Annotated in this window: 108 protein-coding genes, 9 tRNA genes, 1 other RNA gene and 1 pseudogene (2 of these 119 cut by a window edge); 58 read left to right on the top strand and 61 right to left on the bottom strand. The window is 45.8% G+C overall.

Annotated elements, in window-relative coordinates; all coding sequences use genetic code 11:
- Nucleotides 1-598, bottom strand: the 5' portion of a protein-coding gene (locus ST37_RS03260; protein WP_084883779.1) for a calcium/sodium antiporter. Its footprint begins 371 nt before the window's first position; 598 of the gene's 969 nt are visible here — the first part of the coding sequence; it begins with the start codon at nt 596-598; the stop codon falls past the left edge of the window.
- Between the two features lie 215 nt (nt 599-813).
- On the opposite strand from ST37_RS03260, the gene ST37_RS03265 reads away from it, so the two are divergent.
- The 7 genes from ST37_RS03265 to ST37_RS03295 all read left to right on the top strand — a co-directional run bounded on the left by ST37_RS03265 (nt 814) and on the right by ST37_RS03295 (nt 6,131).
- Nucleotides 814-1,578, top strand: coding sequence for an ATP-binding cassette domain-containing protein (locus ST37_RS03265; protein WP_084883781.1), 765 nt, complete (start codon nt 814-816; stop codon nt 1,576-1,578).
- Nucleotides 1,578-2,366 (top strand): lipid asymmetry maintenance ABC transporter permease subunit MlaE, encoded by a 789-nt coding sequence (gene mlaE / locus ST37_RS03270; protein WP_084883782.1) that lies wholly within the window; start codon nt 1,578-1,580, stop codon nt 2,364-2,366. Before ST37_RS03265 ends, mlaE begins: the two co-directional genes overlap by 1 nt.
- A gap of 42 nt (nt 2,367-2,408) precedes the next feature.
- Entirely contained in the window at nt 2,409-2,879 is a 471-nt protein-coding gene (gene mlaD / locus ST37_RS03275; protein ID WP_084883784.1) for an outer membrane lipid asymmetry maintenance protein MlaD, read from the top strand.
- Nucleotide 2,880: 1 nt separating this feature from the next.
- Nucleotides 2,881-3,528, top strand: a complete 648-nt coding sequence (locus ST37_RS03280; protein ID WP_143698114.1) for an ABC transporter substrate-binding protein — start codon at nt 2,881-2,883, stop codon at nt 3,526-3,528.
- A gap of 182 nt (nt 3,529-3,710) precedes the next feature.
- Nucleotides 3,711-3,965: a BolA family iron metabolism protein IbaG gene (ibaG, locus tag ST37_RS03285; RefSeq protein WP_084883785.1), complete on the top strand. Its 255-nt coding sequence runs from the start codon at nt 3,711-3,713 to the stop codon at nt 3,963-3,965.
- 15 nt (nt 3,966-3,980) lie between these two features.
- Nucleotides 3,981-5,240 (top strand): UDP-N-acetylglucosamine 1-carboxyvinyltransferase, encoded by a 1,260-nt coding sequence (murA, locus tag ST37_RS03290; RefSeq protein WP_084883787.1) that lies wholly within the window; start codon nt 3,981-3,983, stop codon nt 5,238-5,240.
- Between the two features lie 147 nt (nt 5,241-5,387).
- Entirely contained in the window at nt 5,388-6,131 is a 744-nt protein-coding gene (locus tag ST37_RS03295; RefSeq protein ID WP_084883789.1) for a 1-acylglycerol-3-phosphate O-acyltransferase, read from the top strand.
- A gap of 122 nt (nt 6,132-6,253) precedes the next feature.
- Here the strand turns inward: ST37_RS03295 and ST37_RS03300 are convergent, their stop codons facing one another.
- From ST37_RS03300 to ST37_RS03325, 6 genes are all read right to left on the bottom strand, one after another.
- Nucleotides 6,254-7,057 carry a hypothetical protein gene (locus ST37_RS03300; RefSeq protein ID WP_084883791.1) on the bottom strand — a complete coding sequence of 268 codons (804 nt, stop codon included), beginning with the start codon at nt 7,055-7,057 and terminating at the stop codon, nt 6,254-6,256.
- A 201-nt stretch (nt 7,058-7,258) separates the two neighbouring features.
- A complete protein-coding gene (locus ST37_RS03305; protein ID WP_084883793.1) occupies nt 7,259-7,648 on the bottom strand; it encodes a RidA family protein in 390 nt (129 codons plus the stop codon).
- 67 nt (nt 7,649-7,715) lie between these two features.
- Nucleotides 7,716-8,180: an aspartate carbamoyltransferase regulatory subunit gene (gene pyrI / locus ST37_RS03310; RefSeq protein WP_084883795.1), complete on the bottom strand. Its 465-nt coding sequence runs from the start codon at nt 8,178-8,180 to the stop codon at nt 7,716-7,718.
- Between the two features lie 13 nt (nt 8,181-8,193).
- Nucleotides 8,194-9,123: an aspartate carbamoyltransferase gene (gene pyrB, locus ST37_RS03315; RefSeq protein ID WP_084883797.1), complete on the bottom strand. Its 930-nt coding sequence runs from the start codon at nt 9,121-9,123 to the stop codon at nt 8,194-8,196.
- A gap of 272 nt (nt 9,124-9,395) precedes the next feature.
- On the bottom strand, nt 9,396-9,803 hold the full coding sequence (locus ST37_RS03320) for a heme-binding protein (RefSeq protein ID WP_084883799.1): 408 nt from the start codon (nt 9,801-9,803) through the stop codon (nt 9,396-9,398).
- 3 nt (nt 9,804-9,806) lie between these two features.
- A complete protein-coding gene (locus ST37_RS03325) occupies nt 9,807-10,736 on the bottom strand; it encodes an aldo/keto reductase (RefSeq protein WP_084883801.1) in 930 nt (309 codons plus the stop codon).
- A gap of 125 nt (nt 10,737-10,861) precedes the next feature.
- On the opposite strand from ST37_RS03325, the gene ST37_RS03330 reads away from it, so the two are divergent.
- Nucleotides 10,862-11,728: a LysR family transcriptional regulator gene (locus ST37_RS03330; protein ID WP_084883803.1), complete on the top strand. Its 867-nt coding sequence runs from the start codon at nt 10,862-10,864 to the stop codon at nt 11,726-11,728.
- Nucleotides 11,729-11,834: 106 nt separating this feature from the next.
- On the opposite strand, the gene argF is transcribed toward ST37_RS03330, so the two are convergent.
- Together argF and arcA are read right to left on the bottom strand one after the other, a co-directional pair.
- Entirely contained in the window at nt 11,835-12,836 is a 1,002-nt protein-coding gene (gene argF, locus ST37_RS03335) for an ornithine carbamoyltransferase (protein WP_084883805.1), read from the bottom strand.
- A 126-nt stretch (nt 12,837-12,962) separates the two neighbouring features.
- Nucleotides 12,963-14,183, bottom strand: coding sequence for an arginine deiminase (gene arcA, locus ST37_RS03340; protein WP_084883807.1), 1,221 nt, complete (start codon nt 14,181-14,183; stop codon nt 12,963-12,965).
- Nucleotides 14,184-14,840: 657 nt separating this feature from the next.
- Here arcA and ST37_RS03345 point away from each other — a divergent pair.
- The 3 genes from ST37_RS03345 to ST37_RS03355 all read left to right on the top strand — a co-directional run bounded on the left by ST37_RS03345 (nt 14,841) and on the right by ST37_RS03355 (nt 18,238).
- A complete protein-coding gene (locus ST37_RS03345; protein ID WP_172400924.1) occupies nt 14,841-16,817 on the top strand; it encodes a methyl-accepting chemotaxis protein in 1,977 nt (658 codons plus the stop codon).
- A gap of 163 nt (nt 16,818-16,980) precedes the next feature.
- Entirely contained in the window at nt 16,981-17,397 is a 417-nt protein-coding gene (gene rraB / locus ST37_RS03350) for a ribonuclease E inhibitor RraB (RefSeq protein ID WP_084883811.1), read from the top strand.
- Between the two features lie 64 nt (nt 17,398-17,461).
- Nucleotides 17,462-18,238, top strand: coding sequence for a beta-galactosidase (locus ST37_RS03355; RefSeq protein ID WP_084883812.1), 777 nt, complete (start codon nt 17,462-17,464; stop codon nt 18,236-18,238).
- A gap of 10 nt (nt 18,239-18,248) precedes the next feature.
- Here the strand turns inward: ST37_RS03355 and ST37_RS03360 are convergent, their stop codons facing one another.
- From ST37_RS03360 to pepA, 4 genes are all read right to left on the bottom strand, one after another.
- Complete coding sequence (locus ST37_RS03360; protein WP_084883814.1) at nt 18,249-18,632, bottom strand: DUF2061 domain-containing protein; 384 nt, start codon at nt 18,630-18,632, stop codon at nt 18,249-18,251.
- Between the two features lie 441 nt (nt 18,633-19,073).
- Nucleotides 19,074-21,932: a valine--tRNA ligase gene (locus ST37_RS03365; protein WP_084883816.1), complete on the bottom strand. Its 2,859-nt coding sequence runs from the start codon at nt 21,930-21,932 to the stop codon at nt 19,074-19,076.
- 121 nt (nt 21,933-22,053) lie between these two features.
- Nucleotides 22,054-22,512: a DNA polymerase III subunit chi gene (locus ST37_RS03370; protein ID WP_084883818.1), complete on the bottom strand. Its 459-nt coding sequence runs from the start codon at nt 22,510-22,512 to the stop codon at nt 22,054-22,056.
- A gap of 225 nt (nt 22,513-22,737) precedes the next feature.
- The gene (pepA, locus tag ST37_RS03375) at nt 22,738-24,246 is read right to left on the bottom strand and encodes a leucyl aminopeptidase (RefSeq protein ID WP_084883819.1); all 1,509 of its coding nucleotides are present in this window, start codon (nt 24,244-24,246) and stop codon (nt 22,738-22,740) included.
- 237 nt (nt 24,247-24,483) lie between these two features.
- Between pepA and lptF the strand changes: the two genes are divergently transcribed.
- Nucleotides 24,484-25,599, top strand: coding sequence for an LPS export ABC transporter permease LptF (gene lptF, locus ST37_RS03380; protein ID WP_084883821.1), 1,116 nt, complete (start codon nt 24,484-24,486; stop codon nt 25,597-25,599).
- 2 nt (nt 25,600-25,601) lie between these two features.
- Complete coding sequence (lptG, locus tag ST37_RS03385) at nt 25,602-26,672, top strand: LPS export ABC transporter permease LptG (RefSeq protein ID WP_084883823.1); 1,071 nt, start codon at nt 25,602-25,604, stop codon at nt 26,670-26,672.
- Nucleotides 26,673-26,761: 89 nt separating this feature from the next.
- Here lptG and ST37_RS03390 read toward each other — a convergent pair whose 3' ends face one another.
- On the bottom strand, nt 26,762-27,235 hold the full coding sequence (locus ST37_RS03390) for an RDD family protein (RefSeq protein ID WP_084883977.1): 474 nt from the start codon (nt 27,233-27,235) through the stop codon (nt 26,762-26,764).
- A 210-nt stretch (nt 27,236-27,445) separates the two neighbouring features.
- On the opposite strand from ST37_RS03390, the gene ST37_RS03395 reads away from it, so the two are divergent.
- A tRNA-Leu gene (locus tag ST37_RS03395) sits at nt 27,446-27,530 on the top strand.
- A gap of 67 nt (nt 27,531-27,597) precedes the next feature.
- Here the strand turns inward: ST37_RS03395 and ST37_RS03400 are convergent.
- Complete coding sequence (locus tag ST37_RS03400) at nt 27,598-28,146, bottom strand: prepilin-type N-terminal cleavage/methylation domain-containing protein (RefSeq protein WP_084883825.1); 549 nt, start codon at nt 28,144-28,146, stop codon at nt 27,598-27,600.
- Nucleotides 28,147-28,465: 319 nt separating this feature from the next.
- Between ST37_RS03400 and ST37_RS03405 the strand changes: the two genes are divergently transcribed.
- The gene (locus tag ST37_RS03405) at nt 28,466-29,023 is read left to right on the top strand and encodes a phaC PHA synthase (RefSeq protein WP_084883978.1); all 558 of its coding nucleotides are present in this window, start codon (nt 28,466-28,468) and stop codon (nt 29,021-29,023) included.
- A gap of 123 nt (nt 29,024-29,146) precedes the next feature.
- Here ST37_RS03405 and ST37_RS03410 read toward each other — a convergent pair whose 3' ends face one another.
- Both ST37_RS03410 and ST37_RS03415 read right to left on the bottom strand, forming a co-directional pair.
- A complete protein-coding gene (locus ST37_RS03410) occupies nt 29,147-29,905 on the bottom strand; it encodes a DeoR/GlpR family DNA-binding transcription regulator (RefSeq protein WP_084883826.1) in 759 nt (252 codons plus the stop codon).
- A 22-nt stretch (nt 29,906-29,927) separates the two neighbouring features.
- Entirely contained in the window at nt 29,928-30,815 is an 888-nt protein-coding gene (locus ST37_RS03415) for a sugar kinase (RefSeq protein ID WP_084883828.1), read from the bottom strand.
- A gap of 262 nt (nt 30,816-31,077) precedes the next feature.
- Here ST37_RS03415 and yihU point away from each other — a divergent pair, with 262 nt between their 5' ends.
- From yihU to ST37_RS03455, 8 genes are all read left to right on the top strand, one after another.
- Nucleotides 31,078-31,971: a sulfolactaldehyde 3-reductase gene (gene yihU, locus ST37_RS03420; protein ID WP_084883830.1), complete on the top strand. Its 894-nt coding sequence runs from the start codon at nt 31,078-31,080 to the stop codon at nt 31,969-31,971.
- 221 nt (nt 31,972-32,192) lie between these two features.
- Nucleotides 32,193-33,236: an aldose epimerase family protein gene (locus ST37_RS03425; protein ID WP_084883832.1), complete on the top strand. Its 1,044-nt coding sequence runs from the start codon at nt 32,193-32,195 to the stop codon at nt 33,234-33,236.
- Between the two features lie 194 nt (nt 33,237-33,430).
- Nucleotides 33,431-34,681, top strand: a complete 1,251-nt coding sequence (locus ST37_RS03430) for an AGE family epimerase/isomerase (RefSeq protein WP_084883833.1) — start codon at nt 33,431-33,433, stop codon at nt 34,679-34,681.
- Nucleotides 34,682-34,907: 226 nt separating this feature from the next.
- Nucleotides 34,908-35,768 carry a class II fructose-bisphosphate aldolase gene (locus ST37_RS03435; protein WP_084883835.1) on the top strand — a complete coding sequence of 287 codons (861 nt, stop codon included), beginning with the start codon at nt 34,908-34,910 and terminating at the stop codon, nt 35,766-35,768.
- Between the two features lie 452 nt (nt 35,769-36,220).
- Nucleotides 36,221-36,760: a TRAP transporter small permease gene (locus ST37_RS03440; protein ID WP_084883836.1), complete on the top strand. Its 540-nt coding sequence runs from the start codon at nt 36,221-36,223 to the stop codon at nt 36,758-36,760.
- A 10-nt stretch (nt 36,761-36,770) separates the two neighbouring features.
- The gene (locus ST37_RS03445; protein WP_084883838.1) at nt 36,771-38,060 is read left to right on the top strand and encodes a TRAP transporter large permease; all 1,290 of its coding nucleotides are present in this window, start codon (nt 36,771-36,773) and stop codon (nt 38,058-38,060) included.
- Nucleotides 38,061-38,113: 53 nt separating this feature from the next.
- Nucleotides 38,114-39,163 carry a TRAP transporter substrate-binding protein DctP gene (dctP, locus tag ST37_RS03450; RefSeq protein WP_084883840.1) on the top strand — a complete coding sequence of 350 codons (1,050 nt, stop codon included), beginning with the start codon at nt 38,114-38,116 and terminating at the stop codon, nt 39,161-39,163.
- Nucleotides 39,164-39,321: 158 nt separating this feature from the next.
- On the top strand, nt 39,322-41,343 hold the full coding sequence (locus ST37_RS03455; protein WP_084883841.1) for an alpha-glucosidase: 2,022 nt from the start codon (nt 39,322-39,324) through the stop codon (nt 41,341-41,343).
- Between the two features lie 273 nt (nt 41,344-41,616).
- Here ST37_RS03455 and dhaR read toward each other — a convergent pair whose 3' ends face one another.
- From dhaR to dhaK, 4 genes are all read right to left on the bottom strand, one after another.
- On the bottom strand, nt 41,617-43,533 hold the full coding sequence (gene dhaR, locus ST37_RS03460; RefSeq protein ID WP_084883843.1) for a dihydroxyacetone kinase operon transcriptional regulator DhaR: 1,917 nt from the start codon (nt 43,531-43,533) through the stop codon (nt 41,617-41,619).
- Between the two features lie 210 nt (nt 43,534-43,743).
- Nucleotides 43,744-46,146 carry a phosphoenolpyruvate--protein phosphotransferase gene (ptsP, locus tag ST37_RS03465; protein WP_084883844.1) on the bottom strand — a complete coding sequence of 801 codons (2,403 nt, stop codon included), beginning with the start codon at nt 46,144-46,146 and terminating at the stop codon, nt 43,744-43,746.
- A 3-nt stretch (nt 46,147-46,149) separates the two neighbouring features.
- A complete protein-coding gene (gene dhaL / locus ST37_RS03470; protein WP_084883846.1) occupies nt 46,150-46,785 on the bottom strand; it encodes a dihydroxyacetone kinase subunit DhaL in 636 nt (211 codons plus the stop codon).
- 12 nt (nt 46,786-46,797) lie between these two features.
- Nucleotides 46,798-47,853 carry a dihydroxyacetone kinase subunit DhaK gene (gene dhaK / locus ST37_RS03475; protein WP_084883847.1) on the bottom strand — a complete coding sequence of 352 codons (1,056 nt, stop codon included), beginning with the start codon at nt 47,851-47,853 and terminating at the stop codon, nt 46,798-46,800.
- Between the two features lie 333 nt (nt 47,854-48,186).
- Here dhaK and ST37_RS03480 point away from each other — a divergent pair, with 333 nt between their 5' ends.
- A complete protein-coding gene (locus ST37_RS03480; RefSeq protein ID WP_084883849.1) occupies nt 48,187-49,275 on the top strand; it encodes a glycerol dehydrogenase in 1,089 nt (362 codons plus the stop codon).
- A 105-nt stretch (nt 49,276-49,380) separates the two neighbouring features.
- On the opposite strand, the gene ST37_RS03485 is transcribed toward ST37_RS03480, so the two are convergent.
- Nucleotides 49,381-49,734, bottom strand: coding sequence for a hypothetical protein (locus ST37_RS03485; RefSeq protein WP_084883850.1), 354 nt, complete (start codon nt 49,732-49,734; stop codon nt 49,381-49,383).
- 98 nt (nt 49,735-49,832) lie between these two features.
- Between ST37_RS03485 and ST37_RS03490 the strand changes: the two genes are divergently transcribed.
- Nucleotides 49,833-50,231, top strand: coding sequence for a VOC family protein (locus tag ST37_RS03490; RefSeq protein ID WP_084883852.1), 399 nt, complete (start codon nt 49,833-49,835; stop codon nt 50,229-50,231).
- Between the two features lie 57 nt (nt 50,232-50,288).
- Here the strand turns inward: ST37_RS03490 and ST37_RS03495 are convergent.
- From ST37_RS03495 to mutY, 11 genes are all read right to left on the bottom strand, one after another.
- Nucleotides 50,289-50,364 (bottom strand) — tRNA-Asn (locus tag ST37_RS03495).
- A gap of 133 nt (nt 50,365-50,497) precedes the next feature.
- Nucleotides 50,498-50,573: transfer RNA gene (locus ST37_RS03500), tRNA-Asn, on the bottom strand.
- Nucleotides 50,574-50,724: 151 nt separating this feature from the next.
- Nucleotides 50,725-50,800: transfer RNA gene (locus tag ST37_RS03505), tRNA-Phe, on the bottom strand.
- A gap of 3 nt (nt 50,801-50,803) precedes the next feature.
- Nucleotides 50,804-50,879 (bottom strand) — tRNA-Thr (locus ST37_RS03510).
- A gap of 401 nt (nt 50,880-51,280) precedes the next feature.
- A tRNA-Asn gene (locus ST37_RS03515) sits at nt 51,281-51,356 on the bottom strand.
- Nucleotides 51,357-51,507: 151 nt separating this feature from the next.
- Nucleotides 51,508-51,583: transfer RNA gene (locus tag ST37_RS03520), tRNA-Phe, on the bottom strand.
- A 7-nt stretch (nt 51,584-51,590) separates the two neighbouring features.
- Nucleotides 51,591-51,666, bottom strand: a tRNA-Thr gene (locus tag ST37_RS03525).
- A 164-nt stretch (nt 51,667-51,830) separates the two neighbouring features.
- Nucleotides 51,831-51,906: transfer RNA gene (locus ST37_RS03530), tRNA-Phe, on the bottom strand.
- A 117-nt stretch (nt 51,907-52,023) separates the two neighbouring features.
- Nucleotides 52,024-53,160: a membrane-bound lytic murein transglycosylase MltC gene (gene mltC, locus ST37_RS03535; RefSeq protein WP_084883853.1), complete on the bottom strand. Its 1,137-nt coding sequence runs from the start codon at nt 53,158-53,160 to the stop codon at nt 52,024-52,026.
- A gap of 84 nt (nt 53,161-53,244) precedes the next feature.
- Nucleotides 53,245-53,517 carry an oxidative damage protection protein gene (locus ST37_RS03540; RefSeq protein ID WP_084883855.1) on the bottom strand — a complete coding sequence of 91 codons (273 nt, stop codon included), beginning with the start codon at nt 53,515-53,517 and terminating at the stop codon, nt 53,245-53,247.
- The gene (mutY, locus tag ST37_RS03545) at nt 53,514-54,581 is read right to left on the bottom strand and encodes an A/G-specific adenine glycosylase (protein ID WP_084883856.1); all 1,068 of its coding nucleotides are present in this window, start codon (nt 54,579-54,581) and stop codon (nt 53,514-53,516) included. Before mutY ends, ST37_RS03540 begins: the two co-directional genes overlap by 4 nt.
- Before the next feature lie 154 nt (nt 54,582-54,735).
- On the opposite strand from mutY, the gene trmB reads away from it, so the two are divergent.
- Both trmB and ST37_RS03555 read left to right on the top strand, forming a co-directional pair.
- Nucleotides 54,736-55,455: a tRNA (guanosine(46)-N7)-methyltransferase TrmB gene (trmB, locus tag ST37_RS03550; RefSeq protein WP_084883858.1), complete on the top strand. Its 720-nt coding sequence runs from the start codon at nt 54,736-54,738 to the stop codon at nt 55,453-55,455.
- A 77-nt stretch (nt 55,456-55,532) separates the two neighbouring features.
- Complete coding sequence (locus ST37_RS03555; RefSeq protein WP_084883980.1) at nt 55,533-56,561, top strand: DNA methylase; 1,029 nt, start codon at nt 55,533-55,535, stop codon at nt 56,559-56,561.
- 41 nt (nt 56,562-56,602) lie between these two features.
- Here ST37_RS03555 and hemW read toward each other — a convergent pair whose 3' ends face one another.
- Genes hemW through ST37_RS03590 form a run of 7 tightly spaced genes read right to left on the bottom strand, consistent with a single transcriptional unit; the run spans nt 56,603 to nt 61,245 of the window.
- The gene (hemW, locus tag ST37_RS03560; protein ID WP_084883860.1) at nt 56,603-57,757 is read right to left on the bottom strand and encodes a radical SAM family heme chaperone HemW; all 1,155 of its coding nucleotides are present in this window, start codon (nt 57,755-57,757) and stop codon (nt 56,603-56,605) included.
- Nucleotides 57,757-58,356: an XTP/dITP diphosphatase gene (locus ST37_RS03565; protein WP_084883861.1), complete on the bottom strand. Its 600-nt coding sequence runs from the start codon at nt 58,354-58,356 to the stop codon at nt 57,757-57,759. The genes hemW and ST37_RS03565 overlap by 1 nt, the downstream gene beginning before the upstream one ends.
- Nucleotides 58,357-58,360: 4 nt before the next feature.
- Nucleotides 58,361-58,792 carry a DUF4426 domain-containing protein gene (locus ST37_RS03570; protein WP_084883863.1) on the bottom strand — a complete coding sequence of 144 codons (432 nt, stop codon included), beginning with the start codon at nt 58,790-58,792 and terminating at the stop codon, nt 58,361-58,363.
- Entirely contained in the window at nt 58,789-59,079 is a 291-nt protein-coding gene (gene yggU / locus ST37_RS03575) for a DUF167 family protein YggU (RefSeq protein WP_084883864.1), read from the bottom strand. Before yggU ends, ST37_RS03570 begins: the two co-directional genes overlap by 4 nt.
- Nucleotides 59,080-59,094: 15 nt before the next feature.
- On the bottom strand, nt 59,095-59,652 hold the full coding sequence (locus ST37_RS03580) for a YggT family protein (RefSeq protein ID WP_084883866.1): 558 nt from the start codon (nt 59,650-59,652) through the stop codon (nt 59,095-59,097).
- Nucleotides 59,653-59,690: 38 nt separating this feature from the next.
- Nucleotides 59,691-60,509, bottom strand: coding sequence for a pyrroline-5-carboxylate reductase (gene proC, locus ST37_RS03585; RefSeq protein WP_084883867.1), 819 nt, complete (start codon nt 60,507-60,509; stop codon nt 59,691-59,693).
- A 25-nt stretch (nt 60,510-60,534) separates the two neighbouring features.
- Nucleotides 60,535-61,245 (bottom strand): YggS family pyridoxal phosphate-dependent enzyme, encoded by a 711-nt coding sequence (locus tag ST37_RS03590; protein WP_084883869.1) that lies wholly within the window; start codon nt 61,243-61,245, stop codon nt 60,535-60,537.
- A gap of 23 nt (nt 61,246-61,268) precedes the next feature.
- Here ST37_RS03590 and ST37_RS03595 point away from each other — a divergent pair, with 23 nt between their 5' ends.
- Nucleotides 61,269-62,306, top strand: coding sequence for a type IV pilus twitching motility protein PilT (locus ST37_RS03595; protein ID WP_084883870.1), 1,038 nt, complete (start codon nt 61,269-61,271; stop codon nt 62,304-62,306).
- A 15-nt stretch (nt 62,307-62,321) separates the two neighbouring features.
- On the top strand, nt 62,322-63,428 hold the full coding sequence (locus ST37_RS03600; RefSeq protein WP_084883871.1) for a PilT/PilU family type 4a pilus ATPase: 1,107 nt from the start codon (nt 62,322-62,324) through the stop codon (nt 63,426-63,428).
- Between the two features lie 194 nt (nt 63,429-63,622).
- On the opposite strand, the gene ST37_RS03605 is transcribed toward ST37_RS03600, so the two are convergent.
- From ST37_RS03605 to metK, 9 genes and pseudogenes are all read right to left on the bottom strand, one after another.
- On the bottom strand, nt 63,623-65,092 hold the full coding sequence (locus tag ST37_RS03605) for an HD domain-containing phosphohydrolase (protein WP_143698115.1): 1,470 nt from the start codon (nt 65,090-65,092) through the stop codon (nt 63,623-63,625).
- A 300-nt stretch (nt 65,093-65,392) separates the two neighbouring features.
- Nucleotides 65,393-65,821 (bottom strand): Holliday junction resolvase RuvX, encoded by a 429-nt coding sequence (gene ruvX / locus ST37_RS03610; protein ID WP_084883874.1) that lies wholly within the window; start codon nt 65,819-65,821, stop codon nt 65,393-65,395.
- Nucleotides 65,818-66,381 carry a YqgE/AlgH family protein gene (locus ST37_RS03615; protein WP_084883876.1) on the bottom strand — a complete coding sequence of 188 codons (564 nt, stop codon included), beginning with the start codon at nt 66,379-66,381 and terminating at the stop codon, nt 65,818-65,820. The genes ruvX and ST37_RS03615 overlap by 4 nt, the downstream gene beginning before the upstream one ends.
- A gap of 20 nt (nt 66,382-66,401) precedes the next feature.
- Nucleotides 66,402-67,355 carry a glutathione synthase gene (gene gshB / locus ST37_RS03620; protein ID WP_084883877.1) on the bottom strand — a complete coding sequence of 318 codons (954 nt, stop codon included), beginning with the start codon at nt 67,353-67,355 and terminating at the stop codon, nt 66,402-66,404.
- 43 nt (nt 67,356-67,398) lie between these two features.
- The gene (gene rsmE, locus ST37_RS03625; RefSeq protein ID WP_084883879.1) at nt 67,399-68,130 is read right to left on the bottom strand and encodes a 16S rRNA (uracil(1498)-N(3))-methyltransferase; all 732 of its coding nucleotides are present in this window, start codon (nt 68,128-68,130) and stop codon (nt 67,399-67,401) included.
- 427 nt (nt 68,131-68,557) lie between these two features.
- Nucleotides 68,558-69,229 (bottom strand): annotated as a pseudogene (locus ST37_RS03630) (endonuclease); the annotation flags it as partial.
- A gap of 73 nt (nt 69,230-69,302) precedes the next feature.
- Nucleotides 69,303-69,803, bottom strand: a complete 501-nt coding sequence (locus ST37_RS03635; protein ID WP_084883882.1) for a SprT family zinc-dependent metalloprotease — start codon at nt 69,801-69,803, stop codon at nt 69,303-69,305.
- 62 nt (nt 69,804-69,865) lie between these two features.
- Nucleotides 69,866-70,663, bottom strand: coding sequence for a DUF2189 domain-containing protein (locus tag ST37_RS03640; protein ID WP_084883883.1), 798 nt, complete (start codon nt 70,661-70,663; stop codon nt 69,866-69,868).
- Nucleotides 70,664-70,963: 300 nt separating this feature from the next.
- Entirely contained in the window at nt 70,964-72,115 is a 1,152-nt protein-coding gene (metK, locus tag ST37_RS03645) for a methionine adenosyltransferase (protein ID WP_084883885.1), read from the bottom strand.
- 359 nt (nt 72,116-72,474) lie between these two features.
- Between metK and tkt the strand changes: the two genes are divergently transcribed.
- Together tkt and ST37_RS03655 are read left to right on the top strand one after the other, a co-directional pair.
- Nucleotides 72,475-74,469 (top strand): transketolase, encoded by a 1,995-nt coding sequence (gene tkt, locus ST37_RS03650; protein WP_084883886.1) that lies wholly within the window; start codon nt 72,475-72,477, stop codon nt 74,467-74,469.
- 60 nt (nt 74,470-74,529) lie between these two features.
- On the top strand, nt 74,530-74,877 hold the full coding sequence (locus ST37_RS03655) for a RidA family protein (protein ID WP_084883888.1): 348 nt from the start codon (nt 74,530-74,532) through the stop codon (nt 74,875-74,877).
- An 86-nt stretch (nt 74,878-74,963) separates the two neighbouring features.
- Here ST37_RS03655 and ST37_RS03660 read toward each other — a convergent pair whose 3' ends face one another.
- Both ST37_RS03660 and hisC read right to left on the bottom strand, forming a co-directional pair.
- The gene (locus ST37_RS03660) at nt 74,964-75,731 is read right to left on the bottom strand and encodes a transporter substrate-binding domain-containing protein (protein WP_084883889.1); all 768 of its coding nucleotides are present in this window, start codon (nt 75,729-75,731) and stop codon (nt 74,964-74,966) included.
- Nucleotides 75,728-76,840 carry a histidinol-phosphate transaminase gene (gene hisC / locus ST37_RS03665; protein WP_084883891.1) on the bottom strand — a complete coding sequence of 371 codons (1,113 nt, stop codon included), beginning with the start codon at nt 76,838-76,840 and terminating at the stop codon, nt 75,728-75,730. Before hisC ends, ST37_RS03660 begins: the two co-directional genes overlap by 4 nt.
- 116 nt (nt 76,841-76,956) lie before the next feature.
- Here hisC and ST37_RS03670 point away from each other — a divergent pair, with 116 nt between their 5' ends.
- The 6 genes from ST37_RS03670 (at nt 76,957) to ST37_RS03695 (ending at nt 83,448) form a co-directional block, all read left to right on the top strand.
- A complete protein-coding gene (locus ST37_RS03670; protein ID WP_084883892.1) occupies nt 76,957-77,835 on the top strand; it encodes a LysR substrate-binding domain-containing protein in 879 nt (292 codons plus the stop codon).
- A gap of 91 nt (nt 77,836-77,926) precedes the next feature.
- Nucleotides 77,927-78,955, top strand: a complete 1,029-nt coding sequence (gene epd, locus ST37_RS03675; RefSeq protein ID WP_084883894.1) for an erythrose-4-phosphate dehydrogenase — start codon at nt 77,927-77,929, stop codon at nt 78,953-78,955.
- A 144-nt stretch (nt 78,956-79,099) separates the two neighbouring features.
- A complete protein-coding gene (locus ST37_RS03680) occupies nt 79,100-80,263 on the top strand; it encodes a phosphoglycerate kinase (protein ID WP_084883895.1) in 1,164 nt (387 codons plus the stop codon).
- A 149-nt stretch (nt 80,264-80,412) separates the two neighbouring features.
- Nucleotides 80,413-81,489, top strand: a complete 1,077-nt coding sequence (gene fbaA, locus ST37_RS03685; RefSeq protein ID WP_084883897.1) for a class II fructose-bisphosphate aldolase — start codon at nt 80,413-80,415, stop codon at nt 81,487-81,489.
- Between the two features lie 203 nt (nt 81,490-81,692).
- Nucleotides 81,693-82,577 carry a small-conductance mechanosensitive channel MscS gene (gene mscS, locus ST37_RS03690; protein WP_084883898.1) on the top strand — a complete coding sequence of 295 codons (885 nt, stop codon included), beginning with the start codon at nt 81,693-81,695 and terminating at the stop codon, nt 82,575-82,577.
- A gap of 184 nt (nt 82,578-82,761) precedes the next feature.
- On the top strand, nt 82,762-83,448 hold the full coding sequence (locus ST37_RS03695; RefSeq protein WP_084883900.1) for an SIMPL domain-containing protein: 687 nt from the start codon (nt 82,762-82,764) through the stop codon (nt 83,446-83,448).
- 81 nt (nt 83,449-83,529) lie between these two features.
- Here the strand turns inward: ST37_RS03695 and serA are convergent, their stop codons facing one another.
- From serA to zapA, 5 genes are all read right to left on the bottom strand, one after another.
- Nucleotides 83,530-84,759, bottom strand: coding sequence for a phosphoglycerate dehydrogenase (serA, locus tag ST37_RS03700; protein WP_084883902.1), 1,230 nt, complete (start codon nt 84,757-84,759; stop codon nt 83,530-83,532).
- A 225-nt stretch (nt 84,760-84,984) separates the two neighbouring features.
- Nucleotides 84,985-85,641 carry a ribose-5-phosphate isomerase RpiA gene (rpiA, locus tag ST37_RS03705; protein ID WP_084883903.1) on the bottom strand — a complete coding sequence of 219 codons (657 nt, stop codon included), beginning with the start codon at nt 85,639-85,641 and terminating at the stop codon, nt 84,985-84,987.
- Between the two features lie 69 nt (nt 85,642-85,710).
- Complete coding sequence (locus tag ST37_RS03710; protein WP_242426209.1) at nt 85,711-86,325, bottom strand: 5-formyltetrahydrofolate cyclo-ligase; 615 nt, start codon at nt 86,323-86,325, stop codon at nt 85,711-85,713.
- A gap of 4 nt (nt 86,326-86,329) precedes the next feature.
- Nucleotides 86,330-86,515, bottom strand: a non-coding RNA gene (gene ssrS, locus ST37_RS03715) — 6S RNA.
- On the bottom strand, nt 86,516-86,830 hold the full coding sequence (gene zapA / locus ST37_RS03720; RefSeq protein WP_084883904.1) for a cell division protein ZapA: 315 nt from the start codon (nt 86,828-86,830) through the stop codon (nt 86,516-86,518).
- Between the two features lie 283 nt (nt 86,831-87,113).
- On the opposite strand from zapA, the gene ST37_RS03725 reads away from it, so the two are divergent.
- From ST37_RS03725 to ST37_RS03735, 3 genes are read left to right on the top strand one after another with little or no spacing between them, the layout of a single operon-like run.
- Nucleotides 87,114-87,704: a YecA family protein gene (locus ST37_RS03725; RefSeq protein WP_084883906.1), complete on the top strand. Its 591-nt coding sequence runs from the start codon at nt 87,114-87,116 to the stop codon at nt 87,702-87,704.
- 13 nt (nt 87,705-87,717) lie between these two features.
- Entirely contained in the window at nt 87,718-88,953 is a 1,236-nt protein-coding gene (gene ubiH / locus ST37_RS03730; protein WP_084883908.1) for a 2-octaprenyl-6-methoxyphenyl hydroxylase, read from the top strand.
- Nucleotides 88,950-90,179 (top strand): FAD-dependent 2-octaprenylphenol hydroxylase, encoded by a 1,230-nt coding sequence (locus tag ST37_RS03735; RefSeq protein WP_084883909.1) that lies wholly within the window; start codon nt 88,950-88,952, stop codon nt 90,177-90,179. The genes ubiH and ST37_RS03735 overlap by 4 nt, the downstream gene beginning before the upstream one ends.
- A gap of 62 nt (nt 90,180-90,241) precedes the next feature.
- On the opposite strand, the gene ST37_RS03740 is transcribed toward ST37_RS03735, so the two are convergent.
- The 3 genes from ST37_RS03740 to ST37_RS03750 form a co-directional block, all read right to left on the bottom strand.
- Nucleotides 90,242-90,448: a DUF1107 domain-containing protein gene (locus tag ST37_RS03740; protein WP_084883911.1), complete on the bottom strand. Its 207-nt coding sequence runs from the start codon at nt 90,446-90,448 to the stop codon at nt 90,242-90,244.
- 585 nt (nt 90,449-91,033) lie between these two features.
- Nucleotides 91,034-91,513, bottom strand: coding sequence for a YbaK/EbsC family protein (locus tag ST37_RS03745; RefSeq protein WP_172400925.1), 480 nt, complete (start codon nt 91,511-91,513; stop codon nt 91,034-91,036).
- Complete coding sequence (locus ST37_RS03750; protein ID WP_084883914.1) at nt 91,500-92,417, bottom strand: hypothetical protein; 918 nt, start codon at nt 92,415-92,417, stop codon at nt 91,500-91,502. Before ST37_RS03750 ends, ST37_RS03745 begins: the two co-directional genes overlap by 14 nt.
- Before the next feature lie 212 nt (nt 92,418-92,629).
- Between ST37_RS03750 and ST37_RS03755 the strand changes: the two genes are divergently transcribed.
- Nucleotides 92,630-92,893, top strand: a complete 264-nt coding sequence (locus ST37_RS03755) for a succinate dehydrogenase assembly factor 2 (RefSeq protein ID WP_084883915.1) — start codon at nt 92,630-92,632, stop codon at nt 92,891-92,893.
- A gap of 111 nt (nt 92,894-93,004) precedes the next feature.
- On the opposite strand, the gene nadB is transcribed toward ST37_RS03755, so the two are convergent.
- Nucleotides 93,005-94,615, bottom strand: coding sequence for an L-aspartate oxidase (gene nadB / locus ST37_RS03760; protein ID WP_084883917.1), 1,611 nt, complete (start codon nt 94,613-94,615; stop codon nt 93,005-93,007).
- A 228-nt stretch (nt 94,616-94,843) separates the two neighbouring features.
- Here nadB and rpoE point away from each other — a divergent pair, with 228 nt between their 5' ends.
- The 11 genes from rpoE to acpS all read left to right on the top strand — a co-directional run bounded on the left by rpoE (nt 94,844) and on the right by acpS (nt 103,986).
- Nucleotides 94,844-95,425: an RNA polymerase sigma factor RpoE gene (rpoE, locus tag ST37_RS03765; RefSeq protein WP_084883918.1), complete on the top strand. Its 582-nt coding sequence runs from the start codon at nt 94,844-94,846 to the stop codon at nt 95,423-95,425.
- A 90-nt stretch (nt 95,426-95,515) separates the two neighbouring features.
- A complete protein-coding gene (locus ST37_RS03770; RefSeq protein WP_084883920.1) occupies nt 95,516-96,130 on the top strand; it encodes an RseA family anti-sigma factor in 615 nt (204 codons plus the stop codon).
- A 3-nt stretch (nt 96,131-96,133) separates the two neighbouring features.
- A complete protein-coding gene (rseB, locus tag ST37_RS03775) occupies nt 96,134-97,099 on the top strand; it encodes a sigma-E factor regulatory protein RseB (protein ID WP_084883921.1) in 966 nt (321 codons plus the stop codon).
- On the top strand, nt 97,096-97,578 hold the full coding sequence (locus ST37_RS03780) for a SoxR reducing system RseC family protein (protein WP_084883923.1): 483 nt from the start codon (nt 97,096-97,098) through the stop codon (nt 97,576-97,578). The genes rseB and ST37_RS03780 overlap by 4 nt, the downstream gene beginning before the upstream one ends.
- Nucleotides 97,579-97,716: 138 nt before the next feature.
- Nucleotides 97,717-99,510 carry a translation elongation factor 4 gene (gene lepA / locus ST37_RS03785; RefSeq protein ID WP_084883924.1) on the top strand — a complete coding sequence of 598 codons (1,794 nt, stop codon included), beginning with the start codon at nt 97,717-97,719 and terminating at the stop codon, nt 99,508-99,510.
- 90 nt (nt 99,511-99,600) lie between these two features.
- Nucleotides 99,601-100,497, top strand: a complete 897-nt coding sequence (gene lepB, locus ST37_RS03790) for a signal peptidase I (RefSeq protein WP_084883926.1) — start codon at nt 99,601-99,603, stop codon at nt 100,495-100,497.
- 9 nt (nt 100,498-100,506) lie between these two features.
- The gene (rnc, locus tag ST37_RS03795) at nt 100,507-101,184 is read left to right on the top strand and encodes a ribonuclease III (protein WP_084883928.1); all 678 of its coding nucleotides are present in this window, start codon (nt 100,507-100,509) and stop codon (nt 101,182-101,184) included.
- Entirely contained in the window at nt 101,177-102,160 is a 984-nt protein-coding gene (gene era, locus ST37_RS03800; RefSeq protein ID WP_084883929.1) for a GTPase Era, read from the top strand. The genes rnc and era overlap by 8 nt, the downstream gene beginning before the upstream one ends.
- Before the next feature lie 6 nt (nt 102,161-102,166).
- Nucleotides 102,167-102,880: a DNA repair protein RecO gene (gene recO, locus ST37_RS03805; protein ID WP_084883930.1), complete on the top strand. Its 714-nt coding sequence runs from the start codon at nt 102,167-102,169 to the stop codon at nt 102,878-102,880.
- The gene (gene pdxJ / locus ST37_RS03810) at nt 102,877-103,605 is read left to right on the top strand and encodes a pyridoxine 5'-phosphate synthase (RefSeq protein WP_084883931.1); all 729 of its coding nucleotides are present in this window, start codon (nt 102,877-102,879) and stop codon (nt 103,603-103,605) included. Before recO ends, pdxJ begins: the two co-directional genes overlap by 4 nt.
- Nucleotides 103,606-103,986, top strand: a complete 381-nt coding sequence (gene acpS / locus ST37_RS03815; RefSeq protein WP_084883933.1) for a holo-ACP synthase — start codon at nt 103,606-103,608, stop codon at nt 103,984-103,986. It begins immediately after the preceding gene.
- Nucleotides 103,987-104,005: 19 nt separating this feature from the next.
- On the opposite strand, the gene barA is transcribed toward acpS, so the two are convergent.
- Complete coding sequence (gene barA, locus ST37_RS03820; protein WP_084883934.1) at nt 104,006-106,792, bottom strand: two-component sensor histidine kinase BarA; 2,787 nt, start codon at nt 106,790-106,792, stop codon at nt 104,006-104,008.
- Nucleotides 106,793-107,016: 224 nt separating this feature from the next.
- Between barA and rlmD the strand changes: the two genes are divergently transcribed.
- The 6 genes from rlmD to ftsB all read left to right on the top strand — a co-directional run.
- Nucleotides 107,017-108,351: a 23S rRNA (uracil(1939)-C(5))-methyltransferase RlmD gene (gene rlmD, locus ST37_RS03825; protein WP_084883983.1), complete on the top strand. Its 1,335-nt coding sequence runs from the start codon at nt 107,017-107,019 to the stop codon at nt 108,349-108,351.
- An 82-nt stretch (nt 108,352-108,433) separates the two neighbouring features.
- The gene (gene relA, locus ST37_RS03830; protein WP_084883935.1) at nt 108,434-110,653 is read left to right on the top strand and encodes a GTP diphosphokinase; all 2,220 of its coding nucleotides are present in this window, start codon (nt 108,434-108,436) and stop codon (nt 110,651-110,653) included.
- A 209-nt stretch (nt 110,654-110,862) separates the two neighbouring features.
- Entirely contained in the window at nt 110,863-111,723 is an 861-nt protein-coding gene (gene mazG, locus ST37_RS03835; RefSeq protein WP_084883937.1) for a nucleoside triphosphate pyrophosphohydrolase, read from the top strand.
- 147 nt (nt 111,724-111,870) lie between these two features.
- A complete protein-coding gene (locus ST37_RS03840) occupies nt 111,871-113,508 on the top strand; it encodes a CTP synthase (protein WP_084883939.1) in 1,638 nt (545 codons plus the stop codon).
- Nucleotides 113,509-113,581: 73 nt separating this feature from the next.
- Entirely contained in the window at nt 113,582-114,880 is a 1,299-nt protein-coding gene (eno, locus tag ST37_RS03845; protein WP_084883940.1) for a phosphopyruvate hydratase, read from the top strand.
- Between the two features lie 201 nt (nt 114,881-115,081).
- A protein-coding gene (gene ftsB / locus ST37_RS03850; protein ID WP_084883942.1) for a cell division protein FtsB crosses the window boundary here: on the top strand, nt 115,082-115,343 show its 5' portion. 14 nt of this gene lie beyond the right edge of the window; 262 of the gene's 276 nt are visible here — the first part of the coding sequence; its start codon is at nt 115,082-115,084; its stop codon lies beyond the right edge, outside the window.

The following is a 115,343-nucleotide window of genomic DNA, read 5'->3' on the forward strand; positions in this document are numbered from 1 at the left end:
TGATGACAGCATTATTGACTAAAATATCGGCAGCCAAAGGTAGCAATATTAGTCCAACGATGACCCAGAATATCGCCTTACCATTTGGCACACCTTCAGGGATCTCTGACTCTTGCTCTTCAATTAAGGCATCGCCACTGTTTTGTTGACTACGCGATATTTTTAGCATAACCGCTAAGAAGGCCACAAACAGAATGATCAGCAAGATACCTTCGTTAAACCCTAAGAAGCTGTCCCACAACAACGCCCCTGCTAACAATGTGACTAACATCATTAAAGGAAGTTCGCGTCGCAATACCCCTGAACTAATAGAAAGAGGCTTTATTAGTGCGGTTATCCCTAAGATTAGCGCAATATTGGCGATATTGGAGCCTAGAACGTTACCGACAGCAGTGTCTGATTTACCGCTTAATGCTGCGGTCGCTGAGACCATCATTTCAGGTGCAGAAGAGCCCATTGCTAATATTGTCATACCAATAACCAATGGCGCGATACCAAAGTTTCGAGCCAGTGCCGCAGCACCAAAGACGAGCTTGTCAGCACTCCAAACTAGTAGGGTAAGACCTACAATTAAAAGTAGTACGGCTTCAATGGGCATGGGATGTTATCACCTGATTAGTCAAATTTAAGTTGGCTAATTTTGACGCTAAGTTATCGAAAAAGAAAGCGAAATTCTTAAATATTTAGAGCGCACAACCCTAGAAATACTCTATGGTTTGTATGAAAAGAAAATAAAGTTTGACCTATTTGTGGTAACTATAGGTAAATAGGATAACCAGTATTGGAAAGTAGACTCAATCAATTGGTCGTGCCATGGATGTAACAAAAAAATACGAAATCAAAGGGTTAAGCTTTTCTCGCGGGAGGAAACAGATTTTTGACAATGTCAGCTTTGACGTGAAATCGGCAAAAATCACCGCAATAATTGGCCCTTCAGGAATTGGCAAAACAACACTGCTTAAATTACTAAGTGGTCTCCTGGAGCCCGACGACGGACAAGTCCTCTTCAATGGTCAGGACTTGAATCAATTGTCTAGACGCGCGTTGTTCGACGCGAGAAAAAAAATGGGGATGTTATTTCAATCAGGGGCGTTATTTACCGACCTAACGGTGTTTGAAAACGTCGCGTTTCCTTTGCGTGAGCATACCGATCTCTCCGCAGCAGAGATCCGTACTAAGGTGATGGACAAGTTAGAGGCGGTCAACCTTGCCGACAGTTTTGACTTAATGCCATCAGAGCTTTCCGGTGGCATGACGCGGCGGGCTGCGCTTGCAAGAGCACTCTCATTAGAGCCGGATGTTTTGTTGTATGATGAGCCTTTCGTGGGGCAGGATCCGTTGACGAAAACCACTCTGGTTAAACTAATTGACTCGCTGAATAAGCGACTTAATGTGACCTCTATATTGGTGTCACACGATGTTCCTGAAGTCATGATGTTAGCCGATTATGTCTACTTGCTGGACAATAAAACCATTATTGCTCATGGGACACCTGGAGAACTCAGGGCCAGCCAAAATATTCAGGTTCAACAGTTTTTGAAGCCACTTGAATTTGAACAGCTAGAGAGGGTTAAATAATGTTGTTCCAGCACAAGATAGAGTCTCTAGGACGGTCATCGTTCGCGCTCGTTCGAAGTATTGGGGCGGCGAGTTGGATGTTAGCCGGGGCGCTGTTTAGTAAGCCTAATTTTAAAAAGTCGTGGCCACTGTTGCTAAAACAGATAGAGGTTCTAGGTTGGCAATCGCTAATGATTATCTGCGTATCAGGTCTATTTATAGGCATGGTGCTTAGTTTACAAGGCTTTGTTATCTTAGTCGATTTTGGCGCCGAAAGTGCTTTGGGTCAGTTGGTATCATTGTCATTATTAAGAGAGCTCGGCCCAGTGGTTACTGCGCTTTTGTTTGCGGGAAGAGCAGGGTCTGCATTGACTGCGGAAATTGGTTTAATGAAAGCCACCGAACAACTCTCTAGTATGGAAATGATGGCGGTAGATCCCCTACGTCAAGTTATCGCTCCTAGATTTTGGGGTGGGGTGATTGTTATGCCTTTGCTCAGTTTTTTGTTTATTGCGGTTGGCATTATTGGTGGGCAGTGGGTTGGCGTATCGTGGAAAGGTGTAGATTACGGCAGCTATTGGTCTCAAATTCAATCATCGGTTGTATTGTCAGAAGACATACTGAATAGTTTTATTAAAGCGGTTGTGTTTGCTGTGGCAGTACTTTGGGTTGCTCTGTTTCATGGATACCATTGTAAGCCAACATCTGAAGGGATCAGTTTAGCTACCACGCGTTCAGTGGTACATGCATCCTTATTAGTGCTTGGGCTAGATTTTATTTTGACAGCGCTCATGTTCGGTGGTTCTTAACCACAAATTACGCCAACTGTTTGGTAAGGATAGGAAGGATTAATGAAGCAAAATCGACACACCGAATTGCGGGTTGGGCTATTTGTGTTGCTTAGTATGGCGGCGCTGTTGTTTATGGTTCTTGAAGTGGCCAATGTAACGTCACTGACTGGCGATAAGCATTACACAATTAAGGCTCGGTTTGACAATATAGGCAGCCTAAAGGTGCGCTCACCGGTTAAAGTGGGTGGGGTGGTTATCGGTGAAGTGAAAGACATCACTTTGGATCCTAGCTTATTTATTCCGACCGTGACGTTTTCCATCGATTCTCAATTTAACCAATTTCCAGACACCAGCTCGGTTGAGATTCTCACCACCGGGCTAATTGGAGAGCAGTATGTCAGTTTTGTGCCGGGCTTTGATCTCGATGATGGCGACTATTTGTCTGACGGGGATTTCATCGAAGACACCAAGTCGGCCATTGTATTAGAAGATTTAATTGGGCAGTTTTTGTACAGTACGCAAGGAGAGTGAGATGAATGTTAGTCAATTGTGGATCAGCGCCATTTTTACCATTCTCATTACCTGTTTCAGCACCACTTCGATGGCTGAAGACACCAGTAACCCTTATCAGTTGATGGAGACGGTTTCTCAAAAAACCTTTAGTCGTATAACCCAAGAAAGTGCTCAAATCAACGCTAATCCTGATTACTTGAAAGAGATAGTGGAGCAAGAAGTGATGCCCTATATACACTATCAATATGCAGGTCTTAAGTTACTGGGCTCTCAATTAAAGCTGCAAGACAAAGCAGAGGTAGAAGTCTTTTTAGAGGCGTTTCGCGCCTACATGGTCACGGCGTACGCTCAAGTATTTGTACAATATGACGATCAGGAGTTGGTTTATGCACCGATTCAACCGGTTCCTGAAGGCAGCCGGATTGTGACCGTTCCTGTTGAGATCGTCGAGCCGAACAAACCAAATATAAAGTTGGCCTTTAAGTGGCGTAGCAACAAGCAAGGTACAGAGTGGCTGGCCTTCGATATCATTGCAGAAGGCATCAGTATGCTGTCGAGCAAACAATCCGAGTGGAGCGGGAAAATACGCACCCAAGGTTTAGCCAGTGTTACCGAAGAGCTGCTAGAACAATCTAAGATCCCAATTACTCAAAAAACCTCCGATTAACCAAATGGGTTGTATGAAAAATCGGCGTTGGTCTTTCCAAACCAAATCTTGACGCTTTTTTTTCATGCAAAATTGTAAATTCGGCTTATAATGTCGCGTTTTCGTGCCTGTCAGCTTTAACCTTTTGGGGTCTAGCTTTAAAGTGAAATCGAAAATCCTAAATTGAACAAGAAGGAATCGTTGTGGAAAGTTCAGACGTCAAGTCGCTGCTAGAGAGCGCTTTAGAAATTCAAGAGCTACATGTGAAAGGCGAAGGTAGCCACTTTGAAGTGATCGCCATTGATCCTTGCTTTGACGGCATGAGCCGCGTTAAGAAACAACAATTTATTTACGCTCCTTTAATGGATTACATTCAGCGCAACGATATTCATGCGCTTTCCATTAAAGCACTGACCCCTGAAGAGTGGGCGCGTGATAAAAAGCTAATGTCACTATAAGGTGCCGCTGTAACAATGGATAAATTTCGAGTAACTGGCTCATCCACCCCTTTGTCGGGTGAGGTCTCTATTTCTGGTGCAAAAAATGCTGCACTGCCTATTTTATTTGCCGCTATTTTGGCGGAAGAGCCAGTGGTCGTTCATAACGTCCCTAAGCTGCGCGATATCGATACAACCATGGAGCTGTTAAAGCGCCTTGGTGCTGATGTTTCTCGCAATGGATCGGTACATGTTGATGCGAGTGGCATTAACGAGTTTTGTGCTCCTTACGATCTGGTAAAAACCATGCGTGCCTCAATTTGGGCATTGGGGCCGTTGGTCGCTCGCTTTGGTCAGGGACAAGTGTCTCTTCCTGGAGGATGTGCCATTGGTGCTCGCCCTGTTGATTTGCATATTCATGGCCTTGAGCAACTTGGTGCTACCATCGTGCTTGAAGACGGCTATGTAAAAGCGTCTGTTGATGGTCGTTTGCAAGGTGCCCATATCGTCATGGATAAGGTCAGTGTTGGCGCGACTATCACGGTCATGTGCGCGGCAGCACTCGCTGAGGGTACAACCACTTTAGACAATGCAGCACGTGAGCCTGAAATTGAAGATACGGCTGACTTCCTAAATGCACTTGGCGCAAAAATCGCTGGTGCAGGTACCGATACCATTACTATTGAAGGCGTTGAACGCTTAGGCGGTGGTGAACACCGCGTCGTTGCTGACCGCATCGAAACCGGTACATTTTTGGTTGCGGCAGCGGTGTCTGGCGGTAAAGTTGTTTGTCATAATACCAATGCAAAACTATTAGAGTCGGCTCTGGCCAAGCTCGAAGAAGCTGGCGCACTCATTGAAGTCGGTGACGATTGGATTAGCTTGGATATGACGGGGCGTGAACTTAAAGCGGTATCAATCCGAACAGCGCCACACCCAGGCTTCCCTACCGATATGCAGGCGCAATTTACGTTGCTTAATATGATGGCTAAGGGCGGTGGCGTGATCACTGAAACGATTTTTGAAAATCGTTTTATGCACGTTCCCGAGCTACAACGTATGGGCGCTAAGGCTGAAATTGAGGGACATACCGTTATTTGCGGCGACTCCGAAGGGTTAAGTGGTGCTCAAGTTATGGCGACCGACTTACGAGCATCGGCAAGTTTGGTTATTGCTGGCTGTATTGCTTCCGGTGAAACCATTGTTGACCGTATTTATCACATCGATCGCGGCTATGAACGCATCGAAGATAAACTCGCTTTATTAGGTGCCAAGATAGAGCGATTTAAAGACTAAATCGCTCTCACCATCAGAAAGGCCGAAGCCGTAGGGTTTCGGCTTTTTATTTGATAAACTTTAGGCTTACACTTGTACTCTGTTTGACTTCACATTAGTCTTGTCGACAGATGGTTAGGCCTTGTCATTGTGACACTGAGGAACAAAATGATTGCACTACTTCGAGTCATTGCAGTGGCGATATTTGCTGTATTGATGTTTGTTTTTGGTTGCGGCTATTGTCTACTTAGCCCACGAGATTCAAAACACGTATTTAATTTTGGACGTATGTTTGGCGCTATGCATAGAGTCTTTGGTATTACCCTAGAACTTCGTTTACCAAAAGATGCGTATGAGCGTGGTCAACACGTGTATATTGCCAATCATCAGAACTCCTGGGATATGTTTACCATTTCTTCGGCGGTTACCCCTCACGTTGTAACCGTAGGCAAAAAGAGTTTGGTTTGGCTGCCTTTGTTTGGGCAACTTTACTGGTTGACCGGAAATATTTTGATTGACCGTGCAAACAGCTCACGCGCTAAGGGCACCATTGATCAGGTTGTGCAGAAAATCAAAGAGTCTGGTTTATCAGTGTGGATGTTTCCTGAAGGCACTCGCTCAAGAGGACGTGGCATGCTGCCCTTTAAAACGGGTGCTTTTCATGCTGCCATTGGCTCTGGTGTGAATATTGTTCCTATTGTATGCAGCACCACGCACCAAAAAATTAAAATGAATCGTTGGAATAACGGACATGTCATCGTAGAAATGCTCGATCCCGTCAACGTAGCCGAGTACGACAAATCTGATGTGCGCAGTTTAGCGAATGTTTGCCGCGAGAAAATGGAACAAAAACTGGCTGAGTTAGATAAAGAAGTGGAGCAACGCAATCAAGCGGACGGCGTTATCAACTAATAGTCAATAGGTTTAATTTAATGAAGGCAGAGCAGTGATTCTGCCTTTTTTGTCTCTCGGTTAAGACTGTGTATTTTTGTCTCTCGGTTAAGACTGTGTTTTTTTGTCTCTCGGTTAAATAGTTAGTAGCGATAACTCAAGTAGACCATCGCACCAGAAACACCTTGCGAAACCTTTAGCTTGCCTTCTTTTTTGACCGCTAAATCAAGCACTGTAAAATTTAGCCCAGCACCAATGCTAACATTATCGAACGCTGCATATTCAGAAGCAATACGTAAATCGGTGAAGTAACCAGAGAAGTCTCTGATATTGAGTCCAAAATAGTCCAACGCACCGATGACATTGACTTTATCTGTCGCGCTATAGATCATTTTGAACCCAAGCACCGGCAAGGGAGCTAGGAAGTTCATTGACTCAGTACCACCGACCACATATTCACCGTCTGCGGTAAAGTCACCACTGACACCACTGGTTGTTTTTATCATGTGCAGGCCAATGCCTGTCGACAGTTCAACTTTATCGGTATGGTAAAAAGAGTACGCGTAATTGAGCTTGTAGATGTCCATTTTTAAATAGGAATCGATTCTAGCACCAGCCGAGAAGGTCACATCTAAGAAATCAATATCTCTATCGGTCACTTTCGAGGAGCCCGTGTGCAAGCGGTAGTAAGAAAACTCCATTTTATGTTTTGGATTTAAGCGATAATGACCGTCTAAGCGTATGCTTCTGGTTTGTGTTTCCATGCCAAAGTCATCCTGCAGATCTAAGTTTACTCCTGCTAGATATTGGCTGGTAAAAAACATTTGTGTGGAGTGGTGAGCGACTAAATAGCCACCTAAATCAAGTTTGAACTTCTCTGTTTCAACTTCAGCCATCGCAGGGAGGGACCAACAAAAAAGCCCTGCAGCTGCTATAAGAGATCTCATTCAACATCCTGTTGCGTATGTTCCCTAGTGGATTATACATAACTTGTTTACGTCACAGTGATCTTTGATTGTCCCAATATCAATAATATCAATAATATCAATGATAGCGATTGGGTATGGATAGAAACCACAAAATTTGGCAATAAAAAAAAGAGCAACAAACGGTCGTTTGTTGCTCTTGGTATTGCTTTGCACTGCAGACTATTTACGAACAGCAATCGCTTCGATTTCGATACCTACATCTTTAGGTAATCGTGCAACTTCAACACAAGAGCGAGCAGGGTAGTTTGCTACATTATGCTCATCGAAAAACTTGCCATAAGCTTCGTTTACGGTTCCAAAATCATTAAGATCTTTAACGAAAACGGTCATCTTGACGATATCACCGACAGTAAGGCCAGAAGACTCTACCACGGCTTTCACGTTATCCAGTGATTGTCTGGCTTGCTCTGCAATGTTTTCTGACACTTCGCCTGTTTCAGGGTTTACAGGAATTTGTCCTGACGTCAAAACCATATTACCTAGGTCTACGCCTTGTACATAAGGGCCAATTGCCGCTGGAGCCGTGTCGGTGTGAAGTACTTTTGTCATTGATTTGCCTATGTCCATTGTGTGTTTATGCTAACAGTGTGCCTTTGCCTGTATCTTGAGTAAAGCCCTAGCGCTCGGTAACAATTTCTCTAGCGTAAACTTTTTCACAATATTTACACTTCAAGCGAATCGAAGCGGCTTTTTGGATAACCGTGAAGCTGCTTTCAACGGGTTCGTTGTGTGTAATACAGTTGCTATTTGGGCACTCGAACACCGAAGTAATCTGCTTGGGTAATTCGAGTTCAAGCTTCTTGACCACTTTATAGTTTTCAATTTGATTGACCGTGGCATTGGGTGCATACAAAGCCAGTTTGCTGGCTTGCGAAGGATCGATAAATACGTTTTCAATCTTGAGTAGGTCTTTAGCACCTAGCGCTGATGATGGTAGGTTTAAGCCAATAGTCACACGCTGCTCTGAGTTTTGCATATCGAAGAGTTTGAGAACCTTAATGCCCACTTTCGCCGGGATATGGTCAATCACTGTACCTTGTTGAATCGCTTCTACTTGAAGCTGGGTCGCTTTGTCGCTCATGATCATTCCTCAATTAAAGTTGTGGGTTTAATACTAAGGCTAGTAGGGCTTCACGCGCATAAACGCCGTTTTCTGCTTGCTCAAAGTAATAGGCGTGTGGAGTCTTATCGACGTCTACGGTAATTTCATCGACTCTTGGCAGTGGGTGCAACACCTTTAAGCTAGGCTTCGCATTGTTGAGTAGTGAAGCCGTCAGAATGTAGGCCGATTTAATGTGAGCGTACTCTGAGTCGTCAAAGCGCTCTTTTTGAACTCGAGTCATGTACAAGATATCTAATTCGGGAATGATAGGTTCCATCTCGTTGTGAAGGCTATATTGAATACCCGCTTCATCGAGCTCTTCACAAATATAGTCAGGCATGGCGAGAGCGTCAGGCGCAATAAAGAAGAAGCGGTTATTGCTAAATTTAGCAAGAGCTTGGGTAAGCGAGTGAACCGTTCGTCCATATTTTAAGTCACCCACAAAGGCGACATTTAGGTTGTCCAGGCGGCCTTGAGTTTCGTATATCGAGAACAAATCCAATAAGGTTTGAGTAGGGTGCTGATTGGAGCCATCTCCCGCATTAATGACAGGAACTCCATTAGAAAACTCCGATGCGAGCCTGGCCGCACCTTCCTGTGGGTGGCGCATAACAAAAGCATCTACGTACGATGAAATCACTTGCACTGAGTCAGCCAAGGTTTCGCCTTTTTTGGCGAGTGAGGTGTTGCCACCGCTGTCAAAGCCAATCACATCTCCGCCTACACGTTGAATGGCTGTTTCAAAGGACAATCGGGTTCGAGTCGACGGTTCAAAAAAGCAGCTCGCAACCACTTTATTTTTGATGAGCTCAGGCTGTGGATTTGCTTTGAGATCGCCTGCCGTATTTACGATTAGCTCTAGCTCATCTCGACTTAATTCTGGTATAGAAATGATGTGCTTGTTATAGAGCGAATGAGTCATACCATGTTCCTTATCAAAGTGGTTGTTTACCTAATCTAGATAAACAAAAAGGCACAAAAAAGCCCCCCAATAAGGGAGGCTAAAATTGATCGGAAGAGACGTTGGTTACAACCAACGTGCAGTAAAAACGAAAACGATTGCTTTTCATAACGTCTCCCCTAGAATTCGAGCGCGATTATACCCCTATCTCTAGGTAATATTCCACAAAAATAGCCGCTTTTTAATGGCGGCTATTGATGTAATTCGCGGTCATGCAGTGAGTCACTATTCAATTAGGCTTGGTGTGTAAGTGAGGAAACAGCACAGTGCGCTAACTCTTCGTCTTGTTGCTCGTTGAAGCCACTCACATTTATTGCGCCAATCACTCGTCCATCTGACTTTATGGGGAGACCACCGCCTAATCCTGTGATTTTGGGATCAGTCCAGTGGCTCATGTCGTTACTTGCTTGTTGTGCCCATAGACCCGGTAGCGGCGTCGGCTGCCTGTTGCGGGCTGCGGTATACGCGTTGTTTTGGGCAAGCAATGCAGCCTGAAAGCTGCACTTATTCATTTTAGCAAAACGGTTCAGTTCACCATGACTGTCGACGATGGCAACAGCGACAGACCGATCCTTAGACGTCGCTTGTTGTAATGCGCACTGAACTATACGTTGAGCAAATTCTAAATTTATGAGAGGTATTCCTTATGGCATTTCCGCAGCGCGCGCGAGTTCATAGAGGGTGTACCACTGTTCACGACTTAAGCTGACAGTATCGGACTGTGCACACGCTTTAATGCGATGAGGTGTCGTTGTGCCTATTACCGGGCAGATGTTTGCTGGATGGCGTTGCAACCAAGCGAGTACGATAGCCTCGCGAGAAACTTGATAGTGCTCGGCAAGCTCTCGCACATAGGTCGCGGTACGAACAATGGTGTCTGGCTGCCCATTAAGATCGCGTCCACTAAACAGTCCTTGGCTTAGACTGCCCCAAGCTTGAATCTCTATATTGTTGGCTTGGCAGTACTCCAGCGTGCCTAGCGTGCTGCTGGCAAACGCAGTGATGCCTTCTTCCAACCAATCCAGTTTGGTTAAGCTCATCTCCATTTGATTGCACACAATAGGTGTGGAAAGGGCAGACTGAAGATAGCGCATTTGGTGGGCATTCATGTTGGAGACACCAAGGTTTTTAATCTTGCCGGCGGCTTGTAATGTTGCAACGGCGGTTGCGACTTCATCAACAACCATCAGTGGATCGGGACGGTGTAGCAACAGGGTATCGATTTGCTCGACGCCCAAACGGGACAAAATGGAATCAACGGAGCTGACTATCCAAGACGTCGAAAAATCATAGCGCTTAGGCCCTAACTCATCAGCAAAACGGATACCACACTTGGATTGGATACGAAGCTCGTTAGCAAGCTCCGGCCGTTCCTTTAGAGCTTGTCCAAAGGCTTGCTCAGCTTTTCCAAAGGTGTAAATGTCGGCGTGATCAAATAGGCGAATTCCACACTCGAGTGCCGAGTCGATTACAGTGTGAACTTTTTTTACGTCTTCAGAACGAACGGGTTGGTCGTTCCATCCGCCGCCAAGCCCCATGCATCCGTAAATTAATGTTGATTGAGATTGCGTCATGGTAAGTACCTTTGTGATTCTTTTTGTCGGTGTCTTCGTTATTGTGACTAGTATGCCTTGCTAATTAGATTAATAAACACTACAAAAGAGAAATCATTGTTTGTTATAAAGAACAAAACAGTCTCATGCATCATAAAAAAATTGAGCGTCTACTGCTGTTTGTCGAGGTGGCACGTCAGCTAAGTTTTACCAAAGCTGCGGAAAACCTCGAAATGTCTAGAGGTTACCTTTCCACTCAGATTAAACAGTTGGAAACAGAGTTAGGTTATCCACTGCTGATCCGCTCGACTCGTACAGTACGGTTAACCGCTCAAGGAGAGCAAATAAAACAAGGAATGGAAGGGATCAAGCAAGATCTCTTGCACATTGAACGGACGATCGATTACGAAAACACCGCCATAGAGGGCGAAATACGTTTTACAGCACCACTCCAACTTGCCCAAAGCGCGTTAACGCAGATGTGCGCAGAGTTTACACAGCTGTATCCAGCAGTGACGTTTGTTATTGAGTGTAGTTACAACAGCTATAACTTGGTGAAAGATAACTTTGATTGCGCGTTTAGAGCCACTCAAACGCCACCACAAAATTTAGTGGCCAAGCATTTGTTTGCTTATCAACGAGTGTTGGTGGCATCGCCAAGTTATTTGCAAAAAAATGAACCCATTTATACGCCACAGCAATTGGCACACCATCAATGCCTGACGGGGCAAGGCGCAGAGCGCTGGTCGTTTTCTGGAGAAGAAGTGGCTGTCCAAGGCTGGTTGACCATAAATGAAAACCATATCATTAAGCAGCAAGCCATTGAAGGCAAAGGGCTAATGATGGCACCAGACTATTACGTTGAAAAAGAGATTCAACAAGGGCAATTAGTGCAAGTACTCAATGAGCACCACATTTGGAATAATGACGTCTACTTACTGTATCCACCAATGGTCAAGCGCTCTAACAAGCTCAATGCGTTCATTGAGTTTGCTCAACGCTATTTTTCATAGAGCGCCTAAATAAAGCCGAAGGTTTAGTCTCGCGGGTAACTTGCAATGAAAACGCAGCGATATGCCCTAATGGGCTGAATCACTGCGTGTTGAGTGCTCATACTTTTTACGCCAGTGTACTGACGAGAACGGCTTTAATGGTGTGAAGACGGTTTTCTGCTTGATCAAACACGATAGACTGTTTTGATTCGAAGACCTCTTCGTCGACTTCCAGCCCTTTCATATTAAATTCTTCTGCGACCTGTTTTCCGATGGTCGTTTCATCATTATGGAATGCGGGTAAACAGTGCATAAACTTGCTATCGGCTTTACCGGTTTTCGCCATTAAAGAAGCGTTTACCTGATAAGGCTTCATAATCTCGACACGTTCGGCCCATGCTTGCTTTGATTCGCCCATTGATACCCAAACGTCGGTATAGATGAAGTCGCATTCAGCTACGCCTTCGTCAACGGACTCGGTGAGAGTGATGGCTGAACCGCTTTGCTGTGCCAACTGCTGACACTCTTCGACAAGCGTTGCTTCTGGCCAGTAATCTTTAGGGCCCACCAAGTTAATGTCGACCCCCATTTTCGCTGCGCCTACCATTAACGAGTTTGCCACGTTGTTGCGCGCATCCCCTAAAAAAGCGAACTTAAGCTCATTAAGTTGTTTGCCTTTTCCGTGCTCAAGCATAGTTAGGAAGTCGGCCAGTATTTGAGTTGGGTGAAATTCGTCGGTCAGGCCATTCCACACCGGAACGCCGGCATAAGCACCTAGTTCTTCAACGCGCTCTTGCCCAAACCCGCGATACTGAATACCATCGTACATTCGGCCAAGCACCCTAGCGGTATCTTTCATCGACTCTTTCTCACCGATTTGTGAGCCGGTAGGTCCAATGTAGGTGACGTGAGCGCCTTGATCAAAAGCGGCAACTTCAAAAGCACATCGAGTTCGGGTTGAGGCTTTTTCAAAGATAAGTGCGATGTTTTTCCCCGACAACGTCGGTTTTTCATATCCTGCATACTTTGCTTTTTTTAGGTTTGCCGATTGATCGAGTAAGAATTGAATTTCTTCCGTTGTGTAATCAAGAAGTTTCAAAAAGTTACGATGCTTTAAATTAAATCCCATGGCCTCAACTCCATACACTGTCAGAAAATCATTTATACATAAAAATACATATAAAGTGAATTTTTATTTGATTTAAATCTAAAAAAGGGACTCGAAAGTCCCTTTTACTATACCTTGTTTTAGGGGCTATATACCATCACGCTCTATTGGGCAGCTCATACAACGAGCGCCACCACGACCACGGCCTAATTCGTTACCAGGAATAGTGAGGACCTGAATCCCTGCTTTGTCATATTTTTCATTGGTGTAGACGTTACGTTCGTAGCCAATGACCACCCCCGGCTTCACTGTGAGTACGTTATTGGCGTCGTTCCATTGTTCACGTTCGGCCTCAAAGCTGTCACCACCAGTGGTAATGATTTTTAGATAGTCTAGACCCAAAGCTTGCTCTATGGCGTGAATGTAGCTTGGTACTTGTTCCACTTTCATCTCATTGTCTTTACCAATATAGAGTCGCCATGTTTCTAAATCTTTGCGCATAATTTCTGGATAGACCGAGAAGGTGTCTACATCCATATGCGTCATGACGGTGTCCAGATGCATGCATGAGCGATGCTTAGGTAAATCAATCGCGATGACTTCTGTCGCTTGACCGGACTTAAATAGGTTGTAGGCTAAGTTTTCTACACCTTGTGGCGTGGTTCGCTCAGACATCCCAATTAACACCGCACCTTTACCGATAACCAAAACATCACCACCTTCAATATTGGCATTGTCGTAGTGCAAATCTTCGTCGCCAAAATAGTTCACAAACTCTTGATTGGCGAAAGTTGGGTGCCAGCGATAAATCGCACGTAGATGGTTAGTCTCACGTTGGCGAGCCGGCTTCATCATCGGGTTTAGTGATACCCCCCCGTAGACCCAGCATGATGTATCTCGGGTAAATAGATGGTTGGGGAGCGGCTCGATGATAAAATCGAGAGGGCGATGCATTTTCGGTAGCATCGACTGAGTGTCTAATTTGATTTCAGAATTCGCAAGACCACCTAAAAGCACAACCGCTAAGTGATGGTTATCCATTTCCGATAAATATTGCCTAAAGTCTCGCGCAAACAGTGGGCCATAACGGTAGTCAGATATTTGGGTGTCTAATAACCATTGCTTTGCTTCCGGGACGGCTAAGGTCTCTTCGAGTAGGTCGTGCAGTAGCAATACCTCAACGTCTTGCTCTCTCAACGTTTGGGCAAATTGGTCGTGCTCTTCTCCAGCTGCTTCTACAGCGAGTACGTCATCAAATAGCAGTTCGTGGCAGTTCGATGGGGTCAAATGGGTTAGGGCGCGCTCTGGGCGGTTTAGCAATACACGTCGTAATTGCCCAACTTCAGAGCCTACATACAGCTTACTCATGATAAATCCTTTTAATAGTGCGCTGCATGTTATGACAATATATTGTGTAAATTGCAAATCATATTGGTAACCAAATGTCTGGCATGGAGTGCCAATATTAGTCATTTATATCAACATATCGGTGTTTATAGAACACTTTGCAAAACAACCGACCAATCAGACAGGGCAATTAATTTAAGTATTTATTCAATAAACTGCATAATGAACGCCGTACCTTTTTGAATAAATAGGCACTCTGCGAGGATGTATACTCCAAATGGCGCTATTTATCCCTGCGGGTTGAATAATCGAAGCAACAGGCCAATGAGTGTCTAAGAATAGAATTGCACTTAGAACGGTTAGGAATGAGAATTGTTGATGATCTAAGCTAAAAACGATTATTCCGAATCTTACCGATTCAATCGCTCATTCTGAAAAGCATACAAATCAAGAGGTTTTTCCGATATTTACGTTACGTACGTCACGCTTTGTAATCGAATTTCGCCACTTTTCTGTTAGATTTTGTGACAAAGATAGGTTGAAAACTAAAGCTACAGCCCTTTCTGCCGATATGGAGTTAGGGTTCCATATATAGTGTGTTGTTTTAAAGAAAGAGACATGCTAACCAAATTTCGGGAGATACCAACCGTGCACCTTAGTCTAATACAGAGGATTGTGATGGGATTTGTGGTAGTTACATTATGTGCCATAACCATCAGCTTTTCTGCCTACTTTTCTCAGACCAAAATGGAGTCGCAAATGGAGCTAGCCGCTTCTACGTTGACTGGCTTTTTGGATGGGTCGAATACGTTGACCAAGCATGTCCAAGATGCGAATCGTCTGATGCTTGTTCATGCCAATACCGAATCGTTAGAAAAGCGCCAACAATTAGAGGCCTCTTTTGCTGAGACTAAGCAGCAGGTTAGTGCGCAGCAATCTATATTGTTGCAACAGTTGCAAGGCTACCCAAAGCTGATCGATACATTGTCTAATGTTAATGGTCAGGTAGAAGCGCTTATCGTTAACGCAGAGAGCCATCTGCAACTGCACAACCAGCGTACGCATGCTCGAGTTAAGTCTGCTACAGAGCTAAAAACCTTTGACGATGAGTGGATTTTTTTCTCTCAAGACATGGGTGACCTTCAAGCCGATGCCAAATTCGATGGCCTTAATTCTGCAGCATGGAACATCAGTTACATTGAGACCCAAGGTGCAGGCGCGAAAGGCTACATTCAGAGATTATTAAGTGTCGATACTGAAGAAGCGATTACCCCGATGGCGACGGAACTCGAAGGGTACTTAAGTCGCACCTTAGAAAAAGTCGACCCGTTATACGATGACATGCCAAGTTCAGAAGACTACCTTGCACCTTATGTGACGATCCTTAGTCGTGCGATTGCGAGTAACGATGGTATTTTGAAATTGCACCAGCAATACATCAGCCTGAACGAGCAGAGCAACCAAATGCTTTCAGTTACCGCGGAGCAAATGGATGTCATTGTTGGGGAGCTCGAAAACTTTACCGCAGTGATCCGTGGACTCTCTGAAGACGCAAAAGTCGAAGCTGGAAAAAGTGCTAAAAACTCAATTATGGTTAACAGCAGCTTATCTGTAGTGACTTTATTGATCGCACTTTTGGTGACTTTCTCTGTTGTGCGAGCAATTAAGACGCCGTTAGCCGCCATTCAAACGGCCCTGAGTAAATTATCAGAAGGCGATTTAACTCATAGCATCAACCAAACTTACCGCTCTGAATTGGGCGAAATTGCCAATAGCATCAATATTTTGTCGAACAAGCTAAGAGGCTTAATTGGTGAAATTCAAGAGGCTGATCAGCAAGTTACTGAAGTAGCAATCAACTCTCAAAAAATGAGTTCTCAAACACTTAGCGAAGTTCAAGCTCAGCAACATCAAACTGAATCAATGGCAGCCGCAGTGACCGAGATGGAACATGCGGTACATGAAGTGGCTACCCATGCCGTAGAATCAAGTGATGCAGTTGAAGAAGTGGTTGGCTTAGCAAATCAAAATATGTCGATTACTAAGACCAATGTTGAGTTTGTCGAAGGGTTACAGAGCTCATTGACGGAAGCGTCTGGCGTGATTCAACAGTTGTCGACTCAGTCTCAGCAAATTGATGAAATATTGACGGTTATTCAATCTATTAGTGAGCAAACTAACTTACTGGCGTTAAATGCAGCGATTGAAGCTGCCCGTGCGGGAGAGCATGGCCGAGGTTTTGCGGTCGTTGCTGACGAGGTTCGTTCATTGGCTACAAGAACTCAAGAATCGGCCAATGAGATAGGCTCGATGATTGAAAGCTTACAGGCGAACTCAACCAGTGCTGTGAAAATGGTAGAGAGTAACCTAAAGCAAGCACAATACTCTGTAGAGCAGAGTAGCCAAAGTCATGAGTCGCTCCAAGAAATGGTAGAAAAGCTTCGCATTGTGAATGATATGAGTCGATCCATAGCGACTGCTTCAGAAGAGCAAAGTGCCGTTGCCAAAGAGGTTGCCGAAAACATTGTTGGTATTTCTGATGTGGCGATGGGTATTGCCGACAATGCCAATGAATCAGTACGCAATAGTGAGTCACTCACTGTAGTCTCTCAAAAACAGAGTCAGCTAATCGCTCAGTTTAAGCTACCAGCATAGCTGAGCCACCTCACCTAACACCTGACCCACCAGTTCACTAACTGACTTATTTAGTGGGCTGATGGGTTTGTATTTTTTGTCTTGTGGTCACACAATGATCCATGTAGGATCGCCGTTAATTAACCGATTTATACCCACTCAACCTACCGTCTAGGAGCCTTGCATGTCTGAACAAGATGAGTACCTATCTGTCGAAGATTTCATCGAGATGCAGAAAGAAGATACCCGAGCGATTATCGACGAGCTGCTCAGTGATGGCAGCGAACCAGACTCTCTTTATCAAATCGAACACCACCTATTTGCTGAAAACTTCGAAACGCTAGAAAAAGCCGTTATCGAAGCATTTAAAATGGGTTTTGAAGTACTAGAAGCTGAAGAAAGTGAAGACGAAGACGGCAATAAATTGCTGTGCTGTGATGCGACCATGGAGTCTGCGCTGAATGCAGAAACCATTGATGCTCAGGTTGAAAAGCTCGTTAGACTTGCAGAGAAATATGACATCATCTACGACGGCTGGGGCACCTACTATGAAGGTGAAGATGCACTCGTCTATGATGAAGAAGACGACGAGCAAGAGTAACAACATTGAAGCTCACCGTTGGTGAGCTTTTTTTTAGCTGCATTTCGACGAAACAAGGACAGTTATGCAACTGCTGTTAAACGGACTTTGGCAACTCTCGCCATTAACAGATTTGTCTATCCCACAAGACGATCTAACTTTTCCCGGTCCATTGAGTGCGGTTTTGCCCGATACACTCAGTGAGCCTGAAATTGCTCAGCAAGAGTGGCATTTGATGCATGATATCGAAGTCACTGAAGAGATGCTTAATCACAACGTCATTGAGTTGGTGGTTGGTGGTGTTGATTATCACGCAGAGGTTCGACTTAACGGTATCGCCATGTTTGATTGTGATGGGCGCTCTATGAACTATCGCAAAGATGTAAGCAGTCAACTTACCCTTGGGCGAAATCGCATTGAAATGTTGTTTTTGGAAGAAGATGACGATGAATGGTTCGACGACCAAGATAGTGTCCCCCGCTTAGCGCCGGTCGATGAAAGAATGGGTGTTTGGCGAATGCCGTATCTTCAGTTTAGTCAGTACGTTAGGCTTGAAACCCTTCATATCGAACAAATCTGGCATCCCGTAGGTGGGTGCGAAGTGAAAGTGGATTTAATGTTTGCGATCGCAGCAATTGGGCTGGTATCTGCGAAGGTGAAGTTTAACGGAATGACATTGACCTTACCTTTGGATCTTCGACAAGATCATGCCACCGCGCTTTTTCAAGTTGATGCACCGGTGACTCAAGGCGAGGAGGCTAATTACTGTTTAGCCATTGAAATCGATGGGTATCAGGTGGAAGCTTGGATACCTCTTGCTCCAGAGGCACCCATCCAGACAGTGGCGCTATCGCAGCTCTAGTTTGATTGACTTAACTATGTGCGAAGTGAGTATGGGCTTGACTGCGTTTGATCCAGGCCTTTTCGTGAAAGTAATAAGCCACAGAGTTTAATGCAGGCTCTAGTGTTGCAATGATACCTCCGGCCAGTGCATCGCCGGTAAGCAGGTAAACCACTGTAAACGCAACACTAAAGTGAACGGTCGCAAAGCTTATAGTCTTTATGGTAGCCAGTTGCTTTCTGTTACTGTTGGCGGATCCTGCCCATACTTTTTCATGCAGATAGAATGCGCCAGTGTTTATTGTAGGCTCGATCATTGCGATCAAACTACCTAATAGAAGATCCCCAGTTAATGCGTAAGCAACGACAGTGGCGATAGTAAAATGGATAGCGGCGAAGCTGATTGTCTTGTTCATGATTAAAGTCTCTTTCCTGTCTGGTTGTTAACATTATTGATAATCATTCTCATTTAATCAAGCGGTATTTTGCAATTATTTTGATAGGTAATATCTATTAAAAGTTTCGCAATCATAGGTACGTATGTTATTACGAATAAACCTTTGAAAGCATGCGTGCAATTCATTGAAAGTTTGGGCTTATACCAACCAAGGATGAAAACTGACAACTCTTGCTTATTAAGAATACAGATAACAATGTCAAAAATTTTGCAGGTAGTACAACTACCTACGGTAGTTTCTCCCTTTTTTCTCAGTGACTTTTCCGGCGCAATTTTCTGACTGGTTACTGACTTCGGTTAGTACTAATTGGAGTTTCTTACGTCGCACTTTTTCGCTCAGACAGGTACAAAAAAAGGCCAATGAGTTTCCCCATTGGCCTTCTCGTTTTATGTCATCAGATTACAAAGCGGCAATCGTTGCTTTTTGCTCTTCAAGCTTAACCAACGTCTCTTTGTAGCCGTCGAGTTTTTCACGCTCTTTAGCCACAACTGCTTCAGGCGCTTTAGCCACAAACCCTTGGTTGTTTAGCTTACCTTCAAGACGTTTAATTTCGCCTTGGGTTTTCTTCACTTCCCCCTCAAGGCGTGCTAGCTCAGCGTCTTTGTCGATAAGACCTGCCATTGGGATCATTAGCTCAGACTTTGCAACCAGTGCAGTGGCGCACGCAGGCGTTTGCTCATCTGCGTCCAAGATACGTACTGACTCAAGTTTCGCAAGCGACACTAATACTTGTTTGTTGGCTTCAAGGCGCGCTGCATCTTTGGCATCAGCGGCTTTCAACATCACTTCCAAAGGTTTACCTGGATTGATGTCGTACTCAGCACGCAAGTTTCGGATGCTAGAGATAAACGCCTTCACCCACTCAATATCGTCTAGTGCTTCTTGATTGAAGTTAGCACCGTCGTACTGAGGTAGAGCTTGAGTCATGATTGTGTCGCCTTCAACACCGTCTACCAGCGGCATAATACTTTGCCAGATGGTTTCAGTGATGTAAGGGATCACTGGGTGAGCCAAACGCAAGGTTTTCTCAAGGACAGTAATCAAGGTGCGACGTGTACCACGCTGCTGAGCTTCTGTACCTTTCCACAATACTGGCTTGGTTAGCTCTAAGTACCAGTCACAGAATTGGTTCCAGATAAACTCATAAATGGTGTTTGCCGCCATATCCAGACGGTAGGTGTCTAGGTGAGCATTAAACTCTTTCGCCGCCAGTTCAAACTGAGACTCGATCCACTTGTCGGCTAATGAGTATTCAACCTCGTTGTCACCAAAACCACAGTCTTGATCTTCAGCATTCATCAGTACGTAACGGCTTGCATTCCACAACTTGTTACAGAAGTTACGATAGCCTTCTAGGCGCTTCATATCCCAGTTGATGTCACGACCCGTCGATGCCATTGCCGCAAGCGTGAAGCGGAGTGCGTCGGTACCGTATGGTTCAATGCCATCTTCAAAAGTTTTGCGGGTGTTCTTTTCAATCTTCGCGGCCAGTTTAGGCTGCATCATGTTACCGGTACGTTTTTGAACCAGTGACTCAAGATCAATACCATCAATCATGTCGATTGGGTCAAGCACATTACCTTTTGACTTAGACATCTTATCGCCGTTTTCATCACGGATAAGTCCAGTCATGTAAACGGTTTTGAACGGTACTTGTGACTTCCCATCTTCATCTTTACAGAAGTGCATGGTCATCATGATCATACGCGCAACCCAGAAGAAGATGATATCGAAGCCCGACACCAATACATCTGAAGGGTGGAACGTTTTAAGTGCCTCGGTATCTTCTGGCCAACCTTGAGTACCAAAAGTCCAAAGTGCCGATGAGAACCACGTATCCAATACGTCGTTGTCTTGGCGAAGAACCACTACAGGAGCAAGATTGTTCTTCTCACGTACTTCTTCTTCACTGCGTCCAACGTAAACTTTGCCATCGTTGTCGTACCAAGCTGGAATTCTGTGGCCCCACCAAAGCTGGCGAGAGATACACCAATCTTGTACATCACGCATCCACGCGAAATACATATTTTCGTACTGCTTAGGCACGAACTGAATGTCACCATCTTCTACCGCTTTAACAGCAGGCTCTGCTAGCGGTGCAGTGCGTACATACCATTGGTCTGTCAGCATTGGTTCAATAACCACACCACCACGGTCGCCGTAAGGAACAGTAAGATCGTGATCTTTGACTTCATCGAGCAAGCCTAGTTGCTCAAACTCCGCCACAATCGCTTTACGTGCTGCAAAGCGCTCTAATCCATGATACTGCTCAGGCATATCCGTAGCGTATTCAGTTGAAGCTTCACCGTTGGTGTTGAAGACTTCCGCTGCATCACGGATATTGGCGTCAAAAGTAAGGATATTGATCATAGGTAGGCTGTGTCGCTTGCCCACTTCGTAGTCATTGAAGTCGTGCGCAGGGGTGATTTTCACGCAGCCTGTACCCTTGTCCATATCTGCGTGCTCATCACCGACGATAGGGATAAGGCGATTAACCAGCGGAAGCAGTATTTGCTTACCAATGAGATCCTTGTAGCGAGGATCTTCTGGGTTAACGGCAACGCCAGTATCACCTAGCATGGTTTCTGGACGAGTGGTTGCCACGACGATGTAGTCTTTACCATCGGCTGTTTTAGCGCCATCCGCTAATGGATAGCGGAAGTGCCACATGAAGCCTTTTTTGTCTTTGTTTTCAACTTCCAGATCAGAAATGGCCGTGTGAAGTTTTGGGTCCCAGTTCACCAGGCGTTTGCCGCGGTAGATAAGATCTTCTTCAAACAGACGTACAAACACTTCTTGAGTGGCGGCTGATAATCCGTCATCCATAGTGAAGCGTTCACGATCCCAATCTACAGACGCACCTAAGCGGCGAAGCTGTTGCGTAATAGTGCCACCGGATTCCGCTTTCCATTCCCAAATTTTGTCAATGAAGGCTTCGCGACCGTAATCGTGTTTGGTTTTGCCTTCTTCGGCGGCGATTTTACGCTCAACCACCATTTGAGTCGCAATACCTGCGTGGTCAGTACCGACTTGCCAAAGCGTATTTTTGCCCTTCATGCGCTGTGCACGGATCAAAGTATCCATGATGGTGTCTTGGAATGCGTGGCCCATGTGCAGGCTACCTGTGACATTCGGCGGCGGGATCATGATGCTGTACGCTTCTTTGGTCGTGTCACCGTGCGGCTTAAAGTAGCCTTTATCTTCCCAAGCCTGGTAAAGCGCTTGTTCGATTGAAGTTGGGTTGTATGTCTTTTCCATAGTTCTCTTAAACTGGATACTTTTGATGGTTAATCAATGTCAAACGTCATAATTAACGGCTCTCGATAGCGCAAAAAAATGCCGCGTTATAAAGTCCGTTAGCTATGCAGTTTGACCCAAACTAGTGTGAGGTGTCGACGTTTACCGTCTGCACTTCGGCTCCTGCTTCTCGGTAGCGTTTGAATCGCTCACGAGCCGCTTGTTTCTGTTTTTCAGAGCAAGGGACAAATTCTATCACTTGTGATGCCGATCTCGCAAAAATTGTCTCGCTATTCTCTAGATTAATGTTGATCACAAGATTGCGATTAAAGCTGGGCTTTAAACCTTCATGGCCAATTTCAAGTGGTGAGCCGTACCGAGGGCCTTCTCCGATCAGGTTGTGGGCAATGAAATGTGTCGCGTTTTGAGCAAACAGTTTATCGTCCCAACGGTGTGCGTGAGATTTGTCTGCGCAGTTCAGATAGATTTTTGCGTTTTGCGATGCGAAGTGACCAAGCAAAAACAACACATACTCTTCAAACCCAGCATCGCTGCTTTGAGGCGAGTCGTCTTGCAGTACATAAAATGTCACAACGGTCATGATAGTGCTAGCTGTCCATATTGAATATTGAGGGATTAAAAAAGGGCCCGTAGGCCCTATGATACCAATCAAACCAATCATCTACGTAATCTAGCTTGTTAAAATCGCTGATACCGTCGTTAAAGATTTTGCCTTTAGGCCCACTAGCTACTGCAATCTTTGCTTAGTTATCAGCGATTTTACTGCGCCATCTTTACGCAGCTGATTAATTTAATTGGTATCTATTTACTCTTCCGAGTCTTGGCCACTTCGATTCACTAAGAATTGGACAAGCATTGGGACAGGACGTCCGGTCGAGCCTTTGGCGGCTCCAGACTTCCAAGCCGTACCCGCGATATCAATGTGTGCCCAGTTGTACTTCTTAGCAAACTTCGACAAGAAGCACCCTGCAGTGATAGTACCTGCTGCACGGCCACCGATATTTGCCATATCGGCAAATGGGCTCTTAAGCTGCTCATGGTACTCGTCAGCCATTGGCATACGCCACGCGCGATCACTCGCTTGCTCTGATGAGTTCACCAACTCGTGTGCCAATGGGTTGTGATTCGAAATCACACCACTAATGTGATGACCTAATGCAATAACACACGCACCAGTAAGCGTCGCTACGTCTACCACACATTCAGGATCGTAACGCTCGACATACGTCAGTGCATCACATAGAACCAAACGACCTTCTGCATCGGTGTTCAGTACTTCGACGGTTTGACCCGACATTGTGGTTAGGATGTCACCTGGACGGTACGCATTGCTGCCAGGCATGTTTTCACAACCTGCTAGGATGGCAACGACATTGATTGGTAAGTTAAGTTCGGCCAGTGCTTTCATGGTGCCAAATACTGACGCAGCGCCACACATGTCGTACTTCATCTCATCCATGCCTTCGCCAGGCTTAAGTGAAATACCGCCTGAGTCAAACGTTAGACCTTTACCGATCAATACAATAGGTTTGGTTTCAGGATCTGGGTGACCTTTGTACTCAATCACAGACATCATTGATTCGTTTTTAGAGCCTCGACCGACCGCAAGGTACGAAGTCATACCCAATTTTTCCATCTCTTGTTCGCCAATGATCTTGGTCGACACCGTCTCGAAGTCGTCGGCTAATCGGCGAGCTTGAGAAGCAAGATAAGCTGGGTTTGCTACGTTAGGCGGCATGTTGCCAAGATCTTTTGATGCTTTTACGCCCGTTGCTACAGCAAGACCGTGTGCAATGGCTTTTTCGCCAAGGTTAAGCTCGCGACGCGTAGGGACATTAAACACCAATTTGCGAAGAGGGCGACGCGTTTCAGGTTTAGCGCTTTTGAATTGATCGAAGGTGTATAAGCCGTCTTTGGTGGCTTCAACCGCCTGACGAACTTTCCAGTAGGTATCGCGACCTTTTACATGAAGTTCTGTTAAGAAACAGACCGCTTCCATAGAGCCAGTTTCGTTTAGTGTGCTAATGGTTTTTTGGATGATTTCTTTGTACTGGCGCTCGCCTAGCTCACGCTCTTTACCACAACCTACTAGCAATACGCGCTCTGAAAGTACACCAGGTACTTGGTGCAATAACAACATTTGGCCTGGCTTACCCTCTAGGTCGCCGCGGCGCAGCAGTGAGCTTAGGTAGCCATCACTGATCTTATCGAGTTGCTCTGCAACTGGAGAGAGACGACGTGGCTCAAAAACACCGACAACGATACATGCGCTGCGCTGTTTTTCTGGGCTGCCACTTTTTACACTAAACTCCATGCTAACTCCTACATCCTAAAGACAAATTGAACTAAATGATGGATAATGCAATGCTAACTTCTTGAGTTAGCTAACTTGTCGTATGGGCAACTAAGGGTTATGTTTACCGTTATAGGTTCCCTTTTGTTGCGTACCTCATTTAGTCGTATTTTTTGATAAATAAATAGTTCACCGTGAAATTATAGTGATTCCACCAAAAAAACAAGTTTTGTATAGGGAATTATAGGTGCCCCAAGCGTGATAATTGTTAGATATTTGATCCGCGAGACAATTAAGAGCCAATTTGCCATCTTTTTTGTGTTGTTTTTGATCTTTTTAAGCCAGCGTCTAATCAGCGTGTTAGCAGACGCCTCTGATGGTGATATTCCTGCTGCAATGGTGATGACTTTTGTTGGCCTAAATATGCCTGCAATGGGGCAGTTAATGCTACCGCTCAGTCTCTATATTGGTATTTTGCTGACTTTTGGGCGTTTGTACGCTGAAAGTGAAATCACAGTGATGAATGCGACCGGAATTGGCAACAAATTTCTAATTCAAGCGGCGTTATATTTGGCGCTGATCACCTCTGGTGCAGCCGCATTTAACTCGCTCTATTTATCGCCGTGGGCGCAAGACAAAGAAGCTCAGTTGGTGGAGCAATTGGCGGCAGATAATAGTGTTGAACTGATCAAAAAAGGACAATTTCAACGAACGCCTGACGGCAGCTCTGTAGTATTTATCGATGACGTCGATAACAAAGTGCTGACCAATGTATTTATTGCCCAAGTGACCGCCAGAGACTCCCTTCGTCCTAGTGTTGCCTTTGCCGATTCGGGCATTGCCCGAGAACTTTCCGATGGCCGCCAGATATTGAGCTTGCAAGATGGTGTGCGTTACGAGGGCATTCCATCGATGTTGGATTACCGCATCACTGAGTTTGACGAGTACGACGCGCTCATTGGTCAGCGTGAAGTCAAAGCCAAAGGTCGTGATTGGGAGGCCTTACCTACTGCGGCACTGTTTCAAAGTGATGATCGTAAAGCGATCGCTGAGCTACATTGGCGACTGTCGCTCATTATTTGTATTCCGCTTCTCACATTGATCGTGATCCCTCTGTCGGCGGTTAACCCGCGGCAAGGGCGTTTTGCAAAAATGGGTCCCGCTATTTTGTTCTATCTCGCGTACTTTTTATCGATTAGTGCTGCGAAGTCTGCGATTGAAGACGGGGGTATTTCTCCAACTGTCGGATTATGGCCTATGAATATTGCGCTGTTGGTTGCGGGTATTGTTCTCAACTCTCTAGACAGTGTCCCTGTGCGTAAACTCAAAGATGGCTTTCGTCAAAAACGTCTCGCGAAAAGGAAAGCGGCCTAATCATGTTTAAAATTCTTGATGTTTACATCGGCCGTACGATTGTCTCGACAAGTGCGTTAACACTGGCCACTCTTGTAGGGCTGTCGGCCATCATTAAATATGTGGAGCAGCTTCGAAAAGTGGGGCGCGGCAGCTACGATTTGATGGAAGCACTCTATTTTGTCATTTTGAGTGTTCCCCGAGATATCGAACTGTTTTTCCCAATGGCTGCATTACTTGGCTCGTTGATTGGGCTTGGGATGCTAGCCAGTAGCTCAGAGCTAACCGTTATGCAGGCGGCGGGCTACTCAAAATTAGACGTCGGCTTATCGGTGCTTAAGACGGCTTTACCATTAATGGTTATGGTGATGCTGCTTGGCGAGTGGGGCGCACCGCAAGCGCAGAAAGCCGCGCGTGAGTTGCGAGCATTTGCGGTCTCGGGTGGTAATATCGCTTCGGTTCGCTCTGGCGTGTGGGCAAAAGATGCCAATGACTTTATTTTTATTGGTAGGGTGCGTGATGATTCATTGACCGCTGTAAATGTGTGGCGTTTCGATGAGCAAAAAGATTTGCAAGTGACGGTGTTTGCCAAAGATGCCGATTACATTGGTGACAACACTTGGCAGTTGAATGAAGCGGTTGTGACAAACTTAGCGAATGATGTGGTTATCACCAAAGAAAGCATTCCGCAGTACCAATGGCAGACTACGTTAGCACCAGACAAATTGGCCATAGTGACGGTTAAACCCGAAGAGCTTTCACTGAGCGGCCTATTTGAGTACGTTAACTATCTAAAAGCCTCTGAGCAGGAAGCCTCTCGGTATGAGCTTGCTTTCTGGCGTAAAGTCACTCAGCCCTTATCAATCGCGGTAATGATGCTGATGGCACTTTCATTTGTGTTTGGTCCCCTACGGAGTGTAACAATGGGCGCTCGAATACTGTCGGGCGTGATAGCAGGGTTTGCGTTCTACATATCGTCGGAGTTCTTTGGACCGCTAAGCCTTGTTTACAGCGTTCCACCTATGCTCGGAGCACTGGCACCTATTGTGGTATTCTTCGGGGTAGCCGTGATGTTATTGAGGCGAAATTTATAGATAAAAAAATGGCCAACACTCTTTCGCATGTTGGCCATTTTTTTACGAGCAAGAATGATCAGTTAATAGCTTTGGTTGGTATTAGTTCGTTAGGCTTTCGGTAAAACAACAACCTGAGTTTTCGCCCACATATCTTGAAAAGCACGCTTTTTAGGATCAATGAGAACGGTTAAATTCCCCAGTCCAAATGCTGATGTACCTGCGCGAATCAAGGCTTGTGACACGCTAATGTTTGAGCCACCTTCATTTTGAACACGCAGTTTCCAGGCTCTCATTCCTAGTGTTTGGCCTGCTTTACTCCAAAAGTAGGCGAAAAAGCCCAACCAAATAGCGCCAAGGTAAAGAGTAAATACCGAACTCCAAACCGGGTGCTGCGTTAAATAGTCACTGGCGTCCAGATAGATGCCGTAGTCAAAAAGACCTGTAGCAACAAGTGCTTCCAAAATTGCAATAATGATACCGGCTGCAATCATTTCAATCGCAATAATGAGCAGGCCATCGTAGATAAGTGCGGCGACGCGACGGAAAAAACCTGCGGTCGGTAATGTGGCGGTGTTAGTCATAAAATTTGAGGACTCAATATCAGTAATGCGAGCAAGGATACTGATAAAAGAGCGCATCTAAAAGCCATTTAACTCCATTTTTGATCTAAAAATAGACCTTCGTGGCGAAAAAACGGCCGAACGAACACAAATTCATAGATTGGGTATTGCACCAAGGTAAGCGATACGTATAATGCCAAACACAGTAAGGGGTTATCCCCAAGCTTTAGTGCCGGTGTGGTGAAATTGGTATACACGACGGATTCAAAATCCGTTGCCTTCGGGCGTGGCGGTTCAAGTCCGCCCACCGGTACCACTATTTAAACAAAAAAGCCTCGACAAATGTCGAGGCTTTTTTGTATTTGCTGATCTGAACTTTTTGATTAGCAATCGGTATCGACAACTTCAACGGTACAATCACCACCTTGTCTATCACCAAATGAGTCATATAAGACATAGCAGCCGTTACTCGGTGTGATAGTAGCGCCGCCTAAATCATTGCTGGTAAAAGGTACGTCATAGCCAATAGCGGTATATCTATTGCCGTACTCTTGTTTAATTGACTCAGGGTCATCAAGGACGAGAAAGTCGATCATGGTAAGGTCATTACCCAGCTCACCTTTGCTTTCTGGGCATAAAGTAGCCCAATCGACTTCTACGCTGCCGATCCCTTCTCCATAATCAATGATGTATATCGCTTGTTCATTGTTGCCTGGGTTTTCCGTCGCGGGGGATAGCCCGTTAATGTAGGCCTTAGACTTCACTAAGGTGATTGTTGTCTTAAGGGCTGCCGCAATACCCTCTAGCGAGGATTTACGGGCATCTTCTTGTAGGTTTAACAACCTAGGCGCAGCAGTAATGGCAACGATACCAATGATAACCAATACAACGACTAACTCAACCAGTGTAAAACCACGGCTTCTACTGCTCACAACGACGTCCTTGTGTGATGATGCCTACCCATACTTTTGGGGGAGAATGTAAGTATATCTTACAATATGAAAATCGAACATTCACGCCTTGCTGATTTTTTCTTTATGGGAGTCTATTGTCTGTTGAGCTTATGTTGATCTGCCTCACGTTTATATTGATCATGATGCATTAAAGGCATACTATCGGATGATCCTACGTTATTCAGTATCATAGGTCGATATGCTGCTCCTTGAGTGCAGCATGCACTGTCGTTTGTTCGTAGTGGTGGAAACTAAGCAAATTGCAGTTTTATTTTATTACAAGCTCAAAGAGGGATTTATGAAGAAGGTAATTTCGGTTGCGGCAGCAGTGGCTGCACTAGTAGCACCGGTAGCAATGGCAACTGCACCGGTAATGTTTTCAACAATTGATTACAATGCACCAAGCGATAGTGATGTCAAAGGTGTTCGATTAGCAGTACTTCATGGTCAAGTGAGCGAAGTGCAAGGCGTTGATTTCGCATTGCTAGGTTTGTCTGAGACAGACAAAACAACAGGTGTAAACTTCGGTTTGTTTTTTGGTGCATCTAAAGTAAACCAAGAAATGAAGGGCGCTTCATTTGGTCTTCTTAACTGGAATGAAGGTCTTACGACTGGCGCGAACTTTGGCGTAGTAAACTACACTAACGACGTTAATGGCCTTAATCTAAGTACTGTTAACTACTCACAAGGCAATACCTTGGCTGATGTAGGTTTTGCAAGCATCTCAGAATCGTCAACTTTCCAGTTGGGCTTTTTCAACATGACTAAGAAAATCGATGGCGTACAAATTGGTCTTCTTAACTGCGCAGACAACGGATTCTTTAAATGTTTCCCATTCGTTAACTTTGCGAAGTAACACACTTCTATTAAAGAGCTAACGGTTTGAATAGCGTAAAAGCCTCCACCTGTGTTGGGGGCTTTTTTAGAGCTAGGCCTATGCTAACGACAAAAAACCGGCGAGCTGCCGGTCTTCAACTTGTTATTTACAAATCACCAGCTCGGTGTTGGTCGCAGCGACTGAGCTCGCTAACTCTTTCGGCGGTTTTTCGTCGGTAAAGAGGTAGTTAGCGTCACCAATGTGCCCCATTTCAATCGAGCCTTTTGGTACAAACTTGCTTGAATCTAACGCGATCATCACATGGCGCGCAGATTTCATCGCGCTTTGCGTGATCAAGCTTTCATTCAAGTCATACTCGAGCAACGTGCCATCAACATCGATAGAGGCCGTACTGGTAATGAGGTAGTCGAAACGAAAGTTTGAGATAAAACTCAACGCTTCGGTGCCGACGATACCACCATTAAATGACTTGATTTTTCCGCTTGGGATCAACACATCAAAACTTGGGTTTTGATGGAGAATATTCGCCACACGTAAGCTGTTAGTAATGATTTGTAAGTTGTTTTTCTTTAGTAAATGCGAAGCAATCACTTCGTTGGTGGTGCCAATTGTCATGAAGATGGTCGCGTTATCAGGAATGACAGACGCGATTTTTTCCGCAATTGCATTTTTCTGTTCGGTGTCCGTTACTTTGCGCACCTCATAATCGAGGTTTGTTTTAGTATCGGGTGAACTGGCGCCACCATGGTGCCGAATGAGCAGTTTCTCTTCGTTGAGCTTTTTAATGTCACGACGAATCGTTTGAGTGGACACGTCCAACTGCTCGGCTAACTCTTCAACTGAACAATAACCTGTCTCATTTACTAGTTTTAATAGTTGATTTTGTCTTGGATTTGTCACGCGATAACTCTTTATCTATTTGCTAGCTGTTCAATGTAGAATCGACTGTGTTACGGTTTGGGATACCTTGTCGGCCACCTAATTGAGTACATTTAAGCGCGGCGACAGTGTTGGAAAACTCGATTGCTTCCCTGGTTTGCATTCTTTCGGCGACGGCAACAGCCATTGCACCATGGAATACATCCCCAGCTCCCGTTGTATCAACAACCTCTACTTTCCTTCCTGCTTGATGGCAAAGCTCACCTTGCTCTAACCAGTAGCATCCTTTCGATCCAACAGTAACATAGACTTTGCTTTTTGTCTTTTGTTGAGCGATTTTGAGCCCTTCAATGGGATCGCTGCAGTTAGTGAACTTTTCAAGACCTGGTTCACTGAATGCCACGTGATCAGCCAGTTCTACAAGCTCATCAATAGCTTCGGGGGTTATGTCTGCATCAAGCACCGACGGAATGCCAAATTTCTTGGCTTGCTCCAATGCGTATTTTGCCCCTTCTATCCAACGTACGTCTGTGAGAATCGTCGAATATGTTGAGAAATCTACAGAATGCAGAGCGGTTGGATCTTTGGACAATGACTTATCTTGATAGTTAATGATCATACGCTCCCCCTCTGCATCGACTATGACTGCAGAAAATGCCGATGAGGCACCGGGGATCACTACAGCATGCTCAACGCCTACACCGTAACTTGAAAGCTCACTGAGCATAGTATCGGCGACGCTGTCGTCTCCTACGCGGCCGATAAAATCAACATCGTGGCCTAGTTTAGCTACTGCTACTGCGGCGGTTGCGGCAGGACCACCGCCAATTTCAAAATAGTCGTTAGCCACATATTTACCACCGGAAGTCGGTAATTGTGGCACCAGCTGTACTCGGTCTAATACGGTAATACCTACACATGCTATAGACATTGCTTCTCTCTTTTTTTGCTTCGTATGGGTAAGGGGTTACGACAATGTAAACCTTTACATCTGTTAGGGTTGCTCGAGTCAATCGCTCAAGATTCTCATGTTTATGACTGCTCATTATACGAGTAAATGGCCATCTGACTGGGATTAGTGTCACGATACGAATAAAAAACAACAAAAAACAACAAAATGTGACAAGGGTAAAGGATCTTGTGTCTAGAAAGCCTATAGTAAAGGGCAATTACAACACATCAAGGACTCTTAAATGTCTACTATCGGTTTTATTGGCTTAGGCCAAATGGGCAGCCCAATGGCGGCAAATCTAATTAAAGGTGGTCACTCACTTCGCGTATTTGATATTAGCGCAGACGCTGTCGCAGAATTGGTTTCTCAAGGTGCCGTCGCTGCAAAAACGCCTGCTGAAGCTGCACTCGATGTAGAGTTTGTTGTGACCATGCTGCCTAATGGTGGATTGGTTCGAAACGTTATTTTTGGCGAAAACGGTGTAGCGTCAACATTGTCTAAAGAAGCAATGCTGATTGATATGTCAACAATCCACCCATTTGAAACTGATACCCTAATTAAAGAAATGGCAGAGCAAGGTTTCCAAATGATGGAAGCGCCAGTAGGGCGTACTTCGGTACACGCTATTAAAGGCGAGCTATTGATCATGGCTGGTGGTAACAAAGAGCAGATTGAACGTGCACAACCTCTATTTGATTGCATGGGCTCAGAAACCGTTGACTGCGGTGGTCCTGGTAAAGGTGGCCGCGTTAAAATCATCAATAACTACATGAGTATTGCGCTGAATGCACTATCTGCAGAAGCGATTACGCTTGCTGAAGCCATTGGCTTGGACTTCGATACCGCAATGAAAGTAATGAGCGGCACACCAGCAGGAAATGGTCATTTCACTACAACGTGGCCTGGCAAAGTGTTGGCAGGTGATCTGTCTCCAGCCTTTATGGTTGACCTCGCGCATAAAGATCTCGGCATAGCGCTTGATCTAGCGAACCAAGTCAATGTGCCAATGCCATGTGGCGCGGCATCTCGCGAATTGTATAGCATTACTCGCGCAGCAGGTCGTGGCCGCCAAGATTGGACGTCTGTACTTGAGCAGCTTCGTGTGACATCAGGCCTAGAGCCAAAAATTAAATAATAATAATTATCCCCTTAATCAAGTGGCTCGCAGAGCCACTGATACCAATCGAAGTCATTAACTGGTCAGAAAGTTGCGCCGGAAAAATCGCTAAGAGCAAGGCAAAGATTGCCGTAGATAGTGGTTCTACCTACAAAATCTTTAACGCCGCTATTAGCGATTTTAACAAGCAAGAATGATCAGTTAATTTCTTTGGTTGGTATGAATAGAGAGGCAATAACGTGAAACTTTCTATCGAAAACTGGGGAGAGGTTGATGGACAACCAATCCCTGTTAAGCGCTTTACGTTAGAAAATAGTCTTGGTATGAAGGTGCAATTGACCAATTTTGGTTGCATCGTTACTTCCATCGAGACTCCCGACCGACACGGCCAACTTGCCGATGTGGTGCTCGGTTACGAAAGCCTAGAAAAATACTTAAATGGACATCCATTTTTTGGAGCAATCGCCGGACGCTATGCCAACCGCATAAAGTCAGGGCGCTATACTCTTGATGGCGAAAATTTTCAACTCGAAACCAACGAATTACCAACGGGCCAGCACCTTCATGGTGGTTGCAAAGGATTCGATAAACATGTGTGGAGTTTTGCTGTTGAAGAGCAAGCGGAAGCGACGTTTATCCATCTAAGCCGCGTCTCACCGGACGGTGAATCAGGGTACGGCGGTAACCTAACGGTAACGCACACCATTGGTTTAGATGAACTCAATCAAGTTCATTATAATTTTAAAGCCACAACCGATAAACCAACCATTGTTAATCTTTGTAATCATAGCTATTACAACTTAGGTGGTCATGATTCTGGTACGGTAAATGGACACCGACTCAAACTTAATGCTGACTTCTATACACCAGTGCGGGAAGACTCTATCCCAACCGGCGAAATTCGCTCCGTGTTAGATACGGCATTAAACTTTACTCGCTTAAGAGAGATCGGTGACGGTGAATACGACCACAACTTCGTGCTGAATCGACACCAAACAGACGGTGATTATCAGGTTGCAGCTGAGCTGTATGAGCCACAAAGTGGCCGCGTGATGACAGTATTAACGACTCAACCAGGGGTGCAATTCTATAACGGCTTTAAGCTATCGAACAAACCTTGGTATGGACGAAATGGCCATAAGTACGAAGCGCGAGAAGGCATGTGTTTGGAAACACAGCACTTTCCTGACAGCCCAAATCGGTCTCATTTCCCTTCGACTCGATTGAACCCTGGGGAAGTGTTTGAAGAGAAAACCATTCACCGCTTTTCTACTCAGTCATAAGGCTTCTTCAAAATAATTGCAGAGCGCCCCTTCGCTCTGCATTAATCTTGTCCAAAATTGTCATAGTTTGTGCACTAACGCTCAAAAATGTCCATTTGTGGTTATTTTTGTCATAAAGTGATACTCAACTAACAGAATTAGAGGCCACTGACTGATAATTTCGGTGGCAACAAAAAAATATAAGGAAACAAAAGATGAAGTGGATTAACACCCGTTCTCATAACTCTTGGTTGGATACAGAAACAGACCGTATCTTTGAATTTGGTCGCAACGCGGTAGTGCCAAATGGTTTTGGCTGGATTGGTAATAACGGCAACGTTCGTGATGAGATGGGCACTCGCCTTTGGATCTCGGCGCGTATGTTGCACTGTTATGCACTTGCCGCTCACATGGGGCGTCCTGGAGCGATGGACCTCGTTGAGCACGGTATCGCAGCGCTTGAGGGCCCTCTGAAAGATCACGAGCACGGCGGTTGGTTTGCAACCATCGATAACGAAGGTGAAGGCGTTATGGATGACTCAAAGCAGGGTTATCAGCACGCATTCTTACTTCTTGGTGCTGCTAGTGCGGTCACTACCGGTCACCCACGAGCACAAGCGCTGCTTGATGAAGCGATTAAAGTGTACGACGAGCATTTCTGGGTTGAAGAGAAACAGATGTGTTACGAATCATGGGATCGAGAGTTCACTGAAACTGAAGACTATCGTGGTGGCAACATGGCGATGCACTCTGTCGAAGCCTTCTTGATCGTTTACGATGTAACAAAAGATAAAAAGTGGCTCGATCGTGCACTAAACATTACTGATTTCATGGTTCACAAAACGGCTAAGGGCTTGAGCTACCGCGTAAACGAACACTTTGATTCAGACTGGAATCCATTGCCGGATTACAACAAAGAAACCCCTGCAAGTCACTTCCGTGCCTACGGCGGTACACCTGGACATTGGATTGAGTGGGGGCGTTTAATTTGTCACCTTCGCGCAACGCTATTAGACATTGGCGCGGAGGCTCCTGAGTGGATGCTGGAAGATGCGATTGGCCTGTTTGATGCAACTGTTCGTGACGCATGGCATGTTGATGGTGCACCAGGCTTTGTTTACTCGGTGGATTGGGATGGTAAACCAGTAGTGCGTGAGCGAATTCGTTGGGCACCTGTTGAAGCCATTGGTACGGCTTATGCGCTATACGAAGTAACTGGCGACAAGAAGTACGAAGAGTATTACCGCCTTTGGTGGGATTACTGCCGCACCTACCTTATCGATTACGAAGGCTGCTCTTGGTGGCAAGAGCTAGACTGCAATAACCAAGCGGGCACCAGCAAAGTGTGGGATGGCAAGCAAGACATCTACCACCTTATGCACTGCCTAGTGATCCCTCGCTTACCGCTAACTCCTGGTCTTGCGCCAGCATTGGCACAAGGTCGTCTGGACGAAAACATGAAGTAATCTGACGCACTAATACACTGTAAGCGATATTAAATGACAGCCGATGGTTGTCATTTTTTTTACCCTGATTAGCGCAACTGTTTCGACATTTTTGTGTTTCAACACTCACTTTTGTCCATTTGTGTCATTATTTGTAATAAAATGATAGCTAACTAACAGAAATGAGTTCTTTTGACTGCTACTTTAGCTCTGTAACCAACAAACAATTCCAAAGAGGATTTCTCGCATGCCTTACATGTCTGGTAAAACAATGATTCAAGAAGCGTGGAACAATGGCTATGCCATCGGCGCTTTTACCGCTCATAACCTAGAAACAATCAAAGCAGTATTGCTTGCCGCTGAGCAAGAAAAGTCACCAATTATGATCCAGATTGGTCAAAAAGCGATTAATGAAATGGGCATGAAACCTCTTCGTGACGCTATCGACTCGTTGATAGAGCATCACCAAATTACTGTACCAATCTGTGTTCACTTAGACCACAGCCGTAAGTTTGAACAATGCATGGAAGCGGCAACGCGTGACTTCCAATCACTGATGTTTGACGGCTCGGCACTACCGTTTGAAGACAACATCCGTATTACTAAAGCTGTGGTTGAAGTTGCTAATGCTCTAGGGCTAGGTGCGGAAGGTGAAATTGGTAAGATTGGTGGTACAGAAGATGACATCACGGTTGATGAAAAAGACGCGATGATCACCACGGTAGAAGAGGCTCTAGACTTTTCTGAGCGCACTGGTGTTGACTACCTTGCAGTTTCAATTGGTACTGCACACGGCGTTTACAAGACCACTCCTGAGCTTAAATTCGATCGTCTTTCTGAAATCAAAGAAGCAGTTAAAAAGCCAATTGTTTTACACGGCGGTTCTGGTGTGCCAGATGACCAAGTGGTTGAAGCCGTTAAGCGTGGCGTTGCAAAAATCAACGTTGATACAGAGCTTCGTCAAGGCTTCATCAAAGGCGTTCAAGCTCACTGGAAAGAGAATGAGAATGACTTCATTCTAGCCGACGTAATGAACACGGGTATTGCGTCTATGGTCGAAGTTGTACAACACAAAATTCGCCTATTCGGATCGGCTGGAAAAGCGTAATCGAACAAAAGTGAAACCGTGTTAACGTTTCCACTTGTCATTTTTGTGATGGTAAACGTACAAAAAGCGACAGGTTCGATGTGATTGTGAATGGCTTCACGGAATGAAATTCACAATCACGTAGGATTAAAAAATAACAAAGAGGCCATGCGCAAAGATGGCTCAAAATACATAACGTGAATAGCAATAAAAGGTCTCTACAATGTGTACTTCCAAGCCCAAATCAAGGACTTTAGCTGTGGGTCACCCCCTCATCAAAGACCCCGTAGGTACCACTTCCAATCAATTGGATCATCGAAGGTCTTGAGCATTGCGTAAGAGCTTGTGCTGACACCAGTTATTAAGTCTAACGGTCAAGCAGCGACAACCTCAACGAAAACCTTGCTTAACACATCCCAAGAGGGCTAACCCTCTCTTAGCAAACATTTTTTAAAAGAATCAATGGTGACTCTATGCTTAAAGCAATTGAAAACGCTTTACATACGATCAATGCCCCTGTCGCGCGCTGGACCGCTCAAATAGCCGGTTTTATGTTGTTTGTGATGACACTGATCGTTTTGCTACAGGTAGCTTGCCGCTACATTTTGAATATTCCACTTAGCTGGACGGACGAATCATCACGCTTTCTGATGATTTACATGACCTACCTTTGTCTGCCGCTCATCTATCTACAAGATCGCAATATCGCGATGACCTTTATTACCGACAAACTAAAAGGAACTCGAGTGTATGAGTTGCTGATGATTGTGGCTCACATCTGTGCAATCGTTCTATTTGTTGTGTGGATCTACTTTGGCTACACCTTCTTCAAGACTGGCTCGGTAATGGCAGATAGTCTTCCTATTCCAATGTACGTTGTGTATGCCATGCCACCAATTATGTTGTTTATCTCGTGCTTCGCTGCCTTAGAAAAACTGGCTGGCTCTCTGCACAACCTTATCCATTTTAACGCTTATAAAAAGTCGCTAATTGCGGCCGAAGCGGCAGAGTAGAGGTCTTATCATGGTTTCTCCAATTTTCGTTCTCTATTTCTTGGTTTTCCTACTGATCGGTGTACCGGTGCTGTTTGCTTTGGGTTTGTCTCCCATCATCACCTTTGTACAAAATGATCAGGTCCTGTTCATCAACATGCTTTACCAGCGTCTTTACTCTGGTTTGGATAACTTCTTACTGCTCGCACTACCGTTCTTTATGCTAGCGGGCGAATGTATGTCTAGTGGTGGTATCACCCCTCGCATCATCTCTTTTGCTCAGACGCGTGTTCAGCACCTGCGAGGTGGTCTTGGTCATGTGGTTATCTTGACCTCAACACTGTTTGGCGCTTTGACTGGCTCGGCGGTAGCCGCGACATCAGCGATCGGCAACATGCTTATCCCTGAAATGACCAAATACAAATACAACAAGAGTTACTCCGCGGCACTAACGGCAGCGGCAACAGTATTGGGTAATATCATCCCACCGTCTGGTTTGATGCTACTTTATGCCTTTGTTATGAACACCTCAGTAGCCGCGATGTTTATCGCAGGCATCGTCCCAGGTATTATTTTCTGCTTGGGCTTGATGGTGGTGAACCGCTTCCAGATCGCCAAATATCCTGAGGTCGAGACTCTGCCACGTGCAAGCAAGCTTGATCGTAAGACCAGCCTTAAGCTCGCTATTCTGCCGTTACTTACTCCAGTTATCATTTTAGGCGGTATTTACGGTGGTATCTTTACCCCAACTGAAGCCGCTGCGGTTGCAGTAGCCTACGCAATCTTCCTATCGATTTATGTCATCAAAGTTGCTGACATGAAAGCGACCTACGCGCTATTTGCTAAAGTGGCTGTCAACGCTGCTGCGGTACTGATCATTGTCGCGGCCGCGAGTGGGTTTGCGTCTGCTGTTAGCTTCTCGGGCATATCGGGTATGGTGAATGATTTCTTCATGAGCATTACTCGTGACCCAATCATGCTGTTCTTCATCATCAATATCTTCCTGTTCATCGTGGGCATGTTCCTCGATGCAGGTCCAGCTATCTTGATCTTTGCGCCAATCATTGCGCCAATCATGATCAATTTGGGTATTGACCCTGTGCACTTCGGTGTAGTGATGGTTATCAACCTTTCTATTGGCCTTGCGACACCGCCTATGGGCTTGGTTCTGTTTGTTGCCGCAGGGGTATCTGGAGAGCCGCTACAAAAAATATCGAAGGCGATCATTCCATTCTTGATTGTAGAGTTCTTGATCATCTTCTTAATCTCATTCTACCCAGACTTGGTAATTGGTCTTCCGAAACTACTCGGTGTGATGTGACCAGGTTTAAAGAATACGTGAATCAAAATATATAAGACTATAAGGAACATACGATGAAAAAATCACTACTGGCCATTGCTACTACAGCATTGCTTGCCTCAGGTGCTGCATACTCAGCGGATTACAAACTAACTGTACCGCACGTATCTAACCTAGACAGCTACAACCACCAATCTCTTTTGGTTTTCAAAAACTATGTAGAGTCTCGCTCAAACGGTGCAATTGAAGTAGATATTTACCCATCAGGCCAGCTATGTAGTAATGCCAAGGAGTGTATTGCCGGAGTTCAAGCGGGCATGTTTGATTACTTCCAAACCACAACCGCTGAGCTTGCTAACTTTTGGAACCCAGTAGGCGCGTTTGACCTACCATACTTGCTACCAAACGACCGCGTAGCTGAGTGTGTTTACGACAATGAAGAGTTCTTGGGTGATGTTCGTGGCGAGCTTATGCAGCGCGCACCTAACGTTCGTCTAATGATGGTATCTAACTCTGGTGGCTGGCGTAACATTGCAACTACTAAGAAACAAGTTAAGACTCCAGCGGATGTGAAAGGCCTGAAACTGCGTACCGTACCAGCACGAATCCAACAAGAGTTGGTTAAAGAGCTAGGCGGCGCACCAACACCTATCGCATGGCCTGAAGTATACACTGCACTTTCTACCGGTGTTGTAGACGGTACTAAGAACGGCATCGTTGATATCGTACAGAACAAATTCCACGAAAGCCTCGACTACATGATCCTTGATGGTCACGCGTACATGGGTGGCGCTTGGGTATTCAATGACATGAAGTTCAAGTCAATGTCTAACGAGCTTAAGCAAGTGATCGTTGATGGTGTGGATGCACAAAACCAATACCTTCGTGCGTATCCTAAGCATAAAGAATTCTCAGCATACGAAGAATTCCGTAAAGCTGGCGGTACAATTTACAACCCATCTGTAGCAGAAAAAGCTGAATTCCAGAAAGAAACAGCACCTGTTAAAGAGTACTTCTTGAGCACTACAGGTAAAGAAGGTGAGAAATGGCTACAACGCTTTGAGAAAGAAATCAAAACGTGTGAAATGGCTATCCAAGCTGACTACGACATGCAGTTTAAGTAATACCTTAACGCCTAATGGCCTCTGCGGCATGCAGAGGCCAACTTCTAGCTCCCTTCTGTTCTTTATGGACAAACAATCAAAACAATTAAAGAGTTAGATAGTTTTCATCAACGTGAAATATTAAGCGAAGCACTGTGCTTTGCGGATCGAGGTTCTAAATGAAATTAACAACTACTGAGACTGGCTTTACCCTGACTCACAAAGACCGTGTTGTATTTGACCACAGCACTGACGCACCAATTTTGTTTTTAGGTGTTGGTGAAGCCAACTACGACATGTATCGTGGTAACTTCGATATTACAGATTATGTAACAGAGCGCTTACCAATGCGTCAATTTGACGTAGAGCGCTTTGAGCGTGAAGGTGTTGAAACCTTTGCAATCAGCTTTAAATTTGATGGTGAAGCGGTTCTCAAAATGATCGTTTCTCCAACTGCAGAAGGCCGCCTCAAGGCCGAGTTTGAAGCGATCGATAAAAAGTACAATCGTTTCTGGCTACGTGTTGCGGCTGACAAGCATGAGCGCGTATTTGGTTGTGGCGAGCAACTGACTTACCTAAACCTACGTGGTAAAAATTTCCCTCTTTGGTCTTCGGAGCCGGGTGTAGGTCGAAACAAAAAGACTGAAGTCACCTTTATGGCGGATGTAAAAGATAAAGCAGGCGGTGACTACTACACCACCAACTACCCGCAGCCTACATTTGTGTCAGACGACAAATACTTCTGCCACCTAGAAACAACGGCTTACGCTGACTTTGATTTTACCAATGACACCTTCCACGAGCTTCAAGCTTGGGATATTCCACAATACTTACTGCTTGATCGCGAAGAGAGCTACGACGCATTGATGGAAAACATCACTGGTGTATTTGGGCGTCAGCCAATGCTGCCTGACTGGGTTCACGATGGTGTGATACTTGGTTTGCAGGGCGGTACGGATATCGCGATTGAAAAAATCGCAATCGCTAAGCAGCACGGTGTCGAAGTTACGGGTGCATGGTGCCAGGATTGGCAGGGTAAAAAGATCACTTCTTTTGGCAAGCGCCTCCAATGGGATTGGCAATGGAACCCTGAGATGTATCCAGATTTGGATACCAAAATCCATGAGCTTAAAAAGCAAGGTGTTCACTTCCTAGGTTACATCAACCCATACGTACTAGAAGATTACCCGCTATACAAAATAGCAGCAGAAAAAGGCTACCTAGCAACTAAGCAAGACGGCTCGAAATATGTGGTCGACTTTGGTGAGTTCTACTGTGGTGTGGTGGATTTCACTAATCCAGAAGCGTGTGAATGGTATAAAGAGGTTATCAAAACCAACATGATTGACTTTGGTCTTGACGGTTGGATGGGCGACTTTGGTGAGTACTTACCAACTGACTGCACACTAAGCAACGGCGTTAGCGCTGAAATCGAGCACAATAAATGGCCTTACCGATGGGCAAAAGTACAGCACGAAGCGATTGAAGAAGCGGGTAAGACTGACGACATTCTATTCTTCATGCGTGCAGGTGGTACGGGCATTCAAGGTTACTGCCATACATTATGGGGCGGCGATCAGCTTGTAGACTGGTGTTTGGATGATGGCTTAGCTTCAGTGATCCCTGCCGCGCTTTCCTCTGGCCTTATGGGGAACGGTATTCATCATAGCGACATTGGTGGTTACACCACACTTCATGGTAAGAAACGCTCTAAAGAGCTGTATCAGCGTTGGGTAGAGATGAATGCATTTACCCCTATTTTGCGTGGTCACGAAGGTAATCGTCCGGATGATAACCATCAGTTTGATACCGATAAAGAAACCTTGCTGCACCTAGCGAAATTTACTCGCGTGTTTAAGCACCTTAAGCCTTATATCAAAGACGCCGTGGCGCTTAATTCGCAAAAAGGTATGCCAGTACAACGTCCACTGTTTATGCACTACGAAGACGACGCCCAAACCTATGAGATCAAGTACCAGTACCTGTTTGGTCGCGACATGCTAGTAGCGCCAGTGTACAACCAAGGCGAAACGCTGAAGAAAGTGTATCTTCCGAAAGATAACTGGGTTCACGCCTTTACTGGCGAAACCTTCACCGGCGGTGAGTGGGTTGACGTTGAAGCACCGATTGGTCAGCCAGCGGTGTTCTACCGCGCTGAGTCTGCACAACGTGCGTTGTTTGAAGGCATAGCTGCACTTTAATCTAACGTCTTAAAACGTTAAAAGGCCTAATCAAATTGCGATTAGGCCTTTTTGTTTTTGGTATTTGAACTAGAAGCCGTAAGAGGCAGAAAATACAAATGGGTTGTTGGCATTGCACGCTCTATAAAGTGGCGTGATTTACTCGTAGCATTCGGTGTGCACGAGTTAAGCTTGTGTAATGATTAAATAAATTAGGCGACAGTCATCACTGCGTTAGGTTTACTAAGCGCTATCAAAGGGGAGTGTTCTGCGAGTGACATTGGCAGAGTGTGCTTAACCAAGCCCGTACTTTTGAATTTTACGCCATAAGGTGGTTCGGCCAATTCCAAGGGACTTTGCCATTAAATGCATTTTGCCTTCAAAGTGGTTCCAGGCTTGGACGATCGCTTGTTTTTCGGCTTCTTCTAGTGATTGCAGTCCCGCCAATGGGTGGGTGCTGAGAGAGCGAGCTTTGAGATCGTCTGGGATATCGGATAACCCAATCAGGTTAGAGCTTCGATTGAGTAGTACTTTTTCAACTCGGCTTTTTAGTTCCGAGTTGTTGGCCAGCCAATCGTAATTCACCAGTGCATCCATCGCGTCTTTTTCGATTGAGACTGCAACATTGTGACGTCGTTCGTAGCTGTTCACTAGTTTAAGTATCAGGTGTTCAATGTCTTCTTGTCGCTCACGAAGCGGTGGAATATACAACTCGTTTGCCGAGATTTGATAATAGAGCTGCCGGCCAAACGAATTTCTAGCGACATACTTGCTTAAATCGCTGGTGGTGCTTGCAATGCATTGAAATTTTACCGGAATAACGCGCTGCTTCGACGGGCAATCAAACAGTTCTGTTTTAAGGCTTTTTAGTAAAATGGATTGCTGGGATTGCGTTAGGTATTCGACGTTTTCTAAAAACAGCGTCCCGTTTTGCGCCAATTCAAATTTGGCTGCCAATGCATCGCCTTCTTGCTGCTCATCCATACTTTCGTGGCCACTGTTAAGAGAGCGACAGTTTAAGGTGATAAATGGGCCATCGACAAAGCCACTTTCATTATGGATCGCCATCGCAAGATCGGTTTTACCGACTCCGTCTTCACCCGAAATCAGCATCGGCGCCTTGGATTTAATGCATCGTTTGGCAACCGTTACCAAGTGTTTTATTTTGCGCGAGATGCCTGGCAGTGTCGCAAAGGTAAACTTGGCATTATTGCCCGCCTGTTGCTGAGCAAGCTTTCTAATTTTGTCGATTGGGTGAACAAACAAAAGATGCGTGCCATCAGGCAATGACTTGAACGAGATGATTGTTTCCACAAACTCACCGTTAACTTCAATGGTGGTTTGTTTGCGGATCATATCGTTATGATTTTCGATGTGCGACTGAATAAAAGGTGGAAAACGAATCAGATCGAAGATTGGCTTATCAATGGCTTTGTGGGCGGCAAAGCTGAGCAGAGTTTCGGATTGTTGGTTTGCAAGAGTAACTATGTCTTCCTCGTCCCAAACGATAAGCCCATCGTCCATACATTCTAGCGTTGCATTATGGGCACTGATCAGGCGGTTAGTGCTCTCTTGTTCGGCCGATATGTGGATTTGCATCGAGATCTCTTTCGCCATAGAAGAGGTGATAACCAAGTTCTCTTGGTTAAACTGCTGATCTTTTCTAAACAGCGCAACGCTGCCTCTAAGTCGCCCCATCGAATCAAAGATAGGCGCTGCAACGCTGCCAAAGCTGTGTAAGTGACGGTTAAAGTGCTCCTCCGTGCAGACCTGGATAGGCATGTGAGTATCGATGGCAAGGTTTATCGCGTTGGTGCCAATTTTACCCTCCGAGAAAAAACACCCCACCTTGAAGCCAAGCTCCGCCATGTCATTTTGTAAGTTGTCGTCCCCCGTTAAAAATAGGGTACAGCCGTTGTCATCGGTGACTAGTAATACGACGTCACTGCCCCTTAGCAGATCGTACGTATCTTCAACAACGGTGGTCGCGCAGGCAATGATGCTTTGATTTCGTTTGATCAGTGATTTTAGCGTGTAGCCAGATGCCACGTGAGGCTTAGACCAGTTATGCGGACTGCACTGTTTTATGCATCTTTCCCAAGAGGCAAAAATGGGTGTTTGAGCGAATTCTGGTGAGACCCAATGGTGCTTTTGAAAAAAGTCCCAAGTCTTTTTGTGATCATTGTGGGGGGCGGGGGTGGAAGAGAGCATACAATTGCGCACCTAAATACTGATGAACCATTGTATTCGTTACTTGGCCAATGCTTAGTGAGGCGATTCACATTCTGGTTTTAACGTTTCAAAATGAAACAAAAGTGGGATCGAGCTAACGATAAAGGTAATAAAGGTGTTAACGAGAACGAGCGCGTCAACACCTTTGTTTACATGTAACGTAATCGCATTTTGAACACTACGACTGAACTACACGGTTTCTGTCGTTGATAATGAAATACCACGAACGGTTTGCTTAAGCGCAGGTAATAGCGTTGAGCTGGCACTAAACTTAGTTAGCCCCAATTTAAGTAGTGTTTCTGTCGCTTTGGTATCGCCGGCCATTTCACCACACATGCTCACCGCAATCCCTGCATTTTTTGCCGCTTTACAGGTAAGCTCGATAGCTGAAAGTACGGCAGGTTCGAAGTAGTTCACTAAGGTCGCAACATCAGTGTTTCCGCGGTCTGCGGCCATCACATATTGAGTTAAATCGTTAGTTCCAATGGAGAAGAAATCCACTTCTTTGGCTAGCGCGTCGGCGTTAAGCACAGCAGCAGGCACTTCTATCATTATCCCAACCGGTAGATTGCTCTCTTGCAAACCTAGCGCCAGCTTTTGTTCTTCAACCAAAGCTTTCACTTGATGAATTTCATCCACAGTGGCAATCATTGGGATCATTAACTGAATGTTTGGCTGCTGAGCGTGCGCACGTAGCACGGCGCGAATTTGATCCACGAACAGATCTTTATGAGCAAGACATAAGCGAACCCCGCGCAATCCCAAGAATGGATTTTCTTCTTCTGGCATTGGGTAAGCTTTAAGTGGCTTGTCACCACCAACATCTAAACTACGGATGGTGATAGGTTTGTCACCAAAGGCTTTGGCGATGCCTAAGTAAACCTCAGTTTGCTCATCCTCACTTGGCAGAGTATCGCGAGATTGGAACAAGAATTCGGTTCTAAATAGGCCAACACCTTCGGCGCCATTATCGAGTGCCGCTTGGACATCTTCTGGGCCACCAATATTAGCCAGACTTTGAACTTTCTGTCCGTCTAGCGTAGCCGCTTGGCTCTGTGCGTTAGCTTTAGCCGCTTCGCACTCTGCAAGCCATTGCTGACGTTTCTGTTCAAGCTCTGCGGAAGTATCGCTGTCTGGTGAGTGCCACAGTAGGCCGCTAAAACCATCTACAGAGATATATTGCCCGGCTTGGATCTCTTCTAAACAGCCTTTTGCTTGAACGATGGCTGGAATGCCCATAGCTCTGGCTAAGATTGCGCTGTGTGACGTTTTTCCACCTTCACTTAAGCAGATAGCAAGAACAAGGTTTTTATCGAGTCCGGCAACGTCAGAAGGCATTAGGTCACGAGCTAAAAGAATACTGGGTTCACTTAGGGCAATACCTGCATCGGTGTCACCCGTCATCACGCGCATTACTTGGCAGGCAATATCGTGGACATCCGCCTCACGCTCTTGCATGTAAGTCGATTCAGCTTGGCTGTACTCAAGGGCGAGTTGCTGAGTGACTTCAACCCAAGCTTGTTCTGCGATGACGTTTTGTGCGATGCGTGTCTGCACCGATGCTAGTAGCTCAGGGTCATTAAGCATCAGCAGGTGCGCTTGGAAAATCTCGCCATGAGGCTCGCTAGCTTGCTGTTTCAAACTCGCGCTAACCGTCTCAATAGATTGGGTAAAGTGGCTCTGCTCATCAGCAATAGAAGCACAACTACGGTTCGGAACGTCTGGCATGGATGCGCTAAATAACACAGCAGGACCTGTTACGATGCCACCGTTTACGCTTAGGCCAGTAATCGCTCCTTTGATTGCTTGATGAGAGGGGGCAGAGGCCACCTGTTCGGTTTCTGGCTCAGGCTGAGGGTTGTTGACTAGGTCAGCCTCTCCGAAATGGGTGTGGGCAAGTTGCTTAAACGCGTCGATAGCGCCTTGAGCGTTGTCACCACTGGCTTTAAAGCAGATGCTTTCGCCTTTACTAACGGCAAGTTTTGCAATGCTGTTGAGGCTTTTCGCGCTGACTTCTTTGTCACCTTTAATTAGCCACATGTCACAGTTAAAGGCGGCAACAGCGCCAACGATGCTGGCGGCTGGGCGAGCATGGATCCCGTGTGGGTTTTCCACTTGCCACTCAAAGCTGAGTGCATCGCTAGCCGATTGAACAGCAACTTCCGGCGCAACTGAGTCATCGGTCTCGCCAAGGTGTTCTTGTTTAACGCCAAGAGCGGCTTTTGCTTCACTGATTACGGTATCGATGTCGAGTCCAGCAGCTGCGGCAACAGACGCGGCGAGCGTACCCTCTACAACAGGTGCTGATACCAGTTTCACTTTTTCTGCGATGTCAGGGTCAATCAGTTCAATGGCCATTTCAGTACTGAGTAGTGCACTGCCAAGATCCATTAATACAACAACACCATCGTCATCACACACTTCTTCAATAGCGCCCATAACAGCAATAGCATCGGTTCCAATTGGGTTTTCTGGATCATCAATACCTGCTGCAATGGCGATGTTTGCCTTGCCTTGCGTCATTTGGGTGGCCAATTCGGCCACCCCTTCGGCAAGTCTGCGGCTGTGGGATACAACTACAATACCGGTCATAGATTAACTTCCTGCTAGCGCTTGCTTAAGTGCTTTAATCATAAGCAGAGATGACGTTGCACCAGGGTCTTGGTGTCCGATGCTGCGCTCACCTAGGTAAGAAGCGCGACCTTTTTTGGCTTGCATCTCAATGGTAGATACGGCACTTTTTTCTGCAACATCAACCATTTCAGTGGTCAGCGCTTGATCTTCCATACCCGCTTCAGCAGAGACTTTCGCTTGCTCAAGCACAGGTAGCCAAACGTCACACATGGTTTTGTCGCCAGGTGCTGCTTTACCGCGAGAAATAACGCCGTCAACACCGCCCTTTAGCGTATCGATAAGCTCTTGATAGCTCAGCGTTTCACGAGCACCAACCGATGCCGCAGCGCGAATAAACAGTGTGCCGTATAGAGGGCCACTAGCTCCGCCTACGCTTGATAGCAATGTCATTCCAGTGTTCTTTAGGATCATTGAGATGTTTTGCTCAGCCACTTTTGGCAGGTTCTCTTTTACTTTGCTAAAGCCGCGGTTCATGTTGAGGCCGTGGTCAGCATCACCGATGTCACGGTCAAGATCAGTCAGAAAATCTTGGTTTTCTGCGTAGGTATCGGCACACAGCTCTAACCAATTGATGATGTGTTGTTTTTCAATTTGCATGATGAGCTCCGATTACCATTTTACTGCGGCTGTATCGACAGGAGCGTCGAACAGTTCGATCATTTCAGCGTCTGCTTTTAGCAGCGTAATTGATACGCCTTCCATGTTTAGCGACGTACAGTAGTTACCTACCATGTTGCGAGCGATGTTGTAGCCTGCTTTTTTGCAGTTTTCTGCTAAGCGGCGGTACACACCAAACAGTTCGCTTTCTGGTGTTGCACCGAGGCCGTTAACGATAGCGATGTATTCGCCAGCACCGAAGTCTTCAATAGTACTTTCGACTTCGTTCCAGATACCATCTTCACGGTCAAAAATTCGAAGTGTTCGAGTGTAAGAGGCGTTTTCAGACAGCTCGACAAACATTTGGTCAACCATGTCGTCACAGCCTGTAAATTTGCGACGCTCGATACCTGGTTCGCCGTGGATGCCCACACCAAATTCGATTTCGTCATCGGCTAACACAAACGATGGTTTGCCCGCTGCTGGAACGACACAAGCGTCCAATGCAACACCGAATGAACGACAGTTGTTATTGACGCGACGAGCAAGCTCTTCACATTTTTCTAGGCTATAGCCCTTGTCTGCAGCAGCGCCGACAATTTTTTCAACCAATACAGTGCCAGCAACGCCACGACGTCCTGCTGTGTATAGGCTGTCTTTTACCGCAACGTCGTCGTCAATAAGAACAGAACCTACTTTGATGCCATCAGCGTGTAGAAGCTCTACCGCTGTTTCGAAGTTTAGAACGTCACCGGTGTAGTTTTTAATGAAGAACAGTACGCCTTCGCCAGTGTTCACTTGGTTGCCACACTCGTACATTTGGTCTGGTGTTGGCGAGGTAAATACTTCACCTGGGCAAGCACCTGTTAGCATACCTTTACCGATGAAGCCGGCGTGTAGAGGCTCGTGACCACTACCGCCACCAGATACCAAAGCCACTTGGCCAGGCGTTTGTTCGTGCCACATGTAGCGCGGCTCGTAGTTGGTTTTAAGCTCTGGACGAGAAAGGGCTAGGCCTTCCATTTGCTCTTTGACTACATCTTCCACGTTATTGATTAGCTTTTTCATCGCAAATTCTCTTGTTGTTGTATTCGTATTTGTAGGATTGCCATTGATGTTAGAAGTTTGACAAGCAGTCTCAACAAAAAAAAACTCGTTCCATTTTGAAACGATCTAGCTCAAATTCGGCGTTCCAAAATGGAACGCTGTGACGTTGTAGACGTGAGAAAGTGATCTGCCGCGCTATTCGACGTTGTCGGCAATTTAGTTTGGGCGGGCTTTGTTTACCCGGTCAAAAACTGGTGGTAAAAAGCGCTGATTCTTTTAGCAGCTTTGCGTATCTGACATAAGATGAGTTCAACAAAAAACATAACCAATAACGTGAAACATAAGGTCTACACAATGGATAAAATAATCATTAGCCCAAGCAAGTACGTACAAGGTAAAAATGTTCTAGGTTCTATCGCTGGATACGTAAAGTCATTGGGCATGAACCCGCTAGCCATCGCGGATGAGTTTGTTACTGGCCTAGTCGGCGACACGGTTAAAGAGAGCTTCGTTAAAGAAGATATGCCACTGACCATGGACGTATTTGGCGGTGAGTGTTCACGTCAAGAGATCGACCGTATTTCAGATATCTGCGCAACTCAACAAGCAGATGTGATCATTGGTATCGGTGGTGGTAAAACGCTAGATACCGCCAAGTCAGTCGCTTTCTACGCGAAAAAACCTGTAGTAGTCGTACCAACCATCGCTTCTACTGATGCACCAACCAGTGCACTTGCGGTTATCTACACACCAGAAGGTGAGTTTGCCGAATACCTAATGATCCCTAAGAACCCAGACATGGTTGTCATGGATACTGCTGTTATCGCAGGCGCTCCAGTTCGTCTCATTGTAGCGGGTATGGGTGATGCACTATCAACTTACTTCGAAGCACGCGCTAACATGACTTCTGGTAAGCCAACTATGGCAGGTGGCGCTCCAACTCGCTCTGCACAAGCTCTGGCTAAGTTATGTTACGAGACTCTGCTTGAAGATGGCCTAAAAGCGAAAGTGGCCGTAGAAAATGGTGTATGTACCACTGCGGTAGAAAACATCATTGAAGCGAACACTTACCTAAGTGGCATCGGCTTTGAAAGTAGCGGCCTTGCAGCAGCGCACGCTATCCACAACGGTCTAACCAAACTTGAAGAGTGTCACCACCTTTACCACGGCGAGAAAGTGGCGTTCGGTACACTGACCCAGCTGGTACTAGAAAACGCACCTCTGGAAGAAATTGATACAGTTATTGGCTTCTGCCGCGAAATTGGTTTGCCGACTAACTTGTTTGAAATGGGTGTTAAAGAGATCGACCACGCTAAACTGATGGAAGTGGCTGAAGGTGCAACCGCTGAAGGTGAAACTATTCACAACATGCCTTTCCCAGTGAATGCAGAAAGCGTATATGCGGCGATTCTAACGGCGCACCAGCTTGGCCTAGAAGGCTAACTAACTAGAACTACAAAGTGAAACTACAAGGTCTGGCAATTTGCCAGACCTTTTTTTATTCCTAGTTCTAACTTACCTTGAAGCTACATCATGCTGCCAAAATTGCTATGGATGCAGGACTTTGGTGTCCACTTTCTGTTTGCCCAATATCTCAGCCTTTCGATTCAATAATTGTTGAGAAAAAATCTGGCTATTAATAAACATCTTTTGCCTTTCCATAGAGACTAAAAGCTGCGCTTTTAGATTCTCTGCACGGCGATCAAGTTGTGCATACTGCTTTGTACCTGCTTCAACGCTGGCCATCTGTTTGTATAGGTCGAGTATGCTTCTGTACAGCATGGCCTCAAACGATGAGCGTTTACCTGAAGTAGGGTTCTTAGCTGGTGTGTCCTTACCTTCAGCCTTGCGTTTTTCCCACGACTTAATTTGGTTTTCGGTAAGAATGTCAAAAGCGTCCATAACTCGACGAACCTCCGTTACTGTACGACACTATTACAGTGTAATAAGTGCTCGTTAAAATAGCGTGATGGGCCTTACAAGACCAAAAAGGGACAACTATGAATACACTTACACCATACCTATTTTTTAACGGAGAGTGCGCTGAAGCGTTAGACTTTTATTGTGCGGTATTTGAAGGGGAAATTGGCGATAAACAGCTTTATTCTGAAGCACCTCAAACTTTTGAAGGCGCCGATCCTAACTGGGTCATGCACGCTACCTTTGAGTGTGATTTATTTACCTTAATGATGTCTGACGGTACTCGCGCGCAAACAGACAAAGGGGTCGCGTTTTCTCTCGAAATGAATGATCGTGCTAAACAGAAAATGATTTTTGATAGGTTGGCAGAAGAGGGGGAAGTGGTGATGCCTTTAGAAGATACCTTTTGGGGAGCACACTTTGGCCAAGTTGCCGATAAATATGGATTTCGCTGGATGTTGCATTGCAGTGATAGCTAGAGTCTCTATACCCCATAAAGAAAAAAGCTCTGGTCAAATGACCAGAGCTTTTTAATGTGGCTCCCCCTTCCGGACTCGAACCAGAGACATACGGATTAACAGTCCGCCGTTCTACCAACTGAACTAAGGGGGAACAATTCTTTTGTAGAATTGCTTTTCTTTCTAAAACATCACTATTAACTAGTGGTGCTTCTGCAGCTTCGCTGAGAATTATATCTGTCTGAGAAAGAAAAAAGCTCTGGTCAAATGACCAAAGCTTCTTAATGTGGCTCCCCCTTCCGGACTCGAACCAGAGACATACGGATTAACAGTCCGCCGTTCTACCAACTGAACTAAGGGGGAACAATTCTTTTACAGAATCGCTTTTTCGTTTTAAAAGCAACACTATTGAATAGTGGTGCTCGAGGCGGAATCGAACGCGGACGGCTAGTTCACCGACACGTTGCAGCTCCACTGCAAAACAAATTTTCTAAAAGCAACACTATTGAAATAGTGGTGCCTCGAGGCGGAATCGAACCACCGACACGAGGATTTTCAATCCTCTGCTCTACCGACTGAGCTATCGAGGCAAATGGTGCCGACTACCGGAATCGAACTGGTGACCTACTGATTACAAGTCAGTTGCTCTACCTACTGAGCTAAGTCGGCGACGGGGTGTATTAAACGGTTTTTGCCCTCTGGCGTCAACAGAAAAATTCAATAAATTGTGCGTTTGATGGTTTTCTGTTCTCAGTGAGCCATTTTTGGACATTATGTGTAAAAAGCAGTCTGTCTGATTGAAGGTAGTGGTGGTTTAAAACTACATGAAAGTGCTAACTGAGAGGGGAATTGAGAGTTTTAACTGTTTTCTAGGTGTATATAAAGTCTATGTGAAGTACGGAAAGTTTAAGTTCCATTCGGTGCTTGCTAATTGACGGGTGGGTACTTAAAAAAAGGTAGCGGTATTCAAGGTAGTTGAATGCTCAGGCTATCGTCAATGCGATGAAAATAGTTTTCAGTGGCGTTAGAAAAGAAAAAAGCTCTGGCCAAATGACCAGAGCTTTCTAATGTGGCTCCCCCTTCCGGACTCGAACCAGAGACATACGGATTAACAGTCCGCCGTTCTACCAACTGAACTAAGGGGGAACAATTCTTGTTAGAATTGCTTTTACTTTAGCAACACTATAAATAGTGGTGCCTCGAGGCGGAATCGAACGCGGACGGCTAGTTCACCGACGCGTTGCAGCCTCGCTGCAAAATTAATTGCACTTTCATAAAGCAACACTTAAAAAATAAGTGGTGCCTCGAGGCGGAATCGAACCACCGACACGAGGATTTTCAATCCTCTGCTCTACCGACTGAGCTATCGAGGCAAATAGATGGTGCCGACTACCGGAGTCGAACTGGTGACCTACTGATTACAAGTCAGTTGCTCTACCTACTGAGCTAAGTCGGCACACTAAATGCTTTTTCTTCGGTTTTGATTGTTAACGTTGCAACTTTCAACACCAAATAAATAATGGAGTCTCGAGGCGGAATCGAACGCGGACGGCTAGTTCACCGACACGTCACAGCTTTGCTGTGAATCACGTTGCTCTTTATCAAGACCACTATAAAAAATGGTGCCTCGAGGCGGAATCGAACCACCGACACGAGGATTTTCAATCCTCTGCTCTACCGACTGAGCTATCGAGGCAACGGAGCGCTATTAAACGGATTTTCTCGGCTTCCGTCAACTGATTTTTTCAAAATTAGGCAAATAAAAATTCATTTGCTGAGTATTTGCACACTTTTGACGATTAAGCCTCAAAAATCACCCTTTGCCTTTGTTGAACTCGGCTTTGTAGTTGGTGACTTTTTCTAAATATCGTCTTGCTTCCGCATTGGAATGCTTGTTGGTTAGCGCCCAATACACCTGATTTGGCTGTAACGAGTTGAGCTTGCTCATTGCGTTACTGCGGCTGTTTCTATCAAATGTATTTAACACGCCCCCAGAGCCTCCGTTGTACGCGGAAATCATGCTGTACTCCAATGACAGAGGATTTTGCACATCTTTAAGATAGCGATTTTTCAAAATGTGAAAATAGGCAGTACCTGTATCGATGTTGTTTTCTGGGTTAAATAGATACTCTGGAGTAGGGATCCCCGGCTTCTTTTTGACCAACTTAAAGACATCGGCTCCTGCTGTTTTTGGCACCACTTGCATCAACCCATAAGCGTTAGCCCAACTGACAGCGTAGGGGTTAAAACTGCTCTCTGTTTTAATGATCGCGTAGATCAAATCCTCTGGAATATCATAGCGTTGAGATGCTCTCTGGACAATGTCTGAGTATTTGTAACTGCGTAGCTCAAAGTGCTGTTGAACCATTGGGATCTCAACATAGTGAGCGACTTTGAAATCAATTTGCTTAGTTTTTATTTCGTTGGCAATTAGATGATCAGCAAACTTTCCGGCTCGCCAACTCCACTGTATCGGTTGTCCATTTTGATCAACAACCTGCTTATACAAAAAGGGTTCGCCCGTTAATCGTATATTTTGTGACGAAAATAGATCGACCTGCATTGGGTCATCAGGAGTTAGCAGGGTCGTGACAATAGCAGTACGTAAATGTTTTTTCGGATCTTCAGTGGCAACGGTCGAAATTGTGATTTTACCGGTAGCAAAGTTTACTTCTGCACGGCTTTGGTAGTTATCGATGTATTTGACGTAATTGCTACGGCCGGCGATCTTAACTTCATTACGGCCCCAGCGTTTTTCGATGTCGCCAGAAAAATTAGTGATAAGGCGATCAAGCGCGTCAGTATCTCGCTCAAATTGGCCGGGTAGGCGAGCAAGGTTGGTAGCAAAACGATTGGTTGGCTCGTAGTTAACGTCGTACATGCCTTCGATAAATTCTCGGCTACAACCGACCAACGTAAGTAATAAAACAATAAATGGGAGATTTTTCATACAGCGTAGGAAGAGGTACCCATGTCACATCGGCATGCAGATGACATGCACGGGTATTGGGTACCAATTTGTTCCAATGGTCTCTTATTCGCTAGGAGGAGTGTAGCCTTCAATCACAATGTCTTGGCCTTCAAAAAGGAATTTGACCATTTCACCTTCTAACAACTTACGGTGCTCTGGATCCATCATGTTCAACTTTTTCTCGTTGATCAGCATAGTCTGTTTAGATTGCCATTCACCCCATGCTTGTTTGGAGATGTTATCAAAGATTCGTTTGCCCAAATCACCAGGGTAAAGTTGAAAATCGAGACCTTCGGCGTCTTGTTTTAGACGGGCACAAAATACGGTGCGGCTCATAAGGATTCCTTTTGATTAAGTTCGTAAGGGAGTGACTCTAAAAGCTGTTTGACAGGTGCAGCCAGCCCTACTTGAATCGGATTGGTTAAGTTATACCAGATACCGTTTCCTTGTTCCATGATAACGCTTGGGCGCTGAGCTAATTTTACCAATACGGGATTAATGTCTAAATGATAGTGGCTAAAGGTGTGTCTAAAACCATTGAGGTGTTCGGTAGAGTGAACCGCTGAATGTGGTATTGAAAGAGCCTCTAAAACTTGCTCTGGTTGGTGGTTGTCTCGCTCTGGAAAGCAGTGTAACCCCCCCCAGATGCCACTGCTTGGTCTCTGCTCAAGCCAGATCTCGTTTTCACAATGAATTAGGTAGAACCAAGCAGCCTTTACCGGCTTCTCTTTCTTGGGCTTTTTACCTGGATAATCGGTTTGACTGCCTTGTTCATTGGCTACGCAACTTGACGATACCGGGCAAAGGCCACACTTAGGCTTGGTTCGCGTGCACACCAGCGCCCCTATATCCATCATCGCTTGGTTGTAATCTTCAACCTCGGTTTTAGGTGTCAACTGCTCTGCAACCTCCCAAAGAGCATTCTCGACGGTTTTTTTACCTGGCCACCCTGCAATGGCGTTGTGCCGTGCAAGTACCCGTTTTACATTCCCATCAAGAATGGCATGAGGCTGATTGTATACCGAAGAGAGAATCGCAGCCGCGGTAGAACGACCGACACCGGGAAGCGCATTCATCTGCTCGAGCGTGAGAGGAAACTCACCACCGTACTCAGATGTCACTACTTTAGCCGCTTTATGCAGGTTACGAGCTCTAGCGTAATAGCCAAGACCCGTCCAAAGATGCAACACCGAGTCTATGTCTGCATTCGCCAGCGACTCAACGTCGGGAAACGTCTCTACAAATCGTTCAAAGTAAGGGATCACCGTGGCGACTTGGGTCTGCTGAAGCATCACTTCCGACAGCCATACGCGGTAAGCTGTTTTACCCTGTTGCCACGGTAAGTTCTTACGGCCGTAGTCTTGATACCAAGTTAAGATGTTTCGCGCAAAAGGAGTCATTATTGTTCATTGATTGCTGATAGTGCGACGCATTGCAACATAGAACTGCGGTCAATAAAACCCTCAAAAATCTATGGGGATCGCAATAAAACTTGCACCATGAACTATTCTTTGGATAATTCTCGCTTCGAATGAAATAAGAGCAGACAGATCAATGAGTGACGTAACCACCAATGAATACACCGAAGACGGTAAGCTGATACGTAAAGTACGTAGCTTTGTTCGTCGTGAAGGGCGCCTAACCAAAGGCCAACAAAAAGCACTGGATGAGTGCTGGCCAACAATGGGTATTGATTACCAAGAGCAGCTTTTGGTTTGGAAAGAGGTGTTTGGCAATGACAACCCAGTCGTGCTTGAAATAGGATTTGGTATGGGTGCGTCGTTGGTCGAAATGGCTAAGGCCGCGCCAAATAAAAACTTCATTGGTATTGAGGTTCATAGCCCGGGTGTGGGTGCTTGTTTGTCGTCTGCTCAAGAAGCGGGTGTGACGAATTTGCGCGTCATGTGCCACGACGCGGTTGAAGTGTTCGCCAATATGATCCCTGAAAGCAGTTTAGCGACGGTGCAACTGTTCTTCCCAGACCCTTGGCATAAAAAACGTCACCATAAGCGTCGCATCGTTCAATTAGGCTTTGCTGAGATGGTGCGCAGCAAGTTGCAGTTGGAGACTGGCATATTTCATATGGCGACCGATTGGGAAAACTATGCAGAGCACATGATTGAAATCATGGAGCAAGCGCCTGGTTACGCTAATATTGCGACTGAGGGACCTTACATTCCTCGTCCAGATGAAAGACCATTAACTAAATTTGAAGCTCGCGGACATCGTCTTGGTCACGGTGTGTGGGACATAAAATATAAACGTACTGCCTAGCTCCATTTGTAGGTTTACGTCCGATTCACATACAAGCCGTGGGAAAAGCTTACCGCTTTAAAAGATTCATGAGTACGATCCATAAATACGTCATTTTGGCTAATCCTGGTCACAATCGCATCTATTTCGAGGCTGCACTATCGATAGCGCACTCCGAAATTACTGCGATGTTAGCAGGGTTAAATATTCACGTTGAAACGTCACTCGACAGTGATATCGGCTTACCCGCCGCACTGGCGTTTTCAACAACCGAAGCGTTGTCCCAAGAGGCCCAAACGCGGCTCACAGGGGCGTCTATTTATTACGCGCTGTTTGAAGTTGTTGAAGGCGATCTGCTCAGACCTTTGTCGCCAGAGCCGACTCATACTTTTCCACAAAGTATGAGTCAAATCTTGCGTTATACCGGTAAAACCAACGAGCAATTTACTCGGCTGATGATCAATCTCGCGGTCAGTGCGGCTCAAACCAACTCCGAACAGATCACCTTGCTAGATCCCATGTGTGGCAAAGGAACAACGCTATACGAAGGGTTGATCCAAGGGCTCAATGTTGTTGGTGTCGAGATAAACCCCAAGTCGGTTCATGAAATTCAAACCTTTATCGTTAAGTTCATGAAGAACGGTCGCTTTAAGCACAAAACTCAAAAGCTTAAGCAGTCGGCACAAGGTAAAAAAGTGGCTGACGGTTTTTTACTAGAAGCTGCGGCTAAAAAAGAGGCGTTTAATGCAGGCGATACTCAGCAACTGAGGCTTTACGCAGCGGACACTCGCATTGCCGATCAGGTGCTTAAAAAGAACAGCTGTGACGTAATGGTGTCTGATTTGCCTTATGGGGTGCAGCATGGCAGTAAGTCCGCAAAAGACGTAAAAATGGCGCGCAGCCCTCTAGAGCTGGTGGATGATTCGTTACATGCGTGGAAAGCGGTGTTAAAACCGAAAGGCGCGATTGTACTTAGCTTTAATGAGTTTACGCTTAAGTGGCGCAGCCTCGCTCAAGTCTTCGAAAACCATGGGTTTAAAGTGCTCAGTGAAGCGCCATACTCTGGGTATTTGCACAAAGTCGACTCTTCCATCAATCGCAATATTTTGGTCGCGGTTAAGCCGTAAAAAAATGGGGTCAGAGTCGAATGACTCTGACCCCATTTTATTTAGACAAATAGAGCCAACAGGTCGTTAAGGAATAGCTTTCCTTTTTGAGTGATCTGCCAATGATCTTCACTTTCTTCTAAATAGCCTAAATTGATTGCTTCCAGAACGGGCGTGTTTATCGCCTCTAGCGGTAGCCCAGTACGCGATACAAATTCTTGCTTTGGGCAACTCTCTAGCAATCTAAAGCGATTCATAAAGAACTCAAACGGGCGCTCTTCTTGGCTGACTTGGCTCTCATCACTTAAATATTCTTTAGTTAGGTCTAGATACCCGCGAGGGTGTTTTACTTTAACTGTTCGTGTGATGGTGCCGTCTTCGAAACTGAGCTTGCCATGGGCGCCACAGCCAATGCCTAAATAATCACCGTAACGCCAATAGTTAAGATTGTGCTGGCACTGATAACCAGGCTTGCTGTATCCAGAGGTTTCATATTGGATGTAACCCGCTTCAGACAGTAGTTCATGCCCTTTTTCAAAGATATCCCATAAATCATCGTCATCGGGCAAGACGGGTGGTTTGGAATAGAAAGAGGTATTAGGCTCAATCGTCAGTTGGTACCATGACAAGTGGGGTGGATTAAGCTCAATCGCCATTTTTAAATCATCAATCGCTTGTTGTGGGGATTGATTTGGCAGGCCGTGCATTAAGTCTAAGTTAAAGCTATTCAGACCAATAGTATGAGCCAGTTTTGCGGCGGTTAACGCTTCTTGTTTGCCGTGAATACGACCAAGGGTCAATAGCTTTTCTTGCTCAAAGCTCTGTACACCGATAGAAATACGAGTAACACCCGCAACCACGTATTGCGCGAAACGCTCGGCTTCGACAGTACCTGGATTGGCTTCCATGGTGATTTCGATGTTGCCTGAAAAATCAATTCGCTGCTTAATACCATCGAGCAAGCGACCGATATGCTGAGGCTCTATCAGGCTTGGAGTTCCGCCACCAATGAATATTGATGTCAGTGGCCTCGCACTTGGAGATATCTGGTAGCGCTTTAAGTCGATGTCCAAATCTTCAAGCAGAGCATCAATATATTGCGCTTGAGGGATCTCACCTTTTTGAGCGTGCGAGTTAAAATCGCAATAGGGGCACTTTTGTACACACCATGGGATGTGTACATACAAGCTTAGAGGCGGTGGTGTGATGGTCACGATTATTGCTGCGCTTTGAGTTGAGCAAAGAGCGACGCCAATGCTTTACCGCGGTGTGACAGCTGCTTCTTGCGTGCAGGGTCTAACTGAGCCGACGCACAATCCTCCTCAGGAACGTAAAATACAGGGTCGTAACCAAAACCATTGCTGCCGTGGGCGCGAGTAAGGATACGGCCTTCCCACTTACCATGGGCAATCAGTGGCGTTGGATCCGCCGCATGACGCATCAACACCAATACGCAATGAAAGCGTGCAGTGCGCTGCGACTCTTCAACGCCTTGCATCTCTTGCAATAGCTTATTGAGGTTCTTCTCATCGGTAGCGCCCTCCCCAGAGAAGCGCGCAGAATAGATACCCGGTGCGCCTTTAAGGTAATCGACTTCAAGCCCAGAATCGTCAGCAATGGCGGGAAGACCTGAGATCTTTGCAGCATGACGCGCTTTGATGATGGCATTTTCAATAAAGGTCGTGCCAGTTTCTGGGACATCGGGAACATCAAATTCACTTTGTGCGTGCACAGTAAAACCAAACTCCGATAGCAGATCTGCCATCTCTTTGACTTTGCCTTGGTTGCCAGTGGCTAAAACGATCGATTGGGTCATGGGATCACTCTTGGGTGTAGAAAGTTTGTTGGAAATTAATTGGGCCTTTACCTTTTAGCTGGCCATCAATATTAATCGTAAATCTTAGCAATTCCTCATTAGTAATCGGGAATTGAGCAATGTAGTAAATAGCATTGCCTTCTTTAATGGGCTTGAAGTCGAGCTTACGCTGGCTACCCAGCAAGTTCTTGGCGCTGCCTGTCACTTTGGCTTCAATCGCGGGTTTACCAGCTTGATAGCGGTCTAAAACGCTAATTGAGATAACACCATTATAGCCACTTCGTTTAATGTCGTAGCTGCGGGCAACTTCTGCAGTCAAAAACTGTGCATTGAATGCCGAGTAGTGCACTTCTAAGTCTTTGATGTTTTGAAATTGAGCTGCTATGGAAAAGGGTGAAATTAGACAAGCTAGCAAGGTAAATATTCGAAGAGTCATAACAGTGATTCAATCTCTTTAGGTAGGGTGGAAGGGGAGTCTAATAACACCTGTTTATGGCGTCCTTGCATCCCTTTCTCTATGTGTATTGAGCCTTTGGGTAAGCCAAACCATTTACTTAGCAGCTTAACCAAGTGGGCATTGGCTTTACCGTCAATGGGCGGTGCGGTAATCGCTATTTTTAGTTCATCACCATGCTCGCCGACGATTTTATCGCGACTGGCTTTAGGTTGAACGTAAAGGCGAAGCACAATGGCTTCGCCTTTTTTACTATACCAAGAGGGCATGACGATACTTATTGCCTAGGCCATATACCAAAGGTTGCCTAAGAAATCACCCATAAGCATGTTGGCGAATTGTAGCAAAATAATCACAATCAACAAACTTAGGTCAATACCGCCTAAATCGGGCAATAGGCGACGAATAGGGGCTAAGAAAGGTTCAGACAGCTGTGAAAAAACATACTCAATTGGGCTGCGACCTTGACTTACCCAGCTCATGATAGCGCGGATAATTAACACCCAGAATACTAGGTGACCAAATTGTTTAACCACCGATAGCGCAGAAAGCAGTATTAGCGTGGTATCAAATTTCACCGCACCTGCTGAAGCAACAAGCACCAACAGCGTATATTTTAGTAGCGTCACTAAATACGCAAAGACGATTGTGGCGAGATCTAAACTTCCAATTGAGGGAATAACTCGACGCAGTGGCGCGACGAAAGGTTGGGTCGCTTTAACCACAAACTGAGAGAATGGATTGTAAAAGTCCGCGCGTGCGGCTTGAAGCCAAATACGCATTAAGACCACCATAATGTAGAGGTCAAATACGACTTGGATTAAAAAAGTTACTGACTGCATAGTGCGTCCTCTTAATAATGTATGAGCACCAATAGGGCTTAAATTTGTGATTCCATCTCTTCAGCGCGTGTCACAGCCGCTTGCATGGCTTTGGCTACTATATCGCTAAGATTGTGCTGATTAAAGGTTGCGAGTGCTTGAGCTGTCGTTCCGCCTTTCGAAGTCACTTGCTCTCGAAGTGTTGATAACCCTAAATCGGGGTTCGCAACCACCATTTCCGCTGCACCTAATGCGGTTTGCTGCACTAACATTCTCGCGGTGTTCTCATCAAACCCCTGTGCAATGGCTTCTTGTTGCATCGCTTCCATAAACAAGAAAAAGTAAGCCGGTGCACTGCCTGCCGCGGCGATAATATTATTGATCCCCGCTTCCGTGTCGACCCAGCATACTTTACCCACTGCAGACATTAATTGGTCTGAGAAGGTTTTGTCTGACTCAGAGACACTGTTTGGAGCGTATATGCCACTCATGCCTTCACCAATCAATGCCGGAGTATTAGGCATAACACGGACCAGTTGCAATGATTGTTCAAACATTGCCTCCAGGCGTTCACAGGTTATTCCAGCGGCTATGGATATAATCAACTTTGATGATAAATCGAGAGCCTTTAATTCTGCAGCGACCACTTCCATCATTTGCGGTTTGACCGCCAGCACAATGACGTCAGCAGATTTAGCTGCAACGACATTGCTCGATGACGTATTGATGCCAAATTCAGTGGAAATTGCGGTGCGAGTTGACTCACTTGGCGCAGTCGCGATGATCTGTTGTTTCGGATAATCACTGCTGAGCATGCCAGCGATAATAGAGCGCGTCATATTGCCCGCTCCAATAAATGCTATTTCTCTAAATTCCATTCAGCTTTACTTCCTACGTCATAATCTAATTGTGGTTACTGTAGTCACGAGCACCAAAGATTGCGGTGCCTATGCGAACCATAGTGCTTCCTGCTTCTACCGCGGCTTGCATATCGCCACTCATACCCATGGATAATGTATCTATACTGTTGATGGTGCTTTCGAGCGAGATTTTCAAGTCTTTCAACGCGTTGAATGCGGCAAGTTGCTCGCTATATTGGGTAACATTTGCGGGAATAGACATTAATCCGCGAAGCTTAAGATTAGGCAGGGCGTCAATGTATTGAGCGAGCTTCAGTACCTCTTTCGGGTCTATACCAGACTTGCTCTGTTCGCCGCTGGTATTCACTTGAATAAGCACATTAAGAGGTGCCATCTCTGATGGACGCTGATCGCTGAGTCTTTTGGCTATTTTTTCACGATCGATAGAGTGAACCCAGTCGAAATTTTCAGCGATAAGCTTAGTTTTGTTCGATTGGATGGGGCCGATGAAGTGCCAATCGAGATTTTTCTCGGTATAGTGTTCGTTAAAATATTGAATTTTATCAACACCTTCTTGGACGTAGTTTTCGCCAAAGCAGCGTTGCCCCGCCTCGATTGCCTGCTCGATGGCTTCTATAGGTTTGGTTTTACTTACCGCCAAAAGTTGCACAGAGCCGGTTGGGCGACCAAACTTAGCTTCAAAGCTGTTCAATTCGCGATTAAGCGAGTCTAAATTGTGTTGGATTGTGCTCATATCAGTTTTTATAAGGAAATTAGATGGATATTGCTGAGTTATTGGATTTTAGTGTAAAGCATAATGCCTCAGATCTACACCTTTCTGCGGGAGTTCCTCCAATGGTGCGCATTGATGGCGATGTTCGCAAATTAGGTGTTCCTGCGTTTTCACATTCTGATGTGCACAAATTGGTGTTCGAAATCATGAACGACGCACAGCGTGCTGAGTTTGAAGAAAAGCTGGAAGTCGACTTTTCCTTTGAATTACCTCAGGTTGGGCGTTTTCGCGTGAACGCGTTTAATCAAGCAAGAGGCTGCTCGGCAGTGTTTCGTACCATCCCTGTCGAAATCCCAAGCCTTGAGCAGCTCAACTGCCCTGAGGTTTTTGAGCAGATCGCCAATTATGAACGTGGTTTGGTGTTAGTGACTGGACCTACAGGGTCGGGTAAATCAACCACGTTGGCCGCAATGGTGGATTACATTAATCAGAACCACAACAAACACATATTGACCATTGAAGATCCTATTGAGTTTGTTCATCCAGACAAAAAGTGCCTAATCAACCAGCGTGAGGTGCATCGCGATACCCACTCATTTAAAGCGGCACTTCGTTCTGCGTTGCGTGAAGATCCAGACGTTATATTAGTGGGCGAGCTTCGAGATCAAGAAACCATCAGTCTCGCGCTTACTGCAGCAGAAACCGGTCACCTCGTGTTTGGTACGCTCCACACTAGTTCGGCCGCTAAGACGATTGACCGGATCATTGATGTGTTTCCAGGTGCCGATAAGGCCATGGTACGTTCAATGTTATCGGAATCGTTGCGCGCTGTTATTGCTCAAAAATTACTTAAGCGAACGGGGGGAGGACGAGTGGCTTGTCACGAAATAATGATCGCTAATCCAGCCATCCGTAACCTCATTCGAGAAGATAAAGTTGCCCAGATGTACTCAATCATTCAAACCGGTGCAACGCTGGGTATGACCACAATGGAGCAAGCGGGCAAACAGTTAATGATGAAAGGCGAGGTTGAGCGTAGCGAAGTCGAACAAAAAATTGGTCTTGATAGCGGAAGCTTTTAGCTTAGGAGCACGATAATGGAACTCAAACAAATGCTGGACACCATGGTGAGCTTAAAGGCTTCCGATGTCTATATTACTGTTGGCGCTCCGTGTTTGTTTCGCGTCGACGGTGAGCTTCGCGCCAATGGCGACAAATTACATCAGTCTGGTGTCACGGCGCTGCTCGATTCGATGATGGATAATGATCGTCGCAAAGATTACCGCGAGACGCGAGAGTCCAATTTCGCCATAGTGCGAGATGGTGGCCGATTTAGGGTCAGTGCCTTTTTCCAGCGTGAGTTACCAGGGGCGGTGATCCGCCGGATCGAAACTGAGATCCCTACCTTTGAACAGTTGAAATTACCGGACGTTTTGAAAGATCTTGCTGTTGCTAAGCGAGGATTGATCTTAGTAGTGGGCGCCACCGGGTCGGGTAAATCTACCACGATGGCAGCGATGACTGGTTATCGAAATCAACATCGTAGCGGCCACATACTAACGGTTGAAGATCCTATCGAATTTGTTCATGAGCATCAAAACTGCATCGTAACTCAACGTGAAGTTGGGCTAGACACTGCAAGTTACGAAGTGGCGCTAAAAAACTCGCTCAGGCAAGCGCCAGACATGATTTTGATCGGTGAAATCCGCAGCCGAGAAACCATGGAATATGCGATGACCTTTGCTGAAACAGGGCACTTGTGTATGGCAACATTACACGCCAATAACGCCAACCAAGCCCTAGAGCGGATCATGCACTTAGTGCCTAAAGATCGACGCGATCAGTTTTTGCTGGATCTTTCACTAAACCTCAAAGGTGTCATTGGTCAGCAGTTGCTGCGGGATAAAAGTGGCGAAGGGCGGCACGGCGTGTTTGAGATCTTACTTAATAGCCCAAGAGTGTCCGATTTAATCCGTAAAGGGGAGACTCACGAACTTAAAACTACGATGGCGAAATCTAATGAAGTTGGCATGTGTACTTTTGATCAGTCTCTGTACCAATTAGTGATTGACGATAAGATCACCGAGGAGGAAGCCATGCACAGTGCCGACTCTGCTAACGATTTACGATTGATGATCAAAACCCAGCGTGGCGACGCCATCGCGAGTGGCTCGCTTGCCAATGTGCAGATCGATATGGATTAGACACTGCAGCTTCGCACTGCCAGTGGCTCATTGGCCGATGTGACGATTGATATGGGTAGAGTTCAGTGCAATACCGTGCGGTGGTTGCGAAGCAAGCACCTCACGGTAGTGAATCTTAGCTACCGGTACATCTTCGCAAGCGAAAATGGGCCGGTATCGGCGCAGGGATCAGTACCGTATTCCAGAAGTGAGGATTAAGCCGCAGACTGCTGGTGGCCATCTTGAAATTTCCTAGCAATCTCGACGAATTCAGCTCCAATCTTTAAGAAACTATCCACCACGTCAGGATCAAAGTGTGTACCTCTACCTTCGACGATAATGGCGAGTGCTTTCTGATGTGAGAATGCGGGTTTGTAAACACGCTTGGAAATGAGCGCATCGTACACATCAGCTAAAGCCATAAGTCTTCCAGATAAAGGGATTTCTTCACCGGTTAACCCGTATGGATAACCACTTCCATCCCACTTTTCATGATGTGTTAGCGATATCTCTTTAGCAACATGCAAAAACGAGCTGCTTCCCATCTGGCTTTCTGCAATCGAAAGCGCTTTAGCACCGATAACGGGGTGCAGCTTCATCGTTTCAAACTCATCAGCAGTCAGTTTTCCAGGTTTGAGTAACACAGAGTCAGGCACGCCCACCTTGCCTATGTCGTGCAGAGGCGCAGATTTGTGGAGCAGTTCAATGTAGTCGGGCGTGAGCTTAACAGCATATTTCTGTTGCTTAGCCATTTGCTGGGCTAAGGCTTTAACATACTCTTGAGTGCGTAAAATATGTGCCCCCGTTTCGTTATCACGAGACTCGGCGAGAGCCGAAAGACTGACTATAGCAACATCTCTGGTGATGGTGACTTCATTTTGCGTTTGCTGCAGTGCATCCAACATGCTATTGGTCATGGTTGCTATTGCCCCGATTTCATCATTATTGTGAATTGGAAGGCGTTGCGCGACGTCACCGTGGGTTACTTTTGAAAGCGCGATTTCCTGGCTTTCAAGAATGAGTGACATCCACTTTCGCCATAAGTGCATGATGCTTATTCCATAGCTCATTAAAACCAATGCTACGTATAGAAACTCTTTGATTACACTAATTTTTCCGCTGCCCTCTAGTAATTGCGCGGGATTGTGTTCAAGCCAAAACACCCCTTTCACACCGACCATAGTCAGCGAAACTGAAAGAGCGATAAACATTAAGACGACCAGCGTAATGGCCTGTTTTACCATTGAGCGCCTTTCGCCTGAGGAGTGCGTTAAAGACGGCTCTGATGCGTTTGCCCATCGAACGCTGTCAATTTTTGCATCAAGCTCGAGTAATAGCCCAGTAAAGAAACCGAACATGCAGAATCCAAACACCACCTTGGCATTACTGTCGACGGTAAATTGATAATTTAGGTTGTAATACGTGGCCAGAAGAACCCCAGCTACCAAGAATAATATGGTGTCTAATAGAGCAAAGCTGGTGGTTTGAAATGACTTAAGTGTTCGAGAAATAGTGTGGCGAGTGCCAAATAGAATGGTAAATACAACACCGCAATGTGTATAAACCTCAGTTAAAGTGAGAGTTTCCAACATTGGACAAACCCGTCCTGCATATGTGCCAAAAAGCCCACATGCTAAGGCGTAACCGAGCAACGTTTTCCCAACATTATAACGAGAGCTATCCATGCTTCTACCGTCTATGTGTTTACCTATACTACTGTACAAATAACACATAATTAGGCGTTAAGCATGCTTTTTCCGCACGGCGACCTATAAGTCACGTCGCTCTATCAAAAACTACTTTTAAATCTTAGGGTTGGGGTGAAGTGTTGATCCAAAGAGCGGACTATTTTAATCAATAAAAGTGTGCCACAGCCACAGCAGGATTGCTGCTGTGGCTGTGTTCAACGAACACGATCAGGGGGATATAAAGGGTATTAAACCTCAATTAGGTTAGCTAAAAATAGTAATCAATAAGACAGTGTTTTAACTGTCCCACCGAGACTCAAACCAACTTTCTAGAATCACCACGGCAGATTGGCAATCCACATTTCCTTTTGAAAGGGCTTTATAGCCGCCCATCTCAAACAGCTCCGAACGAGCTTCGGCAGTAGATAGTCGCTCATCGTGGAGCTCTACAGGTAATCCAAAGCGACCATGAAGTCTGTTAGCAAACTTTTTAGCGCGTGGGGTAATTGACTCTAGCGCTTTACCTTGAAGATCCGTTGGTAGCCCCACAACCAGTAAATCTGGTTGCCATTCTTTGATTTGTTGTTCAATGAGATCCCAATTAGGGATCCCATCGTTGGCTTTAAACGCTTTTAGAGGGCTTGCTGTACCGGTAATTTCTTGACCTATGGCCGAGCCGATACTTTTGGTCCCAAAATCGAACGCCATAATGCTTCTAGAACTCATGCGTGACCAGACTCCGCAGATAGATTCGCGGCATCAATACCGAGTTTTGTTAGCGCTTTACGCCAGCGTTCATCAATAGGTGTATCGAAGATGATGTCGTTGTCTGCTTCAATGCTTAACCAAGAGTTTTCTACCATCTCTTGTTCAAGTTGACCCGCTTCCCAACCCGAGTAGCCTAATGCCACCAAGTACTGTTTAGGCTCCGCTTCTGTGCCTAATACGGTGAGAATATCTTTGGACGTGGTCATCGCAAGTCCATCTGTCATTTGAACACTGGACTGATAGTCATCTTTTGGTATGTGCAAAATGAAGCCGCGGTCTTCAGAAACGGGGCCACCATTAAGCACTTTCTGTTTTAAGCTATCGACTTTGATTTGTGGGTGGACAGGATCGACGTCCACCTGTTGCAGCATTTTTTCGACAGTCACGTCGATGGGGGCGTTGATCATAATGCCCATCGCACCTTCATCGTTGTGCTCACACACATAGATGACCGACTGCTTGAAGTAGGGATCAACCATGCTTGGCATCGCCACTAGAAAATGATTCTTTAAATTCATATCCCTCTCCTTTAAATCGATTAAGCCTTGGCGTTTACTCGACGTTCAATAGCATCCATTAATTTACCTGTGATGGATATATCAAAAGCCGCTTCGATTTCACGTATGCAGGTGGGGCTGGTAACATTGATTTCAGTTAACTTATCACCAATCACATCCAAGCCAACAAAGATCAGTCCTTTCTCTTTAAGAGCAGGGGCGACAGCAAGTGCAATCTTTTTGTCGGTTTCACTGAGCGGTCGAGCTTCGCCTCGGCCACCAGCTGCTAGGTTGCCACGCGTTTCGCCTTTGGCAGGGATTCTCGCTAGGCAGTAAGGCATTGGTTCACCATCGACCACTAGAATGCGTTTGTCACCGTTGCTTATGTCGGGAACAAAGGTTTGCGCCATAGCGTAGGTTTCACCGTGATTGGTGAGGGTTTCGATGATCACAGACACATTAGGATCGCCCTGTTTCACGCGGAAAATCGAAGAGCCGCCCATACCATCTAGGGGTTTTAGAATTACGTCACCATGCTCAGCTTGAAATTGCTTAATTTTCTCAGCCTTGCGAGTAACGATGGTCGTTGGCGTTAATTCTGGGAACCACGCGGTAAAGAGTTTTTCATTACAGTCACGCAGGCTTTGTGGTTTGTTTACGATCAGAGAGCCTTGCTCTTCTGCGCGCTCAAGAATGTAGGTCGCATAGATGTACTCAGTGTCGAATGGAGGATCTTTGCGCATCAATACCGCATCGAGTTCAGACAGTTCAATGGTTTGTTCCGAGGTAAATTCGTACCATCCATTGGGATCTTCTTTTAGTGTCACGATCTTAGTATCGGCAATAGCAACACCTTGCTCTAAGTGAAGATCGGCCATTTCCATATAGTGGATTTCATAACCACGGCGCTGTGCTTCAAGCATCATTGCGAAGCTGGAATCTTTTTTAATATTGATGGACTGGATAGGGTCCATGACAATTCCAAGTTTTAACATTCTGTTCTCCTAAACTTAGGCCTGTGCCTAACAAAATCGGTCGTTATCCAAGATCGCCAAAGCGAACTTGTAGCGCTGTTATTGCCGTCAACGCAGCGGTCTCTGTTCTTAATACGCGAGGACCAAGCAAGGTTTCACTAAATTGGTATTGCTCAGTCATCTCTATTTCTTGGGCAGATAACCCACCTTCAGGTCCAATTAAAAGACGTACTTTCTCTACTGGCTCGGGTAGGGTATTGATCGAGTATTGAGCGCGTGGATGCAAATTTAATTTTAGACCATCGTACTCTTCGGCGCACCATTGCTCGAGTTGCATTATAGGGCGGATCTCAGGAACGATATTGCGCCCACTCTGTTCACACGCGGCAATAGCGATCTTTTGCCATTGGCTAAGCTTTTTTTCAAACCTCTTGGTATCGAGTTTTACTCCGCAGCGTTCAGATATCAGTGGTGTGATGGTATTGACACCAAGCTCAACGGATTTTTGAATGGTAAATTCCATCTTATCGCCACGAGAGACAACTTGCCCCAGGTGAATGTCTAACGGAGATTCACTGCTGCGGATAGTCTTGTCGGTGACGTCAACCAACACCTGCTTTTTAGTTACTTCGGTGATGGTGGCCGAGTACTGGCATCCAGTACCGTCAAAGAGTTCTAATTGCTGGCCAACTTTCATTCTAAGAACTCGACCAACGTGCCCAGAGGCATCGTCACTTAACGGAAGTGAACCCAGTGTGTCAATTGGCTGGGGGTGATAGATACGTGGAATTCGCACATCAATATCCTTGCTTGTAACTTTACTCTCTAACATGGTCACAACTGAGACGAATTACAAGGAGTTTCAAGAAATTATCAGTCTATTCAACAGTAAAAATTGAAAGATAGAAGGAGTGAGCATATATCGAGGAGAACGTTCAGAAAGGATGAAGCCTTGCAATGAGCGCTCGTAAAGGTGAGCGCTATCCTTTGCAGTTTCCTGCTTTACGATACCCCGCAGCTTTTGCTAATGCTTCAGAGTTAAAGTTGACAATGTTGTTGCTGCTTACTTGATTGTAACTTGGACAACCTTCCGGTAAATGATAGACCTTAGAATTTGTGTTTCCTCTAACCACAATTATCTCGCTAGACGATGCCAGCTCTTTAACATTGGCCAGACCTTGTTGAGTGTTTTGGTGATCAAGTTGCCAGCGCTGCTCACCCGTAACAAACGGATTATTGTGGCCCATGAAGCTAGACACTCTCTGGTCCTTTTCACGCTCCCATTCTGTCACAGGGTAATTTTTGTCCCACTGCATAAGAAGTTGCTGCTGAGATTTAGACATGTTTAGACCATAACGGTCGTACATGTAAAAATAAACGCGAGCAACCTGTCCTTTGACGTCATCTCGGGGTTCGGCTTGTCGCGTTTTAAAGTCGACTTTGAAGTCGCAAAGGCCATATAGAGGTTGAGGCTGTGAAAACTGACTAAAATTGTAGTTAGAACGGTCACCATTCACTTCGCCAATGGTTGGAGTGAGGTTATGCATATCGGCTTCCATCACGGCGAAAACCGGGTCATTTTTGACGCAGTTTTTTCGACCACCTTCTTGCCAGCACTGTCTGGCACGACCAAAGTTAGACGCAGGGACAATGTGCTCCCATTCTATTCTGTTTGCTCTGGTTTGTTGTTTTCTAACTTCATAACCGCAACTGGCTAAATCTGGGATGCCCTTTTTGCCTTGCCACTCGATATCGCAACCGCAGTAAAAGCTTTCGGCTTTATCTGCATAAATACCCACAGCTAATCGCTTCGCTTGAGAAAAGGAAACTGGTGGTGCGGCACTTACTGTATAGGAAACAAGGACGGTAACTAAAAGGACAAATAAGCGATACATCGGCTAATCATTTTACAACTAAAGGGTGGCTTTAGTTTGAATACTATCACTTACGTTTAACTTGCGGCGAGCACTAACTCACGTGCTGTAGTTCATCACCACATCGGGTGCAGCGATAGCGAGTTTGTTGACGGACTATTTTGTTATGCCGCCTAATGGTCAATTGATGCGTATCGCAACCACAGCGGTAGGCAAAGGTTTTACCCATAACATCGGTTACATCAAACTGGTGGCGTGTATGTGCCGGTACACCTAAGACCTCTTGCATCATATGCTGCCATTCTGGCCCATGAGGTCTCACTCGCCCATATAACGAAAAAACCAGTAAGTGTGCGATTTCATGAGGAATGACATCGCTGTAAAACTCAGCCTCGTTTTGCACAAATAGCACTGGGTTTAGACGCAATTGATTGAGATGTAAATACGCTTTACCCGCAGCACGCCCTCGAAGTTTAAAGCTGAATGTCGGTCGTTCAAATGAACGTTGAAAATGCTGCTGTGCCTTTTGTACCTGTTGGCTTATGCAGTGTTCAATATGCTCAAGTTGAGATTGCGCTGGCGATGGTAACTTCAAAAAAACGGCCTCTTATTAAGAGGCCGTAGTGTAACGTAAACGTGTTGAACTATAAAAGCGCATTAGTAGGGTGGCGGTGTGGATTTTTTTTGTATCACTGCGTGGTACGCATGCCAAGTACCGTACCCTAATATTGGCATTGTTATGATCATACCAATACCATAAGTTGCGAAGCCAATGAGTACACCACCGCAAATAATCGCCGCCCACACCAACATGGTTGCTGCGTTATTCTTAACGGCATTAAAGCTGGTGAAAATTGCGGTCATCATGTCTACGCGACGCTCTAGCATCAGCGGCATTGAAAATACCGATATGCTAAAAATAAAGGTCGCCAATATAAAACCAACGACTGATCCCACAATGAGGAAAGGTGCAAACTCAGCTAATCCTGCGCCTTCAACTGGCGGATAGAGAGCGTGCAATAGCGCCGCGATTCGCATCCAAAATATCATTGCGACCATCAACAACACGGCGAAGCCCCACTGTGAGGTTGAGTTTCTGGTAATGGCTTTTACGCTGTGAGCAAGACTAGGTTTGCGGTTTTTCTCACGTTGCCAGCTAGCATCGTACAACCCCAGAGCTAAAAATGGCCCAATTAACATATACACAATCAAACTTGGCAGAATAACTAAGTGCGTTCCTTGGATATGAACTAAATACACAATACCTACGGCGGCTGCGGCAAAGCATATTCCGTAAAAGGCACTGATAATGGGTGAGCGAACTAGATCATTCATTCCTAGCGCGAGCCAATGAAAGGGTTCGGTATACCCGACTTTATTGCAAGGCAGAGTACGAGCGTACTCTTCACCCGGTTTCGATTTTTTAAAATCGTTCGGTTCTGCGGTACGAGGCATAAATCCTCCTGATTAATTCTCGTAGCAGTGGACGACAGCAATCGGCCACCAGAAATTCCCCATAAAAAATAGGTGTTAACATTATGTAAATTATTATTACATCATGTTAACTATGAACCCAAATGAGGAAAACACAAATTTTTTACGGGAATAGTTTGGAAAAGGTATGTGGAGCTAGTGTTTAGAAGCGAGAAGCGAGAAGCGAGAAGCGAGAAGCGAGGGCAAAAGGTAAAAGTTGTGTATGGAGATAAAAAAACACCCCGCACTTGGCGAGGTGTTAGAAGTCATTATTTGGCGCTCTTAAAGACCTGCGAATCCTTTTAGGATTTCCGCTTTGTCTGTCGCTTCCCATGGGAACTCTTCGCGACCAAAGTGACCGTAAGCTGCTGTCTTCTTATAGATAGGTTGAAGAAGATTTAGCATCTCTTGTAGGCCATATGGGCGTAAATCGAAGTTTTGACGAACCGCTTCAATGATGATGTCGTGTGGCACTTTTTCTGTACCGAACGTTTCAACCATGATTGAGGTTGGATCAGCAACACCGATAGCGTAAGAAAGTTGAATTTCACAACGATCTGCAAGGCCAGCAGCCACAATGTTTTTAGCAACGTAACGTGCTGCATAAGCGGCAGAACGGTCAACTTTTGAAGGATCTTTACCAGAGAATGCACCGCCACCGTGACGAGCTGCACCGCCGTAAGTGTCTACGATGATTTTACGGCCAGTAAGGCCACAGTCACCCATAGGTCCACCGATTACAAAGCGGCCAGTTGGGTTAATGAAGAAGTTTGTCTCTTTGTTTAGCCATTCAGCAGGAAGTACCGGCTTGATGATCTCTTCCATTACCGCTTCACGCAAATCTGGAGTCGAGATGCTGTCACAGTGTTGAGTAGACAGCACAACTGCATCGATACCAACAATTTTACCTTGGTCGTATTGGAAGGTCACTTGAGACTTAGCATCTGGACGCAACCACGGCAGCGTGCCGTTTTTACGAACTTCCGCTTGCTTTTGTACCAGCAAGTGAGAGTAAGTGATTGGCGCAGGCATCAATACTTCAGTTTCGTTAGTCGCGTAACCAAACATGATACCTTGGTCACCAGCGCCTTGATCTTTAGGATCGGCTTTATCAACACCTTGGTTGATGTCTGGCGATTGCTTACCAATGGTATTGAGTACTGCACAAGAGTCAGCGTCAAAACCCATGTCTGAATGAACGTAGCCGATTTCACGAACGGTTTCACGAGTAAGCTCTTCAATGTCTACCCATGCTGAAGTGGTGACTTCACCACCCACCATAACCATGCCGGTCTTAACGTACGTTTCACAGGCAACGCGTGCTTTTGGATCTTGTTCTAAGATCGCATCAAGTACCGCATCTGAAATCTGATCGGCAATTTTGTCGGGATGACCTTCTGATACTGATTCAGAAGTAAAAAGGTGCTTAGCCATGTTTGCTCCAATAAACAAATTTGGTCATAGGTCGTTAAAGTAACAAAACGACCTCTGTCATATTAGGTGTGTAGCTGTTTCTACATCTAGACGTCTATTCTATGATTCGAAGTGTGAATTACAAGTCATTTTTTGATCTATGTGATAACCAAACGTTTGCGCTAGATCACATCGCAATTCAAACAAAAGTGGTGATTTTTTAAAAAAAAAGTTCATTTGGTGCAGTTTGTAGAGGCAAAGCGATTGCACAGCTAATTGCCCTTTGCGACAATGTGACAAATATTTCACCACCATGACGTGGAGTGCATGTTGTAACTTGCCTCTCCCCGTCATTAACGCATACGCAATCAGGAGCAGACATGTCGTCTCGTAAAGAATTAGCCAACGCTATTCGCGCACTAAGCATGGATGGAGTACAACAAGCCAACTCAGGTCACCCAGGTGCACCAATGGGTATGGCTGATATCGCTGAAGTCCTTTGGCGCGATCATCTAAAGCACAACCCAACCAACCCAGAGTGGTTTGACCGCGACCGATTTATTTTGTCGAACGGCCATGGCTCTATGCTTATTTACTCTCTATTGCACCTTACAGGTTACGAGCTATCGATTGACGATTTAAAAAACTTCCGTCAATTGCACTCTAAAACTCCAGGTCACCCAGAGTACGGTTACGCCCCTGGCATCGAAACGACCACAGGTCCACTAGGCCAAGGCATCACCAACGCTGTTGGTATGGCATTGGCTGAGAAGTCTCTAGCGGCTCAGTTTAACAAAGAAGGCCACGACATCGTTGACCACTACACTTATGCATTCATGGGTGATGGCTGTCTGATGGAAGGTATTTCGCACGAAGCGTGTTCTTTGGCGGGTACACTTGGTTTAGGCAAGCTGATTGCATTTTGGGATGACAACGGCATCTCTATCGACGGTCACGTTGAAGGTTGGTTCTCTGACGATACTCCGAAGCGTTTTGAAGCGTACGGCTGGCACGTAATTCCTGCTGTTGACGGTCACGATCCTGACGCCATTAACGCCGCTATCGTTGCTGCAAAAGCGGATCCACGTCCTACTATTATCTGTACTAAGACCATCATTGGTTTTGGTTCTCCTAATAAAGCCGGTTCACACGACTGTCACGGTGCACCACTTGGCCAAGACGAAATTAAAGCGGCACGTGAGTTCCTTGGTTGGGAGCACGGTCCATTTGAAATCCCGGCTGACGTATACGGCGAGTGGGATGCAAAAGAGGCGGGTAAAGCTAAAGAAGCGGCATGGGATGAGAAGTTTGCTGCGTATGCTGCTGCTTACCCAGAGCTTGCATCTGAATACAAGCGTCGCATGAGTGGTGAGCTTCCTGCTCAGTGGGAAGAAAAAACAGCTCAAATTATTGCTGATCTTCAAGCAAACCCAGCGAACATCGCGTCTCGTAAAGCATCACAAAATGCACTTGAAGCATTCGGTCAAATGCTTCCTGAGTTCATGGGCGGTTCTGCTGACTTGGCACCTTCAAACCTCACTATGTGGTCTGGTTCTAAATCACTGAGTGCTGATGATGCATCGGGCAACTACATCCACTACGGTGTGCGTGAATTCGGTATGACGGCCATCATGAACGGCCTAGCGCTACACGGCGGTTACGTACCTTACGGCGCAACATTCCTTATGTTTATGGAATACGCACGTAACGCAATGCGCATGGCTGCATTGATGAAGATTCAAAACATCCAAGTCTACACGCACGACTCTATCGGTCTAGGTGAAGATGGTCCAACTCACCAACCGGTTGAGCAAATGGCCTCACTTCGCGTAACACCAAACATGAGCACATGGCGTCCATGTGACCAAGTTGAATCTGCAGTAGCATGGAAATTGGCTATCGAGCGTAAAGACGGTCCTACCGCACTTATTTTCTCTCGCCAAAACCTTGCTCAACAAGATCGCGATGCGGCGCAAGTTGCTGATATTGCAAAAGGTGCTTACATCCTTAAAGATTGCGCAGCTAAGCCTGAGCTAATTTTGATTGCAACAGGTTCAGAAGTTGAACTAGCGGTTAATGCAGCAGACAAGCTTACTGCCGAAGGCAAGCAAGTACGTGTTGTTTCAATGCCATCAACAGATGCATTTGATAAGCAAGACGCAGCATACCGTGAGTCAGTACTTCCGTCTGACGTGACTGCACGTATTGCCATTGAAGCGGGCATTGCAGATTACTGGTACAAGTACGTTGGTTTTGATGGCCGCATTATCGGTATGACAACATTTGGCGAATCTGCACCAGCAGGTCAGCTATTCGAAATGTTTGGCTTTACCGTTGAAAACGTTGTTAACACAGCAAACGATCTACTTGCGTAGTTCTTAATAAGATAAATCGTTAGCCGGGCATATAGCCCGGCTTTTTTAGGAATAAACAAAATGATTGAACGCCAAGAAACTAAGGCCCGTATGAGCCGTATTGTTAAACATAACGGCACAATTTACCTGTGTGGCCAAGTGTGTGCCGATGCGACCAAAGATATTACTGAGCAAACCCAAACCATGCTCGATAAAGTAGACGCACTGCTGATTCAAGCAGGAAGCGATCGAAACCATATGCTCTCAGCAACAATTTACATTAAAACCATGGACGATTTTCAAGCCATGAATGCGGTATGGGATGCGTGGGTACCCGCAGGTCATGCGCCAGCTCGCGCTTGTGTCACGGCGGATATGGCTCGAGAAGAGTTGTTGGTGGAAATTTCTGTTATTGCGGCAGAGAAATGATGGTGCGTTATTACAAAAAAAGCCCAATGGAGTCTTCGCTCAATTGGGCTTTGCTACCTAACTGACGGTGCTAGTTTGAAATTTGATTACTCACCGTAGATATCGAATGTGAAATACTTGCTGGCGATCTTGTCGTAAGTGCCGTTATTTCTGATGGCTTGAATTGCCAGGTTAAACTTCTCTGCCAGTTGCTTATCTTGCTGACGTAGCGCTAGTGCAGTGCCTTCACCAATGTATTCTTTGTCGGTAACGGCTTCGCCTTTAAACTCAAATCCTTTGCCTTGGTCTTTCTCCAAGAACGCTAATAGAAGCTGGTCGGCGTTACCAAAGGTGTAGTCTAAGCGCCCATTTTGCATGTCGATGTATACTTCATCTTGTCCGCTGTATCGTTTGATCTTGGCTACGTCGCCAAACTTATCGGTCACGTAACGGTCGTGAATAGTGCCACCTTGGACACCAATGACTTTGTCTTTAAGTGCATCTACGGAAATGCCATCTGAGACGTCGTTAGCGGCAACAAAGCGAGCAGGTGTTTGATAATACTTGTTGGTAAACAGCACCTTTTTCTTACGATCTTCTGTTATGCGCATCGATGCCATGATCACATCGGATTTGCGAGACAGTAAGCTTGGAATCAGCGCATCCCAACCCTGTGATACCCATACGCACTCAAGTTGAGCTTCTGCGCACAATGCATCTGCGATTTCAATGTCAAACCCTACAGGTTTGCCACTGCTGTCTTTGTAGTTAAATGGTGGGTAAGTAAAGTCTGACGCCAGCCTTACTTCTTTTGCTATTACAGAGGTAGAAAGTAGGGTTGCGGCGGCAAATATGACTGAGAGATACTTATTCATTGTTCAACTCGTCCTTGTTGTAAGTAGTGTTGATTATATTGAGCAATCAGTGTTTCAACCAATTGCATTGAGGTGTCACTACCTATGGTGATCCTAACATGATCGCGTAAAGCGGGCTCGTGATCTTGATGGCGGGTCACAACGCCGTGCTGTTTTAAAAACTCAAACAGCGACAGTGGCGAGCGGGAGTGAAGTAAAACGAAGTTGGTGTGCGAATCGACAATCGTGTCGATCACCTCCAACTGCTTAATGGAATCGATAAAGCGCTGCTTGGTAACGAGTAGCGCCTTTGTAGCGTCGAGCATTTTATGGATGCCCTTGCCCGAAAGAGCAGCTAAGCCGATAGTTGCTGCGCAGTCTGGAATTGGGTATGGGGCAATAAGGCGCTCGATAATACCCATGACTTGCGGTGATGCGATGATAAACCCAAGACGGGTTGCCGCTAGAGAAAATGCTTTTGACAGTGTGCGTATTACCACTAAATTCGGATAGTCAGCGATTAATCCAACAGCGGAAGGGCTTTCACTAAACTCGATGTAAGCTTCATCGACGACGACTAACGCTTGGCCATCGATTTGTTTGAGTAACTGTTCTATGGACTCTATGGAATGTACATTGCCGGTTGGGTTGTTGGGGTTGCAGACAAAAATGACTTTGCTTGTTGCTGCCTGTTGCGCCAAGGCTTTTGTATTGAGGGAGAATTGCTCCGTTAATGGAACGTCAATACAGTCAATATAAAAGGCATCGGCACAGAATTGATACATCGCATAAGTGGGAGAGCTAATGACAATGCTGTCTCGTTGTGGCTGACAAAAACTGCGAATGATCAGATCGATCGCCTCATCGGCGCCCCTTACTGCAACTACGGGGTGCGTGGTTTGCGCGTACTGTTGGTAAGCACTGGCCAACGTCTGTGGCAAAAAGTCGGGGTAGCGGTTTTCTTCGCTCCGTTGACCAAAATCGATGGCGTGTTCCAGTTCATTGGCATTTAGCCATACATTACCTTCTCCACCAATTCGCCTTGCAGATTGGTATGGTATTAACTTTTGTATTGCCTTTGGCGCCAGTGAAGCCGGGTTTTTTGAAGTTTGGCTAGAGTCGCAGTGCATTTTTACCCACAAATAGTACGTTAAGATGAGAATAATTTGTTATCTGATGCATAATTTATGGTGATGTCGCTTTTGTGACCATAGAAAAAATGGCATTCTATCCATGATTTTTTTTAATGGATAAAGATTTGGAACGTCTCCCTTCAACAAAAAGCTTGCAAGTGTTTGTCGTCGTAGCAGAGCTGCTTAATTTCACTCATGCAGCAGAGCAACTTAATATGACGCAAGGCGCTATTAGTCGGCAGATATTATCTTTAGAAGATCAGATGGGAGTGAGCTTATTTGAGCGGCTTACCCGCAGGCTTAAATTGACACCATCCGGTTACGTGTTTTTGCAGTATGCGCAAAGAGCGATCATCGAACTGCAATTGGCCAAAAGTGCATTATCAAACACTCAAAATACGGTGCGAATTTGTGCGCCAAGTTGCATCAGTAGCTGGCTTTTACAGAAAATTGCCGGCTTTCAACAGCGTTTTCCTGATCACGAAGTGGAGTTAACCGCTACTACTAAACACACTAGTGTGGCTGATCTTAATCACTTTGATCTGTGGGTTCGTTACAGTGAACATGAACAATTGCCGCCATACTACTCTCGATTGTTGTTTGCAGAAAAGCTGTCACCCGTGGTATCTCCCGCAATGTGGCAAAGTGACCTGCCGGACGTCGAGCAACTTACTGGATTAACTTGGTTGCACCCAAGCTCTGAGCATAAGGACTGGAAGTTGTGGTTGGCGAAAACCCTTGGAAATAACGTGCTCAGTCAAGCCAATCAGCATTTTGCTACTTTAGACCAGGCGGTGAACGCTGCGATTGGCGGCTTTGGGGTTGCAATGGGAGATGTAGAGCTCGCTCGTAGGGATATTGAGCTAGGTCGATTAATACAACCTTTTGACGCGACGGTCAGTTCTGGGAAAAGCTACTACATTTCTTCACTTACCCAGCACAGTCGCTCTGCGGTTGAGCAGTTCGAGCAGTTTTTACTCGAGAGCAGTTAACTCGTGAAGCACTGCAAGTGGCTATTTTATTTTGCATCACCCTGCGGTTGGTTTAAGGTACACACTTAAAATCGAGTCATTGAGAAAAAAGATGTTAAGAGTTGCCATAAATGGTTTTGGTCGCATAGGTCGAAACGTACTAAGAGCGCTATACGAAAGTGGGAAAAACCATCAAATACAAGTGGTGGCGGTCAACGAATTGGCCCAACCCGATGCGATGGCTCATTTACTTCAATATGACTCAAGCCACGGTCGATTTTCACACAAAGTGGATAACACCCAAGAGCACCTTTACATAAGGGCTCATGATGGCAGCCAAGATGAAATTCGCATTTTACATCTGGCGGATATCGATCTATTGCCTTGGCGGGACCTTAACGTCGATATTGTTTTAGACTGTACTGGTGTGTTTGGCTCGCAAGCTGACGGGCAAAAGCACATTCAGGCTGGTGCGAAGAAAGTGCTGTTTTCACACCCGGGCGCAAACGATCTCGATAACACCATAATTTATGGAGTAAATCATACGACATTGAGAGCGGATCACAACGTGGTCTCCAATGGATCATGCACCACTAACTGTATAGTGCCAGTGATAAAACTGCTCGATGATGCCTTTGGCATTGAGTCGGGTACGATCACTACGATCCACGCATCGATGAATGATCAGCAAGTGATCGATGCCTACCACCCAGACCTTCGAAGAACTCGCAGTGCCAGTCAATCGATCATTCCTGTGGATACTAAATTACACAAAGGCATCGAAAGAATATTTCCGAAATTTTCCAACAAATTTGAGGCGATTTCGGTTCGTGTGCCCACTGTTAACGTCACTGCGATGGATTTAAGCGTTACCTTAGCTACAAAAGTGAAAGTTAATGACATAAATCAAACCATTTTAGAGGCGTCTCAGGTTACATTACAGTCTATTGTTGACTATACTGAAAAGCCGCTCGTCTCCATCGATTTTAATCACGATCCGCACAGCGCGATTGTGGACGGTTCCCAAACCCGAGTCAGTAACGAAACACTGGTAAAGATGTTGGTTTGGTGTGACAACGAGTGGGGCTTTGCCAACCGCATGTTGGATACTGCAATTGCGATGGACAATGCAGAAAAGTAACGGAAAAATTTTTGCTTTTGGGTTATATTTCACAGGTTGAAATAAATATAAGTCGTCCCCATACAAAGCATATAGAATCAGTTTCAATGACTCAGCACACTGCTGAGCTACAGCTTTAAAAAACTTTAATGTAGAGGAAGAAACATGTCTGTAATTAAAATGACCGACCTTGACCTGGCTGGCAAACGCGTTTTCATTCGCGCTGACCTAAACGTACCAGTAAAAGACGGTAAAGTGACCTCTGACGCACGTATCCTTGCGTCTCTGCCAACCATCAAAACGTGCCTAGAAGCTGGCGCAAAAGTAATGGTTACTTCTCACCTAGGTCGTCCGACTGAAGGTGAATACGCAGAAGAGTTCTCTCTACAGCCTGTAGTTAACTACCTTAACGACGCACTAGACTGCGACGTTAAACTTGCTAAAGATTACCTAGACGGTCTTGAGCTAAACACTGGTGAATTGGTTGTTCTTGAAAACGTTCGCTTTAACAAAGGCGAGAAGAAAAACGAAGAAGAGCTTTCTAAGAAGTACGCAGCGCTATGTGACATCTTTGTCATGGACGCATTTGGTACGGCTCACCGCGCTCAAGCATCTACACATGGTGTAGGTACTTACTCTCCAGTTGCATGTGCAGGTCCTCTACTTGCAGCCGAGCTTGAAGCTCTAGGCAAAGCAATGGATAACCCAGAGCGCCCACTTGTTGCTATTGTTGGTGGTTCAAAAGTATCAACTAAACTAACGGTACTTGAGTCGCTATCTAAAGTTGCTGACCAATTGGTTGTGGGTGGCGGTATCGCAAACACCTTTATTGCAGCTGAAGGTCACAACGTTGGTAAGTCTCTTTACGAAGCAGACCTTGTTGAAACAGCTCAGAAGCTAATGAAAGAGTGTTCTATCCCGGTCGCCACTGACGTTGCTTGTGCAAAAGCGTTTGATGAAAATGCAGAAGCAGAAATCAAAAACGTTGCCGACGTACAAGACGATGATATGATTTTCGACTTGGGCCCAGATTCAACTGCGGTACTAGCGGACATCATTGCTAACGCAAAAACTATCCTTTGGAATGGCCCGGTTGGCGTATTCGAATTCAAAAACTTCGAAGCGGGTACAGCAGGCATTTCTAAGGCAATCGCAGACTCTGCAGGCTTCTCTGTTGCAGGTGGCGGTGACACACTAGCTGCTATCGATAAGTTCGGTATCAAGGCTGACGTTTCTTACATCTCTACCGGTGGTGGTGCTTTCCTTGAGTTTGTTGAAGGTAAAGTTCTTCCTGCAGTAGCGATGCTTGAAGAGCGCGCAAAAGCTTAACTTTTTAAGGGCGAGACAAATTTCTCGCCCTTTTGTTATTTTAGGTTTGCAGCGCAATAGTGAGTTCGGGATTATCCTGTGCTAGACTTTGCGCAACTTTTAAGCAAGCCGCTTTATTTTAAATTAACGACAGAAATAGGATGACATCCATGTCTAAGATCTTTGATTTCGTAAAACCAGGTGTAATCTCTGGCGACGACGTACAGAAAGTATTTGAAGTAGCAAAAGAGAACAAGTTCGCTCTTCCAGCAGTAAACGTTGTAGGTACTGACTCTGTAAACGCAGTACTTGAAGCAGCAGCTAAAGTTAAATCTCCAGTTGTTGTTCAGTTCTCTAACGGCGGCGCTGCATTCTTTGCAGGTAAAGGCGTTAAACTAGAAGGTCAAGGTGCACAAATCCTTGGCGCAGTAGCGGGTGCAAAATACGTTCACGCTGTTGCTGAAGCTTACGGTGTTCCAGTTATCCTGCACACTGACCACGCTGCTAAGAAACTTCTTCCTTGGATCGACGGACTACTAGACGCGGGTGAAGAGTTCTTCGCTCAAACTGGTAAGCCTCTATTCTCTTCTCACATGCTTGACCTTTCTGAAGAGTCTCTAGAAGAGAACATCGAAACTTGTGCTAAGTACCTAGAGCGCATGGCTAAGATGAACATGACCATCGAAATCGAGCTTGGTTGTACTGGTGGTGAAGAAGACGGCGTAGATAACTCTGATATGGACGCATCTGAGCTTTACACTTCTCCTGAAGACGTAGCATATGCATACGAGAAACTAAGCGCTGTTAGCCCACGTTTCACTATTGCAGCTTCTTTCGGTAACGTGCACGGTGTTTACAAGCCAGGTAACGTTGTTCTTACTCCAACTATCCTACGTGACTCTCAAGCATACTGTGCAGAGAAGTTTGGTATCGCACCTAACGCTCTAAACTTCGTATTCCACGGTGGTTCTGGTTCTACTGAAGCTGAAATCCAAGAGTCTATCGGTTACGGTGTTATTAAAATGAACATCGATACTGATACACAGTGGGCAACTTGGGATGGCATCCGTCAGTACGAAGCTGACAACCGTGATTTCCTACAAGGTCAAATCGGTAACCCAACGGGTGACGATGCTCCTAACAAGAAATACTACGACCCACGCGTATGGCTACGTGCTGGTCAAGCGTCAATGGTTGCTCGTCTAGAGAAAGCATTTGCTGACCTAAACGCTGTAGACGTTCTTTAATACGAAAGTCTAATTTATGAAAAACCTGCCAATTGGCAGGTTTTTTTTTATTTGTACGCTTACTCTTTGTTTTCAATTTGTATATAGTTGTTTGCGCTGTAGTTATAGCCACTGGTTTGTTATGTTCACATCTTTTGTATTTGTCATTAATGTTTAGCAGACCAAGTAAAACCTTTATACCAAATATTGTTTAGGGAAGAATCATGTCTGAAGAAACCGTAGTACCAGAACCCGTAGAGCTGGTTACCCCAATGGATGTTGTTGATACTGTCGCAGATGCCACCACTTGGGTTGCTGATAACTCTGATTTATTGATTGGCTATGGTGTCAATATCATTACCGCCATTCTTATTCTATTCATTGGTAACCTTGTTGCTAAAGGTGTAGGCCGTAGCATTGGTAGGCTACTGACCAAACGTAATCTGGATCCAGCCGTTGTCGAGTTTTTATCAGCGATGGTGCGTTACCTATTGTTTGTTATTTTCCTTATCGCTGCGCTTGGTCGCATCGGGGTGCAAACCGCGTCAGTGGTGGCTGTTATTGGTGCTGCTGGTTTAGCTGTTGGTCTTGCCTTGCAAGGTTCACTGTCTAACTTTGCTGCTGGTGTATTAATAGTTGGCTTTAGACCGTTTAAGTCTGGAGATTACGTCGAAGTCGGTGGTGTTGCAGGTTCAGTAGAAGCGATTCAAATCTTCCAAACAGTACTTAAGTCGCCTGATAATAAAATGGTTGTTGTACCTAATGCGGCAGTCATTGGCGGAGCAATTACTAACTACTCACGACATGATACTCGACGGATCGATCACGTCATAGGTGTTTCATACTCAGCCGATCTTAAAAAGACCAAAGAAGTGATCCATAAAATTCTTGAGGCTGATGAGCGTATTCTTAAAGAGCCTGGGATCCAAATTGGTGTCGTAGCGCTCGCTGATTCGTCAGTTAACTTTGTGGTACGTCCTTGGGTTCGCACCGAAGATTACTGGAATGTTTACTTTGATACATTGCAGGCAATTAAAGAAGGTTTAGACGGCGAAGGGATTGAAATTCCATTCCCGCAAATGGATGTTCACTTGAACAAGCCAGAGTAATTTTCAATAGATTGCTTGATAAAAATGAAACGCACCTTATTAGGTGCGTTTTTTGCTTTTTGGGCACAATTGGAGTCGCTCCGGCACTTATTGCAATTTGAGTGGTCAATATAGAAGTAAGCTTGGATTTTTATATGCTCGTTGATAAAAGCGATTCAGCGTGAACCTAAATGAAGGAATCAGTATGTTGAAAGTTTGGTGGGTTATTGCGTTGCTATGGGCGGGAAGTGCTTTGGCAGCAGATGTTGATTTTCCTCATGTCGTTGTCACAGGTTATGGTGAAGTGAATGCCAAACCCGATCACGCAGAGATTTCGGTAAAGGTAGTAGAAAGCAATGTGGATGCGCAGAAGGCGAAACAAGTGGTGGATAAGGTTGTGGCTGATTTTACTCAGCGCATTATCAACCAAGGGATATTGTCGGATCACATCGATAGTGCCAATATCAGTTTACGTCCTGAGTATCATCGAACAGAAAGCGGCAAAACCGAAACCATCGGCTATCGCGCAACTCGCACAGTGAAAGTTACGGTCAAAGACTTGAGTAAACTGGATGTATTACTGAGCGATGCTTTAGGGGAGGGGATCAACAGTATTGATTATGTGAAACTAATGGTGTCTGAAGAGCAGAGCTACCGAGAGCTTGCCAGAATGGCGGCAATTAGAGACGCAAATCAGAAGGCTGCGTCACTTGCTGCAGGTTTTGAGCGTGAGCTTGGAGATGTCTGGCAGGTCAATTACCAGCATCGAGGTCCGATACGAGCCAATGTAAGCGAGCATGTCGCACTCGGTTCATCACGCAATACTAAAGATTATACAGATGCTACGATAAGCATTAGTGACGATGTACAGGTAATCTATCAACTGAACTAACGCCATTAAGTCGCAGCAAAAAAAAAGCCACTTCTTATAGAAGTGGCTTTTGTACAATTAAAGTCGGGTCGAACGGCAGAATTAGTGAAGAATTCGAGCTCGAATTGTCCCTTCAATTTGCTTTAGTTTCGCCAAAGCTTCTTCAGAGCGCGATGTCTCGACATCAATCACTACATAACCAATGTCACTGCTTGTTTGCAGGTGCTGTCCTGCGATGTTAATGCCCTCGGTCGCAAAGATGGTGTTAATTTGCGTAAGGATACCCGGACGGTTTTCGTGAATGTGTAATAGACGCGAACAATTGCTATGCTGAGGTAGTGATACTTCTGGGAAGTTCACGCTCGATAGGGTTGAGCCATTGTCTGAGTATTTTGCTAGCTTACCTGCTACTTCAACGCCAATATTCTCTTGAGCTTCTTGAGTCGAACCGCCTACGTGAGGAGTTAGGAGCACATTGTCGTATTGCATTAGCGGGGATTCAAACGGGTCTGAGTTGGTCGCTGGCTCAACAGGGAACACGTCAACCGCAGCACCAGCTATATGACCACTTTGCAGTGCGTCACATAGTGCAGGAATATCGACAACGGTGCCACGAGCAGCGTTGATAAAAATTGCGCCAGGTTTCATTAGAGCAAACTGCTCAGCGCCCATCATGTCCTTCGTTTCTTTCGTCTCAGGGACGTGCAATGAGATAACATCACACTTGTTAAGAAGCTCGGCCATGGTGGCAACTTGAGTGGCGTTACCAAGAGTGAGTTTGTTTTCGATGTCATAGAAGTAGACACGCATACCTAGGTTTTCTGCGAGAATGCTTAGCTGAGTACCAATATGACCATAACCGATAATACCGAGACGTTTACCACGAGCTTCGTAGGAGTGATCTGCACTTTTTTTCCACACACCACGATGCGCAAGGGCATTTTTTTCTGGAACGCCGCGCAATAGCAGCAGTGTTTGACCTAAGACCAACTCAGCAACACTTCGAGTGTTAGAGAAGGGGGCGTTAAAGACTGGAATACCGCGTTTAGCGGCTGAGGCTAGGTTTACCTGGTTGGTACCAATACAAAAACACCCAACAGCAACCAGTTTATTGGCCGCGGCAAACACTTCTTCGGTAAGGTTAGTACGGGAACGGATACCGATAAAATGGACGTCTTTTACTGCTTCTAGCAGTTCTTCCTCAGCAAGTGAGCCTTTATGGTATTCAATGTTTGAATAACCTGCGGCTTCTAGTACTTCTACAGATGAAGGGTGAACACCTTCTAGAAGCAGTATTTTAATCTTTTCTTTGGGCAGTGAAACTTTGCTCATGGCTTGTCATCCTTAAACCTTGCTGAATACCTGTTGCAGGCAATGTGTATTTGCTATGCGCTACCGCGCAATCGTTTTTATTGTATTTATTGTGACCAATAAATTATCAGAAAAATGAAGTGATGGGTAAGAAAATTACGAAAAAAACACGCTTTTTCTGTTTTCAAACTACAAAAAACGGCGCTATATGCGCCGTTTGAAAGTCAAATACAGTTTTTAATCGATTTACTCTTCGATTTTTGCACCTTGTGGGGTACCCGTAATCACGACATCGGCACCACGGTGCGCGAATAGACCAACGGTTACTACACCAGGTAGAGCATTAATTTTGTCTTCTAGCTCTTTAGGGTTGGTGATAGATAGACCATAAACATCGATTATGATGTTGCCGTTATCGGTGATAACACCTTCACGGTAGGCTGGATCGCCGCCCAGCTTGACCAATTCTCGACCTATAAAAGAGCGCGCCATTGGAATCACTTCAACAGGCAGTGGGAACTGTCCAAGAACGTCGACCGCTTTTGTATCATCAACAATGCAAATGAATTTGTCGGCGATAGCCGCAACGATTTTTTCGCGAGTGAGGGCTGCGCCGCCACCTTTGATCATTTCTTTATTTGCATTGATCTCATCAGCACCGTCGACATAGACATCAAGTCCACCCACTTCATTGCAATCAAATACAGGAATTTCAAGCTCTTGTAGACGCTTAGTCGAAGCTTCAGAGCTCGATACCGCGCCTTTAATTTCCTCTTTCATGCTACCAAGAGCATCAATGAAATGGTTTACCGTTGAGCCGGTTCCAACCCCAACAATGCTGTTAGGCTCTACGTATTTTAGAGCGGCCCAGCCAGCTTCTTTTTTCATTTCGTCTTGTGTCATGCTTATCTCCAGTAGCGTCAATAACGGTGTGTAGCTCGTTGCGGCAAGATTATAGCAGCCTAAGCGTGATTACCAACGCCAAATTTTGCTGGGCGTCACAATACAGGGCAATGGGACGTCCCAAGACTCTGTAGGCAGCTTTTCTACGTGTTGACAATGATGTGCTAGCCCTAGAGCCAACGGACCAGTAGTGGAATGCAGAAACGGCGCTAACGTACGATCATAATACCCACCCCCCATGCCGATGCGGTGGCCATGGCTGTCGAATCCAACCAGCGGCGTTGCAATAAGGTCAATGGTCGCGACAGGTACGATAGATAACTGATTAAGTATTGGTTCAGCAATGTTGTATTGGTTTATACGCATGGGCGTTGAGGGCGTGTACTCCAAAAACAACAACTGTCCCTTAGAAAATGGATGTAGCACCGGAACGCACACGCGCTTGCCGTGATCCCAACACCATTGAATCAAGCTTTGGGTGTCGATCTCTCCATCAAAGCTAAGATAAAGGGCTATGGTCGACGCGTTAACCCATTCATCGACATTCAATAAGGTGTCGAGTAATTGGTGTGCATCATTTTGCTGCTGTTGCTCGGTCAGTTGATTACGTCGAGCGCGAATGACTTGTCTGAACTCTGTTCGAGTCATGCCTGTATGTAAAGGCGTTGACGAGTGATTAATCATGAAAGGGAACCCCAGAGTGCCGTTGCGGATGTGTGGCCCTTGAACCAGCTGGTTCAAGGCGGATCAGCAATAATAACCGTAGGCTTCTCGGTACTAGCCAAGCTTGCTCAATAGCTATTAAATACTAACCCTTAGGTATTGCTTATCGGCTCAGGGACTTGCATCCAACTGACGAACACCCCAGGGAAATTTATTCGTTTGACTCTTTCCGTGTCACATTGTTTAAAGCCGCATCCAGCTGCTGACTCCATTGTGCCATTTTGTTTTCGATACTGTCCAGCTCTGTCGTGCTGACTTTTTGTGATTCGAGTAATTCATAGCATGCATTTAGCGCAGCTATGGTTAAAAGCTTTTCTGCGTTTAACACTTGAGTTTTTTCAGACATCGATTTCAATCGACGATCCAATTCCTTGGCGGCGTTAATAAGGGCTTGTTCTTGTCCCGGAGGACAGGCTACCCGAGTCAGTTTCCCCAGAATTTCTACTTCGACCGCTTGATTACTCATTAATGAATCACTCATTCTCTTAAGAGGGTTGGACAAATCTCCGTTGCCACAGCTTTCGAACTATAGAAAATGCGATTCTAAGATTCAAGCTTTTCACTTCTGAAGTGAGGCATTTGGGGTCTATACAGTGATATTTTGTTCAACTTGCCTATTACGCAGCCAATTTATTTGCTCATTATCGAAAGACTTATGATCAAAGCAAATAAACGCTAAGCGACGGTTTTCCAACACTTTGGTGAACATGATAGGATAGCGAGTACATTTTAGCAGTGAGACTATCAACATGAGCGCAACTTCTCTCCCTCCTTATCAGCAGATTGCTCAAGAGCTATCGCAGCAATCATTAGCGGTCACGCCGGCTGAAATGCAAGGGCTTCTAATTGGAATGATTTGTGGAGGCGTTACTACGTCTGAAGCAACCTGGCAGCCGATGTTGTTTGATTACACAAACGACGGGATGGGCTGGCCGATGTCAGCGCTAAACTACGCGAACACGGTGTTTGATTTTGCCTCAAACGAGCTCGGAGATGGAAGTTTTGAGTTATCAATGTTGCTTCCTGATGGGGACGATTTAATGACCTATGCTGATGCGGTGACAGAGTGGGTGAATCACTTTATTTCTGGTGTTGGCTTAGCCAATTCGAAGCTCAATAAACTCCCAGCCGACGTAAAAGAAGCAATGGGCGACTTAGAGGAAATTTCGAAACTGGGTATCGATGAAAACGACGATCTCGAAGAACAAGCGGATTTGCTGGAGCAAGTACTAGAACACGTTAAAGCGTGTGTTTTGACTGTCCATGTTGAGCTCGCTCGCCAAAACAAACCCAGTACAATATCAAAATCAATATCAAAATCTAAGCCAAAATTGCATTAAGGAAGAGTTCTGAGTGACCGAATATGATGTGATCATTGTCGGTGGGGCGATGACAGGAAGTTGTTTGGCTCTAGCGCTTGAAGGGCTAAAGCAACCTTTGCGCATAGCGGTGATCGAAGCCAGTTCTAGGGATCACGTACCCCCAGGATTTGATGCACGAGCGATTGCTTTGGCACAAGGCTCAATCGATCAACTGAAACAGTTAGGCTTGTGGCAGTATATCTCGTCGTATGCACAGCCCATTTCTCGAATTGAGGTGTCGGATAAAGGCCACGCTGGTGCAACAGAAATGACCTCACAAGGTTATGGTGTTGGGCAGCTTGGGGCGGTCATTGAGCTTGAGCATGTCGGTGAATCACTGACTCGGGCTTTGAAAGAAAGCAGCATTGACCTCTACCAGCCGGATACAGTAAAAGAGATTGTTCAGCATATCGAAAGGGTCGACGTGGTACTCACCAGCGGACAACATTTGAGTGCGAAACTCATTGTTGCAGCGGATGGGACTTTTTCGAGCACCTGTGAGCAAGTCGGGTTGAAGCGTGACGTTATTCCATTTGGTCAACATGCCATTATCTCCAATATTGTTACTCAGGTTTCCCATGAACAGTGTGCCTATGAGCGATTCACTTCCTCGGGACCTGTCGCGCTGCTTCCAATGCGTGCCGAGCACCCTAATCAATCTCGCATGTCGCTGGTGCTGTGTGTAAGCGAGTCACAAGCACGACAAGTAAGTGAGTATTCGGATCAGCAATTTATCGATTACCTGCAAGCGGCTTTTGGTTGGCGCCTTGGTCGAATTTTGAAAGCCGGTCAGCGTAGCCAGTATCCCTTATCCATGCACCGTCGACATTCAACCACGCATCATCGTGTTGTAGCGATAGGTAATGCGGCACAAACGCTGCACCCGATCGCAGGGCAAGGGTTTAACTTAGGACTGCGTGATGTTGTGACACTGGTCGGAGAGATTGCGAGTGAGGCCTATGAGCTTGGCAGCGCTTTGCAACTGCTTAATTACCAGAAAGCGAGAAAAACTGACGTAGATAATACCTGTTTACTCACCCACTCTCTCGTAGCAACATTTTCAACAGACAATATATTGGTTAGTGCCTCTCGCAACATCGGATTGATGGCGATGGACTGGCTATCTCCTGTTCAGCGACCGCTGATTGAGCGAACTCTGGGGTGGGTAAGCGTGACCCCCAAACATTCGATGACAAGCGATGACTCAAATAGAGAAGAAACATCATGATGAATAATGTAGACATAGCTGTGATTGGCGGCGGAATGGTTGGTCTCACTCTTGCGCTTGCACTTAAGCCATTAGGGTTAAGAGTCGCGGTTATTGAGAGTCAAAACTTGGGTACGCCTATCTCCAATGAGCCAGACAGTCGAGTCTCTGCGTTAAGCCGGGCAAGTGAGAATATTTTTAGAAATCTAGGGGTATGGCCAGAGGTTGAAGCATCACGCGTGACGGCTTACCAAGCTATGGAAGTATGGGAGCAAGACAGTTTTGCTAAGATTGAGTTTGACGCTCTGCGAATGTCTCCAAGCAACCTGGGTTACATAGCCGAAAATCAAATCATTACTCATGCGTTATACCAGCAAGTTAAACGCGAGAATCACATAACCCTGTTTAGCCAAGTCAAATGTCAGTCACTAAATATAGGCGAGTCTGAAGCGTGGTTGATGTTAGACAATGGACAAGGTCTAACGGCTAAGCTTGTTGTCGGAGCTGATGGTGCGAACTCTTGGGTTCGTAAGCAGCAAGATATCCCTTTGACTCACTGGGATTATGGACATACGGCCATTGTGGCCAATGTACGTACCACCGCGCCACACCAGCAGGTGGCGCGTCAAGCATTTACCCCTCAAGGGCCGCTGGCATTTTTACCACTGCATCAATCGCATCTAAGCTCCATTGTCTGGTCAGTCGAGTCTCAAAAAGCCGAGCGACTGATGTCTATGAGTGATGGCGAGTTTGAAAAATCATTAACCGCTGAATTCGATGCCAAATTGGGGATGAGTTATCTACAATCTCCGCGTCGAGCATTCCCTTTGACCATGAGGTATGCTCGTGATTTTGTTGTAGAGAGAGTGGCCTTGGTTGGCGATGCAGCCCATACTATCCACCCGCTAGCAGGCCAAGGCGTCAATTTAGGGCTTTTAGATGCAGCGGCTCTGGCGCAAGAGCTCGCGTCATTGGTTGATAAAGGAAAAGATATTGGTAGCAAAGCAAATCTGCGCCAATATGAACGTTGGAGAAAAGCCGAAGCAGCTAAAATGATTGCTGCGATGCAAGGCTTTAAAGACCTGTTTGAAGGTGATAACCCGGCGAAAAAACTCATTCGTGGAATTGGGATGAGCCTTGCTGGCCAGCTCCCAGGAGCTAAACATGAAATTATGAACCGTGCGCTAGGGTTGAAGGGTGAGCTGCCCAATCTCGCAAAAGGGGTTTTAGACCCAAACGCACGTTAATTAAGCGCATATTCATTCAGTAAAAGGGCATCATAGGATGCCCTTTTTCTTAACCAACTGATTTATGCGTATGCGAAGCGTAGGCGTTTTACTTCTTCGTTAACTTCTTTAACGGTTTTGTAGTCAAGTTGCTTAGCTTGCTTTGGCAAAATGAGTTTCCCTTCATCAAATTCAAATCGTCCGATTCCGTAGATATAAATACTGCCTTTAAATAGACGCATCACATGTTTCGCAATCAGCCCCGGAAGGTAACGTTTAAATTTTCTCATTATTATTGTCCTTATGTATTGCGGGTGCATTATAAACTCACACCAGTGACAGCTTTGTGACTGTTTTAGAGAAACTGGATTTTTCCTTATACGTATTGGTGATTTTGCGCGCTCGTCTTCGAAACCAATAAAAGGTACGCTGTTTAGCGTGCTTTGTAGCACAAAATTATATTTTTAGGATTGCACCACCGAATTTCAATGCGGGTATCCAAACTTTTGCGCTAAACAAAAGATTATCGTAAGTATGAATATAGACTAAGGTTCAGGTAAAAAAGTTCAATATTTGCGAAGAATTCATTGGATTGCATTGTTATGCAAAAAAAGAACCCACACAGAGGTGGGTCAAAAGTCACAGATGCATTACACAGAACAGCAGGATAACTTGAGTTATTAGTCATCTGCTGTGCTCGATAAGAATGAGATGCTCAAACAGAGTATCTTGGGCTTCCTAAAGAGTGAAATCACAATATATGCAGATGAATATTTATTCAATTTAAAACCAATAAAAATCATTGGTATGACCTGAGAGTAAGATCTCGATCGGTAACAGCATGAAATAATGCAACAGATGTCTCTACATTGAGATTATCGGACTGAGCTAACCAGTACGGGATGACCTAACAAACGGCACAGCTCTATAAGGTCTGCGTACTTAATGCCAATGCCTAATAGAGGATTGCCGCTACTAATGGTGATACTTTCTGCTAAGGCTATATGATGATCGAATACTCGGAAAACGCTTGTTGGCAGTAGTACTGGATTGACGGTGCCTAGGGCGTACCCACAGCGAGATTCCACATCCGTGGGGGCGACACAGGTGACTCGTCGACAATCAAAATGGGAGCGAACTGCTTGCGGAATTACGCGCTTTGTTCCGCGGGTACAGGCGAGATACAACTGATCATCCAAATCTCTCATCAATACACATTTGAGCATGCTGTCAGCAGAGATCCCGCGCGCTTGTGCAGTCTCTTCGATAGTTCGAGTCGAGTAAGATTGACTATGTAGGGTATAAGGAATCTGGTGGCGATCTAAGATCGCCACCAAAGGGTTATTCTTGCTCATCAAGTGTGTAAGGTAGCGTACCAAGTGTCCACAGAGTATCGGTACCAGCGAGGCGAAGTTGAGCATCAGTGGCGGTGTCATTGGCTAGAATAATGGTGGCGTAAGCCGTTTCTCCAACCACAACACATTCAATTAACTGCCCAGCACTGCGCCAATTTTCGCCGACTGCGCGTTCAAGCGATAATGGTTTAGTTGCGCCAGGGTCCATCAACCCAGTGACAATAAACAAGGCACGCTTATTGGTTCCTCTGTACTTTGCCCGAGCAACGGTCTCTTGACCCGTGTAACAACCTTTATCAAAGCTAATCCCACCTATGGCCTGTAGATTAAAGGCTTGCGGGATATGCTGATTTTGATTGTTCTCATCCACACGAGGAATGCCGTTGGCAATGTCGTGCTGTTGCCAAATGCCTTGCTCTACCAATGACAAAGAGTGCTCATCGATAAGTGATTGCAGACGTTTTTCTGTGCCAATGATGAGGGTTCTAGTGGCGTCGACGTTCACTGATTGAAGCTCTGCTGTTTTGTCTAGAGCAACAGGCTCATCTGCAATGATGCCCACTAACTCACTTTCAGACAGCACCATTTCTAAATTGGAAAAAACCGAATATTTTTTTAGCTCGAATAAGGCTTTCTCTGCGCCTAATCGAGGTAATAGCAATCCGTACCCATCGTCGATATGAAAAATCCTAAACAAGCTCCAGACTTTCCCTTTGGCGTCACAATGGGCACCGAATGTGAACTGATTAGCTTCGAGTGAAACAACATCACAGGTCAGTTGACCCTGCAAATACGATTTACTATCTGGGCCCGTTACAGTGATTAAAGCCCAATCTTTTAACCAAGTGGCACAAGGTGTGGTTAACGGGCTAGTGCTTATTTGGTTGTAATATATGTCGGTCATGATGTGCTTTCCTGCTATCGCCGTATTGTGGTGAGTGGTAAACCACTAAGATCATTAGCAACATGGTAATTAGCTTAAGCCCATTTGTCTAAAAGCTTTTTTTTGTACAGCTTTAATTTCTGTGACGTTAGGCGGTTTAACGCAGTGAAGCGATAGTGCAGTGGCAAACACCTTGTTACACTCGAAGGACTAACTTTGCCCAAGGAAGTGACATGTACAGTACAGAAGACAAAGCCCGTATTAAATGGGCCTGCCGTCGAGGCATGCTCGAGCTCGATGTGGTAATAATGCCTTTTTTTGAAGAGTGCTTTGAGTCGTTAACGGAACAAGAGCAGAAAGATTTCGTGTCGTTGTTAGAGTGCGATGATCCGGATCTTTTCACCTGGATAATGGGACACGGTCGCAGTGAGAATTTAGCTCACGCTTCAATGATCGATAAGATAGTCGCACACAATTTAAGCAAAGTTCGCTCTTAGTTAATCGCTTCTGAATTCCATTCACAGCGTACAAGCTAAGTGCGTTTGATCTCTCTATCTCATCTTTACATAGTGATAAAAAAACCACCGAAGTCGGTGGTTTTTTTAACGCTATTTTAGTTCTTTAGGGTCTAAAATGGTGGGCTTGCTGTCAGGCAGCTTGTCAGGGTAGTCCAGCGTATAATGCAAGCCGCGGCTCTCTTTGCGCTTCATTGCACAATGTACCATGAGCTCTGCAACCTGTAACAAATTACGCAGTTCTAACAAGTTGTTCGATACTTTAAAATTAGCGTAGTAATCGTGCGTCTCAAGCTTAAGCAGTTCGATACGTCTCAACGCTCTCTCCAAGCGCTTATCGGTACGTACAATTCCCATGTAATCCCACATAAACAAACGCAGTTCATGCCAGTTATGCTGAATAATAACTTCTTCATCCGAGTGAGTAACTTGGCTTTCATCCCATTGCGGCAAATTGGTTGGAGCCGGGATTTTATGCAGCTGACGCAAAAGATCATTAGCGGCTGACCAAGCATAAACAACACATTCGAGAAGTGAATTGGAAGCCATGCGATTGGCACCATGTAGACCGGTGTAGCTAACTTCGCCAATCGCGTACAGGTTGCGAATGTCTGTGCGACCAGATTGATTCACAATAACTCCACCACAGGTGTAGTGAGCCGCAGGTACCACAGGAATCGGCTCTTTGGTCATGTCGATACCCAGCTCTTTAAGCCTTTGATCTATGGTCGGGAAATGCTTTTGAATAAATTCGGCGGGCTTATGGCTGATGTCTAAGTACATACAATCGGCGCCAAGGCGCTTCATTTCAAAGTCGATAGCGCGAGCGACAACATCACGCGGCGCTAACTCTCCGCGCTCATCGAAGTCGGGCATAAAACGAGTGCCATCGGGACGCTTAAGGTAAGCCCCCTCACCGCGTAGTGCTTCAGTCAGTAAGAAGTTTCGTGCGTCAGGATGGAATAAGCACGTTGGGTGGAATTGGTTAAATTCCATATTGGCGACCCTACACCCTGCGCGCCAAGCCATAGCGATACCGTCACCGGATGAGACATCCGGGTTGGAGGTGTATTGGTACACTTTTGATGCGCCACCAGTGGCTAATACTACCGATTTGGCACTGATGGTCTCAACCTGCTCGCTGTCTCTATTCCAAACATATGCACCAATGACCGTGCCATCTTCTGCATCTGGATCATCTAAGATCAGATCTAAGGCGTTGTGACGCTCAAATATGGATATGTTGGGATGATTGATGACGTTGTCTTGGAGAGAGTATTGCATCGCCTTACCGGTAGCGTCGGCTGCATGCAAAATTCGTCTATGACTGTGACCACCTTCGCGAGTAAGGTGGTATTTGATCTCGGACTCGTCGCTATTTTCGATTTCATCAAAAGGCACGCCACCATCAATAAGCCACTGTACGCACTGACGAGCGTTTTCGGCTATAAATTCGACGGTTTGCTTTTCGCAAAGCCCTGCGCCTGCAACCAATGTGTCGTCAACATGTGATTCGACAGTGTCATCTTCATCAAATACAGCGGCGATACCACCTTGAGCATAAAACGTTGCGCCTTCGCTGCTCAATCCCTTGCTAAGAACGATAACCTTAGCGTTGTTGGCGACGTGTAAGGCCAAAGATAGACCTGCAGCACCGCTTCCTATCACCAGAACGTCACACTGGTGTCCTTGCGCTCGACTCATACTCACTCTACTTAGACATACTTAACCGAGAGATTATCCTTGGCGGTATATCTTCCCAAATAAGAAAGAGATAAGATTACCTCACATCCCATTGTAAAAAAAGTTCATTCAGTGGGAACTTTCGTCTAATCAATGAGTCATAATTAGTGCTCGACAGATCTAGTCGTCACATCGGGCCAATATTGATAATAAAAAATATAGCCCCGGAGCAGAGGAGTAACGGCTCGAATGAGCGAGCAATTGACCGATCAAGTTTTGGTTGAGCGTGTACAGCAGGGTGACAAACAAGCATTTAATTTACTGGTAGGAAGATACCAGACGAAAGTATGCAATTTGATAGCTCGATACGTCAATAATCCAAGTGATGTGCCCGATGTCGCCCAAGAGGTGTTCATTAAGGCCTATCGCTCAATTGGCTCTTTCCGTGGTGAAAGTGCTTTTTACACATGGTTATACCGCGTGGCTGTAAACACGTCGAAGAATCACTTAACCTCGGTGGGCCGTAAGCCGCCTGCCAGTGATGTCGATGCTGTCGAAGCAGAAAACTTTGAACTGGGTAGCAATTTGAGAGAAATAACGAACCCAGAGAACTTAACGTTGTCCAATGAATTGAAGCAGCATATTTTTGCTGCCGTGGCTGAGTTGCCAGACGATCTTAAAACCGCCATTACTCTTCGTGAGATTGAAGGTTTGAGTTACGAAGAAATTGCTCATGTCATGGAGTGCCCCGTGGGTACAGTTCGTTCACGAATTTTTCGCGCACGAGACGCGGTGGATAAACGCATCCAACCGCTGATGGAGCGTACTTAATTTGAGCCTTACCATTTGGTAGCTCGTGATTGATTCCTGTTTGCAAATGCTAATTTTGCGCATGAGTCTTTAAAGAACTAGGTGAATACAATGGCAAACAGAGAGCAAGTGTCCGCATTGATGGATGGCGAAAGCATTGATGTTGAGGTCATTCATGATCTTGAAAACGATGCTCAGCTAGGTCGCTCTTGGCAAAATTACCATGTGATTGGCGATACCTTACGGGGTGAAGAACCGCTTAATCCACAATGGGATATCGCAGCGTCTGTGGCCGCTGCACTTGAACAAGAGCCAGCACACAACCCTCATGCTCTCCGTGAAGAGCCATCTGTTGCAGCGGATCACCATATTGAGGAACAGCCGACGCCGAAGCAAGCGCGCTGGAATCGTCCTGTGTGGTTGTCTCAACTTGGGCAAGTCGCGATTGCTGCCAGTGTGTCGTTGGCCGTTGTTGTCGGTGTTCAGCAGTATTCTGGCATTGGCGGTGAAGACGCGGCAATAACACAACCACCAGTGTTGCAAACCGTTCCATTTGCAGGGACTGTTGAACCAGTGAGCTTGACTCAAGACTCTTTACGCAGCAGCGTTGAGCCACAACTCACCGAGCAAGAGTTAATGCAGCAACGCCAAAAAATCAATGCAATGATGCAGGACTATGAGTTACAACTGCGTTTCCTTTCCGGCGAGCAGGTGGTTACCGAATAATCTATGAAAACCCGCTTTATAGCTATTCTATTGCTCTTGAGCTCACTGCTTACCTCAGTTGTGCACGCTCAAGAGCCCTCTGCAGAAAAGCTGCTGCAGAGACTTAGTCAAGCCAGTCAAACTCTGAATTACGAGCTATCGTATATTCTTATCCGTAAAAACAGCATTGAGCCCATTCTTTATCGACAAGCTCGCGATATAGAGGGGGATAGATTGGCGCAACTCATCTATTTAAGCGGCCCTGTACGAGAAGTCATTCTGCGTGGCGGTGAAGTGAGTTACATCGAACCTGGTATTGAACCTTTTTCAGTTAAATCGACCAACATGGTGGCACCACTTATGCCAATGTTGAACGTTGATATTGACAGTCTAGCAAGCGCTTATGACTTTGTTGCAATGGGTAGAGCAAGAGAAGCCGGAGTATCGGCTCAAGTGGTTCGCATCGTTCCTAAAGATGGAAAACGCTATTCTTATGTGGTGTGGATCGATGAAAACTCTTATTTACCGATCCGTGGTGATCTTGTGGATCGAACCGGTGAAGTCCTAGAGCAATATCGAACGGTCGCTTTTACCGTTGACGATAAGCTTGCGGAGCTAATGGCTGGGTTAAAAGACGTTGAACTGCCGCCAGTATTTAAGCTGCCCAATAACCGTGTGAGTGATTCAAACTGGGTCGTCAATAACGTTCCTGTCGGCTTTGAAGCTAAGCCCCATACTCGTTATCGAATGCCTTTGACCAACAAGGTGGTTGAAAGCCAGATTTTTAGTGATGGACTGTTTCAGTTCTCGGTGTACATTACCGAGCAAGATAACCTCACACTGCGCAATCAGCTTGTGCGCCAAGGCCGTCGTACTTTCCAATCGCAGCAATTAGGGGATAAAGAAGTGATTGTTGTTGGGGACATCCCACCAGAAACGGCGAATGAAATCGCCCGTTCAGTCAGCTTTTCGGCGGTCGCTCAACCATGATGACGGCCGTAGCAACTGTGGCTGAGGTCAGTCGACAGCCACAAGGTTTTAAAGCCGTTCTATCGTGCCAGCAGCAAAGCAGCTGCTCAGGGTGTGCTTCCAAATCTAATTGTGCAACGGGCCAAGTGACAAAGGTTATTGGTAACCGAGAGCACTTGTGGACACTGTTAACCGACCAACCATTGCAGGTCGGCGAACAAGTTGAAATAGGCTTTCCAGAGTCTGAAATTGTCAAAAACGCGGCAAAAATGTACCTCATTCCTTTGCTAGCCATGCTGTTAGGCAGTGTATTAGCCAACCTTGCTTACCACTCAATGGGGGGGCAGGGAGAAATTGCCGCTATACTAGGTGGAGCGCTAGGCTTTGTTGGCAGCCTTTTGTGGCTAAAGCGAGGTTTTGCACATTCAGCCCAATCACGCTCTCAACAAGTCACATTGATTCGCCAGTTAGGCGCAGCCATACAAATCCATCAACCCTAAAAGCACCTTACTCACCGCGCTCAATACCAAAACCGATAGCGAGTCGTCTATTTTTTGGGTAGAATCTCGCAACTTGTACTAATTTGTCCTTTTGTTGGACTGATTTCACTTATCTATTGGAAGTTGTCACACCCTATTATGAAGCACATTCGTAACTTTTCGATTATCGCCCACATCGACCATGGTAAATCCACACTTTCGGATCGCTTGATCCAGGAATGTGGTGGTCTGAGTGCTCGTGAGATGGAAGCTCAAGTATTGGATTCGATGGACCTAGAGCGTGAGCGCGGGATCACCATCAAATCTCAAAGTGTGACTTTGGATTACCACGCCAAAGACGGTGAAACCTATCAACTTAACTTCATCGACACCCCGGGACACGTAGACTTTTCTTACGAAGTATCGCGTTCATTAGCTGCCTGTGAAGGTGCTTTGCTTGTTGTCGATGCTGGTCAAGGTGTTGAAGCTCAAACCTTGGCGAATTGCTATACCGCGATCGAAATGGATCTCGAGGTTGTGCCAATTCTCAACAAAATTGACTTACCCGCTGCCGATCCAGAACGCGTTTCTGAAGAGATCGAAGAAATCGTCGGTATTGATGCGATGGAAGCGACCCGCTGTTCAGCGAAAACGGGTCTCGGTGTCGATGATGTTTTAGAAAACATCGTTTCTTCGATTCCTGCTCCAGAAGGCGATCCAGATGCACCTCTTCAAGCGCTTATCATCGATTCATGGTTTGATAACTACTTAGGCGTTGTGTCGCTAGTTCGAATTAAGAACGGCAAACTGAAGAAAAACGATAAAATTAAAGTGATGAGCACTGGCCAAATTTGGGGTGTTGATCGCATTGGTATCTTTACGCCAAAACAAGTTGACACGGGCGGTTTAAATACTGGCGAAGTTGGCTGGGTTGTGTGTGGTATCAAAGATATCTTAGGCGCACCTGTGGGCGATACGCTGACGCTTGCTAAAGGCGGCAGTGACCAGGTATTACCAGGATTTAAAAAGGTAAAACCTCAGGTTTATGCAGGTTTGTTCCCTGTATCGTCAGACGATTACGAAAACTTTCGTGATGCGCTGGGCAAATTGAGCCTGAACGATGCGTCGCTATTTTACGAGCCAGAAAACTCAGCCGCACTCGGTTTTGGCTTCCGCTGTGGTTTCTTGGGTATGCTTCACATGGAAGTTGTCCAAGAGCGTCTAGAGCGAGAGTACGACCTCGATCTGATTACTACCGCGCCTACGGTAGTGTATGAAGTTGAGAAAACCGATGGCACAATACTGTATGTAGACAGCCCTGCTAAATTGCCAGCAGTCAACGATTTGAATGAAATTCGCGAGCCAATAGCACGTTGTAATATTTTGGTCCCATCTGACTACTTGGGTAACGTTATCACCTTGTGCGTAGAGAAGCGTGGCATTCAGATTGATATGGTATACCACGGTAACCAAGTGGCTATCACTTACGATATTCCTATGGCTGAAGTGGTACTCGATTTCTTTGACCGTCTCAAATCGACGTCTCGCGGCTACGCGTCATTGGATTATAATTTCCACCACTACATGACGTCGGACATGGTACGTGTTGATGTGATGTTGAATGGCGATCGTGTTGACGCGTTGGCAATTATTACCCACAAAGCACAATCACAGTCTCGTGGTCGATTGTTGGTTGAGAAAATGAAAGAGTTCATTCCTCGTCAGATGTTCGACATCGCCATTCAGGCAGCAATTGGTAACCATATCATTGCTCGTTCGACGGTGAAGCAGTTACGTAAAAACGTAATCGCAAAATGTTACGGCGGTGATGTTAGTCGTAAGAAAAAGCTATTGAAGAAACAGAAAGAAGGTAAGAAGCGCATGAAGCAAATCGGTAACGTCGAATTGCCTCAAGAAGCGTTCTTAGCGATCCTTCATGTCGGTAAAGATTAAACTTTTTGCTGCTAAATCGCTCTAAGGAAGTGAAAGGGTGAAGGCCCTTTCACTTTCGTATTTTTAGAACATGCTAAATAAGGGATTGGAATGGCCAATACATTTTCGCTGATCTTGGTAATAGCTACATTGGTTACCGGCATCGTATGGGCGTTGGAGAAATGGGTTTGGGGTAAAAAGCGTCTCGCAGAAGTCGAAGAAATTGAAGCTCAAACTACAGGGTTAGATCAAGAGACAAAGACCAAGCTGCTTGCCCAGCCTTGGTGGATAGAAAATAGCGTCTCTATTTTTCCTGTCATCGGTTTTGTATTGGTTTTGCGTTCATTTTTATATGAACCTTTTCAAATCCCTTCAGGGTCGATGATGCCTACTTTGCTCGTCGGCGACTTCATCGTAGTTGAAAAATTCACTTACGGGATAAAAGATCCTGTTTGGCGTAATCAACTGGTTGAAATGGGTAAACCTGAACGCGGCGACATCGTGGTGTTTAAATACCCTAAGCAAGAGAACATAGACTACATTAAGAGAGTGATTGGTGTTCCGGGAGATACTGTTGGCTACAACGCTCGTAAAGAGCTATGTCTGAAAAAAGCGGGTGAGACGACCTGTAATCCTTTGGAGCTCAATAACGTTAAAGAGAGTCCATACTCACTTAATGGTGTGCCGCTGGCGCAACTGGATGAAAAAATTGATGACAACCAGCACCAGATCCTAATCAACCCATTGCGTCGTTACAGCACTAGTGACTACTTCCCGAGAGCTGGAACCAATCAATGGGTTGTGCCTGAAGGACAGTACTTTGTGATGGGTGATAACCGTGATCACAGTGCTGATAGCCGCTACTGGGGCTTTGTACCAGAGGCTAATTTAGTCGGTAAAGCAACTGGCATTTGGATTAGCTTTGAATTTGAACGTGGTGGCGACAGTATTCTGCCGTCATGGATACCTACGGGTGTTCGTTTTAGCCGCATTGGTGGAATAGACTAGCGAGAGAAAATGACCTCGACATTAGATAGACTAGAAAGACGGATTGGGTATCAGTTTACTGATATCAACCATCTTGAAATGGCGCTGACACACCGCAGCGCCAGCGGAAAACACAATGAACGTCTTGAGTTTCTGGGCGATTCAATTTTAAGTTTTGTCATTGCTGATGACTTATACCATCGTTTCCCAAAGGTGAATGAAGGCGACATGAGCCGCATGCGTGCGACACTTGTTCGTGGTGACACTTTGGCGGAACTTGGTCGTGAGTTTGAGCTTGGAGACTACTTAAAATTAGGTCCAGGTGAACTTAAAAGCGGTGGTTTCCGCCGTGACTCGATCCTTGCAGATGCCATTGAAGCAATCATTGGTGCTGTTTACTTAGATAGTGATACCGAACAGGTACAGCGCATTGTGTTGAAATGGTATCAACCTCGGTTAGATGCCATTCAACCTGGCGTGTCACAAAAAGATCCGAAAACGCGTTTGCAAGAGCATTTGCAATCGCAACGAATGCCTTTACCTCAGTACGATGTGACTAAGATAAAAGGCGAAGCGCACAATCAACAGTTTACTGTCACGTGTGTTGTTGCTGGCTTAGAGAAGCCAGTTGTAGGTATCGGAACCAGTCGACGCAAAGCGGAACAAGCAGCGGCTGACCAAGCTTTGGAGCGCTTAAGCCATGTCTAAGCACCAAGATGACGAACAAGAGTTTGATCTCGACGCATACTTCGCAGAGCAAGCAGAACCCAAGAAAAGTGATCCACAGGATCAGCACTGTGGCTTTATTGCCATTGTAGGTCGACCAAATGTCGGTAAATCTACGTTGCTCAACCAAATCTTGGGTCAAAAACTCTCCATTACATCGCGCAAGCCTCAAACCACACGCCACCGTATTATGGGTGTGGAAACAGAGGGTGATTATCAAGCGATTTACGTGGATACCCCGGGATTGCACATTGAAGAAAAGCGCGCCATAAACCGCTTGATGAACCGAGCGGCAAACTCATCGTTGAGTGATGTCAATTTGGTGCTCTTCCTTGTGGAAGGTACACACTGGACGGCTGATGACCAGATGGTGCTGACGAAGTTGGCTAAGTCCAATTTCCCAGTCGTATTGTGTGTCAACAAGGTGGATAACGTTAAAGACCGCAATGACGTCATGAACCACATGCATGAGTTGTCTCAAAAAATGCAGTTTGTAGATGTGGTGCCTATTTCAGCCAAACAAGGCAAGAATATTGACGTACTGCGTAAGCACGTTCGTGATCATTTGCCTAAAGCCACGCACCACTTTCCAGAAGAGTACGTGACCGATCGCTCGCAGCGTTTTATGGCTTCAGAAATTGTCCGTGAAAAGTTGATGCGTTTTACTGGCGAAGAATTGCCTTATTCAGTGACCGTTGAAATTGAGCGTTTTGATTACAACCCTGAAACCGATGGGTTTCATATCAACGCGTTAATTTTGGTTGAGCGTGATGGCCAGAAGAAAATGGTTATTGGCAAAAAAGGCGAAAAGATCAAAACCATTGGCCGCGAAGCACGCTTAGATATGGAAGAGCTGTTTGGTCGTAAGGTGTATCTAGAAACTTGGGTTAAAGTGAAATCTGGATGGGCCGATGACGAACGTGCATTGCGCTCACTAGGGTACATTGACGACCTTTAAACGCCTATGAGTGATGGATTACAGCGCTGCTTCGTATTGCACCGACGTCCTTATACTGAAACCAGTTTAATTCTGGATGTGTTCAGTGAAGAGTTTGGTCGCGTCACGCTGTTGTCCAAAGGCGCTCGTAGTAAGCGCTCCCAACTCAAAGGAGCGCTGCAACCTTTCACCCCATTATTGTTAAAGTGGGGTGGGCAAGGTTCGATGAAAACCCTACGTCAATGTGAACCCATTAGCCTTGGATTACCTTTGTCTGGTATTACGTTGTACTCTGGCATGTATGTCAATGAATTGCTTGGGCGAGTACTGGCCAAAGAAGTCCCTTTTCCCGCACTATTCCATGACTACTTACTTGTTCTCACTGAGTTAGCCGCCACCGAAAATCCTGAACCTGCATTACGACGATTTGAGTTAGCTTTGCTATCCGCTATGGGCTACGGCGTCGATTTTTTGCATTGTGCTGGAACTGGCGAGCCTATCGATCCCGATATGACGTATCGCTTTCGAGAGCAGAAAGGGTTTATCGCCTCTATCAAAATGGATCAGATGACCTTTAAAGGTGATGAGCTCATCGCAATTAGTGAGCGACGTTTTACGACCCCTTCTCAACTTAAAGCTGCTAAACGCTTTACACGCATGGCGTTAAAGCCTTATCTTGGCGGTAAACCATTAAAGAGTCGCGAGTTATTTATCCCTCGCGCACGGAGTTTAAATCAATGAATCCAATTTTTCTTGGGGTCAATATTGACCATATTGCAACTTTACGTAACGCTCGTGGAACCAAGTACCCAGATCCAGTCCACGCAGCCGAAATTGCGGAGCGCGCTGGAGCAGATGGCATTACTATTCACCTGCGTGAAGATCGTCGCCATATCCTCGATCGTGATGTACGTATTCTTCGCGAAACCATTCAGACGCGCATGAATCTTGAGATGGCAGTGACCGACGAAATGGTGCAAATTGCGTTGGATACTCAACCTGAGTTTGTGTGTTTGGTACCAGAAAAGCGTGAAGAGTTGACCACTGAAGGTGGCTTGGACGTAGCCGGTAACTTAGAACGCGTTAAAGCAGCAACCAAAACTCTGTCGGATGCTGGCATTAAAGTGTCTCTGTTTATCGACCCTGATAAAGCTCAAATTGATGCGGCAAAAGCGTGTGAAGCCCCTTTTATAGAGCTTCACACTGGTCACTATGCAGAAGCGACTAGCGAAGAGCAGGCGCAAGCTGAATTAAAAAAAATCGCCGCCGGTGCCAGTTATGCCGACGACCTTGGTATCATAGTTAATGCTGGTCACGGTCTTACCTATCACAATGTTGCTCCAATTGCGGCACTGCCTGAGATTTATGAACTTAATATCGGTCACTCCATTATGGGACGAGCGGTATTTGACGGTTTAAGTAAAGCGGTTGCCGATATGAAAGCGATCATGGATCAGGCGCGCTAAGTGGCCATTCTCGGCTTGGGTACTGACATTGCCGAAATAGAGCGAGTGCAAAAAGCGCTCGCTCGCACAGGCGATCCTTTTGCTCGTCGAATACTGACGGAGCAAGAGTGGCAAACTTTTTGTCAAACCAAGCAGCAAGCCAAGTATCTAGCCAAACGTTTTGCGGCCAAAGAAGCCGCGTCTAAAGCGTTGGGAACTGGTATTGCAAAAGGGGTCAGTTTTCAAGATTTCGATACCCGCAATGATGAGTATGGTAAACCGCTGCTCGCCTTGAGTGGTGAAGCACTAAAACGTGCGGCTTCAATGGGGGTGAACCATGTTCACCTTTCCATATCTGACGAGCGCCACTATGCCGTGGCGACGGTAATACTAGAATCTTGATGCCGATAGCAAGGCAAAGCTAGGCTTTCAAGTAAAGCGGCGCTGCGATCTTCACTTTTTCCATTTCGTCTTGCAGTTCAAACAGCTCTGGTTCGACGTCTTCGATGTTGCATCCGCTACGAAGCGCGGATTCGAGTTGATGACAGATCCCTTTAAGGCGTGGCACACCGCTGTAGGCGCAACTTCCATGTAACTTGTGCACAAGATCTATCAGCGACTGCTTATCGCCTTGCTCCTGCAGGGCATTGTCGACCTCATGTTCCACCTCTGGCAGCAATTCAACCAACATTTGCAGCATCTCTTTTGCCAAGTCAGGTTTGTGCGCGGCTTGAACCAATGCTGATTCCCAATCGATGATCATATCGAGGTGTTGAGTCTCTGCTTTACTCTCTTCCACTTTTGTCGCGCCGCCACTGTCACCAAACTGACGCTCAGTTAAAGCATTAGAGACCTTAATTGGACTCCATTCGGTCAGCAACTGTTGCAATCTTTGTTCATCGATAGGCTTGGTTAAATAGTCGTCCATACCGGCATTGATTAAACGATCGCGCTCCCCTGACATTGCATGTGCCGTAACCGCAATCACAGGTGTCGCGTTATTAAGTGCGGTAGCTTTTATCGCTTCACAAGCCGCCACGCCGTCCATGCCGGGCATTTGAATATCCATAAATACAATATCAAACGCCTGCTGCTGCGCTGCATGGACAGATTCGTGCCCATTGGTGCACGATACGACGGAGTCCACCAGTTCGTTTAGCAATGCAGTGATTAATTTTAAGTTGGCGCCATTGTCATCGACGGCTAAGACCTTTAGCGGTAATTTAGATTCGCTCAGCGGCAACTCTATTGGCGTTGTTAATGCACTAGGTGGCGCGTGTCTAAGCAGTGCCTCAAGTAATCGCTCACGAGCGAATGGTTTTGTTAATGGAGTAAGATTGTCTATCTCGTTTAACTGCTCAGCAAACGCAAGCTCGGTACTTGGCACACCCACAACCATTTCCTGCGACGCGTTAGCAATTTCAATGAGGCGTTGTTTTTCTTGTTGATGATCAATCGGTGCATTGGGGGTTAAATTGTAAATCACGAGATCGAGATGATCCGCATTCTGTGGCATCTGAGTATGGTGCTCAATGGTAACTCCCACATCCTTCAGCTGGTATTTAGTTGCGTTGGCAACATTCAAATTAGGCTCAATTAACAGAAGCTTTCGCCCAGCGAGTCGCTCGATAGAGACGTAATCGACTGGGAGGTTGCTGCTGCTCACTGCTATGGTAAACCAGAAGCTAGAACCTTGGTGAAGTCGGCTGGTCAATGTGATCTCACCACCCATCTGTTTCACTAGGCGTTGAGTGATTACTAAGCCAAGACCGGTACCACCATAGCGACGAGAGATGCTTGCGTCGCCCTGACTAAAGGCTTGGAATAGCTCGGATTGCTGGCGCTCTGAGATACCAATACCAGTATCTTGAACCATAAACTGCAGCTCAACGGAGTCGTCTGACTGATTTCTCAATTCAACCGAAATATCAATGTTGCCACGCTCGGTAAACTTAATCGCATTGCCAACCAAGTTGGTGAGAACCTGCTGAATACGCAGCGGGTCACCGACGATGCTAGGCGGAATGCTTGGGTCGATGGTGAGGCTAAGTTCAAGTCCTTTTTCGTGCGCACTGGTTGCTTGTAAAGAGACGACTTCTTCAATACTGCCTCTAAATTCAAACGGGATATTTTCAAGAGATAGCTTCCCAGCTTCAAGTTTCGAGAAATCTAATATGTCGTTGATAATGCTAAGCAAGTTATTGGCTGAGCGTTCGATGGTTTGCAAGTAATCGGCTTGGCTGCGAGACAGCTGAGTCTTAAGCATTTGTCGAGTAAACCCGATCACACCATTAAGTGGTGTGCGGAGTTCGTGCGACATGTTTGCTAAGAACTCAGATTTAACCCGAGCGGCTTCCTGAGCGCGCTTTTTAGCGATATCGAGCTCGACGTTTTGAATCTCTAGCTGCTCTAAGGTTTCTCGAAGATCTGACGTCGCTTGGTCAATGCTGTGTTGCATTTCGACGTGGTACTCAGCCAAGGAGATCGCCATGGCATTGATACCATTTTTGAGTGAATCTAGTTCACCGTGCATGGTGCCTTCTATTCGAGAGTCCAATTGGCCACGTCGAATGGCATCCACAATGTTTTTCATTCGGCTGATAGGAACCGTCACATCTTGCATCAACCGGTAAGCGAATATGCCCGACAGCGTTAAGCCCAGCAACATCACACCTAACGCAATGACAATTTCCTGATACTGTTGCAGCCTCAATCCAGAAAGATCCAGCTCAATAGCAATGTAGCCTAGCGTAGGTGCAGTGGTTTGCGACTCACTCGGTAGCACTAATCGCTGCTCTGCTCGAATTGGTGAGCGGATAACAAGATGACCATTAACCATTTCAGTTTGACTGTGCATCGGAATTTCAGCGTCTTGACTGAAACTAAGGCTGTCAAAGTTTGGATGGAAATTAGAAGTAACGAACAATTGATGCTTACTATCAAACACCGCAATACTACGAACAACGTTGGAGTGTTTGCGGTGAGCGTAGCTAATAAGGCGTCTCACTGCTTCGCGGTTTTGTTGGTTAAGCGCTAACTCACTGGCCAGTGCCAGTGGTTCACTGATACTGGTTCCTGAGTCAATTAACTGTTTTTCCAGGTCGTTATAACGATTTAAGGTAAAAAATAGGCTCAGTAATAATCCCACTATGAGTGTTGGGGCTAGGGTGAGGGTTAATACTCGCGCTCTTAAACCGTATCGTGTCATTTTACTATTATTACAATCTGTATAGTTCTATGGGAGAATGCGTGGCGAGCTCTAATGCAGGTTTATCCTGAGCTGGCTAGGCAGTGAACGGCACTGAGAACCGTTTAGTCTGTTTATTATGATAGCTTAATCAACTCTTTATCTAACAACAATCATTGAATTGGATTTGTGTGGCAGCCTACTCGTTTACACAGTCGATTCTTACACCGTCGAGAACGTTCGAAATGGCAAGAATATTTAAGCCGAGCAAGAAAACTAGCATTGATGCTAAACACTATGAGATCAACATTGAACGCTTGGATCACCAAGGCGCAGGGATCGGCTACAAACAAAAGAAGCTGGTCTTTGTTGAAGGCGCTTTGCCGGGCGAGCGCGTGCTTGTTCAAAATGTTGAGCAAAAAAGCAAATTTGCTCGAGCTAGGCTAATTAAGGTTCTTAGTGCCAGCGAGAGTCGTGTCGATCCGATTTGCCCACACTACCATCAATGTGGTGGGTGTAATCTGCAACACTTAAATGCCGCTGAGCAGGTTGAGATGAAGCAACAGAGCTTAACGCAGCAAATGCAAAAGTTCGCGCAAGTATCGATTGCACAGGATGCTCCTATTTTATCGAGTGAGACAGGGTATCGCAGGCGAGTTCGCTTCAGTGTGCGTAAAGATCGTAAGGCTGGGACGATTGATTTTGGGTTTAGAGAAAAGAAAAGCAATCGCATTGTTAATGTTAAACAGTGCCCAGTGCTAGCTGAGCCATTACAACTATTGATCGCCCCGATCAGAGAAGCGCTCAATAACATGAGTCGTGCAGAGTCTGTTGGGCATATAGAACTAACGCAAACAGACAGCGGCTTAACTTTGTATTTGCGTGTCACACAGGCGCTGACGCAGTCTGACGCAGCGTTATGGGAAGCATTGTGTACCCAACACTCCTTGACGTATTACTTGCACGCCGGTGATCAGCAAGCACAGCGAAATCTTGGTCCTGCACCATTTTATACGCTCGATACTATTGAACTTGATTTTCTGCCTAGCGATTTTATTCAAGTTAACGCACAGGTTAATAAAGAAATGGTTGCTCAAGCTTTGGATTGGTTGGCTATCCATAAACAAGACAATGTATTGGATCTCTTTTGTGGGATGGGAAACTTTAGTTTACCAATAGCCAAACAAGCACTCAGTGTCATTGGCATTGAAGGTGTACCCGACATGGTTGAGCGCGCGTCTGACAATGCCACTAAAAATCAGCTCAGTAATGCACGGTTTTTGCATGCTAATTTGGAAGAGTACAGGCTCGACAAAAACCTGACACAATTTGGCATAGAAAGCGGCACAATGACCAAAATATTGCTCGATCCAGCGCGTGCGGGGGCGGCAGAAATCGTAGAGCAGCTCCCAGCGTTAGGTGTTGAGAAAATACTGTACGTATCTTGTAACCCAACCACGCTAAGTCGTGACAGTAAAGTGTTACTGGATAATGGCTATGTGCTGGCTAAATTGGGGATCATGAATATGTTTCCCCACACAGCGCATATAGAGAGTATGGCGCTGTTCGAAAAAGCGTAGTTCACATAAAAAAGCCTACGCAAAGAACGGTTTTTGGTTAAAATGCGGATAGAAACATCATTACTATAAGGACATTGTTAAGATGGTTGCAGTTCGAAGTGCTCACATACACAAAGATGAAGCCTTTGAGTTAGACGGTTGGATTGCGAGTTTGGCGCTAGACGCTAAATCGGCCAAACGTCTGCACAAAGTGTATCTTGAGTGTGAGCAACTGTTAAATAATCACGAACAGAAAGAGCTGCTACTGTGGCGTGGTCGAGAGATGATAGAAATCTTGATCACCTTATCAATGGACCGTTCCACACTGATCGCTGCGATGTTATTTCCGGTCGTATCCAGTGGTATGTTTGAGCGCGAACTCCTTGAAGAGGAGTACGGCAAAGAGATCATCAAACTGATTGATGGCGTCGAAGAGATGGCCGCAATTGGCCACCTAAACACCTCACAATCGGGCAGCGCAACTGCGCAGGTCGATAATGTTCGTCGAATGCTGCTGGCAATGGTCGACGATTTCCGCTGTGTGGTCATTAAGTTGGCAGAGCGAATCTGTAACCTGCGCGAAGTGAAAGACGCTCCAGACCAAGTTAGGCAAGCTGTCGCTAAAGAGTGCGCCAATATCTATGCGCCACTGGCCAACCGCTTGGGTATCGGTCAGTTAAAATGGGAAATCGAAGACTACGCCTTTCGTTACCAACACTCCGATACGTATAAAGCCATTGCCAAGCAATTAGCTGAGCGCCGCATTGACCGTGAGCATTACATCGACGAGTTTGTGAATGATTTAGTGTCGGAGATGAAAGCGACGGGCATCAATGCTGAAGTGACTGGCAGGCCGAAACACATCTACAGTATCTGGCGCAAGATGCAGAAGAAAAACCTCGCTTTTGACGAACTGTTTGATGTGCGAGCGGTGCGTATTATTGCTGACAAACTGCAAGATTGTTATGGCTCACTAGGCATCGTTCACACCAAATATAAGCACCTCCCGTCGGAGTTTGACGACTACGTGGCCAATCCAAAACCTAACGGCTATCAATCGATCCATACTGTGGTACTTGGGCCGGGCGGCAAAACCATCGAAATACAGATCCGAACCAAGCAGATGCATGAGGATTCGGAGCTCGGGGTCGCGGCGCATTGGAAATACAAAGAGGGCGGCAGTGGTGGTCGCAGTGGCTATGACGAAAAAATCACTTGGTTGCGTAAACTGCTTGATTGGCAAGAAGAGATGTCGGACTCTGGCGAGATGCTCGATGAGCTTCGCTCTCAAGTCTTTGACGATCGCGTTTATGCGTTTACGCCGCGTGGTGATGTGGTCGACCTACCAATGGGGGCAACTCCACTCGATTTTGCCTACCATATTCACTCAGAAGTCGGGCATCGCTGTATTGGAGCCAAAGTCGCTGGCCGCATTGTGCCGTTTACCCATAAATTAGAAATGGGCGATCAGGTTGAGATCATCACCTCTAAAGAGCCGAACCCTTCACGAGACTGGTTAAACCCTTCTTTGGGGTTTGTGCATTCAGGTCGAGCGCGCGCGAAGATCAATGCGTGGTTTAGAAAGCAATCTCGCGAGAAAAACATTGAAGCGGGTAAAGAAATACTCGAAGCAGAGTTAGTTAAAGTTGGCGCCAAATCGAAAGATGCCGCGAGCTACGCCCTGAAGCGTTTTAACGTGAATTCAACCGACGAGCTATACGCTGGTATTGGCAGCGGTGATTTAAGGATCAATCAGATCATTAATCACATCAATGCCATGGTGAATAAACCGAGCGCTGAGGAAGAAGACAAACAAGTTCTCGAAAAACTGCAAGACTCCAATCAGAAAGCGCCTGCAACCAGTCGTCCGCATAAAGACGCAGTTGTGGTGGAAGGGGTCGATAACCTAATGAGTCATCTTGCGCGCTGTTGTCAGCCTATCCCTGGTGACGACATTTGCGGGTATATCACTCAAGGTCGTGGCATTTCAGTTCACCGCAGTGATTGTGTTCAGCTTGAAGAGTTATCGCATCACGCACCTGAACGGATCATCGAGACAGTCTGGGGCGGTGGGTTTGTCGGCAACTACGTGGTCACCGTTCGTGTAGAAGCGCTGGAACGTGTAGGCTTACTAAAGGACATTACAACCCTGCTTGCCAACGAAAAAGTGAAAGTGCCGACTATGCGCAGCCGCAATGATTATCGTCGTCAAATGTTGGTGATGGACTTTGACTTACAGTTACCTAATGTTGAAGGACTCAGTCGGATCTTGTCGCGTATTGAGCAAATTAGAGATGTTATGTCTGTGAAGCGAATGGGGTAATGCCTTTTGTTGCTGACTATGATTGAAGGTTAGTGGCTTTAATCTAAGAAATGCAAAAATGTGGTCTGACTTTAAGAGCGGGGTGATGTCATCTCGCTTTTTTATTAGACGCAGACTATTTGAAATTTAATGTTATTCCAATCGAAGTAATTAACAAGCAAGAATGATTAGGTAATTGCTTTGATTGGTATTAATGCAGGAGAGCGGTAATGAGCCACCCGATAGAGCAACTAGAGTCGATTATGGCACAACTTCGAGATCCTAAAACAGGGTGCCCTTGGGACAGCAAACAAACGTTTGAGACGATAGTTCCACACACTATTGAAGAGACCTATGAAGTCGCCGACGCCATTCACTCGCAAGATTGGGCACATCTCAAAGAAGAGTTGGGTGATCTACTGTTTCAAGTCATTTTCTATGCTCAGATGGCCAAAGAACAGCAGTGGTTCGATTTTTCGGATGTGGTGGAAACGCTTAATGAGAAATTGATCAGGCGACACCCTCATGTGTTTGACGAACAAGCTTCTCGTGATCTCAGTGATGAACAACTCAACGCCCAGTGGCAGCAGATCAAACAGCAAGAAAAAGCGCTTAAAGCTTCCCAAGTCCTACTTACAGGGTCATCGAATGAAACTGGAGTAAGCAAAGATGCACAAAGTATTCTAGACTCAATACCAGCATCGATGCCGCCACTTTTACGTGCCACCAAAATGCAAAAGGCGTGCGCTAAAGTAGGGTTTGACTGGGACAGTTTGGGCCCGGTGGTGGATAAGGTTCAAGAAGAGGTCCAAGAGGTCGTGGATGAGGCGGTGCAAGTCGATATCGACCAAGACGCGCTTGAGTTAGAGATTGGCGATTTGTTGTTTGCGGTGGTTAATTTGTCCAGGCATCTAGGTAAAAACCCTGACCAAGCACTGCTTAAAGCCAACCAAAAGTTTGAATCTCGCTTTAGAAAAGTAGAAATGATGGTACAGGCTGAAAGTAAAACGTTAAAAGATTACAACCTTGATCAGTTAGATGGGTTCTGGAACCGAGTGAAACAGCAAGAAAGCGGAAAAACTAGACAATAGTGTAGTTTTTTTTCATTATTGATTTACAGCAAGAAACAAAAGCAGAGGGTGTGCTAGATTTCACGTTGTAGTGGAAAAGGGGTTTTGGTATAGTTGCGTCCCGTCCAGAGAACCCATTTCCCTCATTCAACCAACTTCAGGTTAAACATGACGACAAATTATATTTTTGTGACTGGCGGGGTCGTATCCTCCCTAGGTAAAGGTATTGCAGCAGCATCGCTGGCGGCAATTTTAGAAGCTCGTGGTCTTAACGTGACCATCATGAAGCTTGATCCTTACATTAATGTCGATCCAGGCACTATGAGCCCGACGCAGCATGGTGAAGTGTTCGTAACTGAAGATGGTGCAGAAACCGATCTTGACCTTGGTCACTATGAGCGTTTCATTCGTACCAAGATGACTAAGCGCAACAACTTTACCGCAGGTCGCGTTTATGCAGACGTTCTACGTAACGAACGTCGTGGTGATTACTTAGGTGCCACAATTCAAGTTATTCCACATATCACCAATTCCATCAAAGACCGTGTTATTGCGGGCGGCGAAGGCCATGATGTTGCCATCGTTGAGATTGGTGGAACCGTCGGTGATATTGAGTCGCTACCGTTTATGGAGGCGATTCGTCAGTTAGCGGTAGAGCTTGGCCGCGAGCGCGCCATGTTTATGCACCTAACGTTGGTTCCTTACCTTGCCGCAGCCGGTGAAGTAAAAACTAAGCCAACACAGCACTCAGTAAAAGAGCTGCTATCAATCGGTATTCAACCTGATATTCTCGTCTGTCGTAGTGACCGCAACATTCCTGCCAACGAGCGCCGTAAGATTGCTCTGTTCTGTAATGTTCAAGAAAAAGCGGTTATTTCGATGCGCGACGTCGATTCTATCTACAAGATCCCTCAACTGATTAAAGGCCAAGGCCTGGATGATCTTGTATGTACTCGATTTGGTATTAACGCACCAGAAGCCGATTTGTCTGAGTGGGAACAAGTCATCTATGAAGATGCCAACCCAACAGGCGAAGTGACCATTGGTATGGTCGGTAAATACATCGAACTACCTGATGCATATAAATCAGTGAACGAAGCGCTTAAGCACGCAGGTCTTAAGAACCGTCTAAGCGTCAACATCAAGTATGTTGATTCACAAGATGTCGAGTCAAAAGGCTTTGAAGTTCTTGAAGAGCTAGACGCAATCTTGGTTCCTGGCGGGTTCGGCGATCGTGGTATTGAGGGCAAAATTATGGCTGCTCAGTATGCACGTGAAAATAAAATTCCTTACTTGGGCATTTGTCTAGGTATGCAAGTAGCACTGATTGAATACGCGCGTAATGTGGCGAATATGGAAGGTGCTCACTCTACAGAATTTAATAAAGAATCTCCTTTCCCTGTTGTTGGCCTAATCACAGAGTGGGTCGATAAAGAAGGTAAAGTTGAAGAGCGTACAGAAACGTCTGATTTAGGCGGTACTATGCGCCTTGGCTCGCAGCTTTGTCACCTAGAAAAAGGCACCAAAGCATACGAGTTGTACGGTAATGCGAAGATCCATGAGCGTCACCGTCATCGTTACGAAGTGAATAACAACCTTCGACCGCAAATTGAAAAAGCTGGTCTAAAAGTATCGGGTTTGTCTGCGGATAAGAAGTTGGTGGAAGTGATTGAAAACCCAGCACACCCTTGGTTTGTTGCGGCTCAGTTCCACCCGGAATTTACATCGACACCACGCGATGGTCACCCGCTGTTTACCGGCTTTGTTAAAGCGGCTGGCGAAAACCAACGTGGCGAATTGAAGTAAAAGGATACGGGCGGTTGCTTAAGATGTGCAGCTGCCTTTAATTTTGACATTTAATATAATTGAGGAAGGACTAATGTCTAAGATCGTTAAAGTTCTAGGTCGTGAAATCATCGACTCTCGCGGTAACCCAACTGTTGAAGCTGAAGTACACCTAGAAGGTGGCTTCGTAGGTATGGCGGCTGCGCCATCTGGTGCTTCTACTGGTTCTCGTGAAGCGCTTGAACTACGTGATGGTGATAAAGCACGTTTCCTAGGTAAAGGTGTTCTTAAAGCAGTTGAAGCTGTAAATGGCGAAATTGCTGAAGCACTAGTTGGTAAAGATGCAAAAGCACAAGCTGACATCGACCAAGTTATGATCGACCTAGACGGCACTGAAAACAAATCTAAGTTTGGTGCTAACGCAATCCTAGCTGTATCTCTAGCAAACGCTAAAGCAGCAGCTGCTGCGAAAGGCATGCCTCTTTTTGAGCACATTGCTGAACTAAACGGTACTGCTGGTCAGTTCTCTATGCCTCTACCAATGATGAACATCATCAACGGTGGTGAGCACGCAGACAACAACGTTGACATCCAAGAGTTCATGATCCAACCAGTTGGTGCTAAGACTCTTAAAGAAGCTCTACGTGTAGGCGCTGAAGTATTCCACAACCTAGCTAAAGTACTTAAGGCAAAAGGCCTAAGCACTGCAGTTGGTGATGAAGGTGGTTTCGCTCCTAACCTAGAATCTAACGCTGCTGCACTAGCTGCAATCAAAGAAGCTGTAGAAGCTGCTGGTTACGAGCTTGGTAAAGACGTTACTCTAGCTATGGACTGTGCTGCATCTGAGTTCTACGACAAAGAAGCTGGCAACTACAACATGAAAGGCGAAGGTAAAATCTTCACTTCTGAAGAGTTTAACCACTACCTAGCTGACCTTGCTAACCAGTACCCAATCGTTTCTATCGAAGACGGTCTTGACGAATCAGATTGGGATGGCTTCAAGCACCAAACTGAACTACTAGGCGACAAGCTTCAACTAGTAGGTGATGACCTGTTCGTAACTAACACTAAGATCCTTGCGAAAGGTATCGAAATGGGTGTTGCTAACTCTATCCTTATCAAGTTCAACCAAATCGGTTCTCTAACAGAGACTCTAGCTGCAATCAAGATGGCTAAAGACGCTGGCTACACTGCAGTAATCTCTCACCGTTCTGGCGAAACTGAAGATGCAACTATCGCAGACCTTGCGGTAGGTACAGCTGCAGGCCAAATCAAGACTGGTTCTATGAGCCGTTCTGACCGTGTTGCTAAGTACAACCAACTTATCCGCATCGAAGAAGCTCTAGGTGAAAAAGCACCTTACAACGGTCTTAAAGAAGTTAAAGGTCAATAATTCAATTTTGAATTAACTGATTTTGCTTTTAAACGCTCTACTTAGGTAGGGCGTTTTTTTTGGGGTCAGAGTAAGTAAATGGGGTCAGAGTCGAATGACTCTGACCCCATTTACTTACTCTGACCCCAACATGCTTTAGCTGGTCGCGACAATCGGCAAAATATGGTATATATGCAGCAACAATCACGGATGTTGAGCACTATGCGAAGTTTTACCGCAGCCTTAGTTTTGATCTTAGCTTGGTTACAGTATTCACTGTGGTTCGGCACTAATGGCTATCAAGATTACGCCGAAGTAAGGCAAGAGATTGATGTGCAGCAAGCGGTGAATAACGAACTGCTCCAGCGCAATAATGAAATGTACGCCGAAATAGACGATTTGCGCCAAGGTTTGGATGCTATCGAAGAGCGTGCGCGTCACGAGCTAGGCATGATAAAAGAAGGGGAAACCTTTTACCGAATTA

Origin of the sequence: Vibrio sp. qd031 (assembly GCF_002100145.1) — a bacterium.
In the GTDB taxonomy this organism is placed as follows: domain Bacteria; phylum Pseudomonadota; class Gammaproteobacteria; order Enterobacterales; family Vibrionaceae; genus Vibrio.

What these genes read in the sequence shown, in the direction of transcription:
- ST37_RS03265 (WP_084883781.1), top strand. Translation starts at nt 814, where the DNA reads ATGGATGTAACAAAAAAATACGAAATCAAAGGGTTAAGCTTTTCTCGC.
- mlaE (WP_084883782.1), top strand. Translation starts at nt 1,578, where the DNA reads ATGTTGTTCCAGCACAAGATAGAGTCTCTAGGACGGTCATCGTTCGCG.
- mlaD (WP_084883784.1), top strand. Translation starts at nt 2,409, where the DNA reads ATGAAGCAAAATCGACACACCGAATTGCGGGTTGGGCTATTTGTGTTG.
- ST37_RS03280 (WP_143698114.1), top strand. Translation starts at nt 2,881, where the DNA reads ATGAATGTTAGTCAATTGTGGATCAGCGCCATTTTTACCATTCTCATT.
- murA (WP_084883787.1), top strand. Translation starts at nt 3,981, where the DNA reads ATGGATAAATTTCGAGTAACTGGCTCATCCACCCCTTTGTCGGGTGAG.
- ST37_RS03295 (WP_084883789.1), top strand. Translation starts at nt 5,388, where the DNA reads ATGATTGCACTACTTCGAGTCATTGCAGTGGCGATATTTGCTGTATTG.
- ST37_RS03300 (WP_084883791.1), bottom strand. Translation starts at nt 7,057, where the DNA reads ATGAGATCTCTTATAGCAGCTGCAGGGCTTTTTTGTTGGTCCCTCCCT.
- ST37_RS03305 (WP_084883793.1), bottom strand. Translation starts at nt 7,648, where the DNA reads ATGACAAAAGTACTTCACACCGACACGGCTCCAGCGGCAATTGGCCCT.
- pyrI (WP_084883795.1), bottom strand. Translation starts at nt 8,180, where the DNA reads ATGAGCGACAAAGCGACCCAGCTTCAAGTAGAAGCGATTCAACAAGGT.
- pyrB (WP_084883797.1), bottom strand. Translation starts at nt 9,123, where the DNA reads ATGACTCATTCGCTCTATAACAAGCACATCATTTCTATACCAGAATTA.
- ST37_RS03325 (WP_084883801.1), bottom strand. Translation starts at nt 10,736, where the DNA reads ATGACGCAATCTCAATCAACATTAATTTACGGATGCATGGGGCTTGGC.
- ST37_RS03330 (WP_084883803.1), top strand. Translation starts at nt 10,862, where the DNA reads ATGCATCATAAAAAAATTGAGCGTCTACTGCTGTTTGTCGAGGTGGCA.
- argF (WP_084883805.1), bottom strand. Translation starts at nt 12,836, where the DNA reads ATGGGATTTAATTTAAAGCATCGTAACTTTTTGAAACTTCTTGATTAC.
- arcA (WP_084883807.1), bottom strand. Translation starts at nt 14,183, where the DNA reads ATGAGTAAGCTGTATGTAGGCTCTGAAGTTGGGCAATTACGACGTGTA.
- ST37_RS03345 (WP_172400924.1), top strand. Translation starts at nt 14,841, where the DNA reads ATGGGATTTGTGGTAGTTACATTATGTGCCATAACCATCAGCTTTTCT.
- rraB (WP_084883811.1), top strand. Translation starts at nt 16,981, where the DNA reads ATGTCTGAACAAGATGAGTACCTATCTGTCGAAGATTTCATCGAGATG.
- ST37_RS03355 (WP_084883812.1), top strand. Translation starts at nt 17,462, where the DNA reads ATGCAACTGCTGTTAAACGGACTTTGGCAACTCTCGCCATTAACAGAT.
- ST37_RS03360 (WP_084883814.1), bottom strand. Translation starts at nt 18,632, where the DNA reads ATGAACAAGACAATCAGCTTCGCCGCTATCCATTTTACTATCGCCACT.
- ST37_RS03365 (WP_084883816.1), bottom strand. Translation starts at nt 21,932, where the DNA reads ATGGAAAAGACATACAACCCAACTTCAATCGAACAAGCGCTTTACCAG.
- ST37_RS03370 (WP_084883818.1), bottom strand. Translation starts at nt 22,512, where the DNA reads ATGACCGTTGTGACATTTTATGTACTGCAAGACGACTCGCCTCAAAGC.
- pepA (WP_084883819.1), bottom strand. Translation starts at nt 24,246, where the DNA reads ATGGAGTTTAGTGTAAAAAGTGGCAGCCCAGAAAAACAGCGCAGCGCA.
- lptG (WP_084883823.1), top strand. Translation starts at nt 25,602, where the DNA reads ATGTTTAAAATTCTTGATGTTTACATCGGCCGTACGATTGTCTCGACA.
- ST37_RS03390 (WP_084883977.1), bottom strand. Translation starts at nt 27,235, where the DNA reads ATGACTAACACCGCCACATTACCGACCGCAGGTTTTTTCCGTCGCGTC.
- ST37_RS03405 (WP_084883978.1), top strand. Translation starts at nt 28,466, where the DNA reads ATGAAGAAGGTAATTTCGGTTGCGGCAGCAGTGGCTGCACTAGTAGCA.
- ST37_RS03415 (WP_084883828.1), bottom strand. Translation starts at nt 30,815, where the DNA reads ATGTCTATAGCATGTGTAGGTATTACCGTATTAGACCGAGTACAGCTG.
- yihU (WP_084883830.1), top strand. Translation starts at nt 31,078, where the DNA reads ATGTCTACTATCGGTTTTATTGGCTTAGGCCAAATGGGCAGCCCAATG.
- ST37_RS03430 (WP_084883833.1), top strand. Translation starts at nt 33,431, where the DNA reads ATGAAGTGGATTAACACCCGTTCTCATAACTCTTGGTTGGATACAGAA.
- ST37_RS03435 (WP_084883835.1), top strand. Translation starts at nt 34,908, where the DNA reads ATGCCTTACATGTCTGGTAAAACAATGATTCAAGAAGCGTGGAACAAT.
- ST37_RS03440 (WP_084883836.1), top strand. Translation starts at nt 36,221, where the DNA reads ATGCTTAAAGCAATTGAAAACGCTTTACATACGATCAATGCCCCTGTC.
- ST37_RS03445 (WP_084883838.1), top strand. Translation starts at nt 36,771, where the DNA reads ATGGTTTCTCCAATTTTCGTTCTCTATTTCTTGGTTTTCCTACTGATC.
- dctP (WP_084883840.1), top strand. Translation starts at nt 38,114, where the DNA reads ATGAAAAAATCACTACTGGCCATTGCTACTACAGCATTGCTTGCCTCA.
- ST37_RS03455 (WP_084883841.1), top strand. Translation starts at nt 39,322, where the DNA reads ATGAAATTAACAACTACTGAGACTGGCTTTACCCTGACTCACAAAGAC.
- dhaR (WP_084883843.1), bottom strand. Translation starts at nt 43,533, where the DNA reads ATGCTCTCTTCCACCCCCGCCCCCCACAATGATCACAAAAAGACTTGG.
- ptsP (WP_084883844.1), bottom strand. Translation starts at nt 46,146, where the DNA reads ATGACCGGTATTGTAGTTGTATCCCACAGCCGCAGACTTGCCGAAGGG.
- dhaL (WP_084883846.1), bottom strand. Translation starts at nt 46,785, where the DNA reads ATGCAAATTGAAAAACAACACATCATCAATTGGTTAGAGCTGTGTGCC.
- dhaK (WP_084883847.1), bottom strand. Translation starts at nt 47,853, where the DNA reads ATGAAAAAGCTAATCAATAACGTGGAAGATGTAGTCAAAGAGCAAATG.
- ST37_RS03480 (WP_084883849.1), top strand. Translation starts at nt 48,187, where the DNA reads ATGGATAAAATAATCATTAGCCCAAGCAAGTACGTACAAGGTAAAAAT.
- ST37_RS03485 (WP_084883850.1), bottom strand. Translation starts at nt 49,734, where the DNA reads ATGGACGCTTTTGACATTCTTACCGAAAACCAAATTAAGTCGTGGGAA.
- ST37_RS03490 (WP_084883852.1), top strand. Translation starts at nt 49,833, where the DNA reads ATGAATACACTTACACCATACCTATTTTTTAACGGAGAGTGCGCTGAA.
- mltC (WP_084883853.1), bottom strand. Translation starts at nt 53,160, where the DNA reads ATGAAAAATCTCCCATTTATTGTTTTATTACTTACGTTGGTCGGTTGT.
- ST37_RS03540 (WP_084883855.1), bottom strand. Translation starts at nt 53,517, where the DNA reads ATGAGCCGCACCGTATTTTGTGCCCGTCTAAAACAAGACGCCGAAGGT.
- mutY (WP_084883856.1), bottom strand. Translation starts at nt 54,581, where the DNA reads ATGACTCCTTTTGCGCGAAACATCTTAACTTGGTATCAAGACTACGGC.
- trmB (WP_084883858.1), top strand. Translation starts at nt 54,736, where the DNA reads ATGAGTGACGTAACCACCAATGAATACACCGAAGACGGTAAGCTGATA.
- ST37_RS03565 (WP_084883861.1), bottom strand. Translation starts at nt 58,356, where the DNA reads ATGACCCAATCGATCGTTTTAGCCACTGGCAACCAAGGCAAAGTCAAA.
- ST37_RS03570 (WP_084883863.1), bottom strand. Translation starts at nt 58,792, where the DNA reads ATGACTCTTCGAATATTTACCTTGCTAGCTTGTCTAATTTCACCCTTT.
- yggU (WP_084883864.1), bottom strand. Translation starts at nt 59,079, where the DNA reads ATGCCCTCTTGGTATAGTAAAAAAGGCGAAGCCATTGTGCTTCGCCTT.
- ST37_RS03580 (WP_084883866.1), bottom strand. Translation starts at nt 59,652, where the DNA reads ATGCAGTCAGTAACTTTTTTAATCCAAGTCGTATTTGACCTCTACATT.
- proC (WP_084883867.1), bottom strand. Translation starts at nt 60,509, where the DNA reads ATGGAATTTAGAGAAATAGCATTTATTGGAGCGGGCAATATGACGCGC.
- ST37_RS03590 (WP_084883869.1), bottom strand. Translation starts at nt 61,245, where the DNA reads ATGAGCACAATCCAACACAATTTAGACTCGCTTAATCGCGAATTGAAC.
- ST37_RS03595 (WP_084883870.1), top strand. Translation starts at nt 61,269, where the DNA reads ATGGATATTGCTGAGTTATTGGATTTTAGTGTAAAGCATAATGCCTCA.
- ST37_RS03600 (WP_084883871.1), top strand. Translation starts at nt 62,322, where the DNA reads ATGGAACTCAAACAAATGCTGGACACCATGGTGAGCTTAAAGGCTTCC.
- ST37_RS03605 (WP_143698115.1), bottom strand. Translation starts at nt 65,092, where the DNA reads ATGGATAGCTCTCGTTATAATGTTGGGAAAACGTTGCTCGGTTACGCC.
- ruvX (WP_084883874.1), bottom strand. Translation starts at nt 65,821, where the DNA reads ATGAGTTCTAGAAGCATTATGGCGTTCGATTTTGGGACCAAAAGTATC.
- ST37_RS03615 (WP_084883876.1), bottom strand. Translation starts at nt 66,381, where the DNA reads ATGAATTTAAAGAATCATTTTCTAGTGGCGATGCCAAGCATGGTTGAT.
- gshB (WP_084883877.1), bottom strand. Translation starts at nt 67,355, where the DNA reads ATGTTAAAACTTGGAATTGTCATGGACCCTATCCAGTCCATCAATATT.
- ST37_RS03640 (WP_084883883.1), bottom strand. Translation starts at nt 70,663, where the DNA reads ATGCCTCGTACCGCAGAACCGAACGATTTTAAAAAATCGAAACCGGGT.
- metK (WP_084883885.1), bottom strand. Translation starts at nt 72,115, where the DNA reads ATGGCTAAGCACCTTTTTACTTCTGAATCAGTATCAGAAGGTCATCCC.
- tkt (WP_084883886.1), top strand. Translation starts at nt 72,475, where the DNA reads ATGTCGTCTCGTAAAGAATTAGCCAACGCTATTCGCGCACTAAGCATG.
- ST37_RS03655 (WP_084883888.1), top strand. Translation starts at nt 74,530, where the DNA reads ATGATTGAACGCCAAGAAACTAAGGCCCGTATGAGCCGTATTGTTAAA.
- ST37_RS03660 (WP_084883889.1), bottom strand. Translation starts at nt 75,731, where the DNA reads ATGAATAAGTATCTCTCAGTCATATTTGCCGCCGCAACCCTACTTTCT.
- hisC (WP_084883891.1), bottom strand. Translation starts at nt 76,840, where the DNA reads ATGCACTGCGACTCTAGCCAAACTTCAAAAAACCCGGCTTCACTGGCG.
- ST37_RS03670 (WP_084883892.1), top strand. Translation starts at nt 76,957, where the DNA reads ATGGATAAAGATTTGGAACGTCTCCCTTCAACAAAAAGCTTGCAAGTG.
- epd (WP_084883894.1), top strand. Translation starts at nt 77,927, where the DNA reads ATGTTAAGAGTTGCCATAAATGGTTTTGGTCGCATAGGTCGAAACGTA.
- ST37_RS03680 (WP_084883895.1), top strand. Translation starts at nt 79,100, where the DNA reads ATGTCTGTAATTAAAATGACCGACCTTGACCTGGCTGGCAAACGCGTT.
- fbaA (WP_084883897.1), top strand. Translation starts at nt 80,413, where the DNA reads ATGTCTAAGATCTTTGATTTCGTAAAACCAGGTGTAATCTCTGGCGAC.
- mscS (WP_084883898.1), top strand. Translation starts at nt 81,693, where the DNA reads ATGTCTGAAGAAACCGTAGTACCAGAACCCGTAGAGCTGGTTACCCCA.
- ST37_RS03695 (WP_084883900.1), top strand. Translation starts at nt 82,762, where the DNA reads ATGTTGAAAGTTTGGTGGGTTATTGCGTTGCTATGGGCGGGAAGTGCT.
- serA (WP_084883902.1), bottom strand. Translation starts at nt 84,759, where the DNA reads ATGAGCAAAGTTTCACTGCCCAAAGAAAAGATTAAAATACTGCTTCTA.
- rpiA (WP_084883903.1), bottom strand. Translation starts at nt 85,641, where the DNA reads ATGACACAAGACGAAATGAAAAAAGAAGCTGGCTGGGCCGCTCTAAAA.
- ST37_RS03710 (WP_242426209.1), bottom strand. Translation starts at nt 86,325, where the DNA reads ATGATTAATCACTCGTCAACGCCTTTACATACAGGCATGACTCGAACA.
- zapA (WP_084883904.1), bottom strand. Translation starts at nt 86,830, where the DNA reads ATGAGTAATCAAGCGGTCGAAGTAGAAATTCTGGGGAAACTGACTCGG.
- ST37_RS03725 (WP_084883906.1), top strand. Translation starts at nt 87,114, where the DNA reads ATGAGCGCAACTTCTCTCCCTCCTTATCAGCAGATTGCTCAAGAGCTA.
- ST37_RS03735 (WP_084883909.1), top strand. Translation starts at nt 88,950, where the DNA reads ATGATGAATAATGTAGACATAGCTGTGATTGGCGGCGGAATGGTTGGT.
- ST37_RS03740 (WP_084883911.1), bottom strand. Translation starts at nt 90,448, where the DNA reads ATGAGAAAATTTAAACGTTACCTTCCGGGGCTGATTGCGAAACATGTG.
- ST37_RS03745 (WP_172400925.1), bottom strand. Translation starts at nt 91,513, where the DNA reads ATGAGCAAGAATAACCCTTTGGTGGCGATCTTAGATCGCCACCAGATT.
- ST37_RS03750 (WP_084883914.1), bottom strand. Translation starts at nt 92,417, where the DNA reads ATGACCGACATATATTACAACCAAATAAGCACTAGCCCGTTAACCACA.
- ST37_RS03755 (WP_084883915.1), top strand. Translation starts at nt 92,630, where the DNA reads ATGTACAGTACAGAAGACAAAGCCCGTATTAAATGGGCCTGCCGTCGA.
- nadB (WP_084883917.1), bottom strand. Translation starts at nt 94,615, where the DNA reads ATGAGTCGAGCGCAAGGACACCAGTGTGACGTTCTGGTGATAGGAAGC.
- rpoE (WP_084883918.1), top strand. Translation starts at nt 94,844, where the DNA reads ATGAGCGAGCAATTGACCGATCAAGTTTTGGTTGAGCGTGTACAGCAG.
- ST37_RS03770 (WP_084883920.1), top strand. Translation starts at nt 95,516, where the DNA reads ATGGCAAACAGAGAGCAAGTGTCCGCATTGATGGATGGCGAAAGCATT.
- rseB (WP_084883921.1), top strand. Translation starts at nt 96,134, where the DNA reads ATGAAAACCCGCTTTATAGCTATTCTATTGCTCTTGAGCTCACTGCTT.
- ST37_RS03780 (WP_084883923.1), top strand. Translation starts at nt 97,096, where the DNA reads ATGATGACGGCCGTAGCAACTGTGGCTGAGGTCAGTCGACAGCCACAA.
- lepA (WP_084883924.1), top strand. Translation starts at nt 97,717, where the DNA reads ATGAAGCACATTCGTAACTTTTCGATTATCGCCCACATCGACCATGGT.
- lepB (WP_084883926.1), top strand. Translation starts at nt 99,601, where the DNA reads ATGGCCAATACATTTTCGCTGATCTTGGTAATAGCTACATTGGTTACC.
- rnc (WP_084883928.1), top strand. Translation starts at nt 100,507, where the DNA reads ATGACCTCGACATTAGATAGACTAGAAAGACGGATTGGGTATCAGTTT.
- era (WP_084883929.1), top strand. Translation starts at nt 101,177, where the DNA reads ATGTCTAAGCACCAAGATGACGAACAAGAGTTTGATCTCGACGCATAC.
- recO (WP_084883930.1), top strand. Translation starts at nt 102,167, where the DNA reads ATGAGTGATGGATTACAGCGCTGCTTCGTATTGCACCGACGTCCTTAT.
- pdxJ (WP_084883931.1), top strand. Translation starts at nt 102,877, where the DNA reads ATGAATCCAATTTTTCTTGGGGTCAATATTGACCATATTGCAACTTTA.
- barA (WP_084883934.1), bottom strand. Translation starts at nt 106,792, where the DNA reads ATGACACGATACGGTTTAAGAGCGCGAGTATTAACCCTCACCCTAGCC.
- rlmD (WP_084883983.1), top strand. Translation starts at nt 107,017, where the DNA reads ATGGCAAGAATATTTAAGCCGAGCAAGAAAACTAGCATTGATGCTAAA.
- relA (WP_084883935.1), top strand. Translation starts at nt 108,434, where the DNA reads ATGGTTGCAGTTCGAAGTGCTCACATACACAAAGATGAAGCCTTTGAG.
- mazG (WP_084883937.1), top strand. Translation starts at nt 110,863, where the DNA reads ATGAGCCACCCGATAGAGCAACTAGAGTCGATTATGGCACAACTTCGA.
- ST37_RS03840 (WP_084883939.1), top strand. Translation starts at nt 111,871, where the DNA reads ATGACGACAAATTATATTTTTGTGACTGGCGGGGTCGTATCCTCCCTA.
- eno (WP_084883940.1), top strand. Translation starts at nt 113,582, where the DNA reads ATGTCTAAGATCGTTAAAGTTCTAGGTCGTGAAATCATCGACTCTCGC.